This window comes from Streptosporangium sp. NPDC001681, from assembly GCF_040298085.1.
Lineage (GTDB): Bacteria > Actinomycetota > Actinomycetes > Streptosporangiales > Streptosporangiaceae > Streptosporangium.
Genome location: NZ_JBEOZN010000020.1, coordinates 1 through 96,414, shown reverse-complemented (window position 1 = coordinate 96,414; position 96,414 = coordinate 1). Strand labels below are relative to the sequence as shown.

Genomic DNA, 96,414 nt, shown 5'->3' with positions numbered 1-96,414 from the left:
GACCGCCTGGCCCTTTCGCATTCGACCAGCTCACCGCCACAACGAGAAACAAGATCTTTCTCACCGCCAACGACTGCCCCGCTGTTCCTCGACCCCGGATCTGCCCCCGTTGGGAAGCATGGACAACCGTGCGCTCGGGTCGCCTTCTATCGGTAGACCACCGGCTTCTTCTGCTCGCCGGGGAACACCATGATCAGAAGCTCCACGGCGCCGTCAGGCGGGTCCGGCACCTGGTAGACGAGCTTGCGCCCGCGCAGGTGCACCCGCACCCGGTACGCCCCGGGCCCCGCGGTCGTCGCGATGGATGAGCAGTTCACGGAGGCGCTCAAGGCGCTCAAGGTGAGCGCGGCCGATGACGTCGCCGTACTTCACCTCATCAATCAATGATGAGGACGTTTGTTACCAGTCAACTCATCATCGCTTCTCAGGGGTGGGGCAGGGATGAGAGAGCGAGTGGGGTGCCGGGCCGGGGAGGTCTCGCCGCCGCGCACGCCGTTGGTGTCGAAGGCCCTGCCGGGAGCCGTCACCCTCGGCGGACCCTCGGAGATCTACGCTCGGGGTGCCCCGTACCAGCGCCAGGTGGTCAGACGTGGGCGCCCGGGGAGTTCGGCGCGGCCGGTGGCCCACAGCAGGGTGGGCCAGGGGTCCGTGCTCGTCGGGGCGTCCGGGAAGAGCCGGGCGAGCACCCGCGAGCACAGGTCGGCGGGCGGGGTCCAGGCGAGCCCCAGCCCCTCGGCCAGATCGTGGGTGTGCACCAGGGTCTCCACGATCCCCATCGCGGCGAAGCCCTCCGGATCGGACGTCCCGTGCACGTGGTGGGCGCGGACCTCCGGCGGTGTCGTACGCACCATGGCGACCAGCAGCGCGCCGCTCGCCTCCAGCACCTGCAACAGCCCGGCCGGCCCCGCCGCGCGGTCCGCGTGGATGGCGTTCGCCGGGCCTTGGGGTCTTCTGCGCTCCCACGCGAAGGGCACAACGCCGTCCAGGGGCGGTGTCCTGGGGCCCAGCTGGGCGGCGTACGAGAAGAGGTCGTCGCTGAGATGCTCGACGGTCTCCCAGCAGTCCCACTCCAGCGAGCCGGCCTTGCCCTCCCAGGCCGCCGGAGGCGCCTCCCGAAGGACGCCGACGGCGAGCTGAACGGCCAGGTCAAGGTCGTCCGCCGTCACGGGGGAGGATCCGGCTTCGGTTGATCGGTGCATGGCGGGAACAATATCGCCGGCGTCGGGAGTCGGGCTCCGCCGGAGAGCCTCCGGTGAAAGGAGTGGAACCTCCCCCTGAGGGAGGTCGCACACTGAATCTCATGATGAGCATCGGCGAATTCGCGGAGTTGACCGGACTGAGCCTGAAGGCGCTACGTCTCTACGACGAGCAGGGCCTGCTGAAGCCGACCTCGGTAGACCCGTGGTCGCGGCACCGGCGCTACCGCGCCTCCCAGTTCGCGGTGGCGACCCGGCTGAAGGTGTTGCGCGCGGCCGATATCCCACTGGCCGACGCCCCGCGACTCCTGGCCGATCCTGATACGGCCGCCGCGACGCTCGCCGAGCATCGCAGCAGGGTGGTCGCGGAGCGGGAACGCCAGGATGAGGCGTTCGAAGTCCTCGGCCGGTTGCTGGGCGGTGAGGATCGCCACGATTGGCAGGTGGCGGAACGCCGGGCGCAGCGGCAGCACTGGGCGGGCGTCGTGCTGCGGATGCCGAGGGGTGACGATCTCACAGCAGACGAGGTGGAACGCGCGAACGAGGAGGTCAACGAGGGGTTCGCCGCGCTGTGGCGGGCCCTGGCGGAGATCGGCAACGCGCCGACCGGCCCGTTCTGGTCGACGTTCCGGGCCACACCCGGCAGTGACACGGCGATCGAGATGATGTGTTGCTGGCCTGTTGCCCAGCCGCTGCCCGCCGGATTCTCGGTGCCGGAACGGACAGTCGAGACCGGCACCGTCGAGGCGGCGCTCGAACTGGTGGTGCGCTGGCGATTCGAGGAGCCAGTGATGATGATCGACGGCGCCGCGCACCCGGCCGTGCTCGCACTGCTCGCCGTGGCGGAGGAGCGCGGACTGGACGTGGACCTGTCCCGCCTACGTCAGATCGGGCTGATGGAGCAGGGGGAGAGTGTGGGGATCGAGGTTGTGATCACGGTGGACCCGGAAGTCAGGTGAGTGGTCCTGGGCCGGTCGGGGCCGTCTCCTACCGGCTCTGGTCGGCAGGAGGCGGGTTGAGGGAGTCGCCGTCCCAGGCGAGTCGGTGGTCGGTGCCGACCTCCATGGCCTCCAGTTCCTCGTCGGCGACCAGTGTCGCGACACACTCGTGGGTGCCGCCGACGTAGGTGGACATCAGGTCGACATCGGTGGCGACACACCAGGCGCGGTCGCGCGGCCACCACAGGCTGGCCCGCTGGTCGAGCCACGACGGCTCGCTGAGCGAGGCGGTCGCGGCGGACAGCGGCCCCGACAGCAGCAGCATCGGCCGGGCGGGCATCTCCATCCGCGGGATCTCCTCATCCTCCACGGGAAGGCCGAGGCCACCGAAGCCCTCCCAGACGGCGAACCAGCACTGCTCTGGGGTCGCGGTGTACGCGGCGAGGATCCGGGCCAGTCGTGCCGCCTGCCGTATCGGGAGGGACCCCTCCTCCGGAAGTCTGTCCCAGAGTCCCGGCTGGTCGTCGGAGGAGACGAACCGCCATGAGCCGGTGATGGAGGGCCACTGCATCGCCGGATGCGCCAGGCGCCCGTTGGCCTCGGCCACCTCCGCCCAGGACACCTCCTCGGTCCGCTCGCCGTTCTCCCGGCGCGCCGGATGGAACACCCGTGCGTAGGCCGCGAAGACCGGTGGGACCAGACATCCCACGACGTTGTCGCTGAAGTTCCGCGCCGCCGCCACCGCCCAGTCGGCGGGGCGCACATCGGTCCGCAGGGTCAGGCCGCCGATGGTGAAAGGTCTGTCCACCCCGCGATTATGTCGGCCCCGCCACGGTCTGACCGTGCCGGTACGCGGGACCACGCCGTCCACCTCGGGTAGCGGGCCACGGTGGGCAGGTCGGTACGGGTGAGGGGGTAGGCGAAGACGTCGTCGCCGGGCGTGGCGTCCGGCTGAGTGGACCGCCGCGGTCCGCGAGACGGGTGAAGAAATACGACACAAGGTGTCGGGTTTTTGGTCGAGCATGGTTTCATCGGTCGGCGTCGATGGCGGGCGTGGACCGGGCCCTACGGATAGACAAGGACTTCAATGCGCGAAACGCCAGAAGAGCTCAAAGAGCTCCAGGCCCTCCTCGACGCCTCCCTCTCCCGCTCCACCTCGCACCTCCGCTCGATCATCAACGGCGAGCGCACCCTGACCGCAGAGCAGCTCACCCAGGTCCTCACCGGCATGTGCACCCTCGCCCTGTCCACCGTGACGGCGAAGGGCGAGCCGCGGATCAGCGGTGTGGACGGGCACTTCCTGCACGGAAAGTGGCACTTCGGCACGGCGCGCAACGCCGCCAAGGCCCGACATCTCGCGGCCCGGCCCGCCGTCAGCGCCGCGCACATGCGTGGTGAGGAGCTGGGCGTGTTCACGCACGGCACGGTGGAGATCCTCAACCCCCAGGACGGCGAGCCGGCCGCGGACTGGCCGGACCTGCTCGCGTACTTCAAGGACTTCTACGGCGACGACGCCTTCGACTGGGACAAGGAGGTGGTCTACTACCGGCTGCATCCGCACTGGACGACCGTCTACGCCTCCGATGTCGCGAGGCTCACCGCGGCGTCCCAGTCCTGATCCGCAGCACAGCCCCTAGCGGGACCATGCCCCCTGTGTCCGAACGGGCTGGGTTGCCGACGGGGCCACCCTGAACCTCCGTCGCTAACGAGTCATCAGGTTGGGCCGGCGGGAAACAGCACACGCGGTCCAGATCTAGCCGGGTGACCGGCGCCTGGTCCGGCGGTATCAGCTGATCACCCAGGTACCGTCCCGGCGCACCGTGTGGGTGATGTACGGGGAGATGGTGGCCAGGTGTCGGCGTCGGGTGAAAGGTCCGTCCACCCCGCGATTATGTCGGCCTCGCCCCGGCCTGACCGGGTCGAATCGCAAGAACAATGCCACCGCTCCCCAAGGGAGTTCTCAGTGACTAAGCGGGAAGATCCCAGCTTGGTCCGTCAGGCTCGCCCAGCCATACATGTTGGCGGTCTCTGGTAACTGTGAGCCCGAACGCCGACTGGTGCGGCGATCCGGCGTTTTGCCAGAGCAGGATGGCGTCCTCGACCGCATCCCACAGCCGCAGGGGGCCGTGCTGGTGCACGATCCAGCCTCCACCCGGGCTCGGCTTGGTGTCGGCCCGCGACCCGGTGCCGACATCCAACAGGATCGTCATGTCCTCACCCGATGCCCGCTGGGCGGCCGGCGCGGCGAGCTGGGCGACGAACAGGGCTGCCTCGTCATCCAGGATCGCCGGATCGATCCTGCTCTCCCGAGCGTCTCCGATGCCGGTCACGATGGGTGGCCGAGGCGGCGGCAGGTGGGAACGAGCGCGCATGAAATAGAGGTCGTCCTGCAGGAACCGTCCACTCGCCTTCCCCCTGTCGTCAAGGGTGAGGTGCGCGAACGCGACCCCACCCATCCAGCCCCACGTGGGAGTGGTGATGGTCCCCCCGGTGCGCACCTGTTCCAGCCATGCCGGGGGAATGGTCCGTACCGAGCAGGTGCCGATCAACCGGTCGTAGCCGGCGTTCTCGTGGTAGCCGTGCAGTCCGTCACCCACAACCAGAGTCGGTGTGTATCCGGCCTCGGCGATGGCCTTCCTGGCGCGCTCGGCCACGGCCGGGTCGTACTCGATCGAGGTGACAGCACCGTTGCCAAGGCGCTGACACATCAGCGCGGTCGAGTAGCCGGTGCCTGTACCGACCTCCAGTACCGTGTCACCCTCGTCGATCTCGGCGGCCTCCAGCATCCGTACGACCAGGCTCGGGGTCGTGGACGACGAACTGGGTGATCCCGTTACCACCCCCGTCGCCTCTTCGGCCAGAACCCCGTCCACCTGGGTCACCCACGTCTCATCGGTGTAGACCAGGACCAGCCAGTCGTCCTCGCCCACCTCGGTGCGCCGGACAGGCGTCCACAGATCACCCCGGGTCGTGTCAGCGAGGTAGACGGCATCTCCCACGAACAGCTCACGAGGCACCTCTTCCAGTGCCTTGCGCCAGCCGGGAGACCCTATGGCGTCCGCCAACGCGTCGCGGAGCTTCACGGCCGTGTTCACGGCCACCACCCTTCCAGTAGTACGTCTGCGAAGGCGTGCGCCATCGCGTTGGCGTCAGGTAGCCAGGCCCATTGCCCGTTTGGATTGCACTCGATGAAGGTCCAGGATTCGGATCTTCGCCCGCCGGTGGCTTCAAGTGCGAAGTCGAAACAACCGAACACCAACCCAAAGTGGTCGAGGTAGGCGCGTAGGGCCTGTTTGATCGGTTCGGGCACGTCGATGGGATCGTGGGTCAGCTGCTCCCAGTCACCGCTGCGCCAGTCGAGAGCGTCATCGGGTGTAGTGATCCTGCTTGCGAACACACTTTGCCCGATTACGGTCACTCTGGCATCAGCAGTCTTATTCACCTCCTGCTGAAACAGGTGGGCAGTCACCGAAACTGAGTCGTCCAGATCTTCTGGGTTAACCCGCTGCGTCCAGATCGCAGCAACGTGACCATCCGGAGCGCGTGGGGCACCTCGGAAGGACTTGTAGATGATCGGACCGTGCTCAGCGGCAAACTTGCGCGCCTGTTCCACGTCATTGGTGATCAGGGTCGACGGGACGGTCAGTCCAAGCTGAGCGGCCGTCTGGAGCTGGGAGGGCTTGTAGCCGGCGCGGTTGTTCGCCGCCGGGTGGTTGACGTACACCGCGCCGTGTAGGTGGTTCAGGATGCCACCGAGCCCATGCTGAGCTTCAACTGCGGCGAACTCTCGATCCGCGACGGGCAGGTGGGTGAATCGAGCGGAGAACGGGGTGGGACGGCGGTAGTACACCGCCCCGACCTCCTCCAGTGCGATGTCACGACTCGGCGTACGAAGCCGGCCTGCCCACTCCTCCCGGTGGTCATTGCCGAGGTAGGCGCTGAACACCAGCTCGGCGCCGATATCGCCGGGATCGACACGGGCGATCTGCACCTGGCGCTCGTTCAAAACCTCGATGACCAGGTTGGCAGTAACATCCTCTGCCGATGTGATGACCAGAACGGTCTGTGGTGAGGGCCGCATGCCCCTACCCGTCGTTGTTGCTGTCGTCCGCCACCGAGGAACTTCCGCTTGAGCCGTCGCTCCCGCCACCCTTGGACTGGGTAACGGTGACCTTCTTACCCATGTCCACGATGGCACCGGCCCCGTCGTGGAAGTGAGTGAGCTGAGTTACGGGATCGAATTCAGCCGTTCCGTACAACGACGGTTCCTCGGGAAGAGGCTCGGTCATCCGGCCAAGTCCCCAGGGAATGACTGCTGTCATGGGGCCCTTCTTCCTTTTGTTGTTGTGGGGGTTGAGTGGTGGTGCAGCTCTGACAGGGAAAAAGAGAGGAGTACCTGCCATGCGTCCAGACAACCAACAACAAGGAGGCGTTGGGAGTGGCACGGGGGGTGGCAAATTTAGCCGATGGGCATTACGTAAACCCGGGCAAACCAGTGTCCGACCTGGGCGCTGTGTAGATGTCCGGTAATTCCCCTATCTCCCTCAACTCCCATGACCACATGAACGTGAGGCATGCCATCGACTATTTCGCCTGTGCCGGTCATTTCACCGGTCATGTCGTATCTAGTGATATTGTCCGCCGTTGGGTCATTTACTGGCATTGTGGAGACGGTAAATGAGTCAACGGCTCCGATCAAGGAGACGATGGCTCCGTTCAGGATGCCTAGGTCCTTCGCCTGCCGGGCGATCTCTGAGACCAGCTCGCCCTCTTGGATTTCGATCATGTGCATGGGTCTTCTCCCTGTATGCCGAGTCCGATGGTGCGGATAGTCTCACGTACCGGCTCGGTTCGGAGAGCCCGGAGTAGGGCTGACTTCGCAGCTTCGCTGCCCTTTCTCTGGAGCAAGACGGCAGCGCACCACCTTGCTCCCGCGTCACGAGGGTTGAACAACTCGTTGATGAGGTCTTCTGTCTTCGTTCCCACACGAGCCGTGACGGCGGAAAGGTAGAGCCGTTGGATCGCGATGTCCCTCACCAGGGCTGCTGCGGCTACATCGCTCAGCTCCAAGTCCCGAGACTTGGCAATGATCCCCGCTGCGTTGACACGGAGGACTGGTGTAGCCCCTTCGTGTATCCATTTGACCAGGCGGAAAATCGTCGGTCTGTCTCTAACCGCAAGGCCGGAGATGTGGAGATCTGTCCAGTGGGTGGTTTGAACGGTTCCCAGGGGTTCAGCGTCTCCTCCGCTGACGGAGGCGAAGATCTCATTGGCAACGTTCTTGGCCGGCGTGGGGATGAGAGGAGAGACTCCCAGGGCGACGGCATTGGTCATAAACGTACGGCGCTTCACTCGCTCGGCCTCCAGCAGCGACAACGGTACTTGCAGCACTGTCGCGAGGTAACCCAGCCAGAACGGGCCTGGGCTGATCTTTCCGTTCTCCCACTTTGACACGGTTTCGCGGGTCACAGTTGTTCGGCCGGACACCGCGGAGAGTTGTAGCGCTAGGTCAGCCTGAGACAGGTGCAAACCTAACCGTAGCTCCTGAATCAGCGGGCCGAGAGGCATGGGAGCATGATAGGCCGCAGCGGTCTCGCCTATTGAGATATCGCCCCGGTTTCCGGGTCGTCTCTTCGATCGTTCGGAGTGGTTCTTCTGGGCAATCAGGGACCAACCGATGTCTAAGTTGAGATGCTCAACCGATTCCCTGCCCGCGCGATGCGTCTGCACTACGTTTGGGATATGTATAAGGTTTGTCCGGAAAGCGGTGAGGCTGCTGTTTTCGCAGTGGTTGAGGACTACCCGCGAGACCAGGGGCAGGGCGATATGCGAGCCCTCGCTGGAAAAAGCTTGCCCCGGGTCGCATGCAGAGCAGTGGCGATACCCGGGGCTTACGTGAGCCAGCATAACTCGCTCCCGGTCACAGCGGGAGGTGCACGATGAGTCGTGATGAGACCAAGCGGATCGCGGCGGCGATGGTCAAGGGGTGCGGCCGTAGAGGTTCGTCAGGCGTACGCGGAGGCGTTCTCCGCCGTCGGCCATGTGGAGCACCTGACGCACTGTCTGGTCGGCGAAGCCGCGCGGTTCGGTGAGCTGGATCTGCTCGTAGGGACTGATCACCGCGGTGCGGAAGCCGGCTGTCCAGATCATGCTCGTTCCATTCGTTGTCATGGGGATGTGTCGGCGAATTCTGATGTCGGTGAGGTGATTGGCATGGGGCCCAGGTCTTGGCGCCGGTGAAGGGCACGGCGCCGGGCTGGGCGAGCTGGTCAGGGCTTGAGCACGTAGCGACCGCGCACCCCGCCCTTGGCCATGGCCCGGTGGGCCTCGGCGACCTGGTCCAGCGGCATGACCGCGTGCACTCGGGTCGGCAGCTCGCCGGACGCGGTGCGGGCGAGCAGGTCGCCCAGTCGAGCGCCGTCGGGATGCGCAACCACGACGTGGATGGTGATCCCGCGCTCAGCGGCCGGTTTGGCGCTCGGCTGGACGCCGACGAAGACCCCGCCATCGCGGACCAAGGCGAGGCCCCGTTCCTGCAGCGCCGCACCGTCGGCGACCGCGTCCCAGCCCGGCTCCGCGTGCGTGGTGAACTCGGCGCCGAGGCCGCGAACGAACTCCTCGTCCTCGGCTCTGGCCAGACCGGTCACCTGCCAGCCACGGTCCTGCGCGAGCGAGGCGACGTACCCTCCGACCGCGCCGGCCGCCCCGGTCACCAGCAGTTGGTTGCCGTCACCAGGTGCGTCACCGAGTAGATCGACGATCTGGGCGGCGGCCAACCCGTTGAGCGGTACCGTCGACGCCGCGATCAGGTCCAGCCCGTCGGGAACGACGGCGATGTCGGAGGCCCGCACGACGAGCTGTTCGGCGTAGGTGCCGACGGTGCCGGTCACGGTCACGTACGAGCTGACCGACCTCGGTCTCTCGCTCCACCACGTGATGCGCGGCATGAAGGTGTGGGCCGAGGCGCACATGGACGAGGTATTCACCAATCGCGAGGAGTACGACACCCACATCGCCTGAACGCTCACCAGCAGCGCGGCAGAGCGCCGGCGTGACCTTCATCAACGGCCAACTCGTCGAACACCCCGCCGACCCCACGGCGGTATGACAACCACCCGATCCACAGGTCTTGCCGATTTCTCACTCGGCTGCGGAGCGAGGTATCAGGCCGACGGTTTTACTCCTGTGAAGTACTGACAAGCCCTCCGGTCGTGGGCCAGAGGGCTTGTTGGGTGCGGGTACGGCTGAATGTCGGGTCAGTCGAAGTCGCCGTTCTTGATGCTGCTGGCGAAGGTGGCCCATGCTGCGGGGGTGAGGATGAGGGCGGGGGCGGTGGGGTTTTTGCTGTCGCGGATGCCTCGGTGGTTGTTGGAGAGGTTGGCGATTTCGACGCAGTTGCTTCCATCTCCGCCGGAGAGGGTTGATTTGCGCCAGTGGACGGCGTGGAGTTCCTGGGTCAGGTCGCCCATCTCTGGATCGCCTCCTTGATCATTTTGAGTGAATCGCGCCGGGACAGGGCGTCGGCTCGGATCTCGTTGTGCCTGAATGCTAGCTCTTTCACCTCCTCGGCCCGCTCGGTTACTCGATCTCCCATGCTCTGGGAATCGATGTAGGCCACGGAAGGCTGCCCTTCGGGCATGTCCGCGATGACGAAGCTTCCAAGTAGGCCCACAGTGCTGTAAGCCGTGTACGGAAGCAGGTGAAGTGACGTGGAGGAACTTTCCCCGAGTTCCAGGAGATGCTGAAGCTGGCACTTCATTACTTCCGGGCTGCCTACGGGTCTGTGCAGGATGCTTTCGTCCAGCACCGCCCAGATCTTGGGAGGCTTGGGCCTCCTGAGGATTTCCTGACGCTCCAGGCGAGCTGCTACACGCTTGTCCGTCTGTTCTGGCGTGACGTCTGGTTCGTTACCGATCAGAGCTCGTGCGTATCCCTCCACCTGCATGAGCCCGGGAATCATCGATAGTTCCCACATGTGAAACGCCTCTGCTCCGGGTTCGAACTCCAGCCAGGAGCGGAACCAGCGGGGGACCTGTGTGGCGATGCGGTCCAGGCGGTCCAGTAGGTCGACGAGCGTTGTGCCCAGGTCGAGGGCCTCGTCCAGCTGGTGGGCCAGTTTCCTGGTGGGAGCCCGGTGACCGTTCTCCAACATGCTCAGATGGCTTATGGCGATGGGGACCGCGATGCAGAGTTGCCTCTGGGTAAGTCCGGACAAAATCCGGTATTTCCGTAGCTCTCTGCCGAATTGAACGCGCGTGGATTCGTATGAGTGCGTATCAAACTCTAGATCCGAGTCTGGCTCTGGCTCCGGCTCCGGGACGATGCTCATTTCGGTCTCCTCTCGTTGCCTCTTTAGGAGTCTCCTTCATTTTCATTGCCGAGGGAATGGATACGAAGTTTTCGTGGGTTCACAGTGTTGCGAACTTACTTCGCAAACTGTGAACCCATGGTAAACGCGGTTTGGCTTCCGCTGTGCCTCGGTGTTTGGGACCGTGTGCCTGTCGAGCTATAGCTGTCACGGGATGTCAGTTAATGGCTCCGGTGACGGCAGGTCGGCTTAATTCGGTCGGAAGGGGCAATTCCATGGAACCGGAGACGTTCAGCGAGATATTTCTGACCAGTAGTCCCGAGGCCGCATCGAGCGCGCGGGAGGAGGTTCGTAAATGGCTGGGAGAGAGTCATCCGGCCTATGAGAACGCGCGGCTGGCCGTGTCCGAGTTGGTGACCAACGCCGTCCAGCACGCCCGGCACGGGGTCACCGGGCAGGCCGGGGCCGCCAATAACGATCCGCTGGTCCTGCGGTTGCTGGCGTACGGCGGGCTGCTGCGCGTCGAGGTCGCGGACACCGGTCTGAGCGCCGAGGAACCCCGCCTCCGGGCGGACCCGGCATGCCTCCTGATGGAGAACGGCCGAGGGCTGGCCATCGTCGGCATGCTCTCCGGCGGAAACTGGGGCTACCGCTCCCATGGCCACGAACCCGGCCGGACCGTCTGGTGCGAGCTTCCCGCGGATCCGCCGCACTCTGACGGGGGTCTCACCGAGAGATCAGCCCCGCCGTCTCCGGACGATCTCCTCCCCGGAGCGCCGACCTCCGCTCAGCCGGGGTGACGCGCCGCTCCCAGCACCCGTTGGGAGCCGACGAACCACCCCCGGCGGGTGGCGGCACACGGATTCGTCCCCCACGAAAGAACCTGCGTGCCGCTCCGGCTCCACCTCCCCCGTTGGAGCACCCCGCCGGGGGTCTCTTGTCCCAATGCCGGAACCTGCTCGCGAGCCTCACCGCATGGGAACGATGGTTGCGGGCCGTTCGGCCGTACCGAACATCGACCCTGCGAAGACGGGGCTCAGCGTGGTGTGCCGGAGCGCCTCCAGCACTCGGGCGAATCGGAAATCACTCCGGGGAGTCGGCGAAGATCACTATTTCGTCGATGTCGCCCTCGACGGTGACGTGCACCACGTCCATCCCGGTCAGCAGGCTCCGGCCGGAGGCGTCCTCATAGCGCCACCCGAAACGCGCCCACTCCCCGGGCGCGTCCACTGCGCTCGGGTCTGTACTTGCCTGAGTCGGATCGAGCCCGTCGTCGCTGTCACATCGCCGTCAACCGGTCGTACAGTTCCGGGCGCCGGTCACGGAGGAACGGGCGGCGCCGGCGCGAGCTCGCGATCAGTTCGAGGTCGACTTCGGCGACCGCGACGTCATCGGTGTTGTCATTCGCCTGAGCGAGGATGTCGCCGTTGGGGCCGTAGACGGCGCTCATCCCGAAGTAGTCCTTGACGCCTTCCCTGCCCACCCGGTTAGCACAGATCACGAAGAGCCCGTTGAACACGGCGTGTGCCTTCAGTTCGAGCTGGAAGACCTCACGCATGGGCGCGCTCGCGGACGCGACCGGCACGCATAGCACCGAACCGCCCCGAAGAGCGACGATCCTGCTCAACTCCGGGAAGTGCCTCTCATAACAGATGATCGTGCCAACCCCGGTCTCACCTGTATGCACGACTTCAGGCTCGGTGCCCCCCGGCCGGAAATAGAACTTCTCCGGGAATCCATTGGAGAACGGCAGGTGGGACTTTCGATAGACCGACTTCAGCTCGCCCGCGACGTACGTGCAGGCGGTGTTGAAATACACGCCGGGCACGTCACCGGCTTCGAATACCGAAGAGACCACCGTGATCCCGTGTCGACGGGATCGGTCAGCCGCCATCGTGTTCGACGGGCCGTCGAGACGCTCCGCCAGCTCGAAGTAATCCGGATCCGGGTCAGGTTGCACGAACGGGACAGCGAACAGCTCAGGAAGAAGAACGATGCCGGCGCCCTGACCGGCGGCGGCATCCACGAGATCGCCGGCCCTGCCGATGGTTTCGGTCCGGTCGTCCGTGGCACGGAGCTGAACTGCGGCGAGCTTCATGCGATCACCTTTTCGGGAGTAGGCTGCGGCATTCCGGTCAGCGCGACGCCAGACCGCGTGCGGTAACGCTTGTTCACGGAGATGAGCACGGCGGTGAGCGGCTCCAGTTGGCGTGCCATTCGCAGACGACCGGCATCGACTCCTCGGCCGCCGGTCACATCGGCGGCCAGTGCCATCACGCGCGTTTTGGCCTCCGTGTCGTCACCGCATACCAGCACGTCCTCGTGGGACAGGTCCGCGTCGGGATCGAGGAGGAGTGGTGCCGCGAGATGATGGAACGCGCCAACGACCGTGGCGCCGGATACGATCCGCACCGCCTCCTCCGCGGCGCTGCCATCCGGCACGTCCAGTCCGTACGGGCCGTGCCGGTCGAAGCCGAGGGGATTCACACAACTGACCAACAGCTTGCCGTCGAGGTCGGCGGCCAGGCTGCCGACCAGGTCCGCGTGCCCCTCGTACGGAACGGCCAGGATGACGATCTCCGCGTTGGCGACCGCCAACGTATTGGTGTCTCCGCGGACGGTCGTTTCCACGGCGGGAAGCTTCGAGAGGTCGACGGCCGCCTGCGCGGCCCGGTCTCCGTCACGTGATCCCAGAATGACCTCGTGTCCGGCACGCGCCAGCCGGTAGCCGAGGCCGCCGCCTTGCGGCCCGGTCCCGCCCACGATGGCGATGGTCGTTCGGGGAAAGCGGTGATCCATCGTTCAGTCCTTCGCGGCCAGGGCGAGGCGGGTGAGCGTCTGCTCCTTGTCACCGAGCGTGGAGATGATCGGGCATCTGACGCCGGCCTCGTGGTATTCCATGAGCTTGTCGAAGGCCTGTGAGGTGGACCCACACGCGGTGACGTTCTGCACCAGCGAGTTCGGAACGAGAGGCATCGCGCGCTTGATGTCCTCAGGAGTCGCGGGCCATTTCGCCACCTCCTGCAGCCGGTCGACCAGTTCGCGCTCCACGCCACAGTGCTCGGCGATGTGCGGCTGCTGCATGAGGTAGAGGGTCAGGAACGCCTTGCACGCGTCGATGGCTTCCTGCGGGTCGTCGTCGTTGACGCTGCATGCCACGATCTGGGTCAGGTCGATCCCAGTGCGACCGTCGGTGCGCTTGGCGACGCCCCGGCCGATCGCCTCTCTGGCGCCGGTCAGATAGGACGGCGGCAGGAGGAAGTCCATGTGGACGCCATCGCTGATCTCTCCGGCGAGCTCGAGCATCTTCGGCCCGACCGCGCCGATGTAGATCGGGATGTCGACCGGCTTGTTCTCGCGGTACATGCTGTCGAATCGCACGTCGCGCATCTGCACGAACTCCCCTTCGAAGGAGACGAGTTCATTGCGGAAGAACGCCTGGCAGACGGTGATGTACTCGCGCATCGAGGCGATCGGCTTCACGAGCGGCTGACCGACCTTCGTGGCGAGCGGCTCCCACCAGGCGCCGATGCCGAGGATCGCGCGACCCGGAGCCACCTCGTCCAGGGTCTTGAAGGTCACCGCCATCAGTGCCGCGTTGCGGCTCTTGTTGTTGACGACGCCCGTGCCGATCTTCAGGTTGGAGGTCTTGCTCGCGATGATGGCCGCGGGCACGATTCCGTCCCTGGCCAAGCGGCCCTCGGCCACCCAGACCGACTCGAATCCGTTCCGATCCGCGAACTCTGCCTGCCAGTAGGTCTGCTCGAGGCTCAGCCTCTCGCCAACGTGGATGCCAAGGGGAAGTTTCATATCCGGAGAACTCCGATCAGTCGGGGGTCAGAAGAGGTGGGGCTTGCCCCGGGTAAGGAAGGATCCGCGACCGGGCTTCCCGTCGAAGGCTCCGTCGTTGACGAGGTGATGGCCGCGGGAGAACACGTGGACCGGTCGTCCGGTCACCCGCATGCCGTCGTAGAGGTTGTAGTCCGTGCGCATGTGCGAACCCGCCGTGGTGATGACGTGGTCCGCCGCGGGGTCCCACACGAGGAGGTCGGCGTCCGCACCCACGGCTACCAGACCCTTGTGTGGGAAGAGTCCGAACAACTTGGCCGGACGCGTCGCCACAAGGTCGACGAACCTGCACATGTCAATCCGGCCCGTCTTGACTCCTGTCTCCCAGAGAACCATGAGCCGGTCCTCGACTCCCGGAACCCCGTTGGGAACCTTCGGGAAGTACCCGGGGCTGCGCAGTTTCTGCGGGGGGAGATCGTCGGGTTGCTCCAGGCAGAAACCCGCGTGGTCGGTGGCCACCGTCGACAGCGCCCCCACGGTGAGCGCCTGCCACAAGCCCTCCTGGTTGCCGCGCTCCCGGATCGGCGGCGAGCAGAGGTAAGCGGCGGCTTTCTCGCCCAGTTCGGCGTAGTCCTCGTACGCGACCGCGAGATACTGCGGGCACGTCTCCCCCCACACCAGCGAGCCCCGCCCCCGCGCCTGGCCGATCTCCGCCGCGGCCGTCGCGCTGGAGACATGCACCACGTAGAGGGGACTGCCAACGGAGTCCGCCAGGACGATCGCCCGATGCACCGCCTCGGCTTCGGACTCGTGGTCGTGCGCCGCGGCGTGGTAATTCTCCGCGGTACGTCCACTCTCGATCAGCAAGCGAGTCTCTCGGGCCACCATGTGGCCGTTCTCGGCATGCACCATCGGCAGCACGCCGTACTCGACCGCGAGTTCGAAGCCTTCGAGCAGTTGGCCGTCGTCGACCATCTGCGTGCCGGGGTAGGCCATGAAGAACTTCCAGCTCGACGCGCCTTCTCCGGCCAGGCGGCGCAAGTCGTCCAGCACGTTCTCCTGCTGGTCGCGTGGCGGCACTATGGCGTGCAACCCGAAGTCGACGACGGCCTTCTCGGCGGCCACGTCCCGGCGACGCATATACGAGTCGAGGAGGGACTGGTCGGGCTCCTTCTTCACGAAGTCGACGACCGTCGTCGTCCCGCCGTGTGCGGCCGCGATCGTGCCGTTGTGGAAGTCATCCGCCGTTCGGGTCGTGAAGCCGTCGATCGGGTATTCCAGATGCGTGTGCACATCGATCCCGCCGGGGAGGACGAGTTTCCCGGTCGCGTCGATGACCTCGTCGGCCGACCAGCCGTCGCCGAACCCGAGTGCGACAACGAGACCGTCGCGCACCAGAACATCGGCCCGGACGGCGGCGTCGGCGTTGACGACGGTACCGCCTTTGATGAGTGTCGATCCCATCGTTCTCCTTCTTGAACGGCCGGCCACACCAGCTAGGTGGTCAGTCTGATCAACCGGTGTAGTGCTCGTCGGCCAGCGTGAGCACCTCGTCCAGCACATCGAGAGCCAGGTCGATCTCCGAGTCGCGGATGATCAGGGGCGGGGTCAGGCGCAGCACGTTGAAGTTCGCTGTGAGGTACAGGCCACGCTCCATCGCCGCCTTGAGCAGGCGACTCACCGGTGCGGCCGCGGGGCCCTTGGCGTTGAACGGCACGAGCGGTTCGCGCGTCGCCCGGTCCCTGACGAGCTCGACTCCGTAGAAGAGGCCACGGCCACGAATGTCACCGATGCTCGGGTGCCTGTCCGCCAGGGACGCCAGCCCTTCGCCAAGCCGCCGGCCCATGAGCCGGGCGTTCTCGACGACACCCTCGTCCTGCATGATGCGCAGAGAGGCGACACCGGAGGCACAGGCGAGCGGGTGTCCCGCGTAGGTGAGACCGCCCCAGAACATGTTGTCGCGCAACCAGTCGGAGATCTTCTCTGACACGGTCATCGCACCCAGCGGGACGTAACCGGAGTTGAGCCCCTTCGCGGTGGTGAGGATGTCCGGGGCGACGGCCCAGTGGTCGCAGGCGAACCATTCGCCCGTCCGGCCGAATCCCGCCATGACCTCGTCGAAGATGAGCAGGATGCCGTACCGGTCGCAGACCTCCCGAAGGGAGCGGAGGTATCCGTCAGGCGGGTACAGAAGTCCGTTCGTTCCGGTCACCGGCTCGACGATCACGGCGGCCACGGTGTTGGGGTTCTCGTATTGGAGGATCTCCTCCAGGTGCGGTCCCCCTGAGCAGACAGGGCACGGGTCGGGGTGGCCCGCGGGACAGCGGTACGTGTACGGATCGAGCATCCGCACCACGCCGGTCATGCCCGGCTCCGCCGCCCAGCGACGCGGGTCCCCGGTCAGCGCGATGGCCCCCGCGGTCGCCCCGTGATAGGAGCGGTAGCGAGCCACGATCTTCTGGCGGCCGGTCACGTGACGGGCGAGGCGCACGGCGTTCTCGTTGGCTGCCGCACCACCGGTGGTGAAGAAGCTCATCTTCAGGTCACCGGGCGTCAGCCCGGCCAGCATCTCGGCCAGCTCCGCCCGGGACCGCTCGGCGAAACCGGGGCCGATGTAGCACAGCTGCTCGGCCTGGCTGCGAATGGCCTCGACCAGCCTCGGGTGCTGGTGTCCGAGGTTGAGATTGACCAGCTGCGATTGGAAGTCGAGGTACTTGCGGCCTTCGTAGTCCCAGAACCAGGAGCCCGAGCCTCCGGCAACCGGAATGGGGTTGAGCGCGCCCTGGACCGACCAGGAGTGAATGACGTACTCCTTGTCGGCCTCCTGCACGCGCTGGCCGGTCCACGTCTGCGCGTCGATGACGGTCATCGGATCGCCTTCTCTCGTCCCGTAGGTGTCACTGGGTCTTCGTCTCGGCGCCGAACACGGCCAGGCGGGCCAGGGGACGACCGGCGTTGGCGGCCGCGCAGATCACGAGGATCTCGCGGGGGCGAGGGACGTCGGACGCCTGGAAGGTCACCGTCTGATGGTGCGATCGGGTCTTCGAGTCGAGCTTGTGCTTGAGCGGGATGTCGATGGGGCTGCCTGGGAGACCGACCTTCTCGGCGGCGGGCAGAAGTTCGGTGCCGCCGGCCGCCTTGCGGAAGACGTTGCCGAACCGGAGGTTGTGGATCAGGGCCGAGCCGTGCTCGACCTCACCGTCGATGCCGACGAGTGCCGCCTTGCCGAACGCCTCCACCTCGTCACCGAGCAGGTCCACGCAGGCCGGGCCGACAAGTTGCCCGATCTCCTCGCCCAGCTCGTCAGCGAGCGTCACCAGGTCCTCGACGTACTCGCTCGGGTATGGGTTGGCGATCACCGCACCGACGAATGCGACCCGATGCAGGCGCTCGACCGGGCGCCCGTTCTCGAGCATGGTCTCCTCGAGATGCTTGATGATCTTGCGGACCTGGATGCTCACTTTGCCTCCCTGAGTGGTTCATCTGGTGAACCATTGGTTCAAATTCTGATGACGGGTGGGGATTGTGTCAAGGGATTTCGCAGATGGAAAGCAGTCTCCCGTTTGTGGCCGCGGCGGCGGGATCAGTCCCGTCGACCGTTCTGGGCACACCGCGCGTCGCGGGTCACGTAGAGATCAGGGCGGCGGTCCGCCAGCGGCTGGTTGAACGGGTTGCCGTGCCGGGCTTCTCGCGACCCGATGAGGTCGATCTCGGCGAGCAACAGCTCTTCGCCGTCGTTGCTCGCGGGACCCGCGAGGATCCAGCCGTCAGGGCCGACGATCACCGATCTCCCGACGAACTCCTGGCCACGCTCGACACCCACCCGGCTCACGCCCGCGACATAGGACTGGTTGCTGTGCGCGCCGGTCATGCACATGAGGTTGGCCATGGCCGGCACATCGGCCGGCTGGCCCGGCACGGGGACCCAATTAGAGGGAAGAACGATCAGGTCGGCGCCTTGGAGAGCCGCGCTGCGGAAGGTCTCGGGGAACCACGCGTCGTAGCAGATCCCTACCCCGATCCGCCCCAGCGGCGTGTCGAAAACCGGAAACCCCGCCTCGTTGCGGCCGTAGATGGCCTTCTCGTCGTTCCAGAGATGGGCCTTGCGGAACGTCCCGACGTGCCCGTCCGGGCCTATCAGCACGGCCGAGTTGTACGGCTGGCCGCCCTCCCGTTCGGTGACGCCGGCGACGATCCAGAGTTGATGCTTCTGGGCGAGTGCGGCCCAGGCCGAGCAGGCCGGTCCGCCGGGTATGTCCTCGGCGTACCGGAGGGCCTCGGCACGGTCCGCGAAGACGTACCCGGCGGAGGACGCCTCGGGAAGGACGACGAGCCGCGCACCGGCCTCGGCTGCTTTCGTGATCCACTTCGACGATCGCTCGATGTTGCCGGCGATGTCACCGATGCGCGGGCGCAACTGCACGCCCGCGAGAATGAACTCGGTCACCACGGCGCCCTGATGGACATGTACTTGACCTCGAGGTACTCGTCTATCCCGACCCGGCCGCCCTCACGCCCCAGACCGGATTGCTTGACCCCGCCGAAGGGAGCCGCCGGGTTGGAGATCACGCCCTGGTTGAGGCCGACCATGCCGCTCTCAAGGCGCTCGCAGACGCGCAGCCCTCGATCGAGGCGTTCCGTGAAGACGTACGCCGCGAGACCGTACTCCGTGTCGTTGGCCATGGCGACCGCGTCGTCCTCCTCGTCGAAGACGATGACCGGCGCGACCGGGCCGAAGATCTCCTCGCGAACGGTCCGGACGCCGTGGGGCACCCCGGTGAGGACGGTCGGCCGGTAGAAGTTGCCGCCGCCGGCCAGCGCCTCACCGCCGGTCAGCACTTCGGCTCCGGCGGCTCGTGCCTCGTCGACCAGCTCGGCCACGCCGGCGAGGGCGCCCTGGTCGATCAGGGGGCCCACCTGCGTCGACGGGTCGAGCCCATGGCCCACGGTCAACGAGCCCAGCCGTTCGGCGAGCGCCTCGCTGAAGTCCTGGGCGACTCCCCGCTGGACGTAGAACCTGTTCGCGGCCGTGCATGCCTCCCCGATGTTGCGCATCTTGGCCTGAACCGCACCCTCGACCGCCAGATCGAGGTCGGCGTCGTCGAAGACGATGAACGGCGCGTTCCCACCGAGCTCCATCGAGGTGCGCAGCACCTTGTCCGAGCACTGCGCGAGCAGAGTGCGGCCGACCTCCGTTGAACCGGTGAACGAAAGCTTGCGCAGTCGCGAATCGCGCAGCAGCGCCGACGTCACCTCTCCCGACCTCGATGTGGTGAAGACGTTGACCACCCCGGACGGCAGGCCGGCCTCCTGGAGGATCCCCACCAGCGCGAGCATCGACAGCGGTGTCTGTCGTGCCGGCTTGACCACCACCGTGCAACCGGCCGCGAGTGCGGGCCCGATCTTGCGAGTGCCCATCGCCATGGGAAAGTTCCACGGGGTCACCAGCAGGCTGGGGCCGACCGGCTGCCGGGTCACGACCACGCGCGACCCGCCGCCGGGGGCGACCAGGTAGCCGCCGTCGATGCGGACGGCCTCCTCCGAGAACCACCGGAAGAACTCGGCCGCGTACGCGACCTCGGCTTGCGATTCGGCCAGCGGCTTACCCATCTCCAGCGTCATGAGCCGCGCGAGATCGTCCCTGCGGGCGAGGATCTGCTCGAACGCCCGTCGCAGGATCTCCCCTCGTTCACGAGGTGGCGTGGCAGCCCAGGACGCCTGTGCGTCGACAGCGGCCGAGAGAGCCGCCAGACCATCCTCGACCCCGGCATCGGCGACCTCGGCGATCGTCCGGCCGGTGCCGGGGTCGTCGACGGCAAGCACGGCGCCGGAGCCGGACCCACGCCACTCGCCGCCGACGAACACGCCTTTCGGCACACTGTCGGCAATGCTTTCGGCCGCGGCGATCGTGTCGGTAAGAGATGTCATGGGCGAACTCCTTTGTCGCGCCCCTTGGCGCCGATCAGTTGGTGGCCTAGCGCCCGGTCAGGGCACTCGGCAGGATGATGTCTGTGACGCTCAGCAGTTCACTCAGCCCTCGAGCGGCCTTGATCACCGACTCCGCCACCGAATCGATACGGTCACGCGTGATGCGATAGGTGGGGCCGCCGATCCACACCGCGTAGGGCGTCGAGTCCCGGACCCGTACCGGCGCGGCCACGGATGCCGCGCCGACTTCGAGCTCGTCGTAGGCGAGGGCGAAGCCGTTGCGGCGCACCGAGTCCAGTGACTCGATGAACGCGTCCAGACCTCCCAGCTCCGCGGGCGCCTTCTCCGAGAACTCGGCTGAGAACTCCGTCCGCACCGCCTCCGGATCGAGGGCGGCGAGCAGCACCTTGCCGGTCGAGGTCGCCCACACGGGCTGGGTCCGCGGGACAGGCTTGAGCGTCTGCCCGATCAGCGAGGGCCCCGCAACCTGTGCGACGACCATGACGTTGGGCGGCAGGAGCACGTCGAAACCGGAGGTCTCCTTGGTCTCCTCGGCGAGCTGCCGCAGGACGCCGCGCATGTGGCCGTAAGCGCCGTCGCTGTCCAGCAGTCCCCCGACGATCGAGAGAAGGCCGAGTGAGACCCGATAACGCCGAGTGTCCGGATCAAGTGTCAGCCAGCTCTCCCGTTCGAGGACGGTGAGCACGCGGTAGCACGTCGCCTTGGGGATGCCGGCCTCCCTGGCGACCTCGCTGAGCCCGACGCCCTCTGGGTGGGCGGCCACGGCACGAAGCAGCCAGATAGTCCGACGGACAAGTCCCGCTTCACTTGGTGCCATTGTCTTCTCCATTGAGGTGATGTGATCGACAGTTGCGGCCATCATCGTGGCAGGCTCGCCGACTGTTGTCCGTGCCTTACGCGGACTTATGCCGCGTAACGCACGGACATCGCCTGCTACTTGCCCCCGGCGGTGAGCTCTACGGTCCCCGGCTTGTAGCCATCGCCGGTGACGTCGAATCCCTCCGCCTTCAGTTCCTGGTCCGCCTTCTCTGTGAGGTCCCCGCGGAAGGCGCCCTCACCAGGGTCGGCCTTGAGCACCTTGGCGTCGACCGCGATCTTGATGGTCTGGTCCCATGCCTTCTGGTCGATGGTCCCGATACCGGCAGGTGAAGGCCACACGAGCTTGTTGACCTCGTTCAGCATCCACGTCTGGTGGCCCTTGCCGAGCGCGCTGCCGTTGTTGAGGACGACCTCGACACAGCCGTCCAGGTCGTCCCGGCAGAAGCCCCAGCCCTTGTACGTCGCCTTGAGGAACTTCACGGCGACGTCCTTGTTGGCATCCTTGGCCAGCCAGTCGCCACGCGCGTAGATGCCGTCCTCAAGGCTCGTGTATCCCGAGTCCTGAAGGCTGATGGCCGAGAAGTCCTCCGGCTTGTACAGCTCACCGGTCTTGGGGTTGATGGTCTCCAGCAGCTGGGCGTACTCGTTGTAGGTCTTGGCCTGGGCCGCGTCGACCTCACGCTTCAGCAGCAGCGACATGTCGAACGGCTGCTGCACGACGGTGACGTCCTTGGCCGGGTCGACGCCGGCGCCCCTCATCGCCGCGAACAGCACCAGCTCGTTGCCGAACCCCCAGCTGCCCACCTTCTTGCCCTTGAGGTCCGCGAGCTGCTTGATGCCCGAGTCCGCCCAGGCGACCTGCAGGTAAGCGCCGCGCTGGAACACCTGGCCGATGTTGACGAGGTCGGCCCCCTGCTCCCGGGTGACCATCGTCTTGGTGACGTGGCTGACCGCGAACTCCGCGTTGCCCGCTGACAACACCTGCTGCGGCACGATGTTGACGCCACCCTCCTGGATGGTCACATCGAGACACTCGTCGGCGTAGTAGCCCTTCTCCTTGGCGGCGTAGTAGCCGGCGAACTGCGACTGCGCCACCCACTGGAGGACGAGCCTGACCGGGGTTCGCGTCTGGCACGACGCGGTGTTCTCCGCGCCGGACCCGGACGCCGTGGTCTCCTCCGACATGCCACAGGCGGACAGGGAGAGCGTGGCGGCGGCCACCAAGGCGCCGGCGATGAGGCGATTGACTCGTGGGCGCGCGAGGCGCCGAAGGGAGCGGGGCATTGTGACTCCTTCAAGGAGATAATCGTGGGGGGAACGACGGGAGATCACGCCTCGTCGCTGTGAATCGACTCGTGCCAGGGCATCAAAAGACGCTCAAGCAGCGACATCAGGCCGAACATCGCGAGCCCGAGCAGGCTGGCTACGAAGATCCCTGCCCATGCTTCGGCGAAGCGCGGCAAGGCCGCCTGATAGGCGATGTACACCCCGAGCGCATTGCTTGGACCCCCGAAGTACTCGGTCACGATGACGCCGATGACGGCCAGGGTGGACCCGAGCTTGAGCGCGTTGAAGAGATAGGGCAACGCGTTGGGGAGTCGCAACATCAGGGAGATCTGTCGCGGTTGTGCCGCCAGCGACTCCATGAGCTCCAGGTGCAGCGGTGAAATCTGGAGCAGACCCCTGGCCGTGTTGACCAGGACGGGAAAGAACACCATGACCGATGCGACGCCGGCCTTGGAGACGATACTGGTCACGCCGAACCAGTTGTTGAAGATCGGTGCCAGCGCGACGATGGGAGCGCAGTTGACGATCACGGCCATCGCCAGAACCGGGCCCGCCACCTTGTGGAAGCGGCTGACCACCAGCGCGACGAGGATGCCGGCGACGGACCCGAGAACGAGGCCGAGCAGGACCGCCTTAACGGTGATCTCCGAGGCCGAGAGGATCGTCGGGAGCTGCGATGCCAGCGCTGAGGCGATTTCACTCGGCGCGGGCAGGATGAACGACGGGACCTGGAACAGCCGCACCACAAGCTGCCAGGCGCCCAGGATGACGACCGCGGTGACCAGGACCGGCAGTCCTCGCCTGGTGGTCGCCGCGGCCCGCCCAGCGGTGATCGGCATCAAATGCCTGCTTCCCGTACGGGCGGTCATGGCGCGTCCTGGGCGACTGACATGCCATGCAGAGCGGACCTGACCTCAGTGATCTTTTTGAAGTACTCGGGTGTCGTGCGGGTGGCGGCGGAACGCGGGTAGGGCAGATCGACGTCGATGCTGGCGGCGATCCGCCCAGGACGAGGGGACATCACCACGATCCGCGACGACAGGAACACGGCCTCTGAGATGCTGTGCGTCACGAAGACGACGGTCGTCCCCGTGTCGGACCAGATCCGGAGGAGCTCACCCTGGAGGCGTTCCCGGTTCATCTCGTCAAGTGCGCCAAGTGGTTCGTCCATGAAAAGGATCTTCGGATCCGCGGACAGTGCCCGGGCGATCGCCACTCGCTGCTGCATGCCGCCGGAAAGCTGCCACGGGAAGTGGTGAGCGAACTCGGACAGGCGGACGAGTTCGAGCATGGACGTGGCCTTGGCCCGCCGAGTCTGCTTGGCCACGCCGGCGACCTGAAGCGGTAACTCCACGTTGCGCTGGACGTTTCGCCAGTCGAACAGGCCGGCCTGCTGGAAGACCATCCCGTAGTCACGGTCTCGCCGTGCGGTGTCGGGTGCTTTGCCGTTCAAACTCACGGAACCGCTGGTGGGTTGGGTGAGGTCCGCCATGATCCGCAGGAGCGTGCTCTTCCCGCAGCCGCTCGGACCCAGCAGCGACACGAACTCGCCTTCGGCGATGGACAGGTCAATGTCCGCCAGCGCCGTTACGGAACGGTCTGTCCCGCTGTTGAACTGCTTCGTGACGCCGCTGACACTGATGATTGCGGATTCAGGCATCGTGGGCTCTCCAGGGATCGGAAGAGAGATGGCGGTCATCGGGTGTGCCGGTTACGGAGGGCGAATCGCTCGATCCAGCTGAGGAGCTGGACGAACACGATCCCCGTGACGGCCGCGACAAGGACGGCGGCGTACAGCTTCTCGGGGCCGTTCGAGTAGTAGTAGGCGAAGGTGAGGATGGCTCGGCCGATTCCTCGTCCCGTGCCGGCCGACAACTCGCCCACGATGGCGCCGACGACACTGGCCGTGGCGGCGAGTCGTAGCCCCGCGAAGACGTACGGCAGCGCCGCGGGCAGGCGGAGCCAGAACAGGAACTGGAGCCTCCCGGCGCCCACGCTGCGCATGAACTCCGTCTGCACCTTCGGCGGTGACTTGAGTCCTCGCAACGCGTTGATCGTCACGGGAAAGAACGCCAGGTACGCCGCGATGCCGGTGACCGCGACCCACGGTGGCAGTCCCGCCTTGCCGCCCCAGATGACGATCATCGGGGCGATGGCGACCAGCGGAATGGTCTGCGAGGCGATCAGCCACGGCATGAGGCCACGCGAGACCGGAGGGATGTGGAGGAAGACGATGGCGAGCGCCAGCCCGAGGAGCGATCCGGCCACCAGGCCGTAGGCGGCTTCACGCAGCGTCACAGACGCTTCCCCGAGCAGGTACACGCCCAGGCTGGTCGGGTTCCCGCGCCGGGCGGGTTCCACCAGCGCGCCTAGGATCGTGCCGACGTGTGGCATGGACAGATCGTCGGTCGCGACTGGGAATGGTATTCCGAGCAGCCGATCGCCTGTCGCCTGGCCCAGCGCCTTGTAGCCCTCCCAGAGAGCGGCCAGGAAGGCCACAACAGCAAGGCCGACCACCCCGCTTGTGAGTCGGGATCTCAAGGCCGCTGAGGCTGTGTCCGTGATTGGGGCCTCCCGCTTTGGAGGGGGGGCCGGGGCGATGGATGCTATGGGGGGGCTCTTCATGGCCGTCATGCCGGTTCACTCTCCGGGTCGTGGGGAGAGACATGTCACGGTGCAGGCGTTCATCGCTTGCAGTGAACCATCGGATCACTCAGCGATCCGATGGTTCAATGTAGGTGTGGCGTTCATCCGCCGTCAATGGTTCGCATGAAACTTCATGTGTCACCGGTTGCGCCTCGGCACCCCGTCCGAAACCCGTAGGTTGGCGGAAAGTGGTGATCTCTGGTGACCTGCGCATACTCCTGGATCGGCAGGTCCGCTCAGTCGAGGTGACGCGCCGCTCCTGGCACCCGCTGGGAGCTTTGGCCACCTCCGGCGGGTAGTGGCACGCAGGTCGTCCCCCACGAAGAACCTGCGGCATGTGCCGTTCCAGCTCCGCTTCCCCCGTTGGAGCACCCCGCCGGGGTCTCATCCCGGTGCCGGAACCTGGCTCACGGGCGCCGCCATGTGGGAGCGATGGGCGCCACGACGCTTCGCGTAGGCCGAATACATCTTCGGTCATACCGAATATCAACCTCGCGGAGACGGGCCCGGCGCGGTGTCGTCGCGATGTGCTGGAGCGGGTTCAGCACTCGGGTGAATCGGAAATCATTCCGGGGGGTCGGCGAAGATCACTATTTCGTCGATGTCGCCCTCGACGGTGACGTGCACCACGTCCATCCCGGTCAGCAGGCTCCGGCCGGAGGAGTCCTCGTAGCGCCACCCGAAACGCGCCCACTCTCCCGGCGCGTCCACCCGGGTCGTGCGGACCATCCGGGTAGGGCCCGCCGGGTGCCCCTGCACCACCTCGGTGATGAAGTCCTCGACCGCCTTGCGCCCGACACCTCGGCCCAATGGCCCCCAGAAGACGACGTCGCCGGTAAGGGCACGGCTCAGCAGCGTGGCCCGCCGCGCCGGGTCATCGGCATTGGTCGCCGCGATGAAGGCGTCAATGGCGTGGTCATGGAGGGCGTCATCCGTCACGTCGCGATACTAGCCAGCGGATCTGCGTCGCGAAGATGCGAAGTCACCCAGATCACGGAAGTCACCGTTGCCGACTTCGTTTGACTGCTGACGCCTTCGCATCTTGGCACTTTCAGAACAGGCCGAGGTGGTCGAGGAGCTTGCCGGTGGCGTCGATCAGCGCGCGTGCGGCCGCTATCGCGCGGTCTGCTTCCGCTGTTTCCACTACCTCGTCGGGGAACTCCGGATATTCGAGTTCGTTGCGCCTGCGGCGCATGGTGCTGTACGGCTCGAACGTGGGGCCGAACTGCCGGATCACGGTTTGCTGGACGGCATAGTGGCCGCCGGAGGTTGTGGCTCGTAACCCTTGTTGTGCCAGTAGACCGGCACAAGCGAAGCGCGCCGCGTCGTAGGCGAGTGTGTAGGCGGAGTTCGGGTCGGTTGTTCTGAGCCCTTCGGCGCTGGCGAGGGTGGTGGTTGCCTTCTCCAACCATCCGCTGCCGTCGGCGGCCTCGCCTCGGACGCGCTGGAGTTCGCCGGAGGCCAACATCCGCTCGACGTCGGCCTCGCCGCGTGTCCACCGTGTCATGGGGCGGGTTTCTCCGATCAGGTGTGGATTTCGGCGGTCAGATCGATCACGGGGGCTGACTTGATCTGCCTGATGAGGGCGTCGGCCTCCGCGTTCCAGCGGTGGGTGGAGGCGAGGACGGGATTGACCGGCATGCCGATGCGCTCCTGAGCGCGGTCGGCGGCGGCATAGAGGGCAGCCCGATCGACCTCACCGACGACGAGTATGTCAATGTCGTGGGGGACGGGTCCTGGATTTCCAGCATGACGGGCGGCCCACGAGCCGAAGATGAGCAGGCGCTCGGTGCCGGGGATACCGGCGAACTCCTCGCTGATGATCGTGTGAGGGCCGTACATGTAGTTCAGGATCTCGGTCACGGGCCGGAACAGCGGGTGGTCGGGATTGGCATGCAGGACCTGGGAGCGTCCGATCTCGACCGTAGTGATCAGCTGTGCGTCGATGAGGCGATGTACCTCGGCATGCAGGGTGGAAGGTGCCATGCCCAACTCTCGGGCGAGAGAGGCAAGGGTCCAGTTCCGCCGAGGCCGCAGATAGACGGCGGCCAGGATCTCCGCCTGCGTTCGGGTTTTGAAGATGGGAACGATGGGCGCCGCAACGCTTCGCATAGACCGAATATATCTTCGGTTATACCGAATACCAATCCAGCGAAGACGGGGTCGGGGTCGTGTCGTTCTCCGGGTGGGCTAGGCAGGACTCCTCGTGGGGAACGGACTCGGGCGGAACCCGGTGTGGCCGGCTGGTGCGGGCTTCTCGGGGCTCTACGCCCCTGAACGGATACCTCGCCTGAGTGGAGATCGTCGGGGCTTTCCGCTCCAGCGGCCGGGCCCGGTCAGGTAAAGCTTTCTCGGCAAAACGCCCGCTCACGCGTCTGTCGGCCCTCCGGTTGTCGAAGAAGTCACCAAATGGGACTTTTCGGGCAGGCGGCAGGTATGGATCTTGTGCTTCATGCGGTGATCATAGGGATAGCCGCCACGGTCGCCCTGATGGCGACGGTCGGGGGCCGTTACTGGCATCGTCGGCGACGCCGTCGGTCCCGGTAGGGAAGAGCCCGCTAGGGTGACGAGGTCCGGTCCAGGGCCGTCGCGGTGTGCCGGAGGGCGTCCAGCAGGGGGATGAGCAGGGGGTGTCGTTCCGCGCCCCGGCGTACGGCGGTGAAGACCCGGCGTTCCGGACCCGCTACCCGGCGGATCTCGACGCCGGACAGGTCGGTGCCGCGCAGGGCCAGGCGGGGCACCATCGCCACCCCGGCCCCGGCGGCGGCCAGCGCGACCACCGCGCTGAAGTCGTCCGAGGAGTGGGCGAACTCGGGGGTGAAGCCCGCGTGCTCGCAGGCCAGTGCGATCACGTCGTGGCAGGGGTTGCCCGGATAAGGGCCGATCCAGGTCTCCCCGGCCAGATCCGCGACCGTCACCTCGCGCTCCGCGAGGGCGTGGTCCCGGGGGAGCACCACGTCGAACGGTTCGGAGTAGAGCGGGATGCGCGACAGGCGCCGGTCGTCCTCGGCGGGGGCTCCGCGATACTCCACGGCCACGGCCGCGTCCACCGCGCCGTCCAGGACCATGGTGAGGCTCTGGTCGCCCTCGGCGTCCAGGACCCGTACCCGGATGCCGGGCGCCTTGCCGTGGAGTACGCCGACGGCCGGGGCCACCAGGAGCCCGATCGCGGTGGCGAACGAGGCCACCTTCACCTCACCCGCCGTACCGGCGGTGTAGGCGGCGATGTCGGCCTCGGCCCGCTCAAGCTGGGCGAGGATCTCGTTGGTGTGGCCCAGCAGGATGCGGCCGACGGCGGTCAGCCGTACGCCCCGGCCGTCGCGGTCGAGCAACCGGTGGCCCACCTCGTGTTCCAGGGCGGCGAGCTGCTGGGAGACCGCCGAGGGGGTCAGGTGCAGCGCGGCGGCGGCCGCGGTGACCGTGCGGTGGTCGGCCACCGCCCGCAGGGTCCTGAGCCGCCGTGTCTCTATCACCTCCGTATTCTCGCCGAGGCCGTTCGTACGCGGTGCCTCCGGGGTCGCGCTCCTATCGGCACGACCCGGCCGAACCGTCCGGCGCGAGCCTCCGTCCCCCGACCGCGTCCGTTTCCTACAAGACCGCGGCGGGGAGGCAGGGCTAGGTTGAGCAGCCGTACCGGGGGTCACGCGTGTCTCGCCGAGCTGAGGGCGGTCCGCGATCTACATCCCACCGCGAACCCACGATCGGAGACATTCGATATGAAAGCCCAACTGGACGTCATCGGCATGGTCGTCGAGGACATGGGCCGCTCGCTGGCCTTCTACCGGCTGCTCGGCCTGGAGGTGCCGCCGGAGGCCGACGGGCAGCCGCACGTCGAGGCGGTCCTGCCCGGCGGCCTGCGCCTCGCCTGGGACACGGTCGAGACGATCCGCTCGTTCTACCCCGACTGGCGGCCCGGGAACGGGCAGGGGGTCTCGCTGGCGTTCCGGTTCGACACCCCGGCCGAGGTGGACGAGGCGTACGAGCAGCTGGTCCTTCTCGGGTACGAAGGGATCAAGGAGCCGTGGGACGCGTTCTGGGGGCAGCGGTACGCGGTGATCCACGACCCGGACGGCAACAGCGTCGACCTGTTCGCTCCGAACGCGGAGAGCTGACCGGAGGGCGGACGGCGCGCGGGTCAGTCCCGCGCGTCGTGGGCGAGCACGGCCGGCTGGATCCGGTTGTTCAGCCCGAGCCTGGTCGGCGCGCCGGAGATGTGCGCCTTCACCGCGCCCACCGACATGTACAGGCGTTCGGCTATCTCGGCGTTCGAGAGTCCCTTCGCCCTGCACCTGTCGCGGATCGCGGGCCGCTCCGAGTCTCGGTGATCCGCCGCGGCGATCTCGTCACGGCGACGGGGCCGTGTCGAGTGCTCAGCCGCGGGCGGTGGCGAACGCCGCCAGGGCTCGGTCCACGTCTTCGGTGGAGTGGGCCGCCGAGAGCTGGACCCGGATGCGGGCCTGGCCGTGCGGGACGACGGGGTAGGAGAAGCCGATCACGTAGACGCCCAGCTCCAGCAGGCGTTCGGCCATCGCGGCGGCCTCGGCGGCGTCGCCGATCATCACCGGGACGATGGGGTGGTCGCCGGGCAGGATGTCGAACCCGGCCGCGATCATCCCGGAGCGGAACCGCTCGGTGTTGGCGCGCAGCCGCCGGCGGGCCTCGTCCGAGCCGCTGATCAGGTCGAGGACGCGCAGCGACGCGGCGGCGATCACCGGGGCCAGGGAGTTGGAGAACAGGTAGGGGCGCGAGCGCTGGCGGAGCAGCTCGCAGATCTCCTTGCGGGCCGCGACGTAGCCGCCGCTGGCCCCGCCGAGCGCCTTGCCGAGCGTGCCGGTGAGGATGTCGACCCGATCCCGCACCCCGTGCAGCTCGGGGGTGCCTCCGCCGTGTTCGCCGACGAAGCCGACGGCGTGCGAGTCGTCGACCATCACCATGGCCCCGTACCGTTCCGCCAGGTCGCAGATCTCCCTCAGCGGCGCGACGTAGCCGTCCATGGAGAAGACGCCGTCGGTGACGATCAGCCTGCGCCGGGCGTCGGCGGACTCCTTGAGCCGTGCCTCCAGCTCGGCCAGGTCGCGGTTGGCGTAGCGCAGGCGCCGGGCCTTGGACAGGCGGATGCCGTCGATGACGCTCGCGTGGTTGAGCGCGTCGGAGATCACCGCGTCCCGGTCGTCGAGCAGGGTCTCGAAGACGCCGCCGTTGGCGTCGAAGCACGAGCTGTAGAGAACGGTGTCCTCCTGGCCGAGGAAGGCCGACAGCCGCGCCTCCAGCTCCTTGTGCACCTCCTGGGTGCCGCAGATGAAGCGGACCGAGGCCATCCCGAAGCCCCAGCGGTCGAGGGCCTCCTTGGCGGCGGCGATCACCTCGGGGTGGTCGGCCAGGCCCAGGTAGTTGTTGGCGCAGAAGTTCAGCACCTCACCGCCGCCGGCCACGGCGATGTCGGCGCGCTGCGGGGTGGTGATGACCCGCTCCGGCTTGAGCAGCCCGGCGGATGCGATCTCGTTCAGGGTGGTACGGAAGTCGTCGCGGACGTTGTCGAACATCAGGCGGTCCAATCCAAGGTGATCTTGCCGATTCCGCCGCCGTCGGCGGTGTCGAAGTCGCGGTGGGAGCCGGACATCAGGCGGTCCAGTCCAGGATGACCTTGCCGGTCCTGCCGCCGGCGGCGGTGTCGAAGGCCGCGTCGAAGTCGCGGTAGGAGAAGCGGTCGGTGATCACGGGGGAGAGGTCGAGGCCCTTCTCCAGGAGCACGGACATGGCGTACCAGGTCTCGTACATCTCCCGGCCGTAGATGCCCTTGATGGTGATCATCGAGGTCACGATGGTCGCGAAGTCGACGGCGAACTCCTCGGCGGGCAGCCCGAGCATGGCGATCTTCCCGCCGTGCGACATGTTGGCGATCATGTCGCGGAGCGCCTGCGGGTTCCCGGACATCTCAAGACCCACGTCGAAGCCCTCCCGCATGCCGAGTTCACGCAGGCCGTCGGCGACGGACTTCTCGGCGACGTTCAGCGCCAGGGTGACGCCCAGCTTGTTCGCGATGGCCAGCCGTTCGTGGCTGACGTCGGTGATGACCACGTTGCGGGCGCCCACGTGGGTGGCCACCGCGGCGGCCATCAGCCCGATCGGCCCGGCCCCGGTGATCAGCACGTCCTCGCCGACCATCGGGAAGGTCAGGGCGGTGTGCACCGCGTTGCCGAACGGGTCGAAGATCGCCGCCACGTCGAGGTCCACCGGGACCCGGTGCACCCAGACGTTGGAGGCGGGGAGCGTCACGTACTCGGCGAAGGCGCCGTTCCGGTTGACCCCCAGCCCGATCGTGCTGTGGCACAGATGCCGCCGTCCGGCCATGCAGTTGCGGCACTTGCCGCAGACCAGGTGCCCCTCGCCGCTGACCAGATCACCGGGGGCGATGTCCTCCACGCCCGGCGCCACCTCGACGACCTCGCCGCAGAACTCGTGCCCGACGACGAGCGGCGTCCGCAGGGTCTGCCGGGCCCAGGCGTCGAAGCTCCGGATGTGCAGATCCGTCCCGCAGATCCCGGTCCGCAGCACCTTGATCAGCACCTCTCCGGCGCCGACCGACGGCTCCGGTACGTCGATCAGCCACAGGCCGGGTTCGGCCCTCTCCTTGACCAGTGCTTTCATCGCGGATCCCCCCTCAACTCCGAACCCTACGCACTGTGCCCGGCCGCCTTCGGGGGTGTCCATCGCGGTTTTCTTAACCCCGCCCACAGCATTGCTTCACGCCCGATACCCGTTTTCTAACGGGGTACCCGGACACTCGACCGCAAATCGGTCAGATAGCCGGTTCTCACACCGAGATCGATCCCCTCGACGGGATCAGCTCTCACCGGGGACCGGCCGTCCCAACGAGGACGGCCCCTGTCACGACGACGATCGTCGTGACAGGGGCCTCGAAGCCGGGAGCGGGCAGGTCAGGGAGTGGTGCGGTGGTGCTCCTCCTGGGGAACCGAGAGGCCGTCGGTGGGCAGAGGGGGCGGGGCCGCGTTGAGCTGGCGGGGACCCAGATCGGCCTCGGCGGCCTCGGCGACCGCCTCGGCGGCGGCCTGCTCGGCCTTGGCCGTCTCCCTGGCGGTGTCCTCGCTGATCGCGGGGGCCTCGCGGGTGGCGGCCGACTGCGGCAGCGCCTCGGTGAACGCCTTGGAGACGCCCTGGATGGCCGAGGTGACCTCACTGGGGATCACCCAGAAGGTGTTGTTCGGGCCCTTGGCCAGCTCCGGCAGCACCTGGAGATACTGGTACGCCAGCAGCTTGGGGTCGGGGTCGTTGCGGTGTACGGCCTGGAAGACCTCGTCGATGGCCTGGGACTGGCCCTGGGCCTTGAGGATCGCGGCGCTCCGGTCACCCTCGGCCCGCAGGATCGCGCTCTGCTTGTCACCCTCGGCGGTGAGGATCTGCGACTGCCGCTGGCCCTCGGCGTTGAGGATCGCCGCGCGCTTGTCGCGCTCGGCGCGCATCTGCTTCTCCATCGCCTCCTTGATGCTCTTCGGCGGGTCGATGGCCTTGATCTCCACCCGGTTGACCCGGATGCCCCACTTGCCGGTCGCCTCGTCGAGCACGCCGCGGAGCTGGCTGTTGATCGTGTCACGCGAGGTCAGCGTCATCTCCAGGTCCAGCGAGCCGACGACGTTGCGCAGCGTGGTGACCGTGAGCTGCTCGACGGCCTGGATGTAGTTGGCGATCTCGTACGCCGCCGCCCGGGGGTCGGTGACCTGGAAGTACAGGACCGTGTCGATCTCGACGACCAGGTTGTCCTCGGTGATCACCGGCTGGGGCTGGAAGGAGACGACCTGCTCGCGCAGGTCGATCATCGGATAGACCCGGTCGATGTACGGGATCACGAAGTTGAGACCGGGCTTGAGCGTGCTGTGGTAGCGGCCGAGCCGCTCCACGTTGCGGGCCCGCGCCTGCGGGACGATGCGCACCGAGCGAACCACGGTGAACACCGCCAGCAGGACGATGAGAAGCCCGGCTATGAGCAGAGCGTCCATGAGTCACTCCCGGGGATACACGAGAGCGGTCGCGCCCTCGATCTCGATGACGTCGACGGTAGCCCCGGCGGGTATCACCAAGGTCTCGTCGTAGGCTCGGGCGGACCACTCTTCGCCGCCGATCCGCACCCGGCCGTCCTGACCGGTCACCTCGCGCAGCACGTACGCGGATTTGCCGACGATCGCCTGGATCCCGAACCGCTGGCTCCGGGGCTGCAGCCCCTTGAGATGGCGCCTGGCGATGGGCCGGATCGCGACCACCCCCGCGCCCAGGGAGGCGACGAAGACCAGGAACTGGAGCGGGAGCGGCAGTCCGAGACCGGCGGCGACGGAGGCGATGAGGGCGGCGCCCCCGAGCAGGCCGAGAGCGGTGGTCAGGGTGAAGATCTCGGCGACTACCAGCACGACCGCCAGAATCAGCCAGATGACCCAGTAATCCATGCTCCGGCCCTCCTGCCTTTTTCAACGGGTCGGACGTCGGGGAGGTTCCTTTCCCTACCGTATGTCCTCTGCTCGACGCCTGTCAGGATCGATCACGATGCTCCTGCCTCGCGGGTGCGATCTTTCCCGACACCTCGCCCAGAGTGATCACGGTTCCGCCGGGTCCCGGGGCCGTCGCGGTGATCGTAACGGTGTCCCCGTCCTCCAGGAACGACCTGGTGGAGCCGTCAGGCAGCTTGAGCGGCTCGGTCCCGTTCCAGGTCAGCTCGATCAGCGAGCCACGCTCGCCCGGCCCGGTACCGGAGATCGTGCCGCTGGCGTAGAGATCGCCGGTGCGCAGCGCGGCGCCGTTGACGGTCATGTGGGCGAGCATCTGGTCCGGCGTCCAGTACATGTCCCGGTACGGGGGACGGGAGACGACCTCGCCGTTCACCGCGACCTCCAGCCGCAGGTCGAGCCCCCAGGGCTCCTCGCGGCGCAGGTAGCCGAGCGGCTCGGGATCCTGCGCCCTGCCCTCGACGCGGGCCTCGGACAGGGCGGCGAGCGGGGTGATCCACGGTGAGATCGAGGTGGCGAAGGACTTGCCGAGGAACGGGCCGAGCGGGACGTACTCCCAGGCCTGGATGTCGCGGGCGCTCCAGTCGTTCACCAGGGTCACGCCGAACACGTGGTCCTCGAAGCGTCCGGCCCGGTCGCCGAGGGCCGTCGGGGTGCCGACGACGAACCCCAGCTCCGCCTCGATGTCCAGCCTGACGGACGGGCCGAAGACCCCCGCGCCGCGCTGCCCGGACGGCCGGGTGATCGGGGTGCCGGAGGCGACGACGGTCCCGGCCCTGCCGTGGTAGCCGACCGGCAGGTGCCGCCAGTTCGGCTTGAGCGGCTCCTCGTCGGGGCGGAAGATCCGGCCCAGGTTGGAGGCGTGCTCCAGCGAGCAGTAGAAGTCGACGTAGTCGGCCACCTCGATCGGCAGGTGCAGCGTCACCTCCTCCAGCGGGACGAGGTGCGGCTCGACCACCGGCAGGTCGGTGCGGAGCTTGTTCTGGATCAGGGTGCGGGTGTCGCGCCAGGCGACCGGGCCCCTGGCCATGAAGGCGTTGAGCGAGCCGGTGGCGAACACCTCGTCGTGCAGGGCCCCGGCCAGGTCGACGATCTGATCGCCGTACCGGACGCCGACGCGAGGGGTCTCCCCCTCGTGGCGGGAGAAGACTCCGTAGGGCAGGTTCTCCAGGCCCCAAGCCATCACTTGCTCTCCTTCGTTGTGCGGGTGGTCACGCTCGGGCGCCGGGCGACGAGGCCCAGGGCCGTCAGGTCCTCGATCGGGGTGCTCGTGCTGCATGATCCGTACGAGACCAGCAGCTTCCTGGCGCGCGTCGCGGTCTCCTGGGGCACGGCCCGCGCGAGCCGCACCAACTCGCCGACGTCCGTCAGCTTCAGCACCGGCACCGGATCGCGGCCTTCGGTGGCCGCGCAGACCGCGAGGACCAGGTTGAGGAAGCCGTGCCGGTCCACGCCCAGCGCGGAGTCGAAGTGGCGGACCGCGTTGTGCAGGCCCGCGGTCGCCTTGAACGGCACGCCGTACTCCGCGCAGTGCGCGATGAGGGCGCCCAGGTCGACGGCGCTGGGAAAGGCGTCGGCGGTCAGTCCGCCGCAGCGGAACTTCAGGCCGGGCCCCGAGCCGTCGCGCGGCAGGGGCCCACGGCCGTCGAGGGGCACCTCGACGAAGAGCCTGGCCCCGGCGGGCAGCCCGTCGGCCAGCCGCTCCGACACGGCCTGAGGCGTCTCATCCGGCGCCTGTCGCACCTCGACCAGCTCGACGGTGAGGCCGTCGAGTGGCGGGAGGGCGGGGGTGTCCATGATCAGGCCGAGCCGGATCGGGAAGGTCAGGTGGTCGCGGAGCTCCGCCAGGCGGCCGGCCGGGCAGAGGAACCGGTGGGTGAGCACCGGATCGTTGTCGGCCAGGTCGTTCCTGTGCCGCTCCAGGGCCTCGGTCATCGGCAGCCCGGTCGGCGGGAACAGTCCGGCGTCGTCGACGAGCCCACGGAAGAGCGCCGCCGTTCCCATTCCCGGGTCCGTGTTCATGTCTGTACCCATGGCCCTGCCCATACCCAGTGGAGATCCCGTGACCGTGTCCGCCCCGCACCTGTACTCGGGGTGGCCGAGGAGGCGGGGTCCGTGCTCGGGCCGACCGTGGTAGCCGAACCCGCCGCCGGGCACCCGCCCGTCAACGGGCCCACGTCCACGCGTAGCCGGGGTCCTCCACCGACAGGCCGGCGGGGCCGAGGTCGAGGGGACGGAAGGTGTCGACCATCACGGCCAGCTCGCTCGTCTGGGTGTGGCCCTGCCCGACCGCCTCGATGACCGCCTCGACGGCGCCCGGCTGCGGGCCGTGGGTGAACCCGGCCGGATGCAGCGAGACCGAGCCGACGTCGATGCCCGAGCCCCTGCGCGCGGTGTAGTCGCCGCCCGCGTAGAACATCAGCTCGTCGGAGTCGACGTTGTGGTGGTTGTACGGGATCGGGACCGCGTCGGGGTGGAAGTCGAGCGGCCGGGGGCAGAACGAGCAGATCACGAAGTTCGGGCCCTCGAAGGTCTGGTGCACCGGCGGTGGGGCGTGGGTGCGCTTCACGATGGGCTCGAAGTCGTTGATGTTGAACGCGTACGGGTAGAGGCAGCCGTCCCAGCCGACCACGTCGAACGGGTGGTTGCGGTAGACCAGCCGGGTCAGCCCGCCGCGGGTGCGGACCAGCACCGGCACCTCCTCGCCCTCGACGATGAGGGGCTCGCCGGGGGAGCGCAGGTCGCGCTCGCAGTAGGGGGCGTGCTCCAGGAACTGGCCGTGGGTGGACAGGTAGCGCTTGGGAGGGCGGATGTGCCCCGCGGCCTCGATGGTGAACGCCGTGACGCGGCCCTGCGGCACCCAGCGGTGGATGGTCCCGGTGGGGATGACGACGTAGTCGCCCTCCCCGGCCTCGATCACCCCGTACGTCGACTCGAACCTGACCCGTCCGCTCGCGATGTAGACGCATTCGTCGCCCATGGAGTTGCGGTAGAGCTCGCTGGGCGTCTCGCTCGCGGCGTACGACATGCGGACGTCGGCGTTGCCGGCGAGCAGCCCGCGCCCGGTGACCAGGTCGCCTCCGACCGGCAGGTCCTGGGTGCGCAGGTGACGGGGGGAGAGGGGCAGGTTGGGGACGAGCCTGCCGGCCTCGGTGGGCTCGACGGCCTCGGCCTTGAGGATCGCCGTGGGGAGATGGCGGTGGTAGAGCAGCGACGAGTCGCTGGAGAACCCCTCCTCACCCATCAGCTCCTCGGCGTACAGCCCGCCGTCGGGCCGCCGGAACTGCACGTGCCGCTTGCGAGGTATCTCCCCCACGACCCGGTAGTACGGCATCCGCTTCTCCCGCTCTGTCCGCTTATCGGACACTCGTGTCCTTTATACGAACAACCATCTGTCAGGGCGGGATGGATGTCAAACGTCGTCCGCCGGTTCCCGGCGTGCCGGACGGCTTGACGGCCGGGCGTAACGGCGGTGGAGATGGAGAGCCCGGGGCTGTCGCGCGTTCCGCCGGTCGGTGCGGGGCCTGGAGAACCGCACCTCGGCCGTCAGGCGCGCGGCCCCCGAGGGGGGCCGAACATGAAAGAAGGGCCCGCTGAGGAAGCGGGCCCCGGTTGCTCCGGCGACAGAGCGTCTCTCAGCGCATCAGGGCTTGCGGCCGACGGCGCAGAACTCGTCCACCTCGCGGAGGCCGCCGACGATCGACGGTCCGGGACGCCAGAGCGGGCACGAGACCACGCCGGGCTCCACCAGCTCCAAGCCCTCGAAGTAGCTCGCGATCTGCTCGGGGCTGCGCAGGATGTACGGGACCGAGCCGGCCTCGTTCCAGATGGCGATGGCCTTCTCGAACTCCTCGCCGTTGATGACGTTGGTGCCGTCGGCGACCGCCAGGTAGCTGCCGGAGGGCAGGGCGGCCAGCAGGCGGCGCGCGATCGAGCGGCCCTCGTCGATGTCGGGGATGTGCCCCAGGATGTTCATCAGCATGAGCCCGACGGGCCTGTCGAAGTCCAGGGTGGCCTGGGCCGCCTTCAGGATCCTGTCGGGGTCGCGCAGGTCGGAGTCGATGTACTCGGTCGCGCCCTCGGCGGTGCCGGTCAGCAGGGCGCGGGCGTGCGTCAGCACCATGGGGTCGTTGTCGACGTAGACGATGCGCGCGTCCGGGGCCACCCGCTGGGCGACCTGGTGGGTGTTGTCGACGGTGGGCAGCCCGGTGCCGATGTCGAGGAACTGGCGGATCCCGCCCTCACCGGCCATGTACTCGACAGCGCGGGAGAGAAACGCCCTGGACGAGCGGGCAATATCCACGATTTCAGGAAATATCCCGACGAACTGGTCGCCGATCTCACGGTCGATGGCGTAGTTGTCCTTGCCGCCGAGCCAGTAGTTCCAGATCCGGGCGGAGTGGGCCACGCCGGAGTCGATCGGGGTCGCCGGCCGCCGGTCGGAGGCGTGCGGGGAGGTCTCGTCGGACACGGAGGCTCTTTCTCTGGCGTCAGTGGGGGAAGATCTCTATTTTGCCATCTTGTCGGTCCTATGCCGCTCTCGTCATTGTTTGTCGTTTATTGCCGTATTTAATATGCAGAACCGTCAGGCCAAGCGGACTGCTCGGGATGATGGATCTCGGGGCGAGGGGAAGGGGACCACGCCCACCGAACCGCCAGGCACATGGGCCGGACGGGGCGGAGCGGAAAGGGATCACGCCCGTCGGATCGTCAGGCGAGCGAGCCGGACAGTTCGGCGGCGGCGGCGGCCACCCGGGGACCGACGGAGTCCTGGTCGAGGGGGGTGAAGGCGACCACGCCCACCGATGCCTCCAGCCAGGGGACGCCGGGCACCGGGGCGGCGACGCCCCGGGCGCCCTCCTGGAGCTGCCCCTCGGAGACCTGGTAGCCGGTGCGGCCCTCGCGCAGGGCGAGGATGGCCAGCCCGGCGGCACCCCGGGTCAGCGGGTGGCGGGACCCCTCGCGGTAGGCGACGTGCATGTTCGTCCAGGAGGGCTCGACCACCGCCACCGCCAGGCCCTCGTCGCCCTCGGCCACCGTCAGGTGCGCGGTCGCGCCCACCTCCTCGGCCAGCCCGCGCAGGGTGGGCAGGGCGCCCTCCCGGAGCAGCGGCTGCACGGCACGGGCCAGGACGAGAACCCCGAAGCCCAGATGGACCCGCCCGGCACTGTCCCGGCGGACGAAGCCCTCGCCCTGCAGGGTGGTGAGCAGGCGGTACACCGCCGGGCGGCTCAGCTCCAGCTCGGCCGCCAGCTCCGTGGGAGTACGACCCCGGCGCCCGTCGGCGAGCAGGCGGAGCAGCCGCAGGCCGCGCTCCAGGGTCTGCGAGGATTCGGCCGGCATCTAGGACACCCACTGGGCTGGAACCATGCCCCGATTATCGCCGCCGCCCCGGCACCGGCCGGTACGTCCCCTGCCGAAGGCGAGCACGCTCCGGCCCCGGCGGAGTACGTCGCGGAGATCCTCGACGGCGCCGGGAAGCCCGAGCCCCGCTTCGGCCTGCACGAGCGGGTCCCCGCCAGGGGCCCGGGTACGAGCGGTCGGACGGATCTGTGACAGGGGACCTGGGGTCCGGCCCGGTTCGCACGAGCGGTCAGATCGATTGGTGATCAGTTGTCATGCCGGTAATAACCGGCAGCCGGGAATGTGGAGTGCTTTGGCAAGAATTGCGAGATACCCCTGACGTAAGTTGCTAGGTCCCTGTACCTCGGCGAGGGGACCTTGAGCATGAGCGAGACGCTGATCGCCCAGGTTGAGCGGTGGGCACGGGAGATCCCTGACGCTCCGGCCTACACCTTCCTTGACTACTCCGCCGGGCGTGACGGGGTGCGGCACACGCTCTCCTGGGCGAAGGCCGACCTGCGGGCACGGGCGCTGGCCGTACGGCTGCGAGAGGTGATGCACCCGGGCGAGCGGGTGGCGATCCTGGCGCCGCAGGGGCTTGAGTACGTGGTCGCGATGCTCGGGGCGATGTACGCCCGGGTGGTCGCGGTACCGCTCTTCGCGCCGGACCTGCCCGGTCACGCCGACCGGCTGATCCTCGCCTACGCCGACGCCGACCCGGTGTGCGTGCTCACCACGACGCCCGCCCTGGAGGGGGTGCACGCCTTCCTGGACGGCCGCTCCGCGCCCCGGCCCAAGCGGATCATCACCCTGGACACGGTCTCCGACCTGCTGGCCGACGAGTGGGATCACGAACCGATCGGCCCCGACGACCTGGCGTACCTGCAGTACACCTCCGGCTCGACCCGTGCCCCGGCGGGGGTCGAGATCGGCCATGGCAACTTCACGGCCAACGCCAGGCAGTTGTGGACCGCGTTCCGCGCCACCCCCAGGGTGTCCACGGCCGCGCTCTGGCTGCCGCTCTTCCACGACATGGGGCTGATCGCCACCATCGCCGCGCCGATCGTGGGCGGCAACCAGTCGATGTTCATGGACCCGGTGGCGTTCGTCATGCACCCGGTGCGCTGGCTGCGGATGCTCTCCGGGCAGGAGGACGTGTTCACCGGCGGCCCCAACTTCGCCTACGAGTACACGGCGAGCCGGGTCACCGAGGCGGAGAAGGCCACGCTCGACCTGTCCGGGGTGTCGGTGATGCTCAACGGCGCCGAGCCGCTCCGGGGCGGCACGATCGACCGTTTCTCCGAGGCGTTCGCCAGGTGCGGGCTACGGCCCGAGGCGCACACCCCGGGCTACGGCCTGGCCGAGGCGACGGTGTTCGTCACCGCGATGGACCGGGACCTGCCCGCCCGCGTCACCCTGTTCGACCGCGACGCGCTGACCGCGGGGCGCGCGGTGCCGCACACGGGACGGGGCCGGGTCAGCGACCTCGTCTCCTGCGGGGTGCCGACGGGCCAGCGGGTGGTCATCGCCTCGGTATCCGGCACGACGTCCGGCATGACGTCCGGCACGGCCAGACCTGACGGCGAGGTCGGCGAGATCTGGGTGCGGGGGCCCAACGTGGCGCGGGCCTACTGGCGGGACGCCGAGCGCAGCGCCGAGGTCTTCGGCAACGTCCTCGACGGGGAGGAGGGCACCTGGCTGCGCACCGGTGACCTGGGCGTCATGCACGGGGGCGAGCTCTACATCACCGGACGGATCAAGGACCTGATCATCGTCGACGGGCGCAATCACTATCCACAGGATGTGGAGGTGACTGTGCAGGAGGCCGAGGAGGCCATCCGCAGGGACCATGTGGCCGCGTTCGCGGTGCCGGGGGAGGAGACCGAGCGGCTGGTGGTGGTGGCCGAGCGGTCACGGAAGGCCGACGGGCGGGACATCGACGAGATCGCGGCCAACGTCCGCGCCGCTGTCACGAAAAATCATGATCTGCGGCTGCATGACTTCGTACTGGTCGAGGCGGGGGCCGTGCCGCGCACGTCCAGCGGGAAGATCGCCAGACGTGCCTGTGCGCGGGCCTACCTGGACGGCGAGTTCCCGCCCGGCGCCTTCCCCGCCGACGGGCTTCCGGCCGATGGGGTCTCGGCCGATGGGGTCTCGGCCGATGGGGTCTCGGCCGATGGGCAAGGTGCCGGCGTCTGATGTTCGAGTCGCTTGGGCGGGCCGTCTACCGAGGGCGCTGGTCCCTGCTGGTCCTGGGGACGGTGTTCGCGGTCCTCGCCGGCTACTTCGGGCTGGGGCTGTTCGGCAGGATGTCCGACGGCGGCTTCGAGGATCCGGGGGCCGAGTCGACCTCGGCCGCCGAGTGGAGCCAGAAGTGGTTCGGTGGCAACTCACCCGACGTGGTGGCCCTCTACACGCATCCCAGGTACGAGGCCACCGACGAGCGGTTCGAAAAGGACGTGCGGGAAGCGCTCCGCGCACTGCCCGCCGAGCAGGTCGCGAGCACCACCACCTACTGGTCGACCAAGGCCGGGGAACTCGTCTCCGAGGACGGGCACTCCACCTACGCGCTGATCACCCTGCGCGGCGGGCAGCTGACCAAGCAGAGCGGGTACGAGAAGATCAGGGACGAGCTCCGCAGAGCGCCCGCCGGGTACACGGTCAAGATCGGCGGCAGGATCCCGCTGCTCAAGGACCTCAACGCGCAGACCGGCGCCGACCTGCAGCAGGCCGAGGCCATCTCGATGCCGGTCCTGCTCGTCCTGCTCGTCATGGTCTTCGGCAGCCTGGTGGCGGCGGGCCTGCCACTGGTCGTCGGGCTGCTCTCGGTGGCCGGGGCGCTGTTGCTGCTGAGGCTGCTCACCGAGGTCACGGACGTCTCGGTGTTCTCGCTGAACGTCGTGACGATGCTCGGGCTCGGCCTGGCCATCGACTACTCGCTCTTCGTGCTGAACGCCTTCAGGGAGGAGATCCACAGAGGGGCGTCCACCGAGGCGGCGGTCGTGCGGACCATCGCCACCGCCGGACGCACCGTCGCCTTCTCCGGGCTGACCGTGGCGACCTCGCTCAGCGGGCTGCTGCTCTTCCCGCAGATGTTCCTGCGGTCGATAGGGCTGGGCGCGGCGGCGGTGGTGCTGGTCGCGATGGTGTCCGCGATCGTGGTACTGCCCGCGCTGCTGGCCGTGCTCGGGCCGAAGGTGGACGCGATCAAGGTCATGCCCGATTTCGGCAGTCGCAGGGGCGGCACCTGGCACGCCATCGCGTCCAGCGTGATGCGCCGCCCGGTCGCGTACCTCCTCGGGGTCGGGCTGCTCCTCGTCGCGCTGGCCGCGCCCTTCGCGCACGCGCGGTTCGGCAGCGTGGACCATCGCGTACTGCCGGAGGGGTTCGAGAGCCGCCAGGTGGCCGAGGAGATCAACGCGAGGTTCGCCAAGAACGCCCTCGCGCCGATCGAGGTCATCGTGCTCGTCGAGCGCGACCTGGTCGGGCCGATGACCGTGTCGGCGCCCGGCGCGCTCACCTCCGAGGTCGGTACCCAGCGCGGCCCCATCGGCGTCGGAAACTCGGGGATCACCCCGGTCACCCCGGTCGGCCCGCTGGACGTCAAGGTCTTCGCCGAGCGGCTGGAGGCGCTCGACCACGTCACCGGCGTCGACGTCACCGGCGTCTCCCAGAACAGCGGCGCCGTGCGGCTGGCGGTCCGCTACGACAGGGACCCGATGTCGGACGAGGCCCGCGCGCTGGTCGACAGGATCCGCGAGCTGCCGCCCGAGCCGAACTTCCAGGACGTCGTCGTCGGCGGCCCCACCGCGGCTCAGCTGGACCTCCAGGCCAGCCTGCGGGCCACCCTGCCGTGGACCGCACTGGTGGTCTGTCTCATGACGGGCCTGCTGCTGTTCGCCGCGTTCGGCTCGATCCTGCTGCCGGTCAAGGCGATCCTGATGAACGTCGTGTCGCTGGGGGCGTCGTTCGGCGTGATCGTCTGGGCCTTCCAGGACGGCCACCTCGCGAGCGTCCTGGGCTTCACCCCGACGGGGAGCATCGAGGCGACCATCACGGTGCTGATCCTGGCCGTGGTGTTCGGGCTCTCCATGGACTACGAGCTGTTCCTGCTCAGCAGGGTCCGTGCGGAGTGGCTCAGAACCGGCGACAACACCGTGGCCGTGGCGGTCGGGTTGGAGCGGACCGGAGGGGTCATCACCAGCGCGGCCCTGCTGCTGCTGGTCGTCATCGGGGCGTTCTCCACGGCCGGGATCACGATCGTCAAGATGCTCGGCGTCGGCATGTTCGTGGCCATCGTGGTGGACGCCACCCTGGTCAGGGCGCTGCTGGTGCCCGCGACGATGCGACTGATGGGCGAGGCCAACTGGTGGCTGCCGAGCTTCCTGCGCGGCTTTCACCGGCGGATCGAGATCCGCGAGCACGCCACGGACGAGCTTCCCGCCACGTACGTGATGGTGGAGCGCGCGGGTGCCCCCGGTGCCCACCGTGCCGCTCCCGCGCGCCGCCTCGCCCACTTCCCGCGGCTCCCGCAGCTCGCCGCCGGAACCTCACCGCAGGTTCCCGCCGGACCTCCCCCGCCACCGCCCGCCGAACCGCCGCCGATCGCCCCCGCCGTTCCGGTACGCGTCATCAGGACCGGCAGGGACGGCGACTGGCAGTGGGCCGAGGAGTTTCCCCCGCCCCCCGCCTCACCTCTGGACCCGCATGTCCCGGTGCCGGATGTCCATGTGGCAGAGGGGGAATCCTGGGACTCGCCCATGGGCCCGCATGTTCCGGTGCCGGGTGTTCGCGCTGCGGGGGAGGAGTCCTGGGACTCGCCCATGGGCCCGCATGTTCCGGTGCCGGGTGTTCGCGCTGCGGGGGAGGAGTCCTGGGGTGTGCACCTGGACCCGCATGTTCCGGTGCCGGGTGTTCGCGCTGCGGGAGAGGAGTCCTGGGGGGCGCCCGCGGACCCGTATGTCCACGCTGAAGGGGCGCCCGCGGGCTCGCATGTCCCGGTGTCGAACGCCCGTGCGGCGCGGGAGGAGACCCGGGGCTCGCGCCCGGACCCGGCGGCACCGCGCAACGGGTCCCGCACCCCGTCTCCCGAACCCGGTACGGCACGTCCCTGGCGGTCCCGGATCCCGGATGCCTCCTTCCGGCAGAACCGGTCGAATCCCTACCCCATGCCCGGGCTCGACGCCGAGCCGCCCCCTTTCGCCCGGCCGGCGGCCAGGCCCGCCGCCGCGTCCACCGCACCGCCGAGGTCCGGACCCGGGCCGGCCGGGGGGAGGACCAGGAAGGTCATCAAGCCGAACCTGGACGGTCCCGGCTGGCACTGGGCCGAGGAGCAGGAGAAGCCGTCCCCGCCGGAGCCCCTGCTGACCGTGCGGGACGCGATGGAACAGTCTCTCCGTCACCCGGCCCCGGCGCCCGTACCTGAGGAGATGGGGAGGCCGGAACCCGGGGAGGGGGCGGAGGACGCGCGCCGCGTACCGAGCCTGCCGCCGGTCAGCAGCCATCTGATCGACCAGCTGGAGCCGCTGGTACGGCCGGTGGCCAGGGCGGTCGAGCCGGGTCCTCCGGCGCTCCGGCAGGCGATCCCGGCATCCCCGCAGGCTCCCCCCTCGGCCCCCTCCCCGCCTGCGGTTCCGCAGACCCCGGCCCCGGCCCCGTCGTCGCTTCCGGCCTCCCAGGTTCCGGTACACCAGGTTCCCCAGGTTCCGCGACCTCCGGCGGGGGTGCAGCGGAGGGCGACGGTCCCCGCTGCCGTACCGCGTGGTGAGGGGGAGCCCGTGGGCAGGGCGCCCGCGAGGCGGGAGGCGGAGGAACCGGCGGGAGGCTGGGTCGCCGTGGGCACCAGGACCACGCGGGTCGTACGCCCCAAGGCCGACGGATCCGGCTGGGAGTGGACAGAGGTGGACGAGTGAACGATCGGGCCGTACCGGACGCACAGGTCGTACCGGCTCCGTCCGCCGCGTCGCCATCAGGGGCGCCATCAGGGGCGCCGGCAGCGCGGCGAGGGCTGTTGCTACTGGTCATCGGGCTGGCTGGATTCGTGACGACCCTGGACAACACCGTCGTGACGGTCGCGCTGCCCACCCTGCAGGCGGAGTTGGGCGCGTCGCTGGCGGCGCTCGAATGGGTCGTCACCGGCTACGTCCTCACCTTCTCGGGCTTCATGCTCGCCGGTGGCAGGCTGGCCGACGTCTACGGCCGTCGCAGGGTGCTCGTCGCGGGACTGGCCGTCTTCGCGGCGGCGTCCCTCGCGGCGGGGCTGGCCACCTCGGTGGGCGCGCTCGTCGCCGCCAGGCTGGTGCAGGGTTCCGGGGCGGCCCTGATCCTGCCCGCGATGCTGGCGATCGTCGCGGTCGGCAACGACGAGCGGCGGCGGTCCGTCGGGGTCGCCGTCTGGATGGCGTCAGGGGCGGGCGCGCTCGCCCTGGGGCCGGTCGTCGGCGGCTATCTCACCCAGCACTTCCACTGGAGCTGGATCTTCCTGCTCAATGTCCCGCTCGGCGTCCTCATCATCGCGCTCGCGACCGTCGCGATCCCGGAGTCGCGCGACGAGCGGGCCGCCCGGGTGGACGTCCCAGGGGTCGCGTCGTCGGTGGTCGTCCTGTCGGCGGGTACCTTCGCCCTGACCTTCGGGGCCGAGCTGGGCTGGACCTCGCCGCCGATCCTGGTCGCGATGCTGTTCGCGGTGGCCGCCGCCCTGCTCTTCGCCGTCGCCGAGAGGCTCGGCGAGGACCCGATGGTGGACCTCGCGCTGTTCCGGTCGCGAACCTTCACCGGCGGGGTGATCGCCCAGGTGCTCTGGGGACTCGGGGTCAACGGGGTCTTCTTCTTCACCGCGCTGTTCCTGCAGGGCGTGCTCGGTTTCAGCCCCACCGCGTCCGGGCTGGCGTTCGTGCCGCTGGCGCTGCTGGTCGTCGTGGTCACGCCGCTGGTGCCGTTCGCGGAACGCCGGATCGGCGCCGCGCGCACCGTGGCGCTGGGGCTCGTCCTCGTCGCCGCGGGCATGGCCGCCGTCGCGTTCCTGCGCCCGGGGGACGGCTGGGCCGAACTGCTGCCATCGGTATGCGTGATCGGGATCGGCTCGGCGCTGACCATGCCGCTGGGGTCGGCGGTGCTGGGGGCCGTACCCGAGTCCAGGGCAGGGGTGGCCGGTGGGGTGTTCAGCGTGGCCCGGGAGATGTCGGGGCTGTTCGGCATCGCGATCATCGGAGTGATCGTCAACGGTTCCGCGAGCTTCACGGCCGGCTACTCGACGGGCCTGCTGGTGGCCGCGGGGCTGGTCGTCACGGGGGCGGCCATCAGCCTGGTGACGCTCCGATGAGCCGCCGGACCGGTGAATTCCGGCGGGCAGTCGGTTCTGGGAGGCTCCGGTGAGAATCGCGGTCCTGGCGTTCGGTTCGCGGGGTGACACCCAGCCGTGCGTCGCGCTCGGCGCCGGGCTCGCCCGGCGGGGGCACCAGGTCATGATCGTGGCGGCGAGCCGCTACGGCGGGCTGGTCGAGGAGGCGGGGCTGGAGTTCAGCCCGATCAGCGTGGACCCGCTGAAGATCATGGAGTCCGAGGAGGGGCAGGCGTGGCTGCGGAGTGGCCCCGCCGGGTTCGCCAGGGGGTTTCGCATGATCGTGGAACCGCTCGCCGAGCGCCTGGTCGCCGAGGTGGACGCGGCCTGCGCCGGAGCCGACCTCGTCCTGTCACCCGCGCTGGGCGGTTTCGGGCACCATCTCTCCGAGCGGTACGGCATGCCGTACGCGCTGCTGCACTTCCAGCCCAGCGAGCCCACCCGGGCCTTCCCCAACCCGCTGGTGCCGTTGCGCACGCTCGGCGGAGCCGGTAACCGGGCCAGCTACGCGCTGGTCGAGGGGTTGAGCTGGCTGCTGCTCGGCCGCATGGTGAACCGGCTGCGGGGCCGGGTGCTCAAGCTCGGGCCCATGCGGGGCAGCCCGTTCCGGCGGGCACGGGCCGATCGGGTGCCGGTGCTGTGCGGGGTCAGTCCCTGGATCGTCGGCCGCCCGCGGGACTGGCCGGACTACGTGCACCTGACCGGTTTCTGGTCGCTTGAGCGCGCGCTGCCTCCCCGCTCCGAGATCGTCGCGTTCCTCGACGCGGGGCCGCCACCGGTCTTCGTGGGCTTCGGCAGCATGGTTCCGGCCAACCCGGTCGCGACGGCGGAGACGGTGGTGGCGGCGCTGCGCAGGGCCGGGGTACGGGGGGTCCTTCAGGGCATGCCGTACGAGGGCGCCGACGACATGCTCGTCATCGGCGACATCGATCACGAGTGGCTCTTCCCGCGAATGGCCGCGGTGGTGCACCACGGCGGCGCCGGGACCACGGGGGCGGGCCTGCGGGCCGGGATACCGGGGGTGATCTGTCCCTTCTTCTCCGACCAGCCGTTCTGGGGAGCACGGGTGGCGTCGCTGGGGGCCGGGCCCGCGCCGCTGCCGATCGGAAGGGCCACCGTGGGAGCGCTGGCCGCACGGGTGGTACATGCCGTACGGGATCCGGGAACGCGGGCGGTGGCGGCGCGGTTGGGGGAGCGGCTGCGGGCCGAGGACGGAGTGGGACGCGCGTGCGAGGCGCTCGGAGCCTGACCCGAAGGCTCAGCGTCGGGTCAGGGATTCGGTGGTGCTCAGGCTGCTTGAGGCCTGACGGCGTGGGGTTCGCGGTGGCCCGCCGGAGGGGCTCCACTCATGCCAGCGACCTCCCGGGTTTCCCGCTAGCTGCAATGTGCCGACGCCGCTCCCCTGAGATCCTCGAGGTGTGGCCATAAGTTGTCTAATCGTCGATGATAGCGATCACTTCCGCTGTGCCGCCCGGGCGTTGCTTGAGCGGGAGGGGATCGCCGTGGTCGGCATGGCCTCCGCGGGCGAAGAGGCCCTTCGGCAGATCAGCGATTGCCGGCCGGACGTCGCGCTCGTCGACATCGATCTCGGTGAGGAGAGCGGTTTCGACGTCGCTCAGCGGCTCGCGCGGGTGCGGTCCGACAGCCGCCCGCACATCATCATGATCTCGACCCACGCCGAGAGGGACTTCGTGGACATGATCGTGGCCGGTCCCGCCATCGCGTTCCTGTCGAAGTCAGCCCTTTCCGGGGCGGCGATCCGCGACATTCTCCGGGAAGCCTGCGAGGAGGGGAAGCTGGGCTCCAGCTGACCCGGGGCGTGTTCCGCGGGTCTCCCACCGGATCGGCCCGCGACGCCAAGCCGCCTCATCGGTACCACCGGCCCCACTGGTCCTTCACGGCACGTCGGCCGTCCCCCGGGCGGTGCCCCCTGTCAGCGGGAGTCGAGGAAGGCCAGCACGGCGAGGACACGACGGTGGTCGTCCTCCGTCCCCGGTATCCGCATCCTGGACAGGATGCTGTGCACGTGCTTCTCGACCGTGCCCTCGGTGATCCAGAGTTTGCTCGCTATGCCGGCATTGGAGCGTCCCTCGGCCATCAGGGCGAGGACCTCCTGCTCGCGCGCGGTGAGAAGTTCCAGCGGATCGTCCTTGCGGTGGGCCTTGATGAGTTCCCGCACCAGGCTCGGATCGACGATCGAGCCGCCCAGGGCGATGTGCTCAAGCGTCTCCATGAAGTCGCTCACTCCGGTCACCCGGCTCTTGAGCAGGTAGCCGACCCGGTGCCCGGTGGCGAGCAGCTCCATCGCCTCCTCCACCTCGATGTGCGCCGACAGCAGGAGGATCCCCATGTCCGGGAACTCCTCACGGATCACCCGGGCCGCGTCAAGTCCCTCGTTCGTATGGGTCGGGGGCATCCGGATGTCGAGGACGACGAGATCCGGCCGGTGCTCACGGACCAGAGGGAGGATCTCCGCCGCGTCTCCGGCCTGGCCGACGACTTCGAAGCCCGATCGTGCCAGCAGGCTCGACATCCCCTCGCGGAAAAGCACGTCGTCGTCCGCCACTGCTACGCGTATCCGGTTCTCGTACACGACCATCGTCCTTTCGTGGTCTGTTTCCCGCCGGACCTGTCATTAAAAGAATGGCTACCTTAGGGCTAAGGAATTCCCAATACTCTGGACAATCAGCCGTAAGTCCGCCAGGCGGGGTACGGTCAGGGACGAAGTGTGAAATATCCCGTTGACATGCGAGTATCTTAGTACTTATGCGCGAGCGGCTGCTGTCGTCATTGGCGCACACAGAGCGTCAATCCTTTGTGCTGGGGATCGTATGTGGCGCCGTGTGCATCGCGGCGGAAGTTGTCTTTGCCGGTTTTCTGTCCCGCTTGACACCGGGTGGTTTCCTGAGCGGGATCTACCTGCTCGGCGTTCTGCTGGTCTCGGTCGTCTGGGGCCTGTGGCCGGGACTGGTGACCCTGCTGGCCAGTGCCCTCGCCTTCGACTACTTCACCCTCCCTCCGCAGGGAGGCTTCTTCCCCGGGGGGAACTGGCTCTGGACCCCGCTTCCGATCTTCCTTCTCGTCGGGCTGGTGACCAGTTTGATCGCGGCGCGGGTGCGCTCACTGGGCGTCCAGGCGAACGAACGTCGCCGCGAAGCGGACCTTTCCGTGCAACTGGCCCACATCCTGCTGGGTGCGGAGAATCTGAGCGCGGCGCTGCCGCCGGCCTCGCGCCTCCTGGCGCGGGGTCTGGGGGCACCGAACGTGGAGATCCGGCTTGACGAGGTCCCCGTCGGCGAGCACGACGAGGCTCTGCCGCTCATGGAGAACGGCAGTCGGATCGGCACGCTCGTCGTTCCCGCCGGCGTGCCGGAGGACGTGCGGATACGCCTGCGCGACCGGATGCTGCCCTCCTTGGAAGCACTGTTGCGGGCGGCCCGCGATCGCGAGAGCGTCAGGGCGGTCCTGGCGTCCAGCCGTGACGAGCTCCGCAGGATCGCGCAGGAGCAGGCGACGTTGCGGCGTGTCGCGACGCTCGTGGCGCGGGGCATCTCCTCGACGGAGCTGTTCAACGCGGTCGCCTGCGAGATGGGCTCCCTCATGAGGGCGGACCACGTGTCGATCAGCCGCTACAACCACGACCACACGACGGTGGCGGGTTCGTGGAGTCTCCGGGGGGACGCGCGGAAGGTGATGCCTCTCGGCTCGCAGTGGCCGATCAACGAGACGCTCGTCTCCGGCATGGTGCTGAGGACGGGAAGGCCGGCCCGGATAGCGAACTATGAGGAGGCCTCGGGAACGATCGTGAAGTGGGCCCGTGACATGGGCGTCACCTCCGCGCTCGGCTCTCCCGTGATCGTCGACGGCTCGCTGTGGGGTGTGGTGCTCGCCTTCTACAACCGCTGGGAGCCAAGGCTCGAAGGCGCCGAGGGGCGGATGCGGGACTTCACCGAGCTGATCGCGACCGCCATCTCGAACGCGCAGGCCCGTGCCGATCTCGCCGCCTCCCGTGCGCGCCTCGTCGCCGCGTCCGACGAGACCCGCCGGCGCATCGAGCGCGACCTGCACGACGGTGCCCAGCAGCGGCTGGTCTCGCTCGGGCTCGAACTGCGCGCGGTGGAGGCCGGGGTGCCACCGGGGATGACCGGGCTCAGGGAGCAGCTGTCTCAGGCGGTCCAGGGGCTGACCGGGATCGTGGAGGATCTGCAGGAGCTCTCCAGGGGCATCCACCCGGCGATCCTCTCGAAGGGCGGTCTCGCACCCGCGCTGAAGACGCTCGCACGCCGCTCCGCCGTTCCGGTGGAACTCCAGCTGGGCTCCGTCCCGCGCCTGCCGGAACGCGTCGAGGTGGCTCTCTACTACACGGCGGCGGAGGCGCTGACCAACGTGGTGAAACACGCGCACGCCTCCGTGGTGTGCGTCACCCTCGGTGTGACCGGGGCGACGGTCCGGCTCTTGGTCAGCGACGACGGGACCGGGGGAGCCGAGTACGGCGGGGGGTCGGGGCTCATCGGGCTCAGGGACCGCGTCGAGACGCTCGGCGGAAAGCTGACGATCACGAGTTCCGCGGGGGAGGGGACGTCGCTTCTGGTGATGGTGCCGATCGAGAGCTGACGGCCGCGGCCGGCTCGCCGGGGTGAGCGGGGGATCTGCCCCACCGGCCGCCGGCCGGTGGGGCAGGCTCGCCCGGGAGGCATCGGGCGAGCGGGCCGGAGAGGGAACTCGGCCGCGGGTCCGGGGGAGCTTGGACGGGCGGCCGTCCGGTCAGGGGCGGGGGCTTGGTGGATCCCGCGGTCATCCGGACAGGTGTCAGGAAGCGGTCTCTTCATGGTCGTCCAGCCGTGCGGCGGTGGCGAGCGGAAGGCGGAGGACGAACCGTGCGCCGCCCAGGGGAGAGCCGTCCACCTTGATGGTTCCCAGGTGGGCTTCGGCGATGTCACGGGCGATCGTGAGGCCGAGCCCGGTGCCTCCCCGATTGCGGCAGCGGGCCGTGTCCAGCCGGGTGAACCGCTCGAAGACCCGTTCCCTGTCGGCGTCGGCGATGCCGTCCCCGTCGTCGGTGACGGTCAGCTCGCCGTACTCACCGTCCCTGCGCACCTCGACCAGCACCGTGCGCCTGGCATGGCGCTGCGCGTTGTCCAGGAGGTTGGAGAGGAGCCGGTCGATCTCCGCGTCGACGACGTTCGCCCTGACACCGGGGGCGAGCCGAAGTCGTACGGGGATGTCGTCCTCGCGCCGCGAGACCGTGGCGCGGGCCAGCTCGCCCAGGTCCGTGCTGACGAACGCGTCCGGCGGGTTCGTGCCGACCTTCGCCAGCATCAGCAGGTCGCTGACGATCTTCTGAAGCCGGTCGACGTTTCCCAGCGTGTCTGCCAGCAGCTCGCGCAGGTCCGTCTCCTCGGGATGCAGCCGGGCCTCTTCCAGGAGAGCCCTGAGCCCGGCGATCGGGGTGAACAGCTCGTGCGAGGCGTCGGACACGAATCGTTGCTGCTGGAGCAGAGACCGGTCGATCCGGTTCCTGGCGCTCTCCATCCGCTTCAGCAGGTCGCTGGTCGCCAGGGCGAGACAAATGATCTCGTCCGACCCTGGGAGCCCGTGGAACCGGCTGCTCAGATCGTTGACGTGCGGCGACATGAAGATCCTGTTTCGGTCTGCACCGATTGGTGCGCTTTCGAGAAGGGTGGTGGAGTCTCGTCATCGACTCGACACCGCGGCGGAGATTCCCCGTCTCCCCGGGCGGTTGCCCTCACCACCATGATGTTGTCCCCGCCGCCCGTCGTCTGCGCTGGCAGCCTCCGTTTGTCGCTTCACGCCAGCGGGATACCGGCATTCCGGCTACCTGCAATGCCCCGGGCTCCTGCCCGCGTGGGACGCCGGATCAGCCGGGAGGTATCAAAGTCCTGTGGGTCCTTGACTGGGGCTGTTGAGCCCATTGCGATCTGGGTAAAGTGTGGATCGATCGTTTTGACCAGCTTTACCCGGGGAGTTCAGGACATGCGACTCACTCTGCGCCGAGCCCTCGCCGTCGGCGCCGCGCTCGCGCTCGTCGGGATCATGACGCCCGGGGCCGCGTACTCGCAGGACGATCCCCGCAGCTGCAACGATCTGATGGGGGCCGACGCCCCGGCCTACGTCGTGTGTCACTGGCTGGCCAAGCCGGAAGAGGCCCTCGGCGTCGCGCTCTTCTGGGGCAGCGACGACGCGGCCCACCTCAAGGAGGCCAACCCGATCGACGGCAAGTTCATCGACTGCTCGGCTGGCGCCTGCCCCGAGCCGCCCGGCGGCGGCGCCGAGGGCGATGAGAACTCTCCCCTCCCCGAGGGGGCGGGAGAGGACGGCGCGCCCGAGTGCGAGGCGGGCCAGCAGTGCTCGATCGACGGGCACGGCGAGGGCGGCGACGGCACCGTCAACGGATCCGAACTGACCGGTGCCGCCAAGTCGACCTCCACGAGCACCCAGGATCCCGCCGTCGCGGCGGCCGCGCGGACTCCGGCCGGCCAGGCGATCACCGCGGCGAAGGCCCAGCAGCTGCGGGTCTGGATCGACACCGAACTGGCCGACGACTGGAAGGCGGGCACCGAGACCTTCACCGCCGCCGTCAAGCGCATCGGCGCGCTTGCCGCGCGTCCGGAGGTCGCGGGCATCCGGTTCACCTCCCAGCTGGGCTACAACAGCACGTTCAAGACGGACGCGGAGATCACCGCGTTCGTCACCGCGGCCTCCGACGCCCTCCGCCAGGCCGCGCCCGGCAAGCGGCTGGGCGTGCACACCGTGGTCCCCGAGCTCGCCTGCGGCGCCAACGACACCTGCAAGGCGGAGATGCGCAAGCGGTACCCGCTGCTCGCCCCCGAGAAGATCGAGTCCCCGCTGATCGCGGGCCGCGTCGACCAGCTCTCCCTGGACACCGGCCTGCTGTACGGCGGCTACGACACCTGGAAGATCGACGCCGAGCAGGCCCACCGCAACCAGTGGATCCAGGTCCGTGCCCGGTCGTGGGACGTCCTGACCCAGATCGCCGCGGAGGAGACCGGTCTCGCCGGCCAGGTGACCGATGAGCAGATCGCCTCCCGGCTGTCGGTGCCGGTCAAGGACGGCGCCGCCCAGCAGGTGAACGTCTGGACCCGCGTCCAGGACGCCCAGGGCGCGGTGAACCGGCTGACCGCCTGGGACCAGCTGAAGAAGCTCACCCCGATCCAGCGTCGCCTGGCCGCCGTCTACGACCCGGCCAACCCCGAGGTGGACGTGACCACCGACCTCAAGAAGCTCTCCGAGGCCTTCGGCCAGATCTATCTCGCGGCCGTCTGACACACTCCCGCGACCTCCCGGTGAAGCGGCTCAGGCCGATTTCACCGGGACATCGCGAACCGGCAGACCTGGCCGGCGGGCGGGGCGAGCGGTGGAGTCCCCGGCCTCCTGGCTTTCCGGGTGCCGAATGGCCACCGGGCCGGGCGGGGAGGACGTCACGTGCCTCCCTGATCGGTGAGATGTTCCAGCGCGGTGAGGTCGATCTCCATGACGCTCGTCCCCGGTGGCAGGCCCAGGGCCTGGACCGTGGCGGTGTGCAGCTCGCCGGCGTGGCCGAGCACCGCCTCGCCGACGAGCAGTTCCAGGCAGCGTCCAGGGCGCCAGGGCGCGTACTCGGTGGGGCGCGTGATCAGGCCGGCCCCCATGACGTGCGCGGCCGTCCGCGCGGTGTCGACGGCGCGGGCCCACGACGACTCGCCGGTCAGGGCGATGGCGAGATGGCTGGGCTGGGCGGGGACGGTGGCGTTCAGCGCGTCGAGCCGGCTCGCGGTGGGGCGGTGGTCCGCCAGGGGCCAGAGGGTGAGGTCGGCGCCCGTGCGGGGTGCGAAGACCACTCCCTGCTCGAAGAGCGCCGGGTAGTGATTTCCCAGGGCGAGGTTGAGCCCCAGCGCGGCCAGCAGCCCGGGGAGGAGCGTGGTGCGCAGCGACGGCTCGCGCGGGCTGATCGGGTTCGTGAGCGTCAGCGTGGCGCGGCGCGGGTCGTCGGGCGCCAGGCCGAAGGCGTCCCATGCGGCGTCGCAGACGAAGGGGAAGCGCGGCGTCTCGACGTACCCCGCCCCCGCCAGCGCGTGCCCGATCCGCCGTCGCAGGCTCTGCGAGCGGGTGAGCCCCCCGCCGGCCTCCCGCCCCTGCGGGCCTCTCCTGCCGTGGCCGCCTCGGGTCAACGGGATGATCTCCAGATCGGGCACGGCCCGTGCGGCCGGCACGGCGCGTGTGGTGGCCGTGGTCCGGGGGCGGGGAGTGGGCCTGGGCCTGCCGCCGGGGGCGAACTCGTCCATCCCGAGCGGGAAGCGGATGTCGCCGCCGACGATGTCGCTGATGTCCTTCAGGCCGTGCCGGAGCATCAGGGTGCGCTCGACGCCAACGCCGAAGGCGAACGCGCCGTACCTGTGCGGATCGACGCCGCAGGTGGTCAGCACCAGGGGGCGGACCGTGCCGCACCAGCCCCACTCGATCCATCCCCCACCGCCGCACGTCCCGCACGGGCCCGCGGAGGCGTCCCCGGCGGCGTCCCCGGGGGCGTCCTCGGAGACGTCCTCCCGGACGCCGTGGCAGACCGCGCACTCCACGTACACCTTCGCCGACGGGTCGGTGTAGGCGGACCGGTGGGTGCGGAGCCGGGTCACCGTGCCCCTGCCGAACACGGCGGCGGCGAAGTGGTCGAGGGTCTTCTTCAGGTCGACCATGGTGAGCCCCAGGTCGACGGCGAGGCCCTCGACCTGGTTGAACACCGGGCTGTGGATGGTGTCGGCCGCGTCGGGACGGAAGGCGCGGCCCGCGCAGACCAGGCGGAGCGGCGGGGTCCTGCCGAGCATCGCCCGCACCTGCGCCGGTGAGGTGCGGGTGCGCAGCACGAGGCCCGACCTCCCGCCGGGCTCCGCGGGGTCTTCGAGGTGGAAGGCCCGGTCGGGGGTGCGGCCGGGGTGGTCGTCGTCCATGTTGAGCGCGTCAAAGGCGAACCACTCGGCCTCGACCTCGGGTCCCTCGACGATGCGGTAACCAAGGTCGAGAAAGACGTCGGTCATCTGCTCGGCCATGACGGTCACCGGATGCCGGGCCCCGCGCGAGTCGTGCGACGCGCTCCCGGCACGTCCGCTGGATGCGCTCCTCATTGACTGTGCTGCCTCTTCCTGTGTGAGCGCGCCTCCCGCGCTTCCCCGAGACGGTCAGGCGAGAGCCGAGGGTCACCCTTCGCGGGGATACGCGGGGATACGACGGCACGCGACCGGACGACCTCGCACGTGAGACCGGAGGTGGGATCCGCGTCCGACGTCCGTTACGGAACGCCGGAGTTCACGCGCGACCTCGAACGTCCGCCACGCTGGGTGTTGAAACAACTACTCAAAGTTATTATCTGGTCAACGGTGAGTCAACACGCCACCGGGTCGGCGATGAGGGTTCGAGAGGACGGCCGTTCCGTCAGGGGCAGGTCATCGGCGCGTGTCCGCCTCTTCGGGAAGCGGATCCCCGGGGCCCGCCGAACGCCGCCGGGTGATGTCGACGGCAGCGGATCGTCGGGCCGGGACCGGCGACCGCCGCGCATCCGGCTCTCACGTTCCGCCGAGCAGGTTCCAGACGTTCTCCTGCTCCCGGGGTGCGGAGGCGTCGTCCTGGGCGGTCTTCAGGCCCAGGGCGGACAGGATCATCGGGAAGGACCTGCGGAACTCGCGCTCCCAGTAGGGCCAGCTGTGGGTGCCGTCCTGGTACAGGTTCACCACGGGCTTGATGCCGTGGAAGCGGAGCTTGGCGATCAGGTCCCTGGCCGTGTAGGCGGAGATCGGCTCGCCGAGATGGGCCGGGCTCCAGGGGACTCCCGGTGGGTCGAGTTCGCCCAGCCTGCTGGTCGTGCCGCTGGAGATGTAGATGCTCACGCCGCGCAGGTTCCCGGCGTGGGCCGCGGGGTCGTTGGCCCTCCAGACGTCCCGGTTCCTGAGCGGATCGCCCCACAGCGCCTGCGGATCCTGTCCCTCGGAGGCCTGTGCGTTCATGATGAGTTCGGGGATGCCCGGCAGACGGGTGGACATGACGCCGCTGTAGGCGCCCACGAAGCGGAACATCCCCCGGTGCAGCGCGGCGTACTTCATCGCGCCGTACGCGCCCATGGAGAGCCCCGCGACGGCGCGGCGGCTCCCCGCGCGGTAGCCGGTCTCCAGCAGGCGGCGCACCTCGGAGGTGTGGAAGGTCTCCCAGCCGGGCGCGCCTCCCTTGCCCTTGTTGTACCAGTTCGAGTAGTTACCCGCCCGGCCCGCCTCGGGCATCACGATGATCGCGTCCATGTCCTCGGTCATGCCCGCGATGTCGGTCATCCGGGTCCACGAGGTGTAGTCGTCGGCGCCGCCGTGCAGTAGGTACAGGACCGGCCAGGTGCGGCGCGCGCCCTTCGACCAGCCCTGGGGCACCAGCACGCGGACCGGCAGGGTCGCGTTGACCGCGGGCGACGAGATCTGGAGGTCGAGCATGCGCGGGCCGAGCCAGGTCTCCTTGACCACGCGCGCGGCGCCCGGCCTGGCGGCAGGCCAGGGCCCCCATGGGCTCCTGCCTCCCTTGCCGGCGGAGGGGCTCGGGCTCGGCTGTGGTTTCACCGCCGGCCTCACCGCCGAGGCGGTCCTGCCCGCCGGTCTTGTGATCAGGGTGTTGCTCTTCGCGGGTTCCCCTTTCCGGGCGGTCCCACCCGCCGGGTTCACCTCCGGAGCGGTCCGGGCCGCCGCGCCTGCCTCGCCGCTCCTGTCACCGAGTGCCGACGCCCAGGCCGGGTCGGCGTGCGCGGTCGAGGGGAGTCCGACGACAAGCGCGGTCGCCAGCGCCAGAAGTCCGCGTCGAGCAGGTCGCATGGTCGTTCCTCCGCCCGGCCTGGAGACAGTGGCCGTGGCAGGCGACCCTAGGCGGGGTGATCGCCTCTCAGCTATGAGCGTTCGCAACGAAATGACGCGGTCACTTGCGCTTTAACCACAAATCTCATCAGATATCGCGCGTTATCACGTTCGTTATAAAACGCCGAGATGGATTGTGGTCTGCCATGGCTCCCTTATCCCGATATGTCTGGGTAAGTTTGCCGACCACCTCGGGTGTTCTTGGAGCTGCCACGTGGACCTGTTCGGTGAAGACGAGATTCGCCGCTTCCTCACGGGGCGTATCGCGGCCCGCTGCCGCCTGTCCCTCGCGGATGTCGACCCCGACCGTCCCCTGGAGGAGTTCGGGCTCTCCTCCCGCGACGCCGTCGCGGTGGCGGGGGAGTTGGAGGTGCTCCTCGGCCGCGAGCTGGGACCCACGCTGGTCTGGGAGTATCCCACGATCAACCGCCTGGCCAGGGGGCTCGCGCCCCGCGCGCGGACCGCCCCGGAGAAGGCCGGGCCGGCCGTCTCCGACGAGCCGATCGCGGTGATCGGCGTCGGGTGCCGCCTCCCCGGCTCGGTACGCGGTCCCGGAGACTTCTGGCGGCTGCTCATGGCGGGCGGCGACGCCGTCGGCCAGGTGCCCGAGGGCCGGTGGGAGCCCTTCGACGACGGATCTCCCCGCACCGCCGAGGCTCTGGCCAGGACGACCAGGCACGGCGGCTTCCTGGAGGACATCGCCGGGTTCGACGCGGAGTTCTTCGGGATCGTCCCGGGCGAGGCCGAGACCATGGACCCGCAGCAGCGGCTGCTGCTGGAGACGGCCTGGGAGGCGCTGGAGCACGCGGGCGTCGCGCCCCGGTCGTTGCGCGGCAGCCGCACCGGCGCGTTCGTCGGCATATCCGGCAACGAGTACGCCCACCTGACCGCGGCCGACACCGCGAGGGTGGACGCCTGGACCGCGACGGGCGCGGCGTTCAGCATCGCCGCCAACCGGCTCTCCTACCTGCTGGACCTGCGCGGGCCCAGCCTGGCGGTCGACACCGCGTGCTCGTCCTCGCTGGTCGCCACGCACCTCGCCGCAGGCAGCCTCAGGTCGGGGGAGAGCGACCTGGCCATCGCCGCCGGGGTCAACCTGCTGCTCTCACCCGTGATCACCATGGCGTTCGACCAGGGCGGCGGCACCGCGCCCGACGGGCGCTGCAAGAGTTTCGACGCCTCGGCGGACGGGATGGTCAGGGCCGAAGGCTGCGGGGTCGTCGTGCTCAAGAGGCTGTCCGACGCCCAGCGGGACGGCGACCGGGTCATGGCGGTGCTCCGCGCCACCGCGGTGAACCAGGACGGCCGGTCGAACGGGCTGGTCGCGCCCAACCCCGAGGCCCAGGAGGAGCTCCTGCGCGGCGTCTACTCGAGTCTGGGCAGTCCCGGTTACATCGAGGCGCACGGCACCGGCACCTTCCTGGGCGATCCGATCGAGGCCCGCGCCGTCGCCGCCGCCCTCTGCGAGGGCCGTACCGCGCCGCTGCTCCTCGGCTCCGCGAAGAGCAACCTCGGCCACCTGGAGGCCGCCGCCGGGATCACCGGCCTGATCAAGACGGTCCTCGCCCTCCACCACGGCGTGATCCCGCCCAGCGTCCACTTCCACCGGCCCAACCCGCACATTCCCTGGGAACATCTCCAGGTCGTCACCGCTCCCACCCCCTGGCCGGACGGGTACCCCCTGGCGGGTGTCTCCTCCTTCGGCTTCGGCGGCACCAACGCCCACGCCGTCCTGGAGCCCGCTCCGCAGTGGCGGGAACCGGAGCGCGAGGGGCCGGCAGCGAAGATCTTCCTGCTCACGGACGTGTCTCCCGAGCGGGTCAGGGATCATGCCGGGACGCTCGCGAACTGGGCCGACGCCGAACTCGCCGAGCCCGCCCGGCCCGATGCCGCCTCCCCGGACGCGTCCGCCGCCGGGAGCACCCCCGCCGCGGAGACCCGTCGGCAGGTCTCGCTCGGCGATGTAGCGCACACCCTCGCCCGGCGGGCGGGGCGGGGCAGGGCAGGGGCCGCGGTCGTGGCCGCGAACCGGGAGGAACTGGTCGCCGGGCTGCGGGCCGTACGGGACGGGGCGGGCGTCACCGGAGCGGCGCAGGCCGGGGGGCGCGGGCCGGTCTGGGTGTTCTCCGGCTACGGATCGCAGTGGGCGGGCATGGGAGCCCGCCTCTACGCGGAAGAGCCGATATTCGCCCGGACCGTCGACGAGCTGGACCCGATGCTCGCCGAGGAGGCGGACATCCGGCTGCGCGAGATCATCGCCGAGGGGGCGGACGTGCCGGGGGTGGCCCTCGCGCAGCCGGTGATCTTCGCGGTGCAGGTGGCGCTGGCCCGGCTCTGGACGGCGTACGGGACGCGGCCGGCGGCGGTCGTCGGGCACTCCATGGGGGAGGTCGCGGCCGCCGTGGTCGCGGGCGGGATCGGGCTGCGGGACGCGGTACGGGTGATCTGCCGCCGGGCCGCGCTGCTCGGCACCATCGGCGGCGGCGGGGCCATGGCGGTGCTTGAGGTGCCCGCCGAGGAGGTTCCCGGTGACCTGCACGTCGCGGTGTACTCCTCGCCCAGGCAGTGCGTCGTCACCGGCGACCCCGGCCGGCTGGCCGCCTTCGCCGCCCAGGTCGAGGCCCGCGGCCTGCTCGCGCGGGTGCTGACCGCCGAGGGTGCCGGGCACTCGCCACAGGTCAAGCCGCTCCTGCCCAGGCTCCGCGAGGCCCTGGAGGGCATCGCGGGCGGCAAGCCGGAGCTCCCGTTCTACTCGACGGTCTTCGACGACCCCCGCGAGGTGCCGACCTTCGAGCCCGCCTACTGGGCGGCGGGGGTCCGCCGCCCGGTCCGCCTGCTCGACGCGATCGGGGCCGCCGCGGCGGACGGTCATACCCTCTTCACCGAGATCAGCCCGCACCCGGTCCTGGCCGGAGCGCTGCGCGAGAGCCTTCCCGCGGGAACGGTGATCACCCACTCCCTGCGCCGGGGCCACGACGAGGAGATCCGCGCCCAGCTCGCCGCGACCGTGGTCGCGATGCCCTCGCTGCTGCTGCCGTCCTCCTCCGGCACGCTCGCCGACGTTCCACCGTCACCCTGGCGGCACGAACGCCACTGGGTCTCCGCCGCCAGGTCGTCCGCGCTCCCGCCGGGCACCCATCCGCTGCTCGGGGTGCACGTCGAGAGCCCGGCGGGGCACGTGTGGACGACCAGGCTGGACGACCTGTCCGACGTCCCCTGGCGGCTGGAGCCCGCGGTGTGGCAGCCGCACGGCCTGCCGGTCATGCCGCTGGCCGCGGTCGCGGCCCTGGCCCAGGCGGCGGCCCTCGCCGGGTACGGTCAGGCCGAGCTGGCCGACGTCACCCTGAACGGCTTCCTGCCGCTGCCCGCCACGGTCACCACCACCCTCACCCCTTCGGGCGAGGTCGAGATCGACGCCAGGAACGCCGCCGGGGTCTGGGGCCGGTACGGCACCGCGAGGATCGTCGCGGACTCGCCCGTCGTCGCCGCCGTACCGAGCCCGGCCGAGCTGGCCGGACGGCTGCGCGTACCGGCGGGGACGCCGGTCGAGATCGAGGTGCTGGAGCCGGACGGCACCCCGGTCGGGCTGCTGGCCAGGGACGTCCCGGCCGGCGCGCTACCGGTGCCCCTGGCGGGCAAGCTGGTGCGGCGCCTCTGGGCCACCGAGGCGGGGACCGACGCCCGGCCTGCGGAGAGGGGACTCGACTCCCTTCGGGGCCGTGGCTGGCTCATCCTGGCCGGAGACGAGAACCCGCGGGCCGAGCGCCTGGCCGCCGAGCTCGCCGTCGCCGGGCACGCCGCCCGCACCCTCACGATGCCCTGCCTCTCCCCGTCTCCTGCCGCGGCCTCGTCCCTGGTGCCGGCCCAGCGACCCGCCCCGCACGCCGCGACCCGCCTCGTATCATCGCCCCCGGCCGGACTACCGGCGAGTGACGAGGTCGTGCTGCTCGTCCCCGCGGGTCTGGCCCCGGCGGGGAGCGAGGCGCTGCTCCTCGCGGTGACCGCGATCGTCCGCGAACTCGTGGGGCCGCGGGCCGGTGAGGGGCCCGGCGGCGGTGCCGGCACCCGGCTGAGGATCGTCACCGACCGGGCACAGGCCGTACTGGACGGGGAGCCGGGTGACCCGGGAGCCGCCGCGCTGCGCGGGCTGGTCCGGGTCCTGGCCTTCGAGCATCCGGAGCTGCGAGCCTGCCTGGTGGACGTCGACGACACGGAGTCGCTCCTGACGGAGCTGGCGGCCGACGAGCCGGACGACGAGGTCGCCTGGCGCTTCGGCGTCCGGTACACCGCCCGTCTCGCCGCCGTACCCGACCTGGCGGGCGGCCCTGACCCCGGCGCCGGCGCGGCCCACGGGTCCGGCACGGTCGGGCGGCGCGGGGCGACGCCGGTGGTACGGCGCGGCGGGGGATACCTGATCACCGGAGGGTACGGCGGCCTGGGGCTGGTCGTGGCCCGCTGGCTGGCCGAGCGGGGCGCGGGGCGGATCGTGCTCGGCGGGCGGTCGGGGCCGTCCGCCGAGGGGGCCGCCGAGATCGAGCGGCTGCGCGAGCTGGGCGTCGACGTCCAGGTGGTGACCGGCGACCTGGCCGCGCCAGGGGTCGCCGTACGGCTGGTCAGGGCCGTGATCGACGGAGGGGTGTGGCTCCGTGGCGTGGTGCACGCGGCGGGCGTGCTGGACGACCGCCTCGTCGTCGACGTGGGCTCGCCGGACCTGCACCGGGTCTGGTCGGCCAAGGTCCACGGTGGCCTGGCACTGCACCAGGCGACCAGGCACGCGAGCCTGGACTGGTGGGTGGCGTTCTCCTCGGCGGCCGCGCTGCTCGGCTCGCCCGGACAGGCCGCCTACGCGGCGGCGAACGCCTGGCTGGACGCGCTCTGCGACCTGCGCAGGTCCGAGGGACTGCCGGGAACGACGATCAACTGGGGCACCTGGGCCGAGGTCGGCGGGGCGAGCCAGGCGGCGCCGCCCGCCGTCTCGCCCATCACGCCCGGCGAGGGAGTCGAGGCGCTGGAGGCGCTTCTCGCCGCCGAGGCGGACGCGGCGGGCGTGCTGCGGCTGGACGTGGCGACCGCCGTCGAGCTGTTCCCCGGCATCGCGCGCATGCCGTACTTCGCCGACCTGGCGGGCGCGGGGGCGAGCTCCGGAGGCTGGGCGGGTGCCGAGGCCCTGGCCGGCATGGAGCCGGGCAGGGCCGTCGAGATCGTGGTCGGCAAGATCAGGGAGCGGACGGCGGCGGTGCTGGGGTTCGACGTCGCCTGGCTCCAGGAGGACACGGTGCTCACCGAGGCGGGCCTCGACTCGCTGGCGGCCACCCGGCTGCGCGGCACGATCGAGCACGACTTCGGGGTGGTGGTGCCCGCCGCGCCGATGCTGCAGGGGGCGACCTTCGGGGACGTGGCCATGGCCGTCGCCGCGGAGCTCGGCCTGCGCGGCACGGCGGCCCCGGCCCGCCAGGTGGAGCCGAGGGACGCGGCGGAGCGGCAGGTCGTCGCCGCGCTCACCCGGATACTCGGGCGCGAGCCGGGGGTGACCGAGGAGATTCCCGAGGACGTCCTGCCGGTCCTGCTCGACGTCCTCGGCCGGGAGACGGGCCGTGCGCTCGCCGAGGGCGAGGGGGAACAGGCCGGCCTGCGGACCGGTGCCCAGGTGGCCGACCTAATACGGGGGATCGACGAGGAGGAGGCCGCCCGTGGCCTCGTCCGCCCGCTCACCCCCGCCGCCCACGCCTACCTGGCGGCCCGCCCTACCGAGGTGGGGAAGCGGGTGCCGCTCTTCCTGGGGCATCCGGCGGGTGGGACCACGGGGGTGTACTCGCTGCTGGCGGGGCTGCTCGGCGCCGAACAGGTGGTGTTCGGGCTGGAGCGGCCGGCGGACATGGGCGTGTTCGGTCCCGAGGCCGGGGTCGAGGAGCGGGCCGCCCGGTACGTGGAGGAGATCAGGAAGGTGTGCCCCTCCGGCCCCTACCGGCTGGGGGGTTGGTCGTTCGGGGGAATCCTGGCGTTCGAGATCGCGCGGCGGCTCGGGGCGGAGAACGTGGAACTGGTCGCGATGATCGACTCGGGTCTGCCCGACGAGGTCGAGGCGGCGGAGCGGGCGGAGATCGTCGCGCGGCGGTACACGGACTTCGCCGCCTATCTCGACAAGACCTACGGGGTGCGGGTCCGCCTCGCCGGGGAGGAGCTGGTGGCCCTGGACGAGGCCGGGCAGCTCGCGCTGGTGGAGGCGCGCGTCGCCGAATCGGGGGTGCTGGACCTGCTTGGGAAGGCCATCCTGCGGCACCAGATCACCTCGCACGAGGACACCCGGGCGCTGGAGGCGTACCGGGCGGGGAGCTACCCGGGGCGGGTGCTGCTCTACCGCTCGACGGAACCGACCCCGTGGGCCGTGGAGGACGTCCGCTACGCCCATGCCGACGACCCCTCGCGGGGGTTCGGCCCGTTCAGCCCGGCGCTGGAGATCGTCACGATCCCCGGTTCGCACCACCTCAACCTGCTCGATCCGCCGCACGTCGAAGTCATCGCCGCTCACCTTGGAGGCCAGGAATGACCCTCGCACAGGCCGTCGTCGACGGTGCCGATCCCGAAGAGCTCGCGCGGCTCGACATTCCCACGACCTTCAGGGCCGCGCACACCCGCAAGGGTGAGGTGGGCATGTTCGGCCGGAGCAGGCACGGCGTGAACGGCGTCGACAAGGACATCACCAGATCCGTCCACGTGGGCGAGGTGCCCATGCCGGAGCTCGGCCCCAACGAGGTGCTGGTCGCCGTCATGGCGAGCGCGATCAACTTCAACACCGTGTGGACGGCCATGTTCGAGCCGATCCCCACCTTCGCCTTCCTGGAGCGGTTCGGGCGCGAGGACCCCCGGCACGACAAGGACTTCCACGTGCTCGGCTCGGACGCCTCCGGGGTGATCGTCCGGATGGGCGCCGCGGTACGGCACTGGAAGATCGGTGACCGGGTCGTCGTCTCGCCCGCCTACGTCGACGAGCAGGACCCGATCAGCCACTCCGACTCCATGCTCGGCTCCGACCTGCGCGCCTGGGGGTTCGAGACCAACTACGGCGGGCTGGCCGAGTTCGCGGTGGTCAAGTCCACCCAGCTGCTGGCCAAGCCCAGGCACCTGACCTGGGAGGAGGCCGCCTGCAACATGCTGTGCGCGTCCACCGCCTACCGCATGCTGGTCAGCGAGCGCGGCTCCCGGATGAAGCAGGGCGACGTCGTGCTCATCTGGGGGGCGACCGGCGGGCTCGGCGCGTACGGCGTGCAGCTGGTGAGGAACGGCGGCGGCATCCCGGTGGGCGTCGTCAGCTCCGCGGAGAAGGCGGAGCTGCTCCGCAGGATGGGCTGCGAACACGTGGTGGACCGCTCGCAGTTCGAGCATCTCGACGATGAGAAGGCCTGGCGGAGGTTCGGCGCCGAGGTCCGCCGCCAGGTCGGCGAGGACCCGCACATCGTCTTCGAGCACACCGGTCAGGACACCTTCGGCGCCTCCGTCTACGTCGCGCGGCGCGGTGGCTCGGTCGTCACGTGCGGGTCGTCCAGCGGCTACGACCACGCTTACGACAACCGGCACCTGTGGATGAAGCTCAAGCGGATCGTCGGCTCCCACGGGGCGAACTACCAGGAGTGCCACGAGGTCAACCGGCTGCTCTCGCTGGGCCTGCTGCATCCCACCCTGTCGGCCGTCTACCCGCTCGCCGAGACCGGCGACGCCGCCCGCGCCGTGCAGCTCAACGAGCACGTCGGCAAGGTAGGCGTGCTCGCCCTGGCGCCCACCGAGGACCTCGGCGTCGAGGACCACGCGCTCAGGGAGCGCGTCGGCGAGGACCGGCTCAGGCTGTTCCGGGGCCGGTAGGGGCGCCGGTGCGGCGGGAGCGGGCCAGCGCCAGCCCGCCGAGGACCATGGCGATCAGCCCGACCACCAGGGCCACGAAGCCCCCGACTATTCCGTAGCCGGTGCCGGGACCACCGTCGGCGGCGGCCACCACCAGCCCGCCGACGACCGCGCCGGCCAGCCCCGCCACCAGGGCCACGATGGCCCCCCTTCGCCCGTTGCCGGTGCCGATACGACCGGCGGAGCGGGCCAGCGCCAGCCCGCCGATGACCACGCTGGCCAGCCCCAGCAGCGCGGCCACCAAGGACCAGAGACGCCCGGTGGTCAAGGTGTAGGCACTGGCGGGGTCCGGCTGGACCAAGACGTGTGTGGCCGCCGGTGCGGCAAGCTCGAAACCTTCGATCAGGGTGGCTCCGGCCACCGCAAGCACAAATCGGACTGACATGAGGTGCTCCTTCTTCCGCCGCGAGTGGACGTCGCCTGATCATGCCCGCCGGACCCACCGCCGGTCGTCCAGCGGACGCAGGCGATTCGCGCTGCCGCCGCTGCCGCAGCCGGCTACCGCGGACGCCGCAGGAGCCGCGAAGGTACCGCGTGTGCGGTAGCCGGCCGATCATCCGCGCGCAGGAGTCGCCCGCGCGGACATCCGGCTAAGGTGCGCGCATGGGTACGGGACGGGCCGGTGTCAAAGATTGGGCGATCGCCGTCTGCGTGGCGGCGACGCTGCTGGTCACCGGGCTGTCCGGGCAGAACCCCGCCACGAACCTCGACCTGTTCGGCTACGCGCTGCTGGCGGCCGGCGGCCTGGTGCTGGCCGCGCGCCGCCGGGCTCCGGTTCCCGTCCTGACCGTCACCGGGCTGTGCGCGGTGGGTTACCAGGCGGCCGGTTTCGACGTGCCTGCCGTTGCGTACCTGTGCGCGGTGTACGCGGCCGTACGGGCGGGACACCGCACCATCACGGTGGCGGTGAGCGTGCTCATGCTGGCCGCTCTCCCCTTCGCGGCCCTGGCCTCGGGTCTGCACGACACGGGCGAGGCGCTCGCGCAGGCCCGCGGCGCCCTGGAGATAGCCTGGCTGATCGCCGCGGGCGCCGCGGGTGAGGCGCTGCGGCAGGCCGAGCGGCGGGCGGAGGAAGCCGAGCGCACCCGGGAGGAGACCGCGCGGCGCCGCGCCGATGAGGAGCGGCTGCACATCGCGCGGGAACTGCACGATTCGCTCACCCACCAGATCTCGATCATCAAGGTGCAGGCCGAGGTCGCCGTCCACGTGGCCCGCAGGCGTGGTGAACAGGTGCCGGAGGCCCTGCTGGCGATCCAGCAGGCCGGACGTGAGGCGACCCGGGAGCTGCGCGCGACCCTGCAGGCGTTGCGCGAGGACGACACGACCCCGCCGCGTGGGCTCGACCACGTCCCGGAACTGGTGGAACGGGCCCGTACCATCGGCCTGGACGCGACGCTGACGATCGAAGGGCAACGACACGACGTGCCGGACGCGGTGAGCCGGACCGTCTACCGGATCGTTCAGGAGTCGCTCACCAACATCGCCCGCCATGCCGCCGCCGCTACCGCGTCGGTCCGGATCGACTGCCGTCCGGACGCCCTCGCGATACGCATCGATGACGACGGCAAGGCCACACCGGACACCGCCCCGGTGCCCGGCGTCGGGCTGCTCGGGATGCGCGAACGAGTCACCGCCCTCGGCGGCCGGCTGCGCGCGGAGCCGCGCAGCGAGGGAGGCTTCACCGTCCAGGCCGAACTTCCCGTGGACCGAACGTCATGATCCGTGTCCTGCTGGTCGACGACCAGCCGCTCCTGCGCAGCGGATTCCGCGCGCTCCTCGACCTCGAAGACGACATCGAGGTGGTGGCCGAGGCCGGCGACGGGATGGAGGGCCTGGCCCTGGCCAGGGAACATCTGCCCGACATCGCTCTCATCGACATCCAGATGCCGGTCGTCGACGGCATCGAGGCGACCCGGCGCATCGCTGCGGACCCGGCCCTGGCCGGGGTGCACGTCGTCATCCTGACCAACTACGGCTTTGACGAATACGTCTTCAACGCGCTGCGCGCCGGCGCAGCCGGATTCCTCGTCAAGGACATCCAGCCGGAGGACTTCCTGCACGCCGTACGCGTCGCCGCGCGTGGCGACGCGCTGCTCGCCCCGTCGATCACCCGCAGGCTCATCGACAGGTACGTCACCCAGCCGCTCGACACCGGCACCGGCACGGGGCTGAAAGAACTGACCAACCGTGAACGCGAGGCCGTTGTCCTGGTCGCGCGGGGCCTGTCCAACGACCAGATCGCCGAGCGCATGGTGATCAGCCCGCAGACCGCGAAAACCCACATCAACCGAGCCATGGCCAAGCTGCACGCCCGTGACCGCGCTCAGCTCGTGATCCTCGCCTACGAATCCGGACTGGTAGCCCCGCGCGGCTCCTGACCTCTCCTCCCATCACCCCGCGCCGAACTCTCTGAGTTCGAACGCCCACTGAGGACCGGCCATGGCGACGCCGGTCACCTGGAGCTCATGGACGGCCCGGCTGCCGGGGATCTGCTGGTTCGGCCACCGCGGTCGGTCGTTTCCGGTCTGCGGTGATCAGGCCGTTTCCGGCTTCCCGGGGCGTCCGCGGTGATCAGGCCGTTCCGGCGGCGGCGGACTGGCGGGCCCGCAGGACGATCTCCAGCTCGAACCGGACGTCCGGGTCGCTGAGCTGGTCGCCGTACAGCTCCTCCAACTGCCGCAGGCGATAGCGCACGGTCTGCGGGTGCACGTGGAGCCTGGCGGCGACCTCCCCGGCACCCCGGCCGTGCCGCAACCACGCCAGCAGCGTCTCCGCCAGCCGGTCCTGCTGGCTGGGCCGCAGGTGGGCCAGGGGCGCCAGCCGCACCTTGGTGAGCGCGGTGACCAGCTCCTCGTCCTTGAACACGATCAGCGTGGCCATGTGGTCGGAGCAGCGGAGCAGGCCGCGCTGCTCGGTGAGCACGCCGCGCCTGTGCAGGTCGAGCGCCTCGCGGGCCCAGCGCAGTGAGGTCGCGGCGACGGCCAGCGGGACTGCGGGACCCACGGCCGCCTTCCAGCCGCGCAGGCTTCTCTCCAGGGTCTGGGCCTGCCCTGGGCCGTCGGGGTCGGGCACGATCAGGCAGGGCCCCGGCCGGTCGAGACCGGCCAGCACGTCCGGCGGCAGCGAGGGGGGACGGTAACCACCGGGATGCTCCTCCAGCGCGACCCCGGCCACGGTCTTGGGCAGCCGCCATCCGGCGGTCTTGGCCAGGTCGGCGATCGCGTCGGGGGACGCGGCCGGCTGGCTGAGCAGCAGGTCCATCAGCCGGTGGCGGCGGCGCTCGATCTCCCCGGCCGCGCGGGCCCTGGCCTCCTCGAACCCTTCGGCCGCGGCGTCGGCCAGCTGGTCGAGATAGACGAAGATGGCCTCCCCCAGGTCGTAGAGGTGCTGCGGGGTGAGGCCGAGTTGCTCGGACTGCTCGGTGAGCCGCCGCCAGGCGACCCGGGCGCCCAGCCGCATCGCGGTCTGCAGGGGGTCGAGGTTGCGGCCCTCGTTGGCCTCGCCGCGCCCGATCGTCCGGAAGACGTCGGGCTCCCACGGCGCGTTGGGGTTCTCGATCCGGTCGACGAACTGGCGCAGGGCCTCGTCCACGGCCAGCCTGATGACCTTGATGTAGTTCGTGTCGGCGGGCCGGGCGTACTCGGGGATCCGCGCCGTGATCTCGTCGATCACCTGGTGCGCGACCTGGGCCAGGCCCGGCCTCAGGAGCCTGGCGACGTTGGCCGGAGCCGAACGCCACAGCCGCTGGTCGGGCAGGTCGTGAGATCTCGTTCTTCGGCCGTTCAAGCCGGGGACAGCGATCCGGGTGTGTTCCTTTGTCGCCATGGACCCTCCTGTCGGAGTGCGCCTCAGATTCTCACCTAATTGACACTTTGGACAATTAGCAAACGCTTGTTCTTGTCTCAAATGCAACATGTGATGTCTTCGACGGGAGGGACTGATCGGGGCTGAGCGGTCCCGTGCCTGGCCAAGGGGTACGGGAGGCGACGGGGCGTACCGGCGGCGAAACCGAGGTCGGCGGGGCCGGGGTTGACAAGACTGGGGTCGGTGGGGCCGGTCGGTCGGTAAGACCTGCCGTCGCAGGGGCGCGGAGGCGGCGGGCGTGCCGGCGGTGAAACCGAGGTCGAGAGGCCGGTGGGACCTGGCGTTGGTCGGGTGTCCGCGATGGAGGAATCGGACCTGATCGGGGTGCCCGGTTCGGGTCCTGGGCGGGCACCCCGATCGGATCAGGTCGGTCAGCCCCTGGCCTGGGCGAGATAGCCGGCGAACTCATCCAGGGAGATGAGGCCGTCACCGTCCTGGTCGATCCTGACGACGGCGGCCGCGGCCGCCTCGGGGGTGATCGGCTGGCCGAGCACCTCCATTAGCCTGGTCAGCTCGGGGACCGAGATGAGGCCGTCACCGTCAACATCGACGATCTTGAAAGTTGTCGCGTAGTCGTCCGCCACGATCGCATCCGCCTTAGGCAGCAGGGAAATCAGACGGCAAGCACACTAGCGGCATTCAGGGTGCCCTTCTCGGCCGAACCCGGAGGATTACCTCTGTCCGGGTACCGCACGGGCAGGGGCGCCGCCGATTCGATCGGCGGCGCCCCTTTTTTCCGCGCCCTATGGCTGGAGGATCCGTGAGTGGTGTCGAGAGCCGGTCGACGGCTCAGGACCGCGCGTTCGCCATCGTCCGGCACGCCTCGGCCCAGGCCCGGCAGGCGTCGGCGCACTCCTTCATCATCGGGTCGTTCTCCATGGACATGCACGCGTCGGCGCACTTGTTCGCGGCCTTCGCGCACATCGTGGCCATCTCCTTCGCCATCGGCGACTGGCGCATCATCATGTCCGCGCAGAGGCGGGTCATGTCGGCGCAGTCCATGAGCGGGCCTATCAGTGCCATGTCGGCGTACCGACCCCCCTGCATGAGGCAGTAGGTCATGGTCTGCTCGCAACGGCTGTGGCTCTCCAGGCACATGTCAATGCTCTTCTGTACCTGAGGGTTCATCTTCACCGCATGGCTCATGCTTGCTCCCCGTGTTCGTGACCGCTCTGCTTTAACGGCCGAAGATCTCGCACCAGTGTTGTGCCCCGCCGGACGCCTCGGCCTCTCAGAAAAAAGCGGCTTTAATGCCCCATCGAAATAGTTTTGTGTATAAATTCACCTATCGTCTGTAGGGTTAGTGGGAAAGTCATGGAGGTTGGGCGGCTCCTCCCAGATCCTGTGGGGAGCCGCCCGCCGGACACCGGGCCGGAACGAGTTCCGGCCCGGTGTTCCCCGCCACTCAGAGCACGGCGCCCGAACCCTGGCGGGCGGGAGCCGGGCCCTTCCGCTTGGGCCGCGGCGGCGCGCCGGGCTTGCGCTTCTCCAGCTCGATCGCCGCCGGCCCCGCGACCAGCGCGGAGGAGAGCGTGCCGACGATGATCCCGATCAGCAGCGCCACCGCGAAGTCGGTCAGCGAGTCGCCACCGAGCACCGCCAGCGCGGCCAGGATGAACAGCGCGCCCAGACCGGTGTTGACGGTACGGGGTACGGTCTGCAGGATCGAGGTGTTGACCACCTCGGCGAACGAGCTCTTCGGCCGCGCGCCCCACAGCTCGCGGACCCGGTCGAAGACCACCACCTTGTCGTTGACCGAGTAGCCGATCACGGTGAGCATCGAGGCCAGGAACACCCCGTCCACCGGCTTGCCCAGCCAGGCGAACGCGCCGATCACGACCGCCGCGTCGACGACCAGGGCCACCACCGTGGCCAGGCCGAACGTCCAGCGGAACCGGAAGGCGAGGTAGGCGAGCTGTGCGGCGAGCGCGACGCCCAGCGCGATCAGCGCGTTGCGGCGCAGCTCGTCCCCGAGGCTCGGCCCGATGAGCTCGTCGCGCTCCTTGGTGACCTGGCCACCCTCGCTCTCCAGCGCCTTCTCGATCTTCACCACCTCGGCGGGAGTGATCTGACCCGTCCGTACGGAGATGTCCTCACCGGAGGCCTGCACCACCGCGTTGGGGAACCCGGCCTTGCTGACCAGCTCGCGGGCGGCGTCGGCGCTCATCGGGGTGGTCGTGGAGTACTCCACGAGCCTGCCCCCGGTGAACTCCACGCCGAAGTTGAGCCCCCGCACCACCACCCCGGCCACGGACGCGGCCACCAGCAGGCCGGTGATCGCGAAATACCAGGCACGGCGGCTCATCAGATCCGGCTTGCGGGTGTTCAGCCAGGCGCGGACCCGCCCGATGTTGGACAGGCCGGTGATCTTCGGCCGTGCGGACACCACCTTGAACCTCACCGCCCACTGGGCCAGGACGCGGGTGATGACCATCGCGGTGATCAGCGAGGCGATCACACCGATGCTCAGCGTGACGCCGAAGCCGCGTACCGGGCCGGAGGCCAGGAAGAACAGCAGCCCGGCGGCGAGCAGGGTGGTGATGTTGGAGTCGGCCACCGCGCTCCACGCGTTGCGGAACCCCTTCTCCAGCGAGCCTCCGAGGTTGGGCGTCTCGGCGTACTCCTCACGTGCCCGTTCGAAGACCAGCACGTTGGCGTCGACGGCCATGCCGATCGCCAGCACGAAGCCGGCCAGTCCCGGCAGGGTGAGCGTGGCGCCGAGCCCCACCAGCGCCGCGTACGAGATGAGGGCGTAGCAGGCCAGGGCGATGGCGGCGAGGAAGCCCACCAGCCGGTAGATCACGATGATGAACAGCGCGGTGAGCGCGATGCCGATGACCGCGGCCCAGGCGCTGGCCTTGATCGCGGCGGCGCCGAGCGTCGGGCCGACGGTCCGCTGCTCGACGATCTCGACGGGCACCGGCAGCGAGCCGCCCTTGATCAGCAGGGCCAGGTCCGAGGCCTCCTCGGCGGTGAAGGTGCCGGTGATCTGGGTGGTGTTACCCGGCAGGCCGACCTTGCAGCCCACGTCCTCGTTCACCTGGGGGGAGACGATCACCTTGGAGTCGAGCACGATGGCGATCCTGCGCCTGGGGTCGCCCGGCTCGTTGCAGGCCGCCTCGCCGGTCAGCTTGGCCCACGCCGCCCGTCCCTGGTCGCGGAAGTCGACGGTGACGAACCAGCCACTGCCCAGCTGGGCATCGATCCCGGCCTCGGCGCCGCCGACGCCGTCACCGCTGAGGGCGGCCGGCCCGATGTGCAGCGGGGCGCCGCGATCGTCGGGCAGGATCTGCTCTCCCTTGCCCGGCTTGGTCTCCGCTCCCGGGTCGGGGGCGCCGAGGACGGGGTGGAAGGTGAGCTGCGCGGTCTTGCCGATGACCTCGGCGGCCTTGGTCGGGTCCTGCACACCCGGCAGTTCCACGATGATGCGCCGCTCGCCGGAGCGGGCCAGCGGCGCGTCCGCCACGCCCAGGCTGTCGGCCCGGCGGCGGAGCACCTCAAGGGTGCGGTCGGTGGCCGCGGCGTCGGCCTTGACCGTCGGCGAGTCCTGGGTCTCCAGTACGAGTTGGGTGCCGCCGCGCAGGTCGAGACCGAGGCGCGGCGACATTGTCAGGGCTATGTACAACGAGGTGGCGATGACGGCGAGCGCCGCTATCGCGCGTACCACCGGGGCACGCGACATGGAAGCCTCCACAGGCTGGGGGAGTTGTCCTCGGTCACGCCGAAGGAGCGTTCAGGGACGGCGGCACGCTTCGCGTACGGCAAGAACGCCTTTCGGCTGGGGAGAAGGCGTTCTCCGGGTACGGGAAAAGACGTCTTCGCTCACGGCGGAGGCGTTTTCACGTACGGCGAAGAGACCCGGAGCGGTTCCGGGGGTTTCAGCCGGCTGTGGAGGCGGGTGGTGCGCGCCCCGGCCTGACGAGCAGGGCCGCGAGCGGACGGGTGTCCTCGTCACCCGCCGGGCGGGTGAGCGGGCCGACGGCGAGGAACAGGTGCCGGAGATCGGTGGGCGGGGTCGCGAGCGGGTGGCCGCCCCCGCCGCCCAGGCCGGCCCCGGTGCCGGCGAATCCGGAGACCAGGGAGTGCCGCTGCACGCCGTCCAGGAGCGGGCGCGACAGCGGCTGATGCTCGCCGACGGCCTGGACGACCGCGGCGTGCCGGGCGAGGGCGGCGGTGCTCCCGCCCAGCCCTCCGGAGACCAGCAGCGGCAGCAGCAGGGTCAGCAACCAGCCGAAGGGCGCGCCGCGCCTCAGCTGTCGCATGATCTCCTCCTGGCCGTCATCGCTGTCCACCGTAGCCCTTCGGAGCCGCTGCGCTCCCCCTCACGTCAACTCCGGGGTGCATTACCCCATAAATGCGCAAAGAGAGGGTAGTGCGGACGTATGTGACTCACCCATACAGCCGACCTGTGGTGGAAGAACGCGGTCGTCTGCTGCCTGGGGGACTTCGTGGAGTTCGTCAGGACGGCCAGGGACCGCGGCATGCGGATGATCGCCGACCTGCTGGTCGACCACACCTCCGACGAGCACCCCTCAGCCCTGAGCGGTCTCCGATCCGGTCTCTCCCGGCTCGGTGAAGAGGGTGAGCTGGAGCCCGGCGGGGCCCTCAAGGCGGGAGTTGAGCGAGTTCCACGGGGTCCGGACGGGCTCGGCGACCACCGTGGCCCCGGCTCCGGCCAGTTTCGCGGTGACGGCGGGGGAGTCGTCGACCTCGAACGCCACCCGGATGTGCCCGGCCACCCGCCGCCCCACCTCGACCTGGTCGATGAACTCCGCCTGCGAAGGATCGGCGATCTCCAGCGTGGCCCGGCCCGCCTCCAGGATCGTCACCCTGCCGTCGGGTGAGGAGTAGGCGGCCCGCTCGGGCAGGCCGAGCACGTCGCGATAGAAACGCAGCGCCTCTTCGTAGTCGGCGGCGGTGACGACCAGGCGCATCTCTCGGGCGGTCATGACGGCTCCTCACACGGTCAAAACGAGCATTCCGTGCGGGACAGCGTGGTCGGCACATCCGGTATTCCTCGCCCGGCTCACCGCGGGGCGGGAACCGGCACGGGCGCGGTGCGCTCCCGGCGGGTACGGGCGACCGCCGGGGTGCCGTGGCTCAGGGCCGGTGCGGGTGGTCGCGGCGCGGGTCCCGCCTGGTCTTGAGCCTGTCCAGCCGGCGGATCAGCTCGTCGCGGACCTCCGCGAGCGCGGCGGGCAGATCCTGCTCATAGGAGTGGGCCACCAGCGGCTCCGTGCCCGGGAGCACGCATTCGAGCGTCACCCGCTGCTGGGGCGTGTCGCGGTCCTTGACGCTCAGCCGCAGCTCCACCGCCTCACCGGGATAGGAGAGCAGCCGCTTTCCCAGCCCGGCCAACCGCTCGATGATCCCCTGACGCTCGCTCTCGGCGAGGCCCGTCCCGAACCTGAGCCGCTCGGCGACGACGTTCTGCTCCTCGGCACTCGCATCTGTCATCGTCGACAGCCTCCTTCGGGTGTGGTCACAACATTACAGTCAGTCATCATCGTCGTCCCGGGCGGCGCCGGGGTGACTTTCCTCGCTGTGTCGCATGGTCGGTGTCCCGGCTGCGGTTTCTCTTGCTGTAGGGGGGCTAAAATCCCATTCGGTGTCGAGCACGAGGAGAACGGTCCCGGATGGATCTGAATACGCTGCGTGATGTTTCCGAGCTGAGTGACCCCATCGAGCGCGCACGGGTTCTGGGCCGTCTCATGACCGAGGAGCAGGAGCGCCTGGAGGAGGCGGCGAAGATGCGCCGCCAGGCGATCGCCGAGGCTCGTGACTCCGGCATGGGCCTGGAGGAGATAGGGGTACACCTGGGCGTCTCCCCGGGCCGGATATCCCAGATGCGGAAGGGGCCGACGGCCCGTGCCCCCGAGGGAGCGGCGGCCCGCGTGCCGAAGGTGCTGGTCCGGCGGGCGCTGCCGACCGACCCCGCCGTGCGCGCCTCCGCGTCCCTCTTTCTCGTCGAGGCGGAGCGGCAGGGGATCAAGCCGGACCGCAGAATGCTCTATGTCGGCCCGGAGCCGGCGAGTGATCACGTGGCGGCCTGCCTGCGCGTCGAGCCCGGCACCGAGGTGATCGCCCGCCGGAAGATGATGACGGCCGACGAGGTTCCGGTACGGATCGCCACCAGCTACTTCCGGGCGGACCTGTTCGAAGGGACGCGCATCGCCGAGCCCGAGTTCGTCAAGCCGTCGCTCCAGTCGGCGCTGGTCGCCCTCGGGCACGTCTTCGGCCATGCCGAGGAGAACCTGACGGCTCGCCCGCCGACATCCTTCGAGTACGACACCCTGGAACTCGAACCGGGGGAGTGGGTCGTGCAGGTCCTTCGAGCCGGATACTCCAGCGAGGACACGCCGGTCCACGTCCTGGAGACGATCTGCGCCGCGAACAGGCACATCTTCTCGATCGGCCAGGTCTCCGGGGACGACGAGTTCTGACCGGCCTGCCGGCAGGCGCAGGTCACATCGGCCAGGTCTCCGGGTACGGACGGGTTCCGACCGGCCTGCCCGACAGGTCCGGGCCGGTCACAGCCGTCACCCCCGTCCACCGCCTGATCGTCGAGATCCGGCTCCCCGTACCGTTGAGATCGGAGAGAACGCCTGTGACAGTCACGGCCACGACGCGGACCTCGGTGTCCGTTCCCGCCGGGCGGTTACCCGCCTACGTCTACGACCTGGCCGAGCTCGACGCCCACGCCGGGGCAGTCCGGGCCGCGCTGGGAGACGTCGAGCTGTACTACGCGGTCAAGGCCAACCCCGACCCGGAGCTGCTGCGGACGCTCGCTCCGCACCTCGACGGCTTCGAGGTCGCCTCCGGCGGGGAGCTCGCGCATGTGCGGGAGCACTTCCCGGACGCGCCGGTCGCGCTGGGCGGCCCCGGCAAGACGGACGACGAGCTGTTCAGCGAGGTCACCCGCCTGCATGTGGAGAGTCCCGGCGAGCTGCGCCGCCTGCTCGCCTCCGGTCGCTCCGCCGACGTGCTGCTCAGGGTCAATCTGGACATCCCGATCGAGGGGGCCTCGCTGGCGATGGGCGGCGGCGCCACGCCGTTCGGGATGGATCCCGCGGGGATCGCCGAGTGCGTCGCGCTGCTTGAGACCCAGGACGCCGTACGGCTGCGCGGGATCCACGCCCACCTGGCCAGCGGGCTCGACGCGCCCCGGATGCTGGAGCTGGCGGCGGCGGTCCTGGACTACGCGCGGACGCTGGGGGCGGGTGAGATCAATCTCGGCGGCGGCATGGCCGTCTCGTACGCCGACCCCGGGACGCGGTTCGACTGGCAGGCCTACGGGGAGGGCCTCGGGCGGCTGCGCCGTCCCGGTGAGACGCTCAGGATCGAACCCGGGCGCTCGCTGACCGTCTACTGCGGGCGCTATGTGACGCGCGTCATCGACGTCAAGCGCGTCCACGGCGAGCTGTTCGCGGTCGTGGCGGGCGGGACCCACCACATCCGCACCCCCGCCACCAAGGGCCACGACCAGCCGCTGGTCATCACGGAGCCCGGCGAGCCGATCACGATCGTCGGCCAGCTCTGCACCCCCAAGGACATCCTGGCCCGCCGGGTGCCCGTCGCGCTGAAGCCCGGTGACCGGGTGGAGTTCACCATGGCGGGCGCCTACGCCTGGAACATCTCCCACCACGATTTCCTGATGCACCGGAGACCGAGCTTCCACTACCTGGCGACGTCAGCCCGCTGCGGCGGGTCGCCAACCCGGGTGTGAGGATGTCGCCGAGTGCGCATATGCTGCGCTTCACCGCTTTCGTGGATAAAAGGGAGAAGCTCGCCGTGTACAAGGAGTTCGCAATCGAGGCCGTGGTCTGGGTCATCCCCGTGGCAGTGCTGCTCGGGCTGGCTTTCATGATCACTGCCTGACCTGGACGCGGCCGAAGAGCCACCACAGCCACACCTGTGACGCCACCAGCAGGGGAGTGAGCAGCACCATCGAGGGAGTGAGCAGGGCGAGCGTCGCCGGGTCCGCCAGGTGCTCCGCCAGTGGCAGGCGGGCCCCGGCCAGCAGGCAGGCCAGAACCATCCCGGCCGACGTCAGGGCGTAGACCGCACGCCCGGCCGAGGGCCCGGCGAACCGCCGGGCCCGCTCCCGAGGGGCGCCGTCGAGCCGGAGCCCGGCCAGCGCCAGCCCGTGGGCGGCGAACAGGACGGCCCCCAGCGGAGCGGCGACCAGCGCGCCGAGACCGACGGTGAACCCGTCGCCCATCCCGACGAGGATGAGCCCCCAGCTCAGCACCGCCAGCCAGCTGCCCGCGACCACGGCGCCCTCGCACCAGGCCCGCCAGGCGGCCCGGTCCACCCGCCCGCGCAGCCAGATTCCCGCGTCGCGGGCGACCCAGCCGAGCAGCAACGCGACGAACGGCAGGTACAGCCCGCTGAGCATCTCCCCCTCCAGCACGGGGAACGCGCCGACCAGTACGCCCACCGCCGTGACCAGCCAGACCTCGTTCGTCAGGAAGAACGGGGTGATGGAGCCGAGCACCCGGCCGCGCTCCTCGGGGGTGCGGCCGAGATACGGCAGCAGCATGCCGACCCCGAGATCCGCGCCCGCGAGGACGAAGTAGCCGACCGCGAAGAACGCGAGCAGGGCGATTTCCATAGCGATTTCCCTTTGCGAAGGCCGGTGGACAGCGGGGCTGTCAGAAGGCCAGGACCGGAGTCGGCTCGGCCGGGGCCGGGCCGGTGGCGGGTGCCTCGGGGCCCTGGCGGGCGCTGCGCGCCAGGATCCAGGCGTTGACGGCCATCAGCAGGACGGACAGCGTGATGAAGGCGATCAGCGAGACCCAGATCGTGCCCGGCGACAGGTCGCTCAGCGCGTCCTCGGTCGTCAGCAGGCCGTTCACCATCCAGGGCTGGCGGCCCGCCTCCCTGAACACCCAGCCGGCGATCATGGAGACGAACGGCAGCGGGATCATCGCGATCAGCAGCAGGTGCCAGGCCCGCGCCCCCAGGACCATCCGGCGGAACGAGGCGAGCAGGACGCTCAGCGCCGACACGAGCAGCAGCACCGTGAAGACACCCAGCATGATCATGGCGCTGATCTGTGTCGGCGCGACGGGCGGGATGTAGTCCCCCGGACCGTGGGTGGCGACCATCTCGGCCTGCAACCGGGCGATCTCCGCCTCCCGCCCGCCGAAGACGGCGCGCTTCATCGGCTGGAGGGACGGGAACTGCACGCCGCCGAACGCGGCGTTGGCCAGCAGCGCGGGCAGCGTGGTGAACACGCCGATCCGCAGGGACCTGCGGAAGAACTCCTGCTCGGCCGTCCCGCGGCGCAGATGGTAGGCGCTCACCCCGGCGAGGAAGAACCCGGCGGTCACCAGGGCGCCGGAGAGGATGTGGGCGAACGCGAGGAGCGCGTCGGGGTTGGTGAGCACCGCCGCCGCGTCGGTGAGCCGCAGCGTCCCGTCCACGACCTCGGCACCGACCGGGTTCTGCAGGAAGCCGTTGGCGACGAGGACCCAGTACGCCGAGGCGTAGGCGGTGATCGCGACCACCCAGATCACGCCCAGGTGCGCCCAGCGGTTCAGCCGGTCCCAGCCGAAGATCCACAGGCCCAGGAAGGTGGACTCGATGAAGAAGGCGACGAGGGTCTCCATCGCCAGTGAGGCGCCGAACACGTTCCCCGCGAAGTGCGTCAGCCCGCTCCAGGCCATCCCGAGCTGGAACTCCATCACCAGCCCGGTGAGGATGCCCATCGCGTAGTTGATCACATACAGCCGTCCCCAGAACCGGGTCATCCGCATCTGCGTGTCGGAACGCGTCAGCGTCGCCCGGGTCTGCGTGACCGCCAGCACCGTGGCCAGGCCCAGGGTGAGGGCCACGAACAGGAAGTGTGCCCCCGAGGTCACGGCGAACTGCAGGCGGGCGAGATCGAGCGTCTCCATGCCGCTCATGCTTCCGGCGCGGTCACCGCCCGCGCGTCCCTCCCCGGGAGGCACCTGCCGTACTCCAGGAGTCGTGATCCCCGGCCGTGGCCGTACGCCTTCCAGTGCACCGGCCCGGGTTCGCACGCGAGGTTCGGCCACATCGGACCAGACGATCCCGACGAAGGGCGGCGGGGTCCGCCGGGCGGACCCGCGGGGTCAACGGGTCGCGGTGATCAGCTCGAAGGGGCCCGGCAGGACGGTGACGTCCCTGAAGCCGCTCTCTTCGAGCAGCCGCACGTAGTGCTCGATCTCGTAGAGGCGGCTGACGCAGCTGTCGATGCCCATGAGGAAGTACGACCAGAAGAACTGCCCGGCGAGCCGGTCGGGGGTCCTGAACTCCTCGCAGATCAGAATCCGCCCGTCGGGGACGAGGGCCGCGTGGGCCTTCCGTAGCAGCGCCCGTGCTGTGGAGACCGGCCAGTCGTGCAGGACGCGGACGAACGACAGCGCGTCGTACCCGTCGGGCAGGGGGCCGTCGAGGAAGTCTCCGGCGACGAATCCGAGCCGCCCGCCGAGACCGCTCTCCTTCCTCGTACGGCCCACCAGCGGTTCCGCCGAGGGAAGGTTGAACACGTCCACCTGGAGGGCGGGCGAGCGTGCCAGCAGGTGGGCGGCGAGGGTGCCGTCACCGCCGCCGACGTCGAGCAGCCGGAGCGCCCGCTCGCCCCACAGCCGCCCGGCGTGCGCGCGGAACGTCTCGATGACAGGGCCGAGACCCGCGGCCATGCTCTGCTCGAAGTCGGCCAGTCGCTCCTCGTCGCGCGGTGGCCAGTCGAAGGTGGCCGCGGGGATCGACATCTCGCCGCGCAGGACGTCGACGAGCCTGCCGTGGAGCAGGCGCCACGGATACCGGTCGCGGTCGCGCTCCAACGAGCCGGGACCGGCGACGGCCTCCGCCGCCTGCCTCAGGCCGGGGACCGCCCGGTAGCGGGCCAGGCCCAGGTCGTCGCCGCTCTGCTCCCGGTGGACGAAACCGAGGCTTTCCAGGCAGTCGAGCATCTTGTACAGCCGGCCGGGTACGACGCCGAGCCGCACGCTGAGATCGGACAGGGAGACGGTGTCCGTCCGGGTGTCCGTCCGAGTGCCGCTTCGGGTGCCGGTCTCGGCACCGGGTTCGAGGGCGTCGAGCAGGCCGAGGCGCAGCGCGGTCTCCACGACGTCCATCGCCTTCGTACCGTTGGCCAGGAGGCTCAGCAGAGCCCGTGGCGACAGGGGGGTGACGCTCATGCGGTGATCCGCTCCCGTTCCGTCTCGACGGCGTCCATGAAGGCGTCGACCTCGGCGATCGTGTTGTAGATGTGGGGCGCCACGCGCAGGGATCCGCGCCAGCTGCACACCATGCCCCGGTCGACCAGTGACCTGCTCACCCGCTCGTCCCCGTCGAATCGCAGGCAGACGACGCCGCCGCGCCGGTGTGGCTCCCTCGGGGTCACCACCTCGATTCCGGCCGCGTCCGCGCGTTCCAGCACCCGGCCGGTGCACGCCAGCGAGTGCCCGCGGATCGTCTCGACGCCGATGCCGGACAGGAGGTCGAGGCCGACCCTGGACATCATCGGTCCCAGCGGCACCGGTGTGCCGGAGGCCAGGCGGCGGGCGTCCCCGGCCAACACGACCGGTGAGCGGAAGGAGGTCGGGTCGGCGCCGGCCAGCCAGCCGGTCGCCGCGGGTCGCAGGTCGGCGATGAGGTCGGGGCGCACGTACAGGAACGCGGTGGCGGCGCCGCACATCCACTTGTGGGCGCCGCCCAGCACGAAGTCGACGCCCAGTTCGGTGACGTCCAGGGGAACCGTGCCGACGGTCTGGTAGGCGTCCACGATGACGTACGCGCCCACGCTGTGGGCCCTGGCGACGATCCGCCGCAGGTCCAGCAGCGCTCCGGTGGAATAGCTGCCGTGTGAGACGCACACGCACCGGGTGCGCTCGTCGATGGCGGCCTCCAGCGCGGCCTCGTCGAACCCGGGGCCCGAGCCCACGATCTCCAGCTCCGCTCCGTACCGGGCGAACCCCTGCCAGATGAGCGGCACCGTGGGGAATTCCAAGCCGGTGGTGACCACCTTGCTCCGCAGGCCGCCGAAGTCCAGGCAGGTGCCGATCCGGGCGAGCAGCGTGCTGAGGTTCACGTCGGTCACGACGGAACCCGGGGGTGCGCCGAGGAAGGCGGCGAGGGCGTCGGTGTAGGCCGACGTCTGTTCCAGCCAGTCGCCCCACACCTCGTCCCGCCACCTGGTCAGCGTCCGCCAGTAGCGGCGCAGCACCTCCTCCACCCCGCGAGGGACGGCGCCGGTGGAGTTGCTGTTGAGGTAGACGCAGGTGTCGAGCAGCGGGAACTCGGCGCGCAGCGACCTCATCATCCGGTCGTGGTCCGCGCCGCCCGTCCTGTCGATGAGGTTCAGGGCGCCGCCGCCGACGAGGGTCGCGGCGCTGTCGTCGGTGCGGGTCATCAGGAGCCCTTCTCCGCGTGCCTGGACTCTCCGGGCGCGTACCCGCCGTCGCGTTCCCAGGTGGCGGTCATCTCCTCGCGCACCTTCCACAGCTGCCGGAAGAGGGGCTGTGTCATGCGGCCGGTCAGCACCTGCGTCGGCACGCCGTCGAGCGCCGCGGTGCTCCGGCTGATGCCGATCGTCCTGCGGACGAGCATGAAGTGGGTGACCAGCCACATCTGGTAGCCCTCGTCCACGTCGAGGAGCAGCTCGAACGTGCGCTTCAGGTCACTGCGCCGGGCGTCCCGCGCCTCGTAGACATCCGTGGCCGAAACCCCGCGGCGGGCGGTCAGCCGGTCGAGCGCGTCCGATATGTACTGGGCCGCCACGCGCAGCCGGTTGTACCCCGGTGACTCCTGCCCGCTGCCGTTCCCGAGATGCCGCCGGATCGTCTGGTACGAGTCGGGCGTCAGCGTCTCCAGGACCCCCAGCTCGTCGTTGAGGCAGCGGACGATGCGCGCGATCCGGTCCAGCCGCGCCGAGGCGTCCCAGAGCGCGTCCAGGTCCAGGTCGCCGACCAGCTCCGTCATCTCGTGCGCCAGAAGTTTCAGCCACACCTCCTGCGCCTGGTGGACCATCTGGAACATCAGCTCGTCGGAGGAGGCGAGTTCGTCGGCGGCGGGTTGCAGGGAGAACAACTCCGAGGTCCGCACATACACCTCGTAGTCCAGCTTCCCCTCCCCGACGAAGGTTTTGAGGATCGGGTTGAAGATCGGCTCTGAAACCACCCTGCGCAGTTCTTTCATGACGGGTTCGTTGAGGTTGACGTGCATGCTTCTCCTCGTAGGCGTTGTCAGGCGGCCGCGGGTTCCCCCGGGACTCCCGCCGGACTCACAGAGCTGTGTGCCGGTCTTCCGGCGATTCACTTATGACATCGGAGCGTGTGACGGTCGGTGTGCCGCCCGGTGGTCACGGGGGGCGAGATGTCCTCGCCAGGTGGTCGATCGTCGTGTCGGGTCAACAGCCTTTTCCGACCTCACTTGTCCTCACATCCCCGGCAAGGGAAATGTGCGAGGAGAATTGATGATGGAAAGCGTTTTCGGCGTTCTTTGTACGGTTTTTGAAGCGTTATCCGATCCGGGTAGAGGTTCCTTTTTCCCTCTTGGGAGGGACTTGTGAATGACTTGGAAAGAGCCGCCGGGCAGTGTGAAACAAGACACCTTAAAATTGGTAATGAACTGTAGTAAAGGGCCGGTTCGGCAGCCGGGAGAAACGTGGCCGGGTCTCCTTCGCTCCGGCTCTCACGCCTTCCGGGTGACGCCGGCACTGACCAGGGCGTCCGTCGTGCGGCGGACTCGGCGCCGGCCCCGGCCTCCGTCGTACGGTGGTCTCACCATGACCGTGGCCTCCGCCGGGAGGCTTCGGCGTCGCCGGTGGTTCGATCGGGAACGCGGGCCGGGTTCCGCCCGGCACGGTCCGGTCAGGGGAGTTTGGTCCAGGGGCCCGGGGCGTGGTCGTCCTTGGGAATCCAGAGCGCGGGCTGGAGTTCCCGCAGTCGCGGGGCGCAACCGTCGTTCCAGGGGAAGCGGCCCGCGGCGTCGGGCCAGACGATCTCCATGAAGGGCAGCGGGGGCCCCTGGTAGAAGTGCAGCGCGGTGCCGAACAGCGACCGGTACCAGCTGGTGTCCACCGCCTTCGCGACGACCGGGTAGTTCCTGATCACGTCGTCCCGCTCCCGGCCCTCGACCAGGTGGTGCCCGGCGGCGATCCGGTCGGCCAGGGTGCTGAGGCAGTTGCCCATCACGTCCACCCGGAGACCGAGCATCACCACCTCGGGGGAGCGGAGCGTGTGCCACAGCCCGACGGTGAAGGCCCAGCCGGGACCGTCCTCGTCCTCCGGGATCATGACAATCGCCCACCCCCGGTCCCGGACGCTCCGCAGCGTCCTGAGATCGGCCTGGTCGAGCTCCACTTCCCGCTCGACGCAGAGCAGGCAGTGGCATACCGGCTGGTCAGACATATGCCGAGCGTAGTGCTCTGTACGGATACAAGCTGACAAGTCCCCTGGCACCGTCCGGCCCTCCTTCATGCCGCCGAACGGGTCCGGACCGGCCGGGTGGGCGCGGGTCTCACCGGGTTCGACAGCGGGGGCCGCAGAGACGATCTCGGCTCGCTTCGCCTGGGAGGCGCGGTTCGCCCGGGAGGCTCGGATCATCCGGGAGGCCGATGAGGATTCCAATCCGGTGCGCCGGCCGCCGGATGAGGGGTGAGCCTCTACCGAAACGTACACGCGCGCGATCCCCGGGTGCCGGAAAAGCATTCGACGTCCCCGATGTCGCGCTGAGATAGTGGTCGGCGCCGGATGTCCGAAAACCGGATGTCCGAAAGACGGGGCCCGGCGGTTCGCTCGTTTCCTGTCCCTCCCCGGCGCAGGTGCCGGTCGCGCGGGCAGGGCCCCAGCAGACGTGTCGATCAACAGTGGGTGAGTCATGATTCCGGTCGGTGAGAAGGAGATACGCGGATCCTTCGTCAACTGCTCCAAGGGGGAGGCACGCAGGATCAACCTGCCCAGGAGCCTGCCGGAGACCCCCTGGGCCGACCTTGACTTCCTGGGCTGGCTCGACCCCGGCGCGCCCGACCGCGGCTACCTGGTCGCCGAGCGGCACGGCGAGCTCGTCGGTGTCACCCTGCGCCTCAGCCGGGAGGTGCGCAGGAGCTATGCCAAGAGCACGGTCTGCTCGATCTGCGTGACACCGCACGCCGGCACCGGGATCTCCCTGTTCGTCGCGCCCAGGGTCGGCGCCGCGGGCCGCCAGGGCAACACGGTCGGCACCTACATGTGCGCCGACCTGGCCTGCTCCCTCTACGTGCGGGACATGAAGAAGACGGAGCTCGGCGTGCGGTTCGAGACGCTCAGCAACGAGGAGCGGATCATGCGAGTCGTCGTCAACCTGGAGAGCTTCCTGGACAAGGTCTTCGACGGCGACCTGAGCTCGGGCGCGGCCTGAGCCGTACCCGCCCGGAACCACAGCCGCCCGGAGCCGCGATCGCGGCTCCGGGCGGTCCTGTCACCAGGCGACCGGCAGGGACGTCAGGCCGTACACGACGCTGAAAGAGCGGAAGTGCGCCTCGGGCTCGACCACGCGCAGCTCGGGGAAGCGCCCGAGCAGTGCGGGGAAGGCGATGCGCATCTCCATCCGGGCCAGCGGTGCGCCCAGGCAGTGGTGCACGCCGTGGCCGAAGGCCAGGTGGCCGGGCGCGCCCCGGGTGATGTCCAGCGTCTCGGGGTCGGGCAGGAACCCGGCGTCGCGGTTGGCGGCGGGCAGCGCGCAGACCACCAGCTCGCCGGGCCCGATGACCTGGCCGGCGATCTCGACCTCCGTGGTGGTCACCTTGGCGGTGCCGGAGTGGACGATGCTGAGCCAGCGCAGCAGCTCTTCCACCGTCGCGTCGATGCGCTCGGGCTCCTTCCGCAGCAGCTCCAGCTGGTCGGGATGGCGGAGCAGGGCCAGGGTGCCCAGTCCGAGCATGTTGGAGGTGGTCTCGTGTCCGGCCAGCAGCAGCAGGGTGCCGATGCCGACGAGCTCGTGCACCGTCAGGTCGTCGCCGTGCTCGCGCACCAGCGTGCCGAGCAGTTCCTCCCCGGGGTCGACCCGGGCGCGGGCGACCAGTTCGCCGATGTAGGCGCGCGACTCCAGCTGCGCCGTCAGACGCTCCTCGAAGGGCGCCCCCACATCGAGCATCTTGCTGCTTGTGCGCTGGAAGTCCTCCCGGTCGGCGTACGGCACCCCCAGCAACTCGCAGATCACCAGTGAGGGGATCGGCAGCGCGAACGACGACACCAGGTCGGCCGGGGACCCGGCGCGTTCCATCGCGTCCAGGTGCTCCTCGACGATGCGGGTGATCCGCGGCTCCAGCCGGCGCATCCGGCGGATGGTGAACTCCGGCGTCAGCACCCGGCGCAGCCGGGTGTGCTCGGGAGGATCGAGGGCGAGCATGTTGCCCGCGCGCAGCGCCGCGATCTCCTCCTTGCTCATCTTCGTGTCGGACGGCACGAAGTCGATCCCCACGGCGTTGCTGAACCGTTCGGGGTCGCTCAGCACCGTCCGTACGTCCGCGTAGCGGGTCACCAACCAGGCATCGACGCCGAAGGGTGTGCCGGCGCGCCCGATCCCCTCCCCGTCCCGCAGCGCTCCCAGTTCCGGATCCGGGTCGAACCCTGCTCGCCGCATGTACAGCGGAGGCGTCGGAGTCTCGCTCATGTAGCTCCCTTGCTGACCGGCCGTCCTGACTGTTCCGAAAAAACGATAACCAGCCGTCGCCTCCCCGCAAGGGATCCCGGCGGGCGCGATATCGCCCACCGCGCTGACCTGCGCGCGCCTCGGAACCCCGGCGTTATGAGGGCGACACCGACGTTCCTGCCGGACCGACCGAAAAGACCAGCGGGCAGGCTGCCACCGGCATGGCGGAGCCGGCCGCGGTGACGATGCTCCGCGCACTCGTATTCGATCTAGCATGACGGTCTGGCCCCGGTACGGTGATCCGTTCGAGGGGCATCCACCTGTTCACGGCGTCCCGGGTGATGACCGCGGTCATCGCGCCGGCTCGGTGATGTGAGAGGGCGGCAGGACGATGGACACCAAGGGATGGGCGGTCAGCGTCCCCTCGGGGTATCGCGTCGGTGACTGGCGGGTCGGCAGGCCCGTCGCCACGGGGAGCTGGGCGAGCGTCTACCGGGGAACGCGAGACGGGAGAGAGGCGGCGCTGAAGTTCCTGCCCACCGGCACGCTCACCCGGCGGCAGTTGCGGCATCTGCGGGACATGACGGAGCGGGAGTTACGCCTGCACGACAGGCTCCGGCACCCCCGGCTGATCCGGCTGCGGGAGACGCTCGTCGTCGACGACGCCGGGAACTCCGAACTCGACGGCGCGTGCGTGCTGGTGATGGACCTGGCGGAACGGTCACTGGCCGATCTGATCGGGCAGGGGGCTCCGGTTCCCGGCGCGCCGAGGCTGATCGCCGAGATCTGCGAGGGGCTCGCGCACATGCACGCCGAGAGGTGGGTGCACGGAGACCTCAAACCCAACAACGTGCTCGTGATGGCCGACGGCTCGGTACGGCTCGCCGACTTCGGCCTGGCCACCGAGATGGACGGGACGCACGGCTACCTTCCCCCGATGGGCTCGGTGGACCACGTGCCTCCCGAGCGCTGGGGGGAGCCGCTGAGCGAGAAGGGGCACGCGGTGCGGGCCTCGGCCGACATCTGGGCGCTGGGCGTGACGGCGTGCCAGCTGCTCACCGGCCACCTTCCCTTCAGCGCCCCCACCGCTCGCGCGCGCTATGTGGCCGCCGTCGAGTACGCGGCGGGCGAGTCCCCCCTGTCGCTTCCGGTCTCGCTGCCCGAGGCCTGGCGCTCCTGGGTCAGCGACTGCCTGGACCCCAACCCGAGGTCCAGGCCCAGCGCGGTCCGCCAGCTCTACCGCGCGCGACTGCTGGCCGGCACCTTGAGGGGGGCGCCCCGGCGAACGGGCCGCCGGATGGCGAAGACCATGGCCTCGGCGGTTCTCGTGCTGGCGGGTGTCTCGGGGGCGGGGATGGTCGACTCGCGGGTGGCCGACCCGTTCGGGCGGTGGTTGCGCTCCGGCTCCGACATCCCCCGGGAGTATCGCGCGCTGATCGTCGAAGCCGGCACGATGTGCGCGGACCCAGGCCTGAGCCCGGCACTGGTCGCCGGAATGCTGAAGGCGGAGAGCAACTTCGACGCGAACCTGTTCGACGCGGCCAAGGACGAGTACGGCCTCGCGCGCTGGACGCCGTCGGTGCTCCAGTACTACCTGCCGTTCGACCGCCGGGGCACCGTCCTCACCCCGCCCCTCTCGCCCGAGGACACCATCCCCGCCGTCGGCCGCTACCTGTGCATGCGGTTGCCGCTGCTGGCCGGGGTGCCCGGAGACCCCGGGCTGCTGGGCGCGGTGGCGTTCCGCTCCTCCGACGACGTGGTCCGCCAGGAGGGCGGGATTCCCGCGCGCTTCCAGGCCCACGCCGACCTGGTACGGCGACACCGGGCCGCCTACGAGCCGTGATACACCCGTTGCATGGTCCCCGAGGGCGATGACCACTTCACGCTGGTCAACCCCGACGGCGAGGGTGGTCCACCGGGCCACCCTCCACAGGGGGTGATCAGCTGTTCAGCCGCTTCAGATGTTCCTCCCGCACCAGGTCGAAGCGGAGCGCCACGGAGACCAGCGCGGCGCGCTGCCAGTCGGCCTTGCGCGAGCCCGACGGCGGCTTGACGCGCAGTTTTGTACGCGCCAGATAGTCGATGTGGAAGTTGACCGCGGCCCGGGTCAGTTCCGCGCCGCCGGGAACGTCGCGCAGCCGCTCCAGGATCTCCGGCACCGTCGGGATGACTGGGGACGAGCCGTCGCGCAGCCGCGGCTCGCAGAGCGCGATCAGCACGAGAAAGTACTTCGCCGTCTCGTCCACGGGGAAACCGGAGACGGTCGGCTCGCCGACCGCCGCGCTCTCGGGCGCGTCGGGGTCGATGAAGCTGTGCTGCGAGGCGAAGACCAGGAAGGAGCAGGCGCCACCCGCCACCGGGAGCACCACGCGGGCGAACTCGAACGGCACGGGCGCCGCCACCCGCCGCGGAGCCACCTTGAGGAACTCCCCGCCGCCCTCCGGGTTCTCCACGACCAGGGTGGCGTCACGGCTGAGGTTGGTGAGCAGCCAGTAATCGTCCACGGCCCGGATGATCCCGGCCCGCCGGGAGATCCCCGGATGGTCCAGCGGGAAGTCGACCGGGGCGCTCTCCGTTCCGCGGCCGAAGGTGACCTCGCGACCCGGAGGAAGCTCGATGACGACCGCTCCGTCGTCGGGGGCCTCGGCCTGCAAGAGGATCGTCCGCATCTGTTCCGCCCCTTAGCACCCTGGAAGCTTCCAGGTTCCCAGAACATCAGCCTATGCCGAACGATGTCGCTGTCGGCGCTGAATGTCGGGGGACCAGAGCGCCGGCGAATTCCACTCGGCAGGGGGCCGGGAGGAACGACCTCACGGGGAGGCGGAAAGCATGTTCACTGTAGGTAAGCGGGCCGGGGCCGCGGCCGCGCTGGGAGCGGCGGTGCTGCTCATGACGTTCGCGGGAGCGCCGAGCGCCCACGCCGATCCGGTGCCGCCGGCGAATTCCTTGGTGATGTCCGACACACCTCCCGAAGGAGAGGTCGTTCCGCTGGGCGCGTCGTGCGGCGGCATCACCGACCCCTGCGGAATCGTCTACAACCGCACGGGCGCCACGCTGCAGCTCAGCCGGGATGCCAGCAGTCACTTCTACTGTGGTGCGAAGGGGCCCTACCGCGACCTTCCCAATGGGAAGAACTCCAACGCCTATGGCTCGCCGCACTGGCCCGACGTCGACTGCGTGCGGTCCCGCACCCATTGGATCGTCACCAACGGCCGGGTCTACCCGCCGGGTGAGTGGATCAGGATCTGGACCGCGAAGTGGTTCTACGGCGCCTGACGCCGGCCACATCATGAAACAGCGGCTGGTCAACGAGGGCGACCAGCCGCTGTTCGTCGTCGCCGCCCGCCGCCCCTGACCGGTGGTCTCAGGAGGCTCGTACCCTTTTTTCGAGGAAGCGGGTAACAACCGAGGGTCCCCGGCCACTTCCCGGTGTCAGAAGAACACATCCGGGACGAAGGGGGCGGGGCGGTGACGGACGACTCGCAGAGATTCACCGACATGTACGACGAGTGCCGGCAGCGCGTCTGGGCCTACGTGGTCAGCCGCGCGGGACGGCAGGTCGCGGACGAGGTGGTGAGCGAGACGTTCGCGATCGCCTGGCGACGGCTGGAGGACGTGCCGGAGCCGGCGCTGCCATGGCTCCTCGGGGTGGCCCGCAACGTGCTGCGCGACAACATCCGGGCGGAGATCCGGCGGGACGCGCTCAGCGCCGAGTTGCGGGCCTGGACCGAGGACGACGTCGCGGAGCAGGTCACCGAACGGCTCAGCGTGCTCAGGGCGCTGACCGGGCTGTCGGAGGACGATCGGGAGATCCTGATCCTGACCGCCTGGCAGGGGCTCTCCCCCCGCGACGCGGCCCAGGTCGTCGGCTGCTCTCCGACCACCTTCCGGGTGCGGCTGCACCGCGCTCGCCGGCGGCTCAAACAGCGGATGGACACCGCCGTGAGTCCCGAGCCCCGGATGAGGAACCTCAGCGAGGAGTGGTCATGAACCCCATCGATCAGCTGCGGGCCGCACGCCCCGCGCACCTGGACGACACCCCGGTCGACCCGCGCACCAGGGCCGCCGAGCTCTCCCGTGCCATGGCACGGCCCCGGCCGGCCCCGGCCAGGCGCAGGATCGTACGCCCGGTGTGGGGTCTCGGCCTCGCCGGAGCCGCCGCGGCCGTGACCGCGGTCGCCGTCACGATCTCCGCGACCGGCGGTACGGCGCCGCGCGCGCCCTCCGCCCAGGTGATCTCGAGCCCGGCGACCACCACCCCGCGCATCGAGCTCTCCGGGCGATCCATCCTGCTCGCCGCCGCCCACGGGGCGGCCCGCCAGCCGGATGTGACCGGTGCCTACTGGCACACCGTGTCGGTGAGCCGGAACCTGTTCGAGGCGGCCGACGGGGACTACACCGTCGTGGACCGGCAGCGGAACGAGGTATGGACCCCGTCGGCGACCGGCGGGGAGCAGTGGAGCCGGACGAGCTCCCTCGGCGCGGAACCCGCGGGTCCGGACGACAGGGCGGCCTGGGAGCGGGCCGGTTCCCCGGCCGAGATCCAGGTCAGGTCCCCCAAGGCGGGCGACGATCCGAAATTCGGCGATCTCACCCTGTCGACCGAGCCGGGAGCGGCGCAGGACGGCCACGCCCCCCTCGCCGACGGGGACAAGGTGTTCTGGCTGGGCCGCAACGTCACCATGAAGGACCTGCGCGGCCTACCGAAGGATCCGGACAGGCTCAAGGCGTGGCTGCTGCGCTCGTACGGGGGGCACGACACCGAGTCGGACGCCCCGATGTCGTCGGACGCCTGGCTGTTCGCCGTCACGGTCGGGCTGATCACCGACATGCCGGTCACCCCGCAGGTGCGCGGTGCCGCCTTCCGGATGCTCGCCGACCTGGAGAGCATCGAGGTCGTCCGTGACGTCGTCGACGCGGAGGGCCGTACCGGCAGCGCCGTCGCCATCGAGGAACGGGCCAGGGCGAAGGCGGACGCCAAGGGCGGCGAGGGGATCCTGCGGAACCGCCTGATCTTCGACGAGGCGACCGGGCGGGCACTGGCCAGGGACAGCGTCGTGGTACGGCCGGGCGGCCTGCAGGCCGGATTCGCGCCGGGCACCGTGTGGAACTCCGAGACCGTCCTCGAAGCCGGCTGGACCGACGAGAAACCCGCCTCCTGACTCCCGGAGGACTCGCCGCACGCCCGGGGCGTACGGCGAGTCCTCCGGGCGAGGCGCCGGACCTCCCCGGCCGCTCGGAGAGCGGTACGGATTCGGCGCTCCGCTCTGCCGGCGGCCCGGCGCGCCGCGCGCGGTGGCAGGCTGAACCGTGTTCGACGTGGATCCGAGCGGGCGGGAGCCGGGATGGGTACGGAGGAACGGATCGAACGGGCCGGGTTGCTCCACGAGCGCGCGGTCTTCGGCGGCGAGGCCGACGCGCTGGTGATGGCCGAGCGGGAACTGGACGCGGTCGAGGCCGATCTGGCTCTGGCCCGTGGCAAGGTGGCGCAAGCGCGTTCCCTCGCGGAGGGAGACGAGGACCCGCAAGGGCTACCGCTCTTGGAGCGCGCGGCACGGCTCTACCGGACGCTCGGCGACTCGCGCGGCGAGGGCGAGGCGCTGCTCTGGACCGCCCTCTTCCACCAGGTGGTCCGCCGCGACAACGACACCGCGGTGCCGATTCTTGAACGCTCGTACGAGCTGGCGACGCGGATCGGCGACAGGATGACGATGTCCTACGCGCTCCGGCACCTGGGCGTCGCCGAACACACCGCGGGCCGGTTGGAGGTGGCGCGGGAGCGCCTGGAGGAGTCGGTACGGCTCCGCCGGGAGCTCGGCTTCCTGCCCGGTGTCGCCGCGAATCTGGTCGGGCTGTGCTACATCGCCCTCGCGCAGGGCCGCCGCGACGACGCGCTCGCCCTGGTCGAGGAGGCGGGCGCGCTCGCCGAGGCGAGTGGCGCGAAGGCCATCCTGCGCCAGGCCGAGGAGGCACGCGGGCAACTGTAGGTCGCCTCGCCGGGGCCTGGGCATCGCCCGGTGCCGCTCCGGGACCGGCTGACCACAGGCGGTCTTGGGTTCCGGCGATCCCAAGACCGCATAACCTCCCATCGCCTCACATTCCCAGCGGTTGTTTCGTCGGACTACTGAGACACCATCCAGCACGCAGGAAGGCTCAGCGACCCCGGGCCCGTATGCGGATCGCCGTCGAGAACTCGCGTCGGAACGCGTGATCGGCCGCTTCGTGATGAAGGACCAACCCCACCGGGTCGCAAGCCTCAAACCCGCGCTGAGATCGAGAAGGGAAAACCTCACCATGTCCATGTCCACGACGACCGAGCAGGACAACCTCCGGTCGCGTCTGCCCGACCCCGGCCAGTTCTTCCCCGAGGTGGCGACAATCGCCGGAGCCATGTCCGAGGTCACCCAGAACGGTGCGATTCCGCAGACCACCATCAGCCTGGTGCAGTTGCGCGCCGGGCAGATCGTCGGCAGCACCTACCACACTGTCCGGCAAACCGGCCTCCTGCGCGAGGCCGGGGAGACAGAGGAGCGCATCACCGCCGTGGCGTCATGGCAGGACGCCCCCTACTTCACCGCCGCCGAACGGGTCGCACTGGAGCTCGTGGAGGCCGTCCTCACCCCGAACCCGTCCGGGGAGCGCGTCTCCGACGAGCTGTACACCAAGGCATCCGCCCACTATGACGAGAAGGCGCTTTGGACGCTCACCATCGCGATCGGCCAAATCTGCTTCTTCGTCCCCGTCGCTCTCATCGGCAAGCCGATCCCCGGTGAGGCCCTCGGGAAGAATTACCGCAGGTAACGCGGCAGGCTCAGGGTGAGGACACGGCGACCGTGCCTCACCTTGAGCACGGCCGGCTCTGTGTGAGATCCCAAGTGGCCAACCCGCACCAGGTCCGGCCGCCTCCACGTTCGGACCCTCGTTGATCTCCTGGTTACTTGTGGGCCGGTGACACCGGCCCGAGCGGTGGCCGTGTTCGCCAGATATATTCGCTATATTTAGTAAATGATGAATATGTCATCGACGCTCTCGCTGCGGGGATGTGCCCTGCACTACACCGACAGCGGTGGCGACGGTGTGCCGCTGGTGTTCTCGCACGGAGCCGGGGCCGATCACGCGATGTTCGACGCCCAGAGCGAGCGGCTGCGCGCCCGGGGATACCGGGTCGTCACCTGGGACATGCGCGGCCACGGCCGCTCCCGCCCGGCCGGCGTTCCGTTCACCGCCGAGCAGGCGATCGCGGACCTGTGCGCGCTCGTCAAGCACCTCGAACTCGACCGGCCGGTGCTCGTGGGACAGTCCCTCGGCGGCAACCTCGGCCAGGCGATCGTCCGGCGCTGTCCGGACCTCGCCCGGGCACTGATCGTCATCGGCTCGACGTGGAACACCGGACCGCTGTCCCGGACGGAGCGCCTGCTGCTGAAGCTGGCCGCGCCGAGCCTGGCGATGATTCCGGCCGGGCGCCTTCCCGGTGTGATGGCCGATGCCTCCGCGGTGACGGAAAGCGCGCGGGCGGATGTGCGGCGGGCGTTCTCCCTGCTGTCGAAGCGGGAGTTCGTCCAGGTGTGGCGGGCGGCCGTCGAGCTCCTCGACGCCGACCCCGGCTACCGTACGCCGGTGCCACTGTGCCTGATCCGCGGCGAGCGAGACCGCACCGGCAACATCGCCTCGGCCATGCCCAGGTGGGCCGCGGCGGAAGGCGTCCAGGAGGTGGTCATCCCCGGCGCGGGACACATCGCCAACCAGGACGACCCGCACGCGGTGAACGCGGCGATCGAGGCGTTCCTGGATACGATCTCGGAGTGGGCACAGCGGTGAGTGAGAGCAGGCGTAGCGCGTTCATCACCTCGGTGGGCGACCTGCTGGCCTCATGGAACCTCCCGCACGCGACCGGCCGGGTCTACGGGCTGCTGCTGATGACCGAGGAGCCGATCTCTCTCGACGCGATCGCCGCCGAACTCGACCTGAGCAAGGGCGCGGTGAGCACCGCGGTGCGGCAGCTGAACTCCTGGGGACTCGCCAAGGTGATCCCGCAGCCCGGCAGCCGCAGGCTCCTGGTGGAGGCCACCGGAGGGATCGAGTCACTGCTGGAGGCCAGCCACGCGCGGGCCAGAACCCTGATCGCCGCCCTGCGCGACGGCGAGGCCCTGCTGAGTCCGGGCCCCGCACAGGAGCGGCTCCAGGACGTGATCGGGCTGTTCGCCGGCTATGTCGACGTCGGCAGCCAGTTGCTCGAAAGACACCGCCGCTAGCGCCACAGGAGCGGTGGCGAGCACGCCGGGGCCCTTTCCTGCGGGCGCCGGAACCCATCACCGCCCGCCATCCGCCACCCGCTGGCCGAGCAGGCCCGCCGCTACCCCGGCTTCGCCGCCTACCAGCGCAAAACCTCACGGATCACCCCCGTCATCGCCCTCACTCCCACCGTGTGACGATTCGGGCGGCCTGGGCGTAGCCTGCTCGGGCGGCGGGGGCGCGGCGGGCCGGATCCAGCATGCCGCCCAGGCCTTTGCCGACGGCCTGCTTCCACGCCTCCGGCTCAGGAGTGATCAGAATCACCTCGGCTCCGGGGTCCAGCTCGGCGATCTGGTGCGAAACGCCTTTCATGATGCCGCCGCCGCGGGTCACGGGCGCGAGCACGACGACGTGATCGTAGCCGGTGGCCAGGTCGACGTTGCCTGGCGACCATATGCCGCCATCGATGTAGCGCCGGCCGCCGACGGTGGCCGGCGGGCGGGTGCCAGGTCCCGCTGTGCTGGCCGCGACGCAGTCCACCAGATCCGCCCCGCTCCCGGCGTCGAAGACGACCCGCTCACCGGTCTCGGCGTCCACCGCGGTGATCATCAGTGGCCGGTCCGGCCACGTGGCTGCCTCGCCGAGCCAGCCGGCGATCTCCGCCCGGCGTTCGGCCTCCGGCACGGTCCTGGCGGCCAGGGCGATCCTGCCCATTCGGGCGCCGAACTCGGCCGTGGTCCTCGATCGGCTCAACGTCCAGATCAGGCGTACCAGGCCGAGCGGCGATGTCCTGGCGGCTCGCTCACCGCCGGGTGGTGCGAGCTGCCTGCCGTACAGGTGCTCAAGGTCGACGCCGGCGGTGAGTTGGGCGCCCACCACGGCCCCGGCGGACGTGCCGACCACCAGATCGGCCTCGCTCAGGTCGATGCCGTGCGCGGCCAGGCCGGCCAGGACGCCGATCTCCCACGCGATGCCGACGATCCCGCCGCTGCCCAGTACCAGTGCTCTACTCGCCATCTCTGTATCCAATTCAGCTCTGACCGGCCGTACGGTCGGCGAAGCCAAGAATGCGGTCGGTGACCAGTTCGGGTGCCTCAAGCGGGATCCCGTGGCCGATGCCGGGCACGATCTCGGCATGCTCCAGGGGCAGGAGCCGCCGGGCGCGGGCGAGCGCCTGGTCGGGCCGGAACAGCTTGGTGCGCCGCGCGAGGATGAGCTGCGTCGGCACGGTGACGCGATGAAGTTCGTCGTCGGTGAACCGTCGTGCGGGGCTGCGGTGCGGGCGGAAGGCGTGGACGCCGAGGAGGACGGGATTCATGATCTCGGGGCGCTCGACCAGGGAGTGCTCGGCCAGCAGGCGGGCCAGCAAGGGCTTCCAGGAGGTGGGCAGCCGTATCGCGAGCACGGTCGCGAACAGGCTGAGCATGAACCGCACGGGCACCTTCTCCAGGCCGCCGGGGTCGAGCAAGGTGACGGAGGCGAGCCGTTCGGGCCGGTGGACGGCCTGGTTGAGCACGAGCCAGCCGCCGTAGGACAGTCCGGCCAGGTGCACACGGGTCAGCCCAAGACCGGCGAGAACCTCCGACAGCCAGGCGGCGGCGTCATCCGAGCCGGTCACGGGCCTGCGCTGCCGGCTGCCGCCGGGGTCGTCGATCGTGTCGATCGCGTAGACCGGGTGGTGCCGTCCGAGCCCGGTGATCTGGTGATACCAGGTGGAGGCGTTGGCGCCGTGTCCGTGGACCAGCACGATCGGCTCTCCGGTCGCCACTCCGTGGCGGTAGATCCTGGTGGTTCCGAAATCGGTCTCCACGTCGATCGTGTCGTGGGGCGGCCACAACGTCATCGCCGTGGCGTAAGCGGCCCGGAACTCCCGTTCGATCGTCTCGTCGATGAAGTGCCCCACGCGGGCGCGGGTGCCACCGTCCATGGGGTCCGCCTCCCTGTCAAATTGGTACGCTTGTATAGGGTACAGTTGTACCAATCTGTAGAGGGCATGTCCAGGAGAAATCTCATGACCCGTTCCGCCAACCGTGAGAACCGGCGCCGCGACATCGCCGAAGCACTCCTGCGGGTGGTGGGCACCCGCGGGCTGCACGCTGTCACGATGCGTGCCGTCGCCGCCGAGGCAGGCGTCTCACTGCACCTGGTGCAGCACTACTTCGAGACCAAGGAACAGCTCATGCTGTTCGCGCTGCGGCAACTCGCGGAGCAGATGGCGGAGCGGCTGCAGGCGAAACTGGCCGGGACGCGGCGTCCACGCGAGGTGCTGGAGGCCATCCTCGCCGAGGCGCTTCCGACCGACGAGCGCAGCCGGATCTTCCACCTCGCCTACACCTCCTACGCGGTGCTCGCCGTCACCGACAAGGAACTGGCCGCGCACTCCTTCCTGGCCGCGCCGGACGCGATGGAGGCATTCGTGGCCGGGCAGCTCATCCAGGCGCAGAACGACGGTGACATGGCAGCGGACCTCGACCCCCGCACCGAGGCGATCGCGCTGCTGGCCATGTCGGGCGGGCTGGGCATCGCGGTGCTGGCCGGGCAGCGCAGCGTCGAGAGTGCCCTGGCGGTACTGCGCACGCAACTGGCGCGTCTTGTCCCCGCCCAGACCGGGCAGGGCATCAAGTCCAGGAGAACCCCTGACATGTGAAGTCGTCCGGTGTCTGCTTGTTCGCGGCGGCGCGTCCTGTCGCTCTGTCCGGAATCCTTGGGGCACCTCACCTGCCCGTGCCGCCGGTGGGGGGGGGCGGGGGGCCCCGGGCGGGGGCCCCCCCCACCCCCCCCCCGCGGGGGGGGGT

91 protein-coding genes are annotated in these 96,414 nt (G+C 69.7%); 29 read left to right on the top strand and 62 right to left on the bottom strand.

All coding sequences use genetic code 11. The features are described 5' to 3' along the window. Window positions 1-146 precede the first annotated feature (146 nt). Entirely contained in the window at window positions 147-329 is a 183-nt protein-coding gene (locus ABT130_RS12540; RefSeq protein WP_350955238.1) for a hypothetical protein, read from the bottom strand. 219 nt (window positions 330-548) lie between these two features. Then, window positions 549-1,199, bottom strand: a complete 651-nt coding sequence (locus tag ABT130_RS12535; RefSeq protein WP_350955237.1) for a maleylpyruvate isomerase N-terminal domain-containing protein — start codon at window positions 1,197-1,199, stop codon at window positions 549-551. Window positions 1,200-1,300: 101 nt separating this feature from the next. Here ABT130_RS12535 and ABT130_RS12530 point away from each other — a divergent pair, with 101 nt between their 5' ends. After that, window positions 1,301-2,155: a MerR family DNA-binding transcriptional regulator gene (locus ABT130_RS12530; protein WP_350915691.1), complete on the top strand. Its 855-nt coding sequence runs from the start codon at window positions 1,301-1,303 to the stop codon at window positions 2,153-2,155. A gap of 28 nt (window positions 2,156-2,183) precedes the next feature. Here ABT130_RS12530 and ABT130_RS12525 read toward each other — a convergent pair whose 3' ends face one another. Next, window positions 2,184-2,942, bottom strand: coding sequence for a hypothetical protein (locus ABT130_RS12525; protein WP_350955235.1), 759 nt, complete (start codon window positions 2,940-2,942; stop codon window positions 2,184-2,186). A 279-nt stretch (window positions 2,943-3,221) separates the two neighbouring features. Between ABT130_RS12525 and ABT130_RS12520 the strand changes: the two genes are divergently transcribed. Beyond that, window positions 3,222-3,752 (top strand): pyridoxamine 5'-phosphate oxidase family protein, encoded by a 531-nt coding sequence (locus ABT130_RS12520; protein ID WP_350955233.1) that lies wholly within the window; start codon window positions 3,222-3,224, stop codon window positions 3,750-3,752. A 349-nt stretch (window positions 3,753-4,101) separates the two neighbouring features. Here ABT130_RS12520 and tgmC read toward each other — a convergent pair whose 3' ends face one another. The 7 genes from tgmC to ABT130_RS12485 all read right to left on the bottom strand — a co-directional run bounded on the left by tgmC (window position 4,102) and on the right by ABT130_RS12485 (window position 9,024). Beyond that, entirely contained in the window at window positions 4,102-5,229 is a 1,128-nt protein-coding gene (tgmC, locus tag ABT130_RS12515; protein WP_350955231.1) for an ATP-grasp peptide maturase system methyltransferase, read from the bottom strand. After that, the gene (gene tgmB, locus ABT130_RS12510; RefSeq protein ID WP_350955229.1) at window positions 5,226-6,215 is read right to left on the bottom strand and encodes an ATP-grasp ribosomal peptide maturase; all 990 of its coding nucleotides are present in this window, start codon (window positions 6,213-6,215) and stop codon (window positions 5,226-5,228) included. Before tgmB ends, tgmC begins: the two co-directional genes overlap by 4 nt. Before the next feature lie 4 nt (window positions 6,216-6,219). Continuing rightward, complete coding sequence (gene tgmA / locus ABT130_RS12505) at window positions 6,220-6,456, bottom strand: putative ATP-grasp-modified RiPP (protein WP_350955227.1); 237 nt, start codon at window positions 6,454-6,456, stop codon at window positions 6,220-6,222. Window positions 6,457-6,593: 137 nt separating this feature from the next. Further along, the gene (locus ABT130_RS12500) at window positions 6,594-6,926 is read right to left on the bottom strand and encodes a PCC domain-containing protein (protein ID WP_350955225.1); all 333 of its coding nucleotides are present in this window, start codon (window positions 6,924-6,926) and stop codon (window positions 6,594-6,596) included. Beyond that, entirely contained in the window at window positions 6,917-7,702 is a 786-nt protein-coding gene (locus ABT130_RS12495) for a helix-turn-helix domain-containing protein (protein ID WP_350955223.1), read from the bottom strand. Before ABT130_RS12495 ends, ABT130_RS12500 begins: the two co-directional genes overlap by 10 nt. A gap of 411 nt (window positions 7,703-8,113) precedes the next feature. Next, window positions 8,114-8,284, bottom strand: a complete 171-nt coding sequence (locus ABT130_RS12490; RefSeq protein ID WP_350955221.1) for a hypothetical protein — start codon at window positions 8,282-8,284, stop codon at window positions 8,114-8,116. A 119-nt stretch (window positions 8,285-8,403) separates the two neighbouring features. After that, entirely contained in the window at window positions 8,404-9,024 is a 621-nt protein-coding gene (locus tag ABT130_RS12485; protein ID WP_350955219.1) for a zinc-binding dehydrogenase, read from the bottom strand. Here ABT130_RS12485 and ABT130_RS12480 point away from each other — a divergent pair. Beyond that, complete coding sequence (locus ABT130_RS12480) at window positions 9,014-9,154, top strand: winged helix-turn-helix transcriptional regulator (protein WP_350955217.1); 141 nt, start codon at window positions 9,014-9,016, stop codon at window positions 9,152-9,154. The genes ABT130_RS12485 and ABT130_RS12480 overlap by 11 nt on opposite strands. A gap of 236 nt (window positions 9,155-9,390) precedes the next feature. Here the strand turns inward: ABT130_RS12480 and ABT130_RS12475 are convergent, their stop codons facing one another. Together ABT130_RS12475 and ABT130_RS12470 are read right to left on the bottom strand one after the other, a co-directional pair. Beyond that, window positions 9,391-9,603: a DUF397 domain-containing protein gene (locus ABT130_RS12475; RefSeq protein WP_350955215.1), complete on the bottom strand. Its 213-nt coding sequence runs from the start codon at window positions 9,601-9,603 to the stop codon at window positions 9,391-9,393. Continuing rightward, window positions 9,591-10,463 carry a helix-turn-helix domain-containing protein gene (locus ABT130_RS12470; RefSeq protein WP_350955213.1) on the bottom strand — a complete coding sequence of 291 codons (873 nt, stop codon included), beginning with the start codon at window positions 10,461-10,463 and terminating at the stop codon, window positions 9,591-9,593. Before ABT130_RS12470 ends, ABT130_RS12475 begins: the two co-directional genes overlap by 13 nt. Before the next feature lie 254 nt (window positions 10,464-10,717). Here ABT130_RS12470 and ABT130_RS12465 point away from each other — a divergent pair, with 254 nt between their 5' ends. Continuing rightward, window positions 10,718-11,242, top strand: a complete 525-nt coding sequence (locus ABT130_RS12465; RefSeq protein WP_350955211.1) for an ATP-binding protein — start codon at window positions 10,718-10,720, stop codon at window positions 11,240-11,242. A gap of 283 nt (window positions 11,243-11,525) precedes the next feature. Here the strand turns inward: ABT130_RS12465 and ABT130_RS12460 are convergent, their stop codons facing one another. The 18 genes from ABT130_RS12460 to ABT130_RS12375 all read right to left on the bottom strand — a co-directional run bounded on the left by ABT130_RS12460 (window position 11,526) and on the right by ABT130_RS12375 (window position 28,405). After that, window positions 11,526-11,672, bottom strand: a complete 147-nt coding sequence (locus tag ABT130_RS12460) for a hypothetical protein (protein ID WP_350955209.1) — start codon at window positions 11,670-11,672, stop codon at window positions 11,526-11,528. Between the two features lie 49 nt (window positions 11,673-11,721). Continuing rightward, window positions 11,722-12,540: a carbon-nitrogen hydrolase family protein gene (locus ABT130_RS12455; RefSeq protein WP_350955207.1), complete on the bottom strand. Its 819-nt coding sequence runs from the start codon at window positions 12,538-12,540 to the stop codon at window positions 11,722-11,724. Beyond that, window positions 12,537-13,241, bottom strand: a complete 705-nt coding sequence (gene npdG / locus ABT130_RS12450) for an NADPH-dependent F420 reductase (RefSeq protein WP_350955205.1) — start codon at window positions 13,239-13,241, stop codon at window positions 12,537-12,539. Before npdG ends, ABT130_RS12455 begins: the two co-directional genes overlap by 4 nt. A gap of 3 nt (window positions 13,242-13,244) precedes the next feature. Continuing rightward, window positions 13,245-14,252 (bottom strand): LLM class flavin-dependent oxidoreductase, encoded by a 1,008-nt coding sequence (locus tag ABT130_RS12445; protein WP_350915718.1) that lies wholly within the window; start codon window positions 14,250-14,252, stop codon window positions 13,245-13,247. 27 nt (window positions 14,253-14,279) lie between these two features. Further along, a complete protein-coding gene (hydA, locus tag ABT130_RS12440; protein WP_350915720.1) occupies window positions 14,280-15,695 on the bottom strand; it encodes a dihydropyrimidinase in 1,416 nt (471 codons plus the stop codon). 49 nt (window positions 15,696-15,744) lie between these two features. Next, on the bottom strand, window positions 15,745-17,100 hold the full coding sequence (locus ABT130_RS12435) for an aminotransferase class III-fold pyridoxal phosphate-dependent enzyme (RefSeq protein WP_350955203.1): 1,356 nt from the start codon (window positions 17,098-17,100) through the stop codon (window positions 15,745-15,747). A gap of 28 nt (window positions 17,101-17,128) precedes the next feature. Beyond that, complete coding sequence (locus ABT130_RS12430; protein WP_350915724.1) at window positions 17,129-17,692, bottom strand: amino acid synthesis family protein; 564 nt, start codon at window positions 17,690-17,692, stop codon at window positions 17,129-17,131. Between the two features lie 122 nt (window positions 17,693-17,814). Further along, window positions 17,815-18,678 (bottom strand): nitrilase family protein, encoded by an 864-nt coding sequence (locus ABT130_RS12425; RefSeq protein WP_350955202.1) that lies wholly within the window; start codon window positions 18,676-18,678, stop codon window positions 17,815-17,817. Then, window positions 18,675-20,159 carry an NAD-dependent succinate-semialdehyde dehydrogenase gene (locus ABT130_RS12420; protein WP_350915728.1) on the bottom strand — a complete coding sequence of 495 codons (1,485 nt, stop codon included), beginning with the start codon at window positions 20,157-20,159 and terminating at the stop codon, window positions 18,675-18,677. The genes ABT130_RS12425 and ABT130_RS12420 overlap by 4 nt, the downstream gene beginning before the upstream one ends. Window positions 20,160-20,205: 46 nt before the next feature. After that, window positions 20,206-20,997, bottom strand: a complete 792-nt coding sequence (locus ABT130_RS12415; RefSeq protein WP_350955200.1) for an IclR family transcriptional regulator — start codon at window positions 20,995-20,997, stop codon at window positions 20,206-20,208. 116 nt (window positions 20,998-21,113) lie between these two features. Continuing rightward, window positions 21,114-22,283 carry an ABC transporter substrate-binding protein gene (locus ABT130_RS12410; protein ID WP_350955198.1) on the bottom strand — a complete coding sequence of 390 codons (1,170 nt, stop codon included), beginning with the start codon at window positions 22,281-22,283 and terminating at the stop codon, window positions 21,114-21,116. A gap of 44 nt (window positions 22,284-22,327) precedes the next feature. Beyond that, window positions 22,328-23,125 (bottom strand): ABC transporter permease, encoded by a 798-nt coding sequence (locus ABT130_RS12405; protein WP_350955242.1) that lies wholly within the window; start codon window positions 23,123-23,125, stop codon window positions 22,328-22,330. A 26-nt stretch (window positions 23,126-23,151) separates the two neighbouring features. Continuing rightward, on the bottom strand, window positions 23,152-23,946 hold the full coding sequence (locus tag ABT130_RS12400; RefSeq protein WP_350955196.1) for an ABC transporter ATP-binding protein: 795 nt from the start codon (window positions 23,944-23,946) through the stop codon (window positions 23,152-23,154). Window positions 23,947-23,981: 35 nt separating this feature from the next. Then, a complete protein-coding gene (locus tag ABT130_RS12395; protein WP_350955194.1) occupies window positions 23,982-24,827 on the bottom strand; it encodes an ABC transporter permease in 846 nt (281 codons plus the stop codon). 669 nt (window positions 24,828-25,496) lie between these two features. Beyond that, on the bottom strand, window positions 25,497-25,871 hold the full coding sequence (locus tag ABT130_RS12390) for a nuclear transport factor 2 family protein (protein ID WP_350955192.1): 375 nt from the start codon (window positions 25,869-25,871) through the stop codon (window positions 25,497-25,499). A 112-nt stretch (window positions 25,872-25,983) separates the two neighbouring features. Further along, a complete protein-coding gene (locus ABT130_RS12385) occupies window positions 25,984-26,439 on the bottom strand; it encodes a hypothetical protein (protein ID WP_350955191.1) in 456 nt (151 codons plus the stop codon). Between the two features lie 17 nt (window positions 26,440-26,456). Then, window positions 26,457-27,044 carry a helix-turn-helix domain-containing protein gene (locus ABT130_RS12380; protein WP_350955189.1) on the bottom strand — a complete coding sequence of 196 codons (588 nt, stop codon included), beginning with the start codon at window positions 27,042-27,044 and terminating at the stop codon, window positions 26,457-26,459. Window positions 27,045-27,490: 446 nt separating this feature from the next. Beyond that, complete coding sequence (locus ABT130_RS12375; RefSeq protein ID WP_350955187.1) at window positions 27,491-28,405, bottom strand: LysR family transcriptional regulator; 915 nt, start codon at window positions 28,403-28,405, stop codon at window positions 27,491-27,493. Between the two features lie 243 nt (window positions 28,406-28,648). Here ABT130_RS12375 and ABT130_RS12370 point away from each other — a divergent pair, with 243 nt between their 5' ends. Then, window positions 28,649-29,044 carry a VOC family protein gene (locus tag ABT130_RS12370; RefSeq protein ID WP_350955185.1) on the top strand — a complete coding sequence of 132 codons (396 nt, stop codon included), beginning with the start codon at window positions 28,649-28,651 and terminating at the stop codon, window positions 29,042-29,044. A gap of 23 nt (window positions 29,045-29,067) precedes the next feature. Here ABT130_RS12370 and ABT130_RS12365 read toward each other — a convergent pair whose 3' ends face one another. The 10 genes from ABT130_RS12365 to ABT130_RS12320 all read right to left on the bottom strand — a co-directional run bounded on the left by ABT130_RS12365 (window position 29,068) and on the right by ABT130_RS12320 (window position 38,788). Continuing rightward, window positions 29,068-29,232 (bottom strand): LuxR C-terminal-related transcriptional regulator, encoded by a 165-nt coding sequence (locus ABT130_RS12365; protein WP_502992129.1) that lies wholly within the window; start codon window positions 29,230-29,232, stop codon window positions 29,068-29,070. A gap of 70 nt (window positions 29,233-29,302) precedes the next feature. Continuing rightward, window positions 29,303-30,475, bottom strand: coding sequence for a glycine C-acetyltransferase (locus ABT130_RS12360; protein WP_350915750.1), 1,173 nt, complete (start codon window positions 30,473-30,475; stop codon window positions 29,303-29,305). A gap of 76 nt (window positions 30,476-30,551) precedes the next feature. Next, the gene (tdh, locus tag ABT130_RS12355; RefSeq protein ID WP_350915752.1) at window positions 30,552-31,580 is read right to left on the bottom strand and encodes an L-threonine 3-dehydrogenase; all 1,029 of its coding nucleotides are present in this window, start codon (window positions 31,578-31,580) and stop codon (window positions 30,552-30,554) included. Window positions 31,581-31,870: 290 nt separating this feature from the next. Beyond that, complete coding sequence (locus ABT130_RS12350; protein WP_350915754.1) at window positions 31,871-32,947, bottom strand: SPFH domain-containing protein; 1,077 nt, start codon at window positions 32,945-32,947, stop codon at window positions 31,871-31,873. 3 nt (window positions 32,948-32,950) lie between these two features. Further along, window positions 32,951-33,388: an NfeD family protein gene (locus ABT130_RS12345; protein WP_350955183.1), complete on the bottom strand. Its 438-nt coding sequence runs from the start codon at window positions 33,386-33,388 to the stop codon at window positions 32,951-32,953. Window positions 33,389-33,470: 82 nt separating this feature from the next. Beyond that, window positions 33,471-34,628 carry a fumarylacetoacetase gene (gene fahA / locus ABT130_RS12340; protein ID WP_350955181.1) on the bottom strand — a complete coding sequence of 386 codons (1,158 nt, stop codon included), beginning with the start codon at window positions 34,626-34,628 and terminating at the stop codon, window positions 33,471-33,473. Next, window positions 34,628-35,467 (bottom strand): hypothetical protein, encoded by an 840-nt coding sequence (locus ABT130_RS12335; protein WP_350955179.1) that lies wholly within the window; start codon window positions 35,465-35,467, stop codon window positions 34,628-34,630. The genes fahA and ABT130_RS12335 overlap by 1 nt, the downstream gene beginning before the upstream one ends. Window positions 35,468-35,609: 142 nt before the next feature. After that, window positions 35,610-36,779 (bottom strand): homogentisate 1,2-dioxygenase, encoded by a 1,170-nt coding sequence (locus tag ABT130_RS12330; protein WP_350955240.1) that lies wholly within the window; start codon window positions 36,777-36,779, stop codon window positions 35,610-35,612. A gap of 309 nt (window positions 36,780-37,088) precedes the next feature. Then, entirely contained in the window at window positions 37,089-37,916 is an 828-nt protein-coding gene (locus ABT130_RS12325) for an SAM-dependent methyltransferase (protein ID WP_350955177.1), read from the bottom strand. Window positions 37,917-38,155: 239 nt separating this feature from the next. Then, the gene (locus ABT130_RS12320; RefSeq protein WP_350915762.1) at window positions 38,156-38,788 is read right to left on the bottom strand and encodes an IclR family transcriptional regulator; all 633 of its coding nucleotides are present in this window, start codon (window positions 38,786-38,788) and stop codon (window positions 38,156-38,158) included. Window positions 38,789-39,172: 384 nt separating this feature from the next. Here ABT130_RS12320 and ABT130_RS12315 point away from each other — a divergent pair, with 384 nt between their 5' ends. The 5 genes from ABT130_RS12315 to ABT130_RS12295 all read left to right on the top strand — a co-directional run bounded on the left by ABT130_RS12315 (window position 39,173) and on the right by ABT130_RS12295 (window position 47,938). Then, the gene (locus ABT130_RS12315; RefSeq protein WP_350955176.1) at window positions 39,173-40,987 is read left to right on the top strand and encodes a fatty acyl-AMP ligase; all 1,815 of its coding nucleotides are present in this window, start codon (window positions 39,173-39,175) and stop codon (window positions 40,985-40,987) included. After that, on the top strand, window positions 40,987-44,700 hold the full coding sequence (locus tag ABT130_RS12310; protein WP_350955174.1) for an MMPL family transporter: 3,714 nt from the start codon (window positions 40,987-40,989) through the stop codon (window positions 44,698-44,700). Before ABT130_RS12315 ends, ABT130_RS12310 begins: the two co-directional genes overlap by 1 nt. Next, window positions 44,697-46,109 (top strand): MFS transporter, encoded by a 1,413-nt coding sequence (locus ABT130_RS12305; protein ID WP_451935382.1) that lies wholly within the window; start codon window positions 44,697-44,699, stop codon window positions 46,107-46,109. Before ABT130_RS12310 ends, ABT130_RS12305 begins: the two co-directional genes overlap by 4 nt. A 49-nt stretch (window positions 46,110-46,158) precedes the next feature. Next, on the top strand, window positions 46,159-47,376 hold the full coding sequence (locus tag ABT130_RS12300) for a glycosyltransferase (protein WP_350955170.1): 1,218 nt from the start codon (window positions 46,159-46,161) through the stop codon (window positions 47,374-47,376). A 169-nt stretch (window positions 47,377-47,545) separates the two neighbouring features. Continuing rightward, on the top strand, window positions 47,546-47,938 hold the full coding sequence (locus ABT130_RS12295) for a response regulator (RefSeq protein ID WP_350955168.1): 393 nt from the start codon (window positions 47,546-47,548) through the stop codon (window positions 47,936-47,938). A gap of 122 nt (window positions 47,939-48,060) precedes the next feature. Here ABT130_RS12295 and ABT130_RS12290 read toward each other — a convergent pair whose 3' ends face one another. Next, entirely contained in the window at window positions 48,061-48,726 is a 666-nt protein-coding gene (locus ABT130_RS12290) for a response regulator (RefSeq protein ID WP_350955166.1), read from the bottom strand. Window positions 48,727-48,893: 167 nt separating this feature from the next. Between ABT130_RS12290 and ABT130_RS12285 the strand changes: the two genes are divergently transcribed. Further along, window positions 48,894-50,741, top strand: coding sequence for a sensor histidine kinase (locus tag ABT130_RS12285; RefSeq protein WP_350955165.1), 1,848 nt, complete (start codon window positions 48,894-48,896; stop codon window positions 50,739-50,741). A gap of 195 nt (window positions 50,742-50,936) precedes the next feature. On the opposite strand, the gene ABT130_RS12280 is transcribed toward ABT130_RS12285, so the two are convergent. After that, on the bottom strand, window positions 50,937-51,761 hold the full coding sequence (locus ABT130_RS12280; protein ID WP_350955163.1) for a sensor histidine kinase: 825 nt from the start codon (window positions 51,759-51,761) through the stop codon (window positions 50,937-50,939). A 360-nt stretch (window positions 51,762-52,121) separates the two neighbouring features. Here ABT130_RS12280 and ABT130_RS12275 point away from each other — a divergent pair, with 360 nt between their 5' ends. Continuing rightward, window positions 52,122-53,432 carry a hypothetical protein gene (locus ABT130_RS12275; protein ID WP_350955161.1) on the top strand — a complete coding sequence of 437 codons (1,311 nt, stop codon included), beginning with the start codon at window positions 52,122-52,124 and terminating at the stop codon, window positions 53,430-53,432. 155 nt (window positions 53,433-53,587) lie between these two features. Here ABT130_RS12275 and ABT130_RS12270 read toward each other — a convergent pair whose 3' ends face one another. Further along, a complete protein-coding gene (locus ABT130_RS12270; protein ID WP_350955159.1) occupies window positions 53,588-55,264 on the bottom strand; it encodes a tRNA ligase subunit PheS family protein in 1,677 nt (558 codons plus the stop codon). 438 nt (window positions 55,265-55,702) lie between these two features. Beyond that, window positions 55,703-56,983, bottom strand: a complete 1,281-nt coding sequence (locus ABT130_RS12265) for an alpha/beta hydrolase (protein WP_350955156.1) — start codon at window positions 56,981-56,983, stop codon at window positions 55,703-55,705. A gap of 253 nt (window positions 56,984-57,236) precedes the next feature. Between ABT130_RS12265 and ABT130_RS12260 the strand changes: the two genes are divergently transcribed. Continuing rightward, window positions 57,237-63,569 (top strand): SDR family NAD(P)-dependent oxidoreductase, encoded by a 6,333-nt coding sequence (locus ABT130_RS12260; protein ID WP_350955154.1) that lies wholly within the window; start codon window positions 57,237-57,239, stop codon window positions 63,567-63,569. Further along, window positions 63,566-64,879 carry a crotonyl-CoA carboxylase/reductase gene (gene ccrA / locus ABT130_RS12255; protein WP_350955152.1) on the top strand — a complete coding sequence of 438 codons (1,314 nt, stop codon included), beginning with the start codon at window positions 63,566-63,568 and terminating at the stop codon, window positions 64,877-64,879. Before ABT130_RS12260 ends, ccrA begins: the two co-directional genes overlap by 4 nt. On the opposite strand, the gene ABT130_RS12250 is transcribed toward ccrA, so the two are convergent. Beyond that, on the bottom strand, window positions 64,857-65,303 hold the full coding sequence (locus ABT130_RS12250) for a DUF6223 family protein (RefSeq protein ID WP_350955150.1): 447 nt from the start codon (window positions 65,301-65,303) through the stop codon (window positions 64,857-64,859). The genes ccrA and ABT130_RS12250 overlap by 23 nt on opposite strands. A 218-nt stretch (window positions 65,304-65,521) precedes the next feature. On the opposite strand from ABT130_RS12250, the gene ABT130_RS12245 reads away from it, so the two are divergent. Beyond that, on the top strand, window positions 65,522-66,637 hold the full coding sequence (locus ABT130_RS12245; RefSeq protein WP_350955148.1) for a sensor histidine kinase: 1,116 nt from the start codon (window positions 65,522-65,524) through the stop codon (window positions 66,635-66,637). After that, window positions 66,634-67,296, top strand: a complete 663-nt coding sequence (locus ABT130_RS12240; protein ID WP_350915792.1) for a response regulator — start codon at window positions 66,634-66,636, stop codon at window positions 67,294-67,296. Before ABT130_RS12245 ends, ABT130_RS12240 begins: the two co-directional genes overlap by 4 nt. Window positions 67,297-67,489: 193 nt before the next feature. On the opposite strand, the gene ABT130_RS12235 is transcribed toward ABT130_RS12240, so the two are convergent. The 7 genes from ABT130_RS12235 to ABT130_RS12205 all read right to left on the bottom strand — a co-directional run bounded on the left by ABT130_RS12235 (window position 67,490) and on the right by ABT130_RS12205 (window position 74,239). After that, complete coding sequence (locus ABT130_RS12235; RefSeq protein ID WP_350915794.1) at window positions 67,490-68,743, bottom strand: PucR family transcriptional regulator; 1,254 nt, start codon at window positions 68,741-68,743, stop codon at window positions 67,490-67,492. Between the two features lie 410 nt (window positions 68,744-69,153). Then, entirely contained in the window at window positions 69,154-69,366 is a 213-nt protein-coding gene (locus ABT130_RS12230) for an EF-hand domain-containing protein (RefSeq protein WP_350915796.1), read from the bottom strand. A 205-nt stretch (window positions 69,367-69,571) separates the two neighbouring features. Continuing rightward, a complete protein-coding gene (locus tag ABT130_RS12225; protein ID WP_350915798.1) occupies window positions 69,572-69,928 on the bottom strand; it encodes a four-helix bundle copper-binding protein in 357 nt (118 codons plus the stop codon). A 259-nt stretch (window positions 69,929-70,187) separates the two neighbouring features. Further along, on the bottom strand, window positions 70,188-72,464 hold the full coding sequence (gene secD / locus ABT130_RS12220) for a protein translocase subunit SecD (RefSeq protein WP_350955146.1): 2,277 nt from the start codon (window positions 72,462-72,464) through the stop codon (window positions 70,188-70,190). Window positions 72,465-72,660: 196 nt separating this feature from the next. Then, a complete protein-coding gene (locus tag ABT130_RS12215) occupies window positions 72,661-73,044 on the bottom strand; it encodes a hypothetical protein (protein ID WP_350955145.1) in 384 nt (127 codons plus the stop codon). A gap of 270 nt (window positions 73,045-73,314) precedes the next feature. Then, window positions 73,315-73,731: a VOC family protein gene (locus ABT130_RS12210; protein WP_350955143.1), complete on the bottom strand. Its 417-nt coding sequence runs from the start codon at window positions 73,729-73,731 to the stop codon at window positions 73,315-73,317. 151 nt (window positions 73,732-73,882) lie between these two features. Further along, complete coding sequence (locus tag ABT130_RS12205; protein WP_350955141.1) at window positions 73,883-74,239, bottom strand: hypothetical protein; 357 nt, start codon at window positions 74,237-74,239, stop codon at window positions 73,883-73,885. A 179-nt stretch (window positions 74,240-74,418) separates the two neighbouring features. On the opposite strand from ABT130_RS12205, the gene ABT130_RS12200 reads away from it, so the two are divergent. From ABT130_RS12200 to ABT130_RS12190, 3 genes are all read left to right on the top strand, one after another. Further along, complete coding sequence (locus tag ABT130_RS12200; protein ID WP_350955139.1) at window positions 74,419-75,225, top strand: GntR family transcriptional regulator; 807 nt, start codon at window positions 74,419-74,421, stop codon at window positions 75,223-75,225. Window positions 75,226-75,389: 164 nt separating this feature from the next. Then, window positions 75,390-76,508 (top strand): alanine racemase, encoded by a 1,119-nt coding sequence (locus ABT130_RS12195; RefSeq protein WP_350955137.1) that lies wholly within the window; start codon window positions 75,390-75,392, stop codon window positions 76,506-76,508. 20 nt (window positions 76,509-76,528) lie between these two features. After that, entirely contained in the window at window positions 76,529-76,660 is a 132-nt protein-coding gene (locus tag ABT130_RS12190; protein WP_343974738.1) for a hypothetical protein, read from the top strand. Here ABT130_RS12190 and ABT130_RS12185 read toward each other — a convergent pair. The 6 genes from ABT130_RS12185 to ABT130_RS12160 form a co-directional block, all read right to left on the bottom strand. Next, window positions 76,650-77,396 carry a cytochrome d ubiquinol oxidase subunit II gene (locus ABT130_RS12185; RefSeq protein ID WP_350955136.1) on the bottom strand — a complete coding sequence of 249 codons (747 nt, stop codon included), beginning with the start codon at window positions 77,394-77,396 and terminating at the stop codon, window positions 76,650-76,652. The two genes, ABT130_RS12190 and ABT130_RS12185, sit on opposite strands and share 11 nt — an antisense overlap. A 40-nt stretch (window positions 77,397-77,436) precedes the next feature. Further along, a complete protein-coding gene (locus ABT130_RS12180) occupies window positions 77,437-78,684 on the bottom strand; it encodes a cytochrome ubiquinol oxidase subunit I (protein ID WP_350955134.1) in 1,248 nt (415 codons plus the stop codon). 198 nt (window positions 78,685-78,882) lie between these two features. Then, the gene (locus ABT130_RS12175) at window positions 78,883-79,953 is read right to left on the bottom strand and encodes a methyltransferase (RefSeq protein ID WP_350955132.1); all 1,071 of its coding nucleotides are present in this window, start codon (window positions 79,951-79,953) and stop codon (window positions 78,883-78,885) included. Continuing rightward, on the bottom strand, window positions 79,950-81,167 hold the full coding sequence (locus ABT130_RS12170; protein WP_350955130.1) for an aminotransferase class V-fold PLP-dependent enzyme: 1,218 nt from the start codon (window positions 81,165-81,167) through the stop codon (window positions 79,950-79,952). Before ABT130_RS12170 ends, ABT130_RS12175 begins: the two co-directional genes overlap by 4 nt. Further along, window positions 81,167-81,979: a tryptophan 2,3-dioxygenase family protein gene (locus tag ABT130_RS12165; RefSeq protein WP_350955128.1), complete on the bottom strand. Its 813-nt coding sequence runs from the start codon at window positions 81,977-81,979 to the stop codon at window positions 81,167-81,169. Before ABT130_RS12165 ends, ABT130_RS12170 begins: the two co-directional genes overlap by 1 nt. Before the next feature lie 647 nt (window positions 81,980-82,626). Then, window positions 82,627-83,166, bottom strand: a complete 540-nt coding sequence (locus ABT130_RS12160) for a DUF4262 domain-containing protein (RefSeq protein ID WP_350955126.1) — start codon at window positions 83,164-83,166, stop codon at window positions 82,627-82,629. A gap of 469 nt (window positions 83,167-83,635) precedes the next feature. On the opposite strand from ABT130_RS12160, the gene ABT130_RS12155 reads away from it, so the two are divergent. Beyond that, window positions 83,636-84,154 (top strand): FBP domain-containing protein, encoded by a 519-nt coding sequence (locus ABT130_RS12155; RefSeq protein ID WP_350915823.1) that lies wholly within the window; start codon window positions 83,636-83,638, stop codon window positions 84,152-84,154. 60 nt (window positions 84,155-84,214) lie between these two features. Here the strand turns inward: ABT130_RS12155 and ABT130_RS12150 are convergent, their stop codons facing one another. Further along, window positions 84,215-85,408 carry a cytochrome P450 gene (locus ABT130_RS12150; RefSeq protein WP_350955123.1) on the bottom strand — a complete coding sequence of 398 codons (1,194 nt, stop codon included), beginning with the start codon at window positions 85,406-85,408 and terminating at the stop codon, window positions 84,215-84,217. 370 nt (window positions 85,409-85,778) lie between these two features. Between ABT130_RS12150 and ABT130_RS12145 the strand changes: the two genes are divergently transcribed. Further along, the gene (locus ABT130_RS12145; RefSeq protein WP_350955121.1) at window positions 85,779-87,230 is read left to right on the top strand and encodes a serine/threonine-protein kinase; all 1,452 of its coding nucleotides are present in this window, start codon (window positions 85,779-85,781) and stop codon (window positions 87,228-87,230) included. A 97-nt stretch (window positions 87,231-87,327) separates the two neighbouring features. Here ABT130_RS12145 and ABT130_RS12140 read toward each other — a convergent pair whose 3' ends face one another. Next, window positions 87,328-88,056 (bottom strand): FHA domain-containing protein, encoded by a 729-nt coding sequence (locus ABT130_RS12140; protein ID WP_350955118.1) that lies wholly within the window; start codon window positions 88,054-88,056, stop codon window positions 87,328-87,330. A 160-nt stretch (window positions 88,057-88,216) separates the two neighbouring features. Between ABT130_RS12140 and ABT130_RS12135 the strand changes: the two genes are divergently transcribed. The 7 genes from ABT130_RS12135 to ABT130_RS12105 all read left to right on the top strand — a co-directional run bounded on the left by ABT130_RS12135 (window position 88,217) and on the right by ABT130_RS12105 (window position 93,639). Continuing rightward, on the top strand, window positions 88,217-88,663 hold the full coding sequence (locus tag ABT130_RS12135) for a hypothetical protein (RefSeq protein WP_350955115.1): 447 nt from the start codon (window positions 88,217-88,219) through the stop codon (window positions 88,661-88,663). A gap of 192 nt (window positions 88,664-88,855) precedes the next feature. Continuing rightward, window positions 88,856-89,377: an RNA polymerase sigma factor gene (locus ABT130_RS12130; protein WP_350955113.1), complete on the top strand. Its 522-nt coding sequence runs from the start codon at window positions 88,856-88,858 to the stop codon at window positions 89,375-89,377. After that, the gene (locus ABT130_RS12125; RefSeq protein ID WP_350955110.1) at window positions 89,374-90,549 is read left to right on the top strand and encodes a CU044_5270 family protein; all 1,176 of its coding nucleotides are present in this window, start codon (window positions 89,374-89,376) and stop codon (window positions 90,547-90,549) included. Before ABT130_RS12130 ends, ABT130_RS12125 begins: the two co-directional genes overlap by 4 nt. A gap of 183 nt (window positions 90,550-90,732) precedes the next feature. Beyond that, window positions 90,733-91,374 (top strand): tetratricopeptide repeat protein, encoded by a 642-nt coding sequence (locus ABT130_RS12120; RefSeq protein ID WP_350955107.1) that lies wholly within the window; start codon window positions 90,733-90,735, stop codon window positions 91,372-91,374. A 307-nt stretch (window positions 91,375-91,681) separates the two neighbouring features. Then, a complete protein-coding gene (locus ABT130_RS12115) occupies window positions 91,682-92,188 on the top strand; it encodes a carboxymuconolactone decarboxylase family protein (RefSeq protein WP_350955104.1) in 507 nt (168 codons plus the stop codon). A 204-nt stretch (window positions 92,189-92,392) separates the two neighbouring features. Continuing rightward, window positions 92,393-93,205, top strand: coding sequence for an alpha/beta fold hydrolase (locus ABT130_RS12110; protein ID WP_350955101.1), 813 nt, complete (start codon window positions 92,393-92,395; stop codon window positions 93,203-93,205). Beyond that, a complete protein-coding gene (locus ABT130_RS12105) occupies window positions 93,190-93,639 on the top strand; it encodes a GbsR/MarR family transcriptional regulator (protein ID WP_350955098.1) in 450 nt (149 codons plus the stop codon). The genes ABT130_RS12110 and ABT130_RS12105 overlap by 16 nt, the downstream gene beginning before the upstream one ends. Before the next feature lie 160 nt (window positions 93,640-93,799). Here ABT130_RS12105 and ABT130_RS12100 read toward each other — a convergent pair whose 3' ends face one another. Together ABT130_RS12100 and ABT130_RS12095 are read right to left on the bottom strand one after the other, a co-directional pair. Further along, a complete protein-coding gene (locus ABT130_RS12100) occupies window positions 93,800-94,636 on the bottom strand; it encodes a patatin-like phospholipase family protein (protein WP_350955096.1) in 837 nt (278 codons plus the stop codon). 13 nt (window positions 94,637-94,649) lie between these two features. Beyond that, on the bottom strand, window positions 94,650-95,546 hold the full coding sequence (locus ABT130_RS12095) for an alpha/beta fold hydrolase (RefSeq protein ID WP_350955094.1): 897 nt from the start codon (window positions 95,544-95,546) through the stop codon (window positions 94,650-94,652). Between the two features lie 84 nt (window positions 95,547-95,630). Between ABT130_RS12095 and ABT130_RS12090 the strand changes: the two genes are divergently transcribed. Further along, complete coding sequence (locus tag ABT130_RS12090) at window positions 95,631-96,266, top strand: TetR/AcrR family transcriptional regulator (RefSeq protein ID WP_350955092.1); 636 nt, start codon at window positions 95,631-95,633, stop codon at window positions 96,264-96,266. The last annotated feature ends 148 nt before the right edge of the window (window positions 96,267-96,414 follow it).

What these genes read in the sequence shown, in the direction of transcription:
- ABT130_RS12285 (WP_350955165.1), top strand. Translation starts at nt 48,894, where the DNA reads ATGCGCGAGCGGCTGCTGTCGTCATTGGCGCACACAGAGCGTCAATCC.
- npdG (WP_350955205.1), bottom strand. Translation starts at nt 13,241, where the DNA reads ATGGATCACCGCTTTCCCCGAACGACCATCGCCATCGTGGGCGGGACC.
- ABT130_RS12320 (WP_350915762.1), bottom strand. Translation starts at nt 38,788, where the DNA reads ATGCCGGCCGAATCCTCGCAGACCCTGGAGCGCGGCCTGCGGCTGCTC.
- ABT130_RS12120 (WP_350955107.1), top strand. Translation starts at nt 90,733, where the DNA reads ATGGGTACGGAGGAACGGATCGAACGGGCCGGGTTGCTCCACGAGCGC.
- ABT130_RS12445 (WP_350915718.1), bottom strand. Translation starts at nt 14,252, where the DNA reads ATGAAACTTCCCCTTGGCATCCACGTTGGCGAGAGGCTGAGCCTCGAG.
- ABT130_RS12530 (WP_350915691.1), top strand. Translation starts at nt 1,301, where the DNA reads ATGATGAGCATCGGCGAATTCGCGGAGTTGACCGGACTGAGCCTGAAG.
- tgmB (WP_350955229.1), bottom strand. Translation starts at nt 6,215, where the DNA reads ATGCGGCCCTCACCACAGACCGTTCTGGTCATCACATCGGCAGAGGAT.
- ABT130_RS12315 (WP_350955176.1), top strand. Translation starts at nt 39,173, where the DNA reads ATGAGCGAGACGCTGATCGCCCAGGTTGAGCGGTGGGCACGGGAGATC.
- ABT130_RS12150 (WP_350955123.1), bottom strand. Translation starts at nt 85,408, where the DNA reads ATGAGCGAGACTCCGACGCCTCCGCTGTACATGCGGCGAGCAGGGTTC.
- ABT130_RS12500 (WP_350955225.1), bottom strand. Translation starts at nt 6,926, where the DNA reads ATGCACATGATCGAAATCCAAGAGGGCGAGCTGGTCTCAGAGATCGCC.
- tgmA (WP_350955227.1), bottom strand. Translation starts at nt 6,456, where the DNA reads ATGACAGCAGTCATTCCCTGGGGACTTGGCCGGATGACCGAGCCTCTT.
- ABT130_RS12190 (WP_343974738.1), top strand. Translation starts at nt 76,529, where the DNA reads ATGCTGCGCTTCACCGCTTTCGTGGATAAAAGGGAGAAGCTCGCCGTG.
- ABT130_RS12370 (WP_350955185.1), top strand. Translation starts at nt 28,649, where the DNA reads ATGAAAGCCCAACTGGACGTCATCGGCATGGTCGTCGAGGACATGGGC.
- ABT130_RS12335 (WP_350955179.1), bottom strand. Translation starts at nt 35,467, where the DNA reads ATGAACACGGACCCGGGAATGGGAACGGCGGCGCTCTTCCGTGGGCTC.
- ABT130_RS12245 (WP_350955148.1), top strand. Translation starts at nt 65,522, where the DNA reads ATGGGTACGGGACGGGCCGGTGTCAAAGATTGGGCGATCGCCGTCTGC.
- ABT130_RS12140 (WP_350955118.1), bottom strand. Translation starts at nt 88,056, where the DNA reads ATGCGGACGATCCTCTTGCAGGCCGAGGCCCCCGACGACGGAGCGGTC.
- ABT130_RS12165 (WP_350955128.1), bottom strand. Translation starts at nt 81,979, where the DNA reads ATGCACGTCAACCTCAACGAACCCGTCATGAAAGAACTGCGCAGGGTG.
- ABT130_RS12280 (WP_350955163.1), bottom strand. Translation starts at nt 51,761, where the DNA reads ATGTCGCCGCACGTCAACGATCTGAGCAGCCGGTTCCACGGGCTCCCA.
- secD (WP_350955146.1), bottom strand. Translation starts at nt 72,464, where the DNA reads ATGTCGCGTGCCCCGGTGGTACGCGCGATAGCGGCGCTCGCCGTCATC.
- ABT130_RS12275 (WP_350955161.1), top strand. Translation starts at nt 52,122, where the DNA reads ATGCGACTCACTCTGCGCCGAGCCCTCGCCGTCGGCGCCGCGCTCGCG.
- ABT130_RS12240 (WP_350915792.1), top strand. Translation starts at nt 66,634, where the DNA reads ATGATCCGTGTCCTGCTGGTCGACGACCAGCCGCTCCTGCGCAGCGGA.
- ABT130_RS12455 (WP_350955207.1), bottom strand. Translation starts at nt 12,540, where the DNA reads ATGAAGCTCGCCGCAGTTCAGCTCCGTGCCACGGACGACCGGACCGAA.
- ABT130_RS12535 (WP_350955237.1), bottom strand. Translation starts at nt 1,199, where the DNA reads ATGCACCGATCAACCGAAGCCGGATCCTCCCCCGTGACGGCGGACGAC.
- ABT130_RS12210 (WP_350955143.1), bottom strand. Translation starts at nt 73,731, where the DNA reads ATGACCGCCCGAGAGATGCGCCTGGTCGTCACCGCCGCCGACTACGAA.
- ABT130_RS12100 (WP_350955096.1), bottom strand. Translation starts at nt 94,636, where the DNA reads ATGGCGAGTAGAGCACTGGTACTGGGCAGCGGCGGGATCGTCGGCATC.
- ABT130_RS12225 (WP_350915798.1), bottom strand. Translation starts at nt 69,928, where the DNA reads ATGAGCCATGCGGTGAAGATGAACCCTCAGGTACAGAAGAGCATTGAC.
- ABT130_RS12180 (WP_350955134.1), bottom strand. Translation starts at nt 78,684, where the DNA reads ATGGAGACGCTCGATCTCGCCCGCCTGCAGTTCGCCGTGACCTCGGGG.
- hydA (WP_350915720.1), bottom strand. Translation starts at nt 15,695, where the DNA reads ATGGGATCGACACTCATCAAAGGCGGTACCGTCGTCAACGCCGACGCC.
- ccrA (WP_350955152.1), top strand. Translation starts at nt 63,566, where the DNA reads ATGACCCTCGCACAGGCCGTCGTCGACGGTGCCGATCCCGAAGAGCTC.
- ABT130_RS12200 (WP_350955139.1), top strand. Translation starts at nt 74,419, where the DNA reads ATGGATCTGAATACGCTGCGTGATGTTTCCGAGCTGAGTGACCCCATC.
- ABT130_RS12290 (WP_350955166.1), bottom strand. Translation starts at nt 48,726, where the DNA reads ATGGTCGTGTACGAGAACCGGATACGCGTAGCAGTGGCGGACGACGAC.
- ABT130_RS12115 (WP_350955104.1), top strand. Translation starts at nt 91,682, where the DNA reads ATGTCCATGTCCACGACGACCGAGCAGGACAACCTCCGGTCGCGTCTG.
- ABT130_RS12265 (WP_350955156.1), bottom strand. Translation starts at nt 56,983, where the DNA reads ATGCGACCTGCTCGACGCGGACTTCTGGCGCTGGCGACCGCGCTTGTC.
- ABT130_RS12110 (WP_350955101.1), top strand. Translation starts at nt 92,393, where the DNA reads ATGATGAATATGTCATCGACGCTCTCGCTGCGGGGATGTGCCCTGCAC.
- ABT130_RS12330 (WP_350955240.1), bottom strand. Translation starts at nt 36,779, where the DNA reads ATGCCGTACTACCGGGTCGTGGGGGAGATACCTCGCAAGCGGCACGTG.
- ABT130_RS12250 (WP_350955150.1), bottom strand. Translation starts at nt 65,303, where the DNA reads ATGTCAGTCCGATTTGTGCTTGCGGTGGCCGGAGCCACCCTGATCGAA.
- ABT130_RS12385 (WP_350955191.1), bottom strand. Translation starts at nt 26,439, where the DNA reads ATGACACGGTGGACACGCGGCGAGGCCGACGTCGAGCGGATGTTGGCC.
- tdh (WP_350915752.1), bottom strand. Translation starts at nt 31,580, where the DNA reads ATGAAAGCACTGGTCAAGGAGAGGGCCGAACCCGGCCTGTGGCTGATC.
- ABT130_RS12470 (WP_350955213.1), bottom strand. Translation starts at nt 10,463, where the DNA reads ATGAGCATCGTCCCGGAGCCGGAGCCAGAGCCAGACTCGGATCTAGAG.
- ABT130_RS12495 (WP_350955223.1), bottom strand. Translation starts at nt 7,702, where the DNA reads ATGCCTCTCGGCCCGCTGATTCAGGAGCTACGGTTAGGTTTGCACCTG.
- ABT130_RS12135 (WP_350955115.1), top strand. Translation starts at nt 88,217, where the DNA reads ATGTTCACTGTAGGTAAGCGGGCCGGGGCCGCGGCCGCGCTGGGAGCG.
- ABT130_RS12465 (WP_350955211.1), top strand. Translation starts at nt 10,718, where the DNA reads ATGGAACCGGAGACGTTCAGCGAGATATTTCTGACCAGTAGTCCCGAG.
- ABT130_RS12490 (WP_350955221.1), bottom strand. Translation starts at nt 8,284, where the DNA reads ATGATCTGGACAGCCGGCTTCCGCACCGCGGTGATCAGTCCCTACGAG.
- ABT130_RS12410 (WP_350955198.1), bottom strand. Translation starts at nt 22,283, where the DNA reads ATGCCCCGCTCCCTTCGGCGCCTCGCGCGCCCACGAGTCAATCGCCTC.
- ABT130_RS12205 (WP_350955141.1), bottom strand. Translation starts at nt 74,239, where the DNA reads ATGACAGATGCGAGTGCCGAGGAGCAGAACGTCGTCGCCGAGCGGCTC.
- ABT130_RS12170 (WP_350955130.1), bottom strand. Translation starts at nt 81,167, where the DNA reads ATGACCCGCACCGACGACAGCGCCGCGACCCTCGTCGGCGGCGGCGCC.
- ABT130_RS12095 (WP_350955094.1), bottom strand. Translation starts at nt 95,546, where the DNA reads ATGGACGGTGGCACCCGCGCCCGCGTGGGGCACTTCATCGACGAGACG.
- ABT130_RS12405 (WP_350955242.1), bottom strand. Translation starts at nt 23,125, where the DNA reads ATGCCGATCACCGCTGGGCGGGCCGCGGCGACCACCAGGCGAGGACTG.
- ABT130_RS12215 (WP_350955145.1), bottom strand. Translation starts at nt 73,044, where the DNA reads ATGCGACAGCTGAGGCGCGGCGCGCCCTTCGGCTGGTTGCTGACCCTG.
- ABT130_RS12155 (WP_350915823.1), top strand. Translation starts at nt 83,636, where the DNA reads ATGATTCCGGTCGGTGAGAAGGAGATACGCGGATCCTTCGTCAACTGC.
- ABT130_RS12435 (WP_350955203.1), bottom strand. Translation starts at nt 17,100, where the DNA reads ATGACCGTCATCGACGCGCAGACGTGGACCGGCCAGCGCGTGCAGGAG.
- ABT130_RS12420 (WP_350915728.1), bottom strand. Translation starts at nt 20,159, where the DNA reads ATGACATCTCTTACCGACACGATCGCCGCGGCCGAAAGCATTGCCGAC.
- ABT130_RS12090 (WP_350955092.1), top strand. Translation starts at nt 95,631, where the DNA reads ATGACCCGTTCCGCCAACCGTGAGAACCGGCGCCGCGACATCGCCGAA.
- ABT130_RS12345 (WP_350955183.1), bottom strand. Translation starts at nt 33,388, where the DNA reads ATGGATTACTGGGTCATCTGGCTGATTCTGGCGGTCGTGCTGGTAGTC.
- ABT130_RS12380 (WP_350955189.1), bottom strand. Translation starts at nt 27,044, where the DNA reads ATGCGAAGCGTTGCGGCGCCCATCGTTCCCATCTTCAAAACCCGAACG.
- ABT130_RS12125 (WP_350955110.1), top strand. Translation starts at nt 89,374, where the DNA reads ATGAACCCCATCGATCAGCTGCGGGCCGCACGCCCCGCGCACCTGGAC.
- ABT130_RS12145 (WP_350955121.1), top strand. Translation starts at nt 85,779, where the DNA reads ATGGACACCAAGGGATGGGCGGTCAGCGTCCCCTCGGGGTATCGCGTC.
- ABT130_RS12310 (WP_350955174.1), top strand. Translation starts at nt 40,987, where the DNA reads ATGTTCGAGTCGCTTGGGCGGGCCGTCTACCGAGGGCGCTGGTCCCTG.
- ABT130_RS12270 (WP_350955159.1), bottom strand. Translation starts at nt 55,264, where the DNA reads ATGAGGAGCGCATCCAGCGGACGTGCCGGGAGCGCGTCGCACGACTCG.
- ABT130_RS12175 (WP_350955132.1), bottom strand. Translation starts at nt 79,953, where the DNA reads ATGAGCGTCACCCCCCTGTCGCCACGGGCTCTGCTGAGCCTCCTGGCC.
- ABT130_RS12400 (WP_350955196.1), bottom strand. Translation starts at nt 23,946, where the DNA reads ATGCCTGAATCCGCAATCATCAGTGTCAGCGGCGTCACGAAGCAGTTC.
- ABT130_RS12185 (WP_350955136.1), bottom strand. Translation starts at nt 77,396, where the DNA reads ATGGAAATCGCCCTGCTCGCGTTCTTCGCGGTCGGCTACTTCGTCCTC.
- ABT130_RS12415 (WP_350955200.1), bottom strand. Translation starts at nt 20,997, where the DNA reads ATGGCACCAAGTGAAGCGGGACTTGTCCGTCGGACTATCTGGCTGCTT.
- ABT130_RS12350 (WP_350915754.1), bottom strand. Translation starts at nt 32,947, where the DNA reads ATGGACGCTCTGCTCATAGCCGGGCTTCTCATCGTCCTGCTGGCGGTG.
- ABT130_RS12360 (WP_350915750.1), bottom strand. Translation starts at nt 30,475, where the DNA reads ATGTTCGACAACGTCCGCGACGACTTCCGTACCACCCTGAACGAGATC.
- fahA (WP_350955181.1), bottom strand. Translation starts at nt 34,628, where the DNA reads ATGGCTTGGGGCCTGGAGAACCTGCCCTACGGAGTCTTCTCCCGCCAC.
- ABT130_RS12520 (WP_350955233.1), top strand. Translation starts at nt 3,222, where the DNA reads ATGCGCGAAACGCCAGAAGAGCTCAAAGAGCTCCAGGCCCTCCTCGAC.
- ABT130_RS12160 (WP_350955126.1), bottom strand. Translation starts at nt 83,166, where the DNA reads ATGTCTGACCAGCCGGTATGCCACTGCCTGCTCTGCGTCGAGCGGGAA.
- ABT130_RS12235 (WP_350915794.1), bottom strand. Translation starts at nt 68,743, where the DNA reads ATGGCGACAAAGGAACACACCCGGATCGCTGTCCCCGGCTTGAACGGC.
- ABT130_RS12475 (WP_350955215.1), bottom strand. Translation starts at nt 9,603, where the DNA reads ATGGGCGACCTGACCCAGGAACTCCACGCCGTCCACTGGCGCAAATCA.